Origin of the sequence: Paenibacillus sp. FSL K6-3182 (assembly GCF_037976325.1) — a bacterium.
Taxonomy (GTDB): Bacteria; Bacillota; Bacilli; order Paenibacillales; family Paenibacillaceae; genus Pristimantibacillus.
Genome location: NZ_CP150265.1, coordinates 7,351,201 through 7,466,543 on the forward strand (window position 1 = coordinate 7,351,201; position 115,343 = coordinate 7,466,543).

The 115,343-nt window shown below is 43.5% G+C and carries 104 protein-coding genes and 1 pseudogene (2 of these 105 only partly in view); 42 read left to right on the forward strand and 63 right to left on the reverse strand.

The genetic code is table 11. The features are described from left to right. From MHH56_RS32155 to MHH56_RS32170, 4 genes are all read right to left on the reverse strand, one after another. A protein-coding gene (locus MHH56_RS32155) for a GlsB/YeaQ/YmgE family stress response membrane protein (RefSeq protein ID WP_076266420.1) crosses the window boundary here: on the reverse strand, positions 1-57 show its 5' portion. The gene continues 195 nt to the left of window position 1, outside the view; only the first 57 of its 252 coding nucleotides appear in the window; it begins with the start codon at positions 55-57; its stop codon lies off the left edge, out of view. Positions 58-196: 139 nt separating this feature from the next. Continuing rightward, the gene (locus MHH56_RS32160) at positions 197-1,258 is read right to left on the reverse strand and encodes a HAMP domain-containing sensor histidine kinase (protein WP_339205591.1); all 1,062 of its coding nucleotides are present in this window, start codon (positions 1,256-1,258) and stop codon (positions 197-199) included. Further along, positions 1,255-1,929 carry a response regulator transcription factor gene (locus tag MHH56_RS32165; protein WP_339205592.1) on the reverse strand — a complete coding sequence of 225 codons (675 nt, stop codon included), beginning with the start codon at positions 1,927-1,929 and terminating at the stop codon, positions 1,255-1,257. The genes MHH56_RS32160 and MHH56_RS32165 overlap by 4 nt, the downstream gene beginning before the upstream one ends. Positions 1,930-1,953: 24 nt before the next feature. Next, entirely contained in the window at positions 1,954-3,699 is a 1,746-nt protein-coding gene (locus MHH56_RS32170) for an ABC transporter ATP-binding protein (protein ID WP_339205594.1), read from the reverse strand. Between the two features lie 229 nt (positions 3,700-3,928). Here MHH56_RS32170 and MHH56_RS32175 point away from each other — a divergent pair, with 229 nt between their 5' ends. After that, entirely contained in the window at positions 3,929-4,918 is a 990-nt protein-coding gene (locus MHH56_RS32175; protein WP_339205596.1) for a BadF/BadG/BcrA/BcrD ATPase family protein, read from the forward strand. A gap of 108 nt (positions 4,919-5,026) precedes the next feature. After that, positions 5,027-5,713 (forward strand): class I SAM-dependent methyltransferase, encoded by a 687-nt coding sequence (locus tag MHH56_RS32180; RefSeq protein WP_339205597.1) that lies wholly within the window; start codon positions 5,027-5,029, stop codon positions 5,711-5,713. A 9-nt stretch (positions 5,714-5,722) separates the two neighbouring features. On the opposite strand, the gene MHH56_RS32185 is transcribed toward MHH56_RS32180, so the two are convergent. Genes MHH56_RS32185 through MHH56_RS32195 form a run of 3 tightly spaced genes read right to left on the reverse strand, consistent with a single transcriptional unit; the run spans position 5,723 to position 8,396 of the window. Next, entirely contained in the window at positions 5,723-6,340 is a 618-nt protein-coding gene (locus MHH56_RS32185) for a class I SAM-dependent methyltransferase (protein ID WP_339205598.1), read from the reverse strand. A 12-nt stretch (positions 6,341-6,352) separates the two neighbouring features. Then, positions 6,353-6,937: a class I SAM-dependent methyltransferase gene (locus MHH56_RS32190; RefSeq protein WP_339205599.1), complete on the reverse strand. Its 585-nt coding sequence runs from the start codon at positions 6,935-6,937 to the stop codon at positions 6,353-6,355. 10 nt (positions 6,938-6,947) lie between these two features. Next, a complete protein-coding gene (locus MHH56_RS32195; RefSeq protein WP_076266428.1) occupies positions 6,948-8,396 on the reverse strand; it encodes a DEAD/DEAH box helicase in 1,449 nt (482 codons plus the stop codon). A 260-nt stretch (positions 8,397-8,656) separates the two neighbouring features. Between MHH56_RS32195 and MHH56_RS32200 the strand changes: the two genes are divergently transcribed. Continuing rightward, positions 8,657-10,897, forward strand: a complete 2,241-nt coding sequence (locus MHH56_RS32200; RefSeq protein WP_339205602.1) for a GDYXXLXY domain-containing protein — start codon at positions 8,657-8,659, stop codon at positions 10,895-10,897. A 188-nt stretch (positions 10,898-11,085) separates the two neighbouring features. Here the strand turns inward: MHH56_RS32200 and MHH56_RS32205 are convergent, their stop codons facing one another. Continuing rightward, entirely contained in the window at positions 11,086-11,547 is a 462-nt protein-coding gene (locus MHH56_RS32205; protein ID WP_339205603.1) for a hypothetical protein, read from the reverse strand. Positions 11,548-11,680: 133 nt separating this feature from the next. Next, positions 11,681-12,004, reverse strand: a complete 324-nt coding sequence (locus MHH56_RS32210; protein ID WP_339205605.1) for an MGMT family protein — start codon at positions 12,002-12,004, stop codon at positions 11,681-11,683. Between the two features lie 454 nt (positions 12,005-12,458). Between MHH56_RS32210 and MHH56_RS32215 the strand changes: the two genes are divergently transcribed. Together MHH56_RS32215 and MHH56_RS32220 are read left to right on the forward strand one after the other, a co-directional pair. After that, complete coding sequence (locus MHH56_RS32215; protein ID WP_054025638.1) at positions 12,459-12,899, forward strand: DUF1641 domain-containing protein; 441 nt, start codon at positions 12,459-12,461, stop codon at positions 12,897-12,899. A gap of 36 nt (positions 12,900-12,935) precedes the next feature. Then, positions 12,936-14,117, forward strand: coding sequence for an NAD(P)/FAD-dependent oxidoreductase (locus tag MHH56_RS32220; protein ID WP_339205607.1), 1,182 nt, complete (start codon positions 12,936-12,938; stop codon positions 14,115-14,117). A gap of 65 nt (positions 14,118-14,182) precedes the next feature. Here MHH56_RS32220 and MHH56_RS32225 read toward each other — a convergent pair whose 3' ends face one another. Beyond that, positions 14,183-14,500, reverse strand: a complete 318-nt coding sequence (locus MHH56_RS32225; protein ID WP_339205608.1) for a DUF3502 domain-containing protein — start codon at positions 14,498-14,500, stop codon at positions 14,183-14,185. A gap of 2 nt (positions 14,501-14,502) precedes the next feature. On the opposite strand from MHH56_RS32225, the gene MHH56_RS32230 reads away from it, so the two are divergent. After that, positions 14,503-14,754, forward strand: coding sequence for a helix-turn-helix transcriptional regulator (locus tag MHH56_RS32230; RefSeq protein WP_339205609.1), 252 nt, complete (start codon positions 14,503-14,505; stop codon positions 14,752-14,754). Between the two features lie 70 nt (positions 14,755-14,824). Here MHH56_RS32230 and MHH56_RS32235 read toward each other — a convergent pair whose 3' ends face one another. Further along, positions 14,825-15,772, reverse strand: a complete 948-nt coding sequence (locus MHH56_RS32235) for a YbjN domain-containing protein (RefSeq protein WP_339205611.1) — start codon at positions 15,770-15,772, stop codon at positions 14,825-14,827. A 24-nt stretch (positions 15,773-15,796) separates the two neighbouring features. Continuing rightward, the gene (locus MHH56_RS32240; protein WP_339205612.1) at positions 15,797-18,601 is read right to left on the reverse strand and encodes a hypothetical protein; all 2,805 of its coding nucleotides are present in this window, start codon (positions 18,599-18,601) and stop codon (positions 15,797-15,799) included. Between the two features lie 624 nt (positions 18,602-19,225). On the opposite strand from MHH56_RS32240, the gene MHH56_RS32245 reads away from it, so the two are divergent. The 3 genes from MHH56_RS32245 to MHH56_RS32255 are packed head-to-tail and all read left to right on the forward strand — an operon-like array spanning position 19,226 to position 21,574. Continuing rightward, positions 19,226-20,086: an amino acid ABC transporter substrate-binding protein gene (locus tag MHH56_RS32245; RefSeq protein ID WP_339205613.1), complete on the forward strand. Its 861-nt coding sequence runs from the start codon at positions 19,226-19,228 to the stop codon at positions 20,084-20,086. A 52-nt stretch (positions 20,087-20,138) separates the two neighbouring features. Continuing rightward, a complete protein-coding gene (locus tag MHH56_RS32250; protein ID WP_339205614.1) occupies positions 20,139-20,807 on the forward strand; it encodes an amino acid ABC transporter permease in 669 nt (222 codons plus the stop codon). Between the two features lie 14 nt (positions 20,808-20,821). Continuing rightward, entirely contained in the window at positions 20,822-21,574 is a 753-nt protein-coding gene (locus MHH56_RS32255) for an amino acid ABC transporter ATP-binding protein (protein ID WP_339205615.1), read from the forward strand. 428 nt (positions 21,575-22,002) lie between these two features. Here MHH56_RS32255 and MHH56_RS32260 read toward each other — a convergent pair whose 3' ends face one another. The 5 genes from MHH56_RS32260 to rlmN form a co-directional block, all read right to left on the reverse strand. Next, positions 22,003-22,374, reverse strand: coding sequence for a hypothetical protein (locus MHH56_RS32260; RefSeq protein ID WP_339205616.1), 372 nt, complete (start codon positions 22,372-22,374; stop codon positions 22,003-22,005). A 52-nt stretch (positions 22,375-22,426) separates the two neighbouring features. Then, positions 22,427-23,623 (reverse strand): ParM/StbA family protein, encoded by a 1,197-nt coding sequence (locus MHH56_RS32265; RefSeq protein ID WP_339205618.1) that lies wholly within the window; start codon positions 23,621-23,623, stop codon positions 22,427-22,429. Positions 23,624-23,904: 281 nt separating this feature from the next. After that, entirely contained in the window at positions 23,905-24,381 is a 477-nt protein-coding gene (gene greA, locus MHH56_RS32270; RefSeq protein ID WP_076266440.1) for a transcription elongation factor GreA, read from the reverse strand. Positions 24,382-24,478: 97 nt separating this feature from the next. Continuing rightward, entirely contained in the window at positions 24,479-25,315 is an 837-nt protein-coding gene (locus MHH56_RS32275; protein WP_076266441.1) for a YitT family protein, read from the reverse strand. A 183-nt stretch (positions 25,316-25,498) separates the two neighbouring features. Then, complete coding sequence (gene rlmN, locus MHH56_RS32280) at positions 25,499-26,602, reverse strand: 23S rRNA (adenine(2503)-C(2))-methyltransferase RlmN (protein ID WP_339205620.1); 1,104 nt, start codon at positions 26,600-26,602, stop codon at positions 25,499-25,501. A gap of 219 nt (positions 26,603-26,821) precedes the next feature. Here rlmN and MHH56_RS32285 point away from each other — a divergent pair, with 219 nt between their 5' ends. The 7 genes from MHH56_RS32285 to MHH56_RS32315 all read left to right on the forward strand — a co-directional run bounded on the left by MHH56_RS32285 (position 26,822) and on the right by MHH56_RS32315 (position 32,631). Beyond that, entirely contained in the window at positions 26,822-27,565 is a 744-nt protein-coding gene (locus tag MHH56_RS32285) for a DUF4184 family protein (protein ID WP_339205621.1), read from the forward strand. Between the two features lie 167 nt (positions 27,566-27,732). Next, the gene (locus MHH56_RS32290; RefSeq protein WP_339205623.1) at positions 27,733-27,996 is read left to right on the forward strand and encodes a hypothetical protein; all 264 of its coding nucleotides are present in this window, start codon (positions 27,733-27,735) and stop codon (positions 27,994-27,996) included. After that, positions 27,993-28,217, forward strand: coding sequence for a hypothetical protein (locus MHH56_RS32295; RefSeq protein WP_339205625.1), 225 nt, complete (start codon positions 27,993-27,995; stop codon positions 28,215-28,217). The genes MHH56_RS32290 and MHH56_RS32295 overlap by 4 nt, the downstream gene beginning before the upstream one ends. Positions 28,218-28,416: 199 nt before the next feature. Further along, positions 28,417-29,064 (forward strand): response regulator transcription factor, encoded by a 648-nt coding sequence (locus MHH56_RS32300; RefSeq protein ID WP_339205626.1) that lies wholly within the window; start codon positions 28,417-28,419, stop codon positions 29,062-29,064. After that, positions 29,057-30,448 carry a HAMP domain-containing sensor histidine kinase gene (locus tag MHH56_RS32305; RefSeq protein ID WP_339205627.1) on the forward strand — a complete coding sequence of 464 codons (1,392 nt, stop codon included), beginning with the start codon at positions 29,057-29,059 and terminating at the stop codon, positions 30,446-30,448. Before MHH56_RS32300 ends, MHH56_RS32305 begins: the two co-directional genes overlap by 8 nt. Before the next feature lie 143 nt (positions 30,449-30,591). Then, complete coding sequence (locus tag MHH56_RS32310) at positions 30,592-31,443, forward strand: metallophosphoesterase (RefSeq protein ID WP_339205629.1); 852 nt, start codon at positions 30,592-30,594, stop codon at positions 31,441-31,443. Positions 31,444-31,530: 87 nt separating this feature from the next. Further along, positions 31,531-32,631 (forward strand): PRK06851 family protein, encoded by a 1,101-nt coding sequence (locus tag MHH56_RS32315; RefSeq protein WP_339205630.1) that lies wholly within the window; start codon positions 31,531-31,533, stop codon positions 32,629-32,631. Between the two features lie 84 nt (positions 32,632-32,715). On the opposite strand, the gene MHH56_RS32320 is transcribed toward MHH56_RS32315, so the two are convergent. Continuing rightward, positions 32,716-36,693, reverse strand: a complete 3,978-nt coding sequence (locus MHH56_RS32320) for an S-layer homology domain-containing protein (protein ID WP_339205632.1) — start codon at positions 36,691-36,693, stop codon at positions 32,716-32,718. 182 nt (positions 36,694-36,875) lie between these two features. On the opposite strand from MHH56_RS32320, the gene MHH56_RS32325 reads away from it, so the two are divergent. Further along, on the forward strand, positions 36,876-37,307 hold the full coding sequence (locus tag MHH56_RS32325) for an NUDIX hydrolase (protein ID WP_339205633.1): 432 nt from the start codon (positions 36,876-36,878) through the stop codon (positions 37,305-37,307). Positions 37,308-37,361: 54 nt separating this feature from the next. Here MHH56_RS32325 and MHH56_RS32330 read toward each other — a convergent pair whose 3' ends face one another. Beyond that, complete coding sequence (locus MHH56_RS32330; protein ID WP_339205634.1) at positions 37,362-38,237, reverse strand: LysR family transcriptional regulator; 876 nt, start codon at positions 38,235-38,237, stop codon at positions 37,362-37,364. A 165-nt stretch (positions 38,238-38,402) separates the two neighbouring features. Between MHH56_RS32330 and MHH56_RS32335 the strand changes: the two genes are divergently transcribed. After that, positions 38,403-39,392: a DMT family transporter gene (locus MHH56_RS32335; RefSeq protein ID WP_339205635.1), complete on the forward strand. Its 990-nt coding sequence runs from the start codon at positions 38,403-38,405 to the stop codon at positions 39,390-39,392. 103 nt (positions 39,393-39,495) lie between these two features. On the opposite strand, the gene MHH56_RS32340 is transcribed toward MHH56_RS32335, so the two are convergent. After that, a complete protein-coding gene (locus tag MHH56_RS32340) occupies positions 39,496-40,581 on the reverse strand; it encodes a heparan-alpha-glucosaminide N-acetyltransferase domain-containing protein (RefSeq protein WP_339205636.1) in 1,086 nt (361 codons plus the stop codon). Continuing rightward, positions 40,568-41,167 carry a TetR/AcrR family transcriptional regulator gene (locus MHH56_RS32345; RefSeq protein ID WP_339205637.1) on the reverse strand — a complete coding sequence of 200 codons (600 nt, stop codon included), beginning with the start codon at positions 41,165-41,167 and terminating at the stop codon, positions 40,568-40,570. Before MHH56_RS32345 ends, MHH56_RS32340 begins: the two co-directional genes overlap by 14 nt. A gap of 253 nt (positions 41,168-41,420) precedes the next feature. Here MHH56_RS32345 and MHH56_RS32350 point away from each other — a divergent pair, with 253 nt between their 5' ends. Then, entirely contained in the window at positions 41,421-41,957 is a 537-nt protein-coding gene (locus MHH56_RS32350) for a PadR family transcriptional regulator (protein ID WP_339205638.1), read from the forward strand. 1 nt (position 41,958) lies between these two features. Beyond that, positions 41,959-43,482, forward strand: coding sequence for a DHA2 family efflux MFS transporter permease subunit (locus MHH56_RS32355; RefSeq protein WP_339205640.1), 1,524 nt, complete (start codon positions 41,959-41,961; stop codon positions 43,480-43,482). Between the two features lie 105 nt (positions 43,483-43,587). Here the strand turns inward: MHH56_RS32355 and MHH56_RS32360 are convergent, their stop codons facing one another. Continuing rightward, entirely contained in the window at positions 43,588-44,250 is a 663-nt protein-coding gene (locus MHH56_RS32360; protein WP_339205641.1) for a DUF421 domain-containing protein, read from the reverse strand. Positions 44,251-44,421: 171 nt separating this feature from the next. On the opposite strand from MHH56_RS32360, the gene pepT reads away from it, so the two are divergent. Next, complete coding sequence (gene pepT / locus MHH56_RS32365; RefSeq protein WP_339209787.1) at positions 44,422-45,654, forward strand: peptidase T; 1,233 nt, start codon at positions 44,422-44,424, stop codon at positions 45,652-45,654. A gap of 62 nt (positions 45,655-45,716) precedes the next feature. Here pepT and MHH56_RS32370 read toward each other — a convergent pair whose 3' ends face one another. Next, entirely contained in the window at positions 45,717-46,121 is a 405-nt protein-coding gene (locus tag MHH56_RS32370; RefSeq protein WP_339205642.1) for a helix-turn-helix domain-containing protein, read from the reverse strand. 156 nt (positions 46,122-46,277) lie between these two features. On the opposite strand from MHH56_RS32370, the gene MHH56_RS32375 reads away from it, so the two are divergent. The 3 genes from MHH56_RS32375 (at position 46,278) to MHH56_RS32385 (ending at position 49,428) form a co-directional block, all read left to right on the forward strand. Beyond that, the gene (locus MHH56_RS32375) at positions 46,278-47,483 is read left to right on the forward strand and encodes an MFS transporter (protein WP_339205643.1); all 1,206 of its coding nucleotides are present in this window, start codon (positions 46,278-46,280) and stop codon (positions 47,481-47,483) included. After that, a complete protein-coding gene (locus MHH56_RS32380; protein ID WP_339205644.1) occupies positions 47,480-48,325 on the forward strand; it encodes an aldo/keto reductase in 846 nt (281 codons plus the stop codon). The genes MHH56_RS32375 and MHH56_RS32380 overlap by 4 nt, the downstream gene beginning before the upstream one ends. Positions 48,326-48,498: 173 nt before the next feature. After that, entirely contained in the window at positions 48,499-49,428 is a 930-nt protein-coding gene (locus MHH56_RS32385; RefSeq protein WP_339205646.1) for a metallophosphoesterase family protein, read from the forward strand. Positions 49,429-49,593: 165 nt separating this feature from the next. Here MHH56_RS32385 and MHH56_RS32390 read toward each other — a convergent pair whose 3' ends face one another. The 4 genes from MHH56_RS32390 to MHH56_RS32405 form a co-directional block, all read right to left on the reverse strand. After that, positions 49,594-50,124, reverse strand: a complete 531-nt coding sequence (locus MHH56_RS32390; RefSeq protein ID WP_339205647.1) for a hypothetical protein — start codon at positions 50,122-50,124, stop codon at positions 49,594-49,596. A gap of 74 nt (positions 50,125-50,198) precedes the next feature. Further along, a complete protein-coding gene (locus MHH56_RS32395; RefSeq protein WP_339205649.1) occupies positions 50,199-50,792 on the reverse strand; it encodes a DUF1349 domain-containing protein in 594 nt (197 codons plus the stop codon). 58 nt (positions 50,793-50,850) lie between these two features. Further along, the gene (locus MHH56_RS32400) at positions 50,851-51,372 is read right to left on the reverse strand and encodes a GNAT family N-acetyltransferase (protein ID WP_339205651.1); all 522 of its coding nucleotides are present in this window, start codon (positions 51,370-51,372) and stop codon (positions 50,851-50,853) included. A gap of 238 nt (positions 51,373-51,610) precedes the next feature. Further along, positions 51,611-52,789, reverse strand: coding sequence for an MFS transporter (locus tag MHH56_RS32405; protein WP_339205652.1), 1,179 nt, complete (start codon positions 52,787-52,789; stop codon positions 51,611-51,613). Between the two features lie 116 nt (positions 52,790-52,905). Here MHH56_RS32405 and MHH56_RS32410 point away from each other — a divergent pair, with 116 nt between their 5' ends. Beyond that, complete coding sequence (locus MHH56_RS32410; RefSeq protein ID WP_339205654.1) at positions 52,906-53,532, forward strand: TetR/AcrR family transcriptional regulator; 627 nt, start codon at positions 52,906-52,908, stop codon at positions 53,530-53,532. Positions 53,533-53,799: 267 nt separating this feature from the next. Here MHH56_RS32410 and MHH56_RS32415 read toward each other — a convergent pair whose 3' ends face one another. Beyond that, on the reverse strand, positions 53,800-54,153 hold the full coding sequence (locus tag MHH56_RS32415) for a VOC family protein (RefSeq protein WP_339205655.1): 354 nt from the start codon (positions 54,151-54,153) through the stop codon (positions 53,800-53,802). A 188-nt stretch (positions 54,154-54,341) separates the two neighbouring features. Between MHH56_RS32415 and MHH56_RS32420 the strand changes: the two genes are divergently transcribed. Further along, on the forward strand, positions 54,342-55,484 hold the full coding sequence (locus tag MHH56_RS32420) for an acyltransferase (protein ID WP_339205656.1): 1,143 nt from the start codon (positions 54,342-54,344) through the stop codon (positions 55,482-55,484). Between the two features lie 188 nt (positions 55,485-55,672). Further along, positions 55,673-56,296, forward strand: a complete 624-nt coding sequence (locus MHH56_RS32425) for an acetate uptake transporter (RefSeq protein ID WP_339205658.1) — start codon at positions 55,673-55,675, stop codon at positions 56,294-56,296. A 139-nt stretch (positions 56,297-56,435) separates the two neighbouring features. Here MHH56_RS32425 and MHH56_RS32430 read toward each other — a convergent pair whose 3' ends face one another. The 6 genes from MHH56_RS32430 to MHH56_RS32455 form a co-directional block, all read right to left on the reverse strand. Further along, positions 56,436-57,290: a MurR/RpiR family transcriptional regulator gene (locus MHH56_RS32430; protein WP_339205659.1), complete on the reverse strand. Its 855-nt coding sequence runs from the start codon at positions 57,288-57,290 to the stop codon at positions 56,436-56,438. Positions 57,291-57,317: 27 nt separating this feature from the next. After that, positions 57,318-58,196, reverse strand: a complete 879-nt coding sequence (locus MHH56_RS32435) for an ROK family protein (RefSeq protein ID WP_339205660.1) — start codon at positions 58,194-58,196, stop codon at positions 57,318-57,320. Between the two features lie 9 nt (positions 58,197-58,205). After that, positions 58,206-58,895 carry an N-acetylmannosamine-6-phosphate 2-epimerase gene (locus MHH56_RS32440; protein WP_339205662.1) on the reverse strand — a complete coding sequence of 230 codons (690 nt, stop codon included), beginning with the start codon at positions 58,893-58,895 and terminating at the stop codon, positions 58,206-58,208. A gap of 209 nt (positions 58,896-59,104) precedes the next feature. Then, complete coding sequence (locus tag MHH56_RS32445; RefSeq protein WP_339205663.1) at positions 59,105-59,446, reverse strand: zinc ribbon domain-containing protein YjdM; 342 nt, start codon at positions 59,444-59,446, stop codon at positions 59,105-59,107. 111 nt (positions 59,447-59,557) lie between these two features. Next, positions 59,558-60,535 (reverse strand): ring-cleaving dioxygenase, encoded by a 978-nt coding sequence (locus MHH56_RS32450; protein ID WP_339205665.1) that lies wholly within the window; start codon positions 60,533-60,535, stop codon positions 59,558-59,560. A 209-nt stretch (positions 60,536-60,744) separates the two neighbouring features. After that, positions 60,745-61,101 (reverse strand): nucleotide excision repair endonuclease, encoded by a 357-nt coding sequence (locus MHH56_RS32455; RefSeq protein WP_076266468.1) that lies wholly within the window; start codon positions 61,099-61,101, stop codon positions 60,745-60,747. 228 nt (positions 61,102-61,329) lie between these two features. Here MHH56_RS32455 and MHH56_RS32460 point away from each other — a divergent pair, with 228 nt between their 5' ends. Together MHH56_RS32460 and MHH56_RS32465 are read left to right on the forward strand one after the other, a co-directional pair. Then, positions 61,330-62,013: a response regulator transcription factor gene (locus tag MHH56_RS32460; RefSeq protein ID WP_339205667.1), complete on the forward strand. Its 684-nt coding sequence runs from the start codon at positions 61,330-61,332 to the stop codon at positions 62,011-62,013. Between the two features lie 7 nt (positions 62,014-62,020). Beyond that, positions 62,021-63,682, forward strand: a complete 1,662-nt coding sequence (locus MHH56_RS32465; RefSeq protein ID WP_339205668.1) for an ATP-binding protein — start codon at positions 62,021-62,023, stop codon at positions 63,680-63,682. A 124-nt stretch (positions 63,683-63,806) separates the two neighbouring features. Here MHH56_RS32465 and MHH56_RS32470 read toward each other — a convergent pair whose 3' ends face one another. After that, positions 63,807-65,621 (reverse strand): ABC transporter ATP-binding protein/permease, encoded by a 1,815-nt coding sequence (locus MHH56_RS32470; protein WP_339205670.1) that lies wholly within the window; start codon positions 65,619-65,621, stop codon positions 63,807-63,809. Further along, the gene (locus MHH56_RS32475; protein ID WP_339205671.1) at positions 65,618-67,570 is read right to left on the reverse strand and encodes an ABC transporter ATP-binding protein/permease; all 1,953 of its coding nucleotides are present in this window, start codon (positions 67,568-67,570) and stop codon (positions 65,618-65,620) included. The genes MHH56_RS32470 and MHH56_RS32475 overlap by 4 nt, the downstream gene beginning before the upstream one ends. Before the next feature lie 351 nt (positions 67,571-67,921). On the opposite strand from MHH56_RS32475, the gene MHH56_RS32480 reads away from it, so the two are divergent. Then, positions 67,922-68,650 carry a LysM peptidoglycan-binding domain-containing protein gene (locus MHH56_RS32480; RefSeq protein WP_339205672.1) on the forward strand — a complete coding sequence of 243 codons (729 nt, stop codon included), beginning with the start codon at positions 67,922-67,924 and terminating at the stop codon, positions 68,648-68,650. On the opposite strand, the gene MHH56_RS32485 is transcribed toward MHH56_RS32480, so the two are convergent. Continuing rightward, positions 68,644-69,042, reverse strand: a complete 399-nt coding sequence (locus tag MHH56_RS32485; RefSeq protein ID WP_339205674.1) for an SDR family NAD(P)-dependent oxidoreductase — start codon at positions 69,040-69,042, stop codon at positions 68,644-68,646. The genes MHH56_RS32480 and MHH56_RS32485 overlap by 7 nt on opposite strands. A gap of 221 nt (positions 69,043-69,263) precedes the next feature. Between MHH56_RS32485 and MHH56_RS32490 the strand changes: the two genes are divergently transcribed. Then, entirely contained in the window at positions 69,264-69,917 is a 654-nt protein-coding gene (locus MHH56_RS32490) for a TetR/AcrR family transcriptional regulator (protein WP_339205675.1), read from the forward strand. A gap of 78 nt (positions 69,918-69,995) precedes the next feature. On the opposite strand, the pseudogene MHH56_RS32495 reads toward MHH56_RS32490, so the two are convergent. Both MHH56_RS32495 and MHH56_RS32500 read right to left on the reverse strand, forming a co-directional pair. After that, positions 69,996-70,206 (reverse strand): annotated as a pseudogene (locus tag MHH56_RS32495) (SDR family oxidoreductase); the annotation flags it as partial. Positions 70,207-70,215: 9 nt separating this feature from the next. After that, a complete protein-coding gene (locus tag MHH56_RS32500) occupies positions 70,216-70,959 on the reverse strand; it encodes an SDR family oxidoreductase (RefSeq protein WP_339205676.1) in 744 nt (247 codons plus the stop codon). A 198-nt stretch (positions 70,960-71,157) separates the two neighbouring features. Between MHH56_RS32500 and MHH56_RS32505 the strand changes: the two genes are divergently transcribed. After that, the gene (locus MHH56_RS32505) at positions 71,158-72,078 is read left to right on the forward strand and encodes a LysR family transcriptional regulator (protein ID WP_339205678.1); all 921 of its coding nucleotides are present in this window, start codon (positions 71,158-71,160) and stop codon (positions 72,076-72,078) included. Here the strand turns inward: MHH56_RS32505 and MHH56_RS32510 are convergent. The 3 genes from MHH56_RS32510 to MHH56_RS32520 form a co-directional block, all read right to left on the reverse strand. Beyond that, positions 72,062-73,384: a D-arabinono-1,4-lactone oxidase gene (locus MHH56_RS32510; protein WP_339205679.1), complete on the reverse strand. Its 1,323-nt coding sequence runs from the start codon at positions 73,382-73,384 to the stop codon at positions 72,062-72,064. The two genes, MHH56_RS32505 and MHH56_RS32510, sit on opposite strands and share 17 nt — an antisense overlap. Continuing rightward, positions 73,372-74,592: an amino acid deaminase/aldolase gene (locus MHH56_RS32515; protein WP_339205681.1), complete on the reverse strand. Its 1,221-nt coding sequence runs from the start codon at positions 74,590-74,592 to the stop codon at positions 73,372-73,374. The genes MHH56_RS32510 and MHH56_RS32515 overlap by 13 nt, the downstream gene beginning before the upstream one ends. 182 nt (positions 74,593-74,774) lie before the next feature. After that, positions 74,775-75,632: a class II fructose-bisphosphate aldolase gene (locus MHH56_RS32520; RefSeq protein WP_054025684.1), complete on the reverse strand. Its 858-nt coding sequence runs from the start codon at positions 75,630-75,632 to the stop codon at positions 74,775-74,777. 408 nt (positions 75,633-76,040) lie between these two features. Between MHH56_RS32520 and MHH56_RS32525 the strand changes: the two genes are divergently transcribed. Both MHH56_RS32525 and MHH56_RS32530 read left to right on the forward strand, forming a co-directional pair. Further along, positions 76,041-80,897 (forward strand): S-layer homology domain-containing protein, encoded by a 4,857-nt coding sequence (locus MHH56_RS32525; RefSeq protein ID WP_339205684.1) that lies wholly within the window; start codon positions 76,041-76,043, stop codon positions 80,895-80,897. A 309-nt stretch (positions 80,898-81,206) separates the two neighbouring features. Beyond that, positions 81,207-82,253, forward strand: a complete 1,047-nt coding sequence (locus MHH56_RS32530; protein ID WP_339205685.1) for a trifunctional transcriptional activator/DNA repair protein Ada/methylated-DNA--[protein]-cysteine S-methyltransferase — start codon at positions 81,207-81,209, stop codon at positions 82,251-82,253. 108 nt (positions 82,254-82,361) lie between these two features. On the opposite strand, the gene MHH56_RS32535 is transcribed toward MHH56_RS32530, so the two are convergent. Next, positions 82,362-82,661: a hypothetical protein gene (locus tag MHH56_RS32535; RefSeq protein WP_339205687.1), complete on the reverse strand. Its 300-nt coding sequence runs from the start codon at positions 82,659-82,661 to the stop codon at positions 82,362-82,364. 902 nt (positions 82,662-83,563) lie between these two features. On the opposite strand from MHH56_RS32535, the gene MHH56_RS32540 reads away from it, so the two are divergent. Then, on the forward strand, positions 83,564-85,210 hold the full coding sequence (locus tag MHH56_RS32540; protein ID WP_339205689.1) for a glycoside hydrolase family 19 protein: 1,647 nt from the start codon (positions 83,564-83,566) through the stop codon (positions 85,208-85,210). 93 nt (positions 85,211-85,303) lie between these two features. On the opposite strand, the gene MHH56_RS32545 is transcribed toward MHH56_RS32540, so the two are convergent. The 8 genes from MHH56_RS32545 to MHH56_RS32580 form a co-directional block, all read right to left on the reverse strand. Further along, entirely contained in the window at positions 85,304-85,441 is a 138-nt protein-coding gene (locus tag MHH56_RS32545; RefSeq protein WP_339205690.1) for a hypothetical protein, read from the reverse strand. Positions 85,442-85,710: 269 nt separating this feature from the next. Next, positions 85,711-86,850, reverse strand: coding sequence for an efflux RND transporter periplasmic adaptor subunit (locus tag MHH56_RS32550; RefSeq protein WP_339205692.1), 1,140 nt, complete (start codon positions 86,848-86,850; stop codon positions 85,711-85,713). Positions 86,851-86,871: 21 nt separating this feature from the next. After that, positions 86,872-87,765: a carbohydrate ABC transporter permease gene (locus MHH56_RS32555; RefSeq protein ID WP_339205693.1), complete on the reverse strand. Its 894-nt coding sequence runs from the start codon at positions 87,763-87,765 to the stop codon at positions 86,872-86,874. After that, positions 87,758-88,654 (reverse strand): sugar ABC transporter permease, encoded by an 897-nt coding sequence (locus MHH56_RS32560; protein WP_339205695.1) that lies wholly within the window; start codon positions 88,652-88,654, stop codon positions 87,758-87,760. The genes MHH56_RS32555 and MHH56_RS32560 overlap by 8 nt, the downstream gene beginning before the upstream one ends. Beyond that, positions 88,647-90,047: an ABC transporter substrate-binding protein gene (locus tag MHH56_RS32565; protein ID WP_339205697.1), complete on the reverse strand. Its 1,401-nt coding sequence runs from the start codon at positions 90,045-90,047 to the stop codon at positions 88,647-88,649. The genes MHH56_RS32560 and MHH56_RS32565 overlap by 8 nt, the downstream gene beginning before the upstream one ends. Before the next feature lie 185 nt (positions 90,048-90,232). After that, complete coding sequence (locus MHH56_RS32570; protein ID WP_339205698.1) at positions 90,233-91,000, reverse strand: hypothetical protein; 768 nt, start codon at positions 90,998-91,000, stop codon at positions 90,233-90,235. Continuing rightward, positions 90,997-92,436, reverse strand: coding sequence for a HAMP domain-containing sensor histidine kinase (locus MHH56_RS32575; RefSeq protein ID WP_339205699.1), 1,440 nt, complete (start codon positions 92,434-92,436; stop codon positions 90,997-90,999). The genes MHH56_RS32570 and MHH56_RS32575 overlap by 4 nt, the downstream gene beginning before the upstream one ends. A gap of 4 nt (positions 92,437-92,440) precedes the next feature. Continuing rightward, on the reverse strand, positions 92,441-93,097 hold the full coding sequence (locus tag MHH56_RS32580) for a response regulator transcription factor (RefSeq protein ID WP_339205700.1): 657 nt from the start codon (positions 93,095-93,097) through the stop codon (positions 92,441-92,443). A gap of 165 nt (positions 93,098-93,262) precedes the next feature. Between MHH56_RS32580 and MHH56_RS32585 the strand changes: the two genes are divergently transcribed. From MHH56_RS32585 to MHH56_RS32595, 3 genes are read left to right on the forward strand one after another with little or no spacing between them, the layout of a single operon-like run. Next, the gene (locus MHH56_RS32585; protein WP_339205701.1) at positions 93,263-93,970 is read left to right on the forward strand and encodes a hypothetical protein; all 708 of its coding nucleotides are present in this window, start codon (positions 93,263-93,265) and stop codon (positions 93,968-93,970) included. Next, on the forward strand, positions 93,960-94,532 hold the full coding sequence (locus MHH56_RS32590; protein ID WP_339205702.1) for an RNA polymerase sigma factor: 573 nt from the start codon (positions 93,960-93,962) through the stop codon (positions 94,530-94,532). The genes MHH56_RS32585 and MHH56_RS32590 overlap by 11 nt, the downstream gene beginning before the upstream one ends. Next, complete coding sequence (locus tag MHH56_RS32595; protein ID WP_339205703.1) at positions 94,529-94,771, forward strand: hypothetical protein; 243 nt, start codon at positions 94,529-94,531, stop codon at positions 94,769-94,771. Before MHH56_RS32590 ends, MHH56_RS32595 begins: the two co-directional genes overlap by 4 nt. A 68-nt stretch (positions 94,772-94,839) precedes the next feature. Here MHH56_RS32595 and MHH56_RS32600 read toward each other — a convergent pair whose 3' ends face one another. After that, positions 94,840-95,373, reverse strand: a complete 534-nt coding sequence (locus MHH56_RS32600; RefSeq protein WP_339205705.1) for an isochorismatase family protein — start codon at positions 95,371-95,373, stop codon at positions 94,840-94,842. A gap of 150 nt (positions 95,374-95,523) precedes the next feature. Here MHH56_RS32600 and MHH56_RS32605 point away from each other — a divergent pair, with 150 nt between their 5' ends. Then, positions 95,524-96,585 (forward strand): phosphatidylglycerol lysyltransferase domain-containing protein, encoded by a 1,062-nt coding sequence (locus MHH56_RS32605; protein ID WP_339205706.1) that lies wholly within the window; start codon positions 95,524-95,526, stop codon positions 96,583-96,585. Between the two features lie 118 nt (positions 96,586-96,703). Here MHH56_RS32605 and MHH56_RS32610 read toward each other — a convergent pair whose 3' ends face one another. Continuing rightward, a complete protein-coding gene (locus MHH56_RS32610) occupies positions 96,704-99,490 on the reverse strand; it encodes a glycoside hydrolase family 3 C-terminal domain-containing protein (RefSeq protein ID WP_339205708.1) in 2,787 nt (928 codons plus the stop codon). A 470-nt stretch (positions 99,491-99,960) separates the two neighbouring features. On the opposite strand from MHH56_RS32610, the gene MHH56_RS32615 reads away from it, so the two are divergent. After that, complete coding sequence (locus MHH56_RS32615) at positions 99,961-100,362, forward strand: RidA family protein (RefSeq protein WP_339205709.1); 402 nt, start codon at positions 99,961-99,963, stop codon at positions 100,360-100,362. Positions 100,363-100,443: 81 nt separating this feature from the next. Here the strand turns inward: MHH56_RS32615 and MHH56_RS32620 are convergent, their stop codons facing one another. The 4 genes from MHH56_RS32620 to MHH56_RS32635 form a co-directional block, all read right to left on the reverse strand. After that, positions 100,444-101,388, reverse strand: coding sequence for a hypothetical protein (locus tag MHH56_RS32620; protein WP_339205710.1), 945 nt, complete (start codon positions 101,386-101,388; stop codon positions 100,444-100,446). A gap of 45 nt (positions 101,389-101,433) precedes the next feature. Beyond that, entirely contained in the window at positions 101,434-103,008 is a 1,575-nt protein-coding gene (locus tag MHH56_RS32625) for a sigma-70 family RNA polymerase sigma factor (protein ID WP_339205711.1), read from the reverse strand. Between the two features lie 96 nt (positions 103,009-103,104). Beyond that, positions 103,105-105,519, reverse strand: a complete 2,415-nt coding sequence (helD, locus tag MHH56_RS32630; protein WP_339209788.1) for an RNA polymerase recycling motor HelD — start codon at positions 105,517-105,519, stop codon at positions 103,105-103,107. 554 nt (positions 105,520-106,073) lie between these two features. Next, positions 106,074-106,973, reverse strand: coding sequence for a 3-hydroxyacyl-CoA dehydrogenase (locus tag MHH56_RS32635; protein ID WP_339205712.1), 900 nt, complete (start codon positions 106,971-106,973; stop codon positions 106,074-106,076). A gap of 293 nt (positions 106,974-107,266) precedes the next feature. Between MHH56_RS32635 and MHH56_RS32640 the strand changes: the two genes are divergently transcribed. After that, entirely contained in the window at positions 107,267-109,972 is a 2,706-nt protein-coding gene (locus MHH56_RS32640) for an S-layer homology domain-containing protein (RefSeq protein WP_339205713.1), read from the forward strand. Positions 109,973-110,118: 146 nt separating this feature from the next. On the opposite strand, the gene MHH56_RS32645 is transcribed toward MHH56_RS32640, so the two are convergent. The 4 genes from MHH56_RS32645 to MHH56_RS32660 all read right to left on the reverse strand — a co-directional run bounded on the left by MHH56_RS32645 (position 110,119) and on the right by MHH56_RS32660 (position 113,485). Next, a complete protein-coding gene (locus MHH56_RS32645; RefSeq protein WP_339205714.1) occupies positions 110,119-110,538 on the reverse strand; it encodes a MarR family transcriptional regulator in 420 nt (139 codons plus the stop codon). Positions 110,539-110,606: 68 nt separating this feature from the next. Further along, positions 110,607-111,341: an SDR family oxidoreductase gene (locus MHH56_RS32650; RefSeq protein ID WP_339205716.1), complete on the reverse strand. Its 735-nt coding sequence runs from the start codon at positions 111,339-111,341 to the stop codon at positions 110,607-110,609. Positions 111,342-111,466: 125 nt separating this feature from the next. Beyond that, positions 111,467-112,276 carry an SDR family NAD(P)-dependent oxidoreductase gene (locus tag MHH56_RS32655; protein WP_339205718.1) on the reverse strand — a complete coding sequence of 270 codons (810 nt, stop codon included), beginning with the start codon at positions 112,274-112,276 and terminating at the stop codon, positions 111,467-111,469. Between the two features lie 258 nt (positions 112,277-112,534). Continuing rightward, positions 112,535-113,485, reverse strand: a complete 951-nt coding sequence (locus tag MHH56_RS32660) for an alpha/beta hydrolase (RefSeq protein WP_339205719.1) — start codon at positions 113,483-113,485, stop codon at positions 112,535-112,537. A gap of 97 nt (positions 113,486-113,582) precedes the next feature. Between MHH56_RS32660 and MHH56_RS32665 the strand changes: the two genes are divergently transcribed. After that, the gene (locus MHH56_RS32665) at positions 113,583-114,305 is read left to right on the forward strand and encodes a DUF4386 domain-containing protein (protein WP_339205721.1); all 723 of its coding nucleotides are present in this window, start codon (positions 113,583-113,585) and stop codon (positions 114,303-114,305) included. 5 nt (positions 114,306-114,310) lie between these two features. On the opposite strand, the gene MHH56_RS32670 is transcribed toward MHH56_RS32665, so the two are convergent. Continuing rightward, a complete protein-coding gene (locus tag MHH56_RS32670) occupies positions 114,311-114,895 on the reverse strand; it encodes a Crp/Fnr family transcriptional regulator (protein ID WP_339205723.1) in 585 nt (194 codons plus the stop codon). Between the two features lie 86 nt (positions 114,896-114,981). Continuing rightward, positions 114,982-115,343, reverse strand: partial view of an MFS transporter gene (locus MHH56_RS32675; protein WP_339205724.1) — the final stretch only. Its footprint extends 901 nt past the window's final position; the window shows 362 of its 1,263 coding nt (coding positions 902-1,263); its start codon lies off the right edge, out of view — the gene reads right to left on this strand; the stop codon is at positions 114,982-114,984.

A 115,343-nucleotide genomic window follows, 5' to 3' on the forward strand; every position in this document is an offset into this window, starting at 1 on the left:
CAAACCACCTAACCAACCAATTACTCCGCCAACGATTAATGTCCACAATAGACCCATATTTTTTTGCCCCTCTCTGTCATTCGATATAGCTATGATTAACCTCATATGGCTATTTTGAAACAAAACAGTCGAGTGTAATATATGGAAGAACAGAACTCGTTGTCATTTCAAGGCACTTTCTATGAATAGCTGGCTGCTAAGTAAGCGGCAGCGTCACCTCAAAAGAAGAACCCTCATTCAACCTGCTGTCTACACGAATATTCCCCTGGTGGAGCTCAACGATTTTATGGACGATCGACAAGCCTAATCCGCTGCCATCAGCCGTTCTCGTCCGCTGCTTGTCACCCTTATAGAAACGTTCAAAGATGCGGAGCTGATCCTCCGAAGAAATGCCAATACCCGTGTCTGTAATCTTTACTTTGACCTTATCGCCTATGCGCTCCAGTACAATTTTAATGCTCCCTTTGGCAGGTGTAAATTTAATCGCATTATGAAAGAGATTTACCCAAACCTGACTAAGCATCTCTTCGCTGGCCGCAATCTCTACTTCCTCCAGCTCTAGTTCAAGCTCAAGCGCTTTGTCCAGCCACTGAGGCTCACTTGCGAGCACGATGTTCTCAAGCTGCGCATCAAGCCTGTATCGCTTCGTGTCCATCTGCTGCTGCTCGGATTCGAGCGTTGTCAGCTTAAGCAGATTGTCGCTTATTTTGGACAACCGCGTCGTTTCCTGCTCAATAATCGACAAGTAATGACGCTGCTCCTCAGGGCTAAGATCCTCGCGCTGCAGCGTGCTCGCAAATCCGCGTATCGAGGTCAGAGGTGATTGAATTTCATGCGATACGTTAGAAATAAACTCCTGACGAAGCAGCTCTACCTGCTTCAGGTCATGCGCCATATCGTTGATGGACTGAATAACGTCCCCGAATTGGCCATGAAATTTCTTGTCACGATCCAAGGCCACGTTGAAATCTCCCTTTGCCATTCGTTTTAGCGCATCGATCATTTCAACCCAAACTTCCCTTTGCTTCGGTCGTATCACCAAATTAACGATAGCGAACAGCACTATGATAAATAAAATGCCCAGTCCCCAGTTCACCAGCTGCACTATATATTCAGGAAAGCGGACCTCATGTCTCGTGTAAAACCACTTCGTCAACCAATACGCCAGCGAGAAGGCACTTCCGCTCAGTAGGAATACCATCGACGTAGCTCCTACAACACGCAGTGAAACTTCCCATTTTGACATTTTACGATTCATTGGAGTACCTCCAGCCGATAACCGAGTCCACGGATCGTACTGATCTTAATCGATACCTCCCAAGCGACAAAACGCTCACGCAGCCGATTGATGTGTACATCCAACGTTCGTTCGTTGCCGTCAAAATCATAACCCCAAATCGCTTCGATCAGTTGGTTGCGTGTCAATGTACGGCCTAGATGGCTAACGAGCTTGAACAGCAGCTCAAATTCCTTCGGAGGAAGCGTCGTATAATCCGAATGAATCTTCACTTCATAAGTCTGCCGATCGAGCATGATCTCCGCTACGGAAACCTGCTGCGACACCGCGATTCGGTAACGCTTCAATAGCGCTTTAACTCTGACAGTCAGCTCCGCGGGATCAAACGGCTTTACTAAATAATCGTCCGTTCCGAGGTGGAACCCTCGCACCTTATCGCCCATTTCCCCCTTGGCCGTCAGCATGAGCAGCGGAATATCGTACTGCTCCCGCAGCTCACGGCACAGCTCCCAGCCGTCCATATTCGGCATCATAATATCCAATATGACCATATCTGCCGGAGAGGCTTCCATTTGAGCAAGCGCCGATTGCCCATCCGGAGCCTCCTGCACGCTTAAAGCCTCTTTCTCCAAAATAACCCGAACCAGCTCACGAATATGCGGATCATCGTCTACAATCAGCACATAGCCCATTTCTCCACCCTCTTCTCTGCTTACTTAAGAAGCCGTTTTATTCACTCGAAGCTGTCCATTAGCGAATTCTCGATACATGGTATGGCTAGCATACAATTGATCATGCGTTCCTACCCCGGTAATGACGCCTTTCTCTAGGAAAACGATCGAATCCGCATCAACAACCGTCGACAAGCGATGGGCGATAACGACAGTCGTCCGTCCGATCATTAGATTTTTCAGCGCGTCCTGCACCACTTCTTCTGACTTGCTGTCGAGATTAGACGTCGCTTCGTCGAGCATAAGGATTTGCGGATCACGCAGCAGCGCCCTTGCAATGGCAATCCGCTGCCGCTGCCCACCCGATAGCTTAATGCCGCGCTCGCCAACTTCGGTTTCATAGCTCTCAGGCAATGCTTCAATAAAGCCGTCTGCATAAGCCATTCGTGCAGCCTGCTCGATTTCCTGCTGCGTCACCTCATGCGTCAGACCGTAGCATAAGTTATCTTTGATCGTGCCTGCGATAATCGGGCTCTCCTGCGAAACGTAGCCAATCTGGCTGCGCCATGAACGCAGAGACGCGTCTCGGATGTCAGTTCCGCCAAGCCTAATCGCCCCGGATGTCGGGTCGTAGAACCTCTCCAGCAGCGAGAATAGCGTCGTTTTGCCGCTGCCGCTCGGGCCGACCAATGCCGTTACTTTGCCCGCTTCAATTGTCAGGCTCACATCCCGCAGGATTGGCTCATCGGGCTTATAGGCAAATGATACATTTTCCACCTGCAAGGTTTGGTCCATCTGAGTTACTTCCTTGCCATTATCTTGATCTTCTTCATCGGATTCTAATATACCAATAATGCTGTCCGTCGCGCCCATTGCCTTCTGAAATTGTGTGAAAAATTGTGAGATCTGCGTAATCGGCAGCATGATTTGGAACAGGTACATAATAAAGGCGACTAACTCACCCGCAGTCATCTTACCTGATGATACTTGAACACCGCCAAAGCCGATTAAGCATACCAGCAGCAATAAGATGATAAAAGTGACGATTGGCGAAATAAGCGCCTGCATGCGTGCTTCCTTTAAACCAAATCCAAACAAATTCTGAATGCCGACGCGTCCTTGCTCATATTCAGCAGGCTCGGAACCGGATGCTTTGACCAGCCGAATCTCGGATACCACACGATTTACGACGGAAGTAAATCTTGCGTTCTCCGCCTGCGTGGATTTGGATATGCTGTACATTTTCCGTCCAATTGGCACCATAATGAGTGCGGCCAAAGGGAAGACAGTTAACATGATAAGCGTCATCTGCCAGTTCATATAGAAAAGAATCGACAATGCACCGATAATGGACAAAATGCCTGTGAAAAAACCAGTTACATGCTCCGTAATAAGACCCTTCAGCAGCGCTGTATCATTAGTCAGCCGACTAATCGTATCGCCTGAGGATTTGTTGTCATAATACGGGACTGGCAAGCGCAGCAACTTGCTCCATAACCGCTCTCGGATAGACGAGACGATCTTATTGCCGCTGTAATGCAGCAGGTAAACAGACACGCCTCCAGACACAACCTGCGCGATAAAAGCAGCCGCCATCCAGACAATCTGCCCCGTGCTCAATGACCCCAGCGAGAAGCCATTAACCATATTTTTCGTGAATATAGGTATGGTCAAGCTAACTAGCGTCGTAATGACGCTCAAAATAACCGCAATAGACAGCATCATCTTCGGGGGATTCGTCTCCATAATCAGCCCTATGAATCGCTTAACGTTGCTATTTTTATTTTTCATCAGTATCACTCCTGTATCTCTCTATTCTCTCCACTACAGTTCCTACTTTACCTTGCCTGTTTAAACGCAATATAAACAACGAGGCTGTCGCTGGTTATTTAAGCAAGCCATTCTCACTTTTTGTAATCCACCACTTCCTCTATATGGTAAATTGAGGTAAAATAATGCGATAGTTTGACCAAGCGTTCGTTCGACGCCTCACAAGCCACTACGAATAGGAGTGCTACCTATGCATTTGCAAGAAGAGCAGGTTGTAATTGGAATAGACGGCGGCGGAACTCATACCCGCGTCATGGTGTGCAGTCATAGAGGACATGTGCTTTCATATTTGGAACGAGGCTCCGCCTCTATTTACAAAGACGAGATGGCAGCTGAAAATGTGCAAGGAGCTATTACCCAAGCACTCCAGCAAGCTGGCCGCACTCCCTATCATGCGCTCGCGCTGGTTGCTGGTATTGCAGGCCTCGATTCGCCATCTGACCTCGAATGGATTAAGACATTAACAAAGCTTCCGGGACTCACCTGCCCGATGTGGCATGTGAACGATGCGGTCTCGGCTCATAGAGGCGCATTAATGGGTGAACAAGGCATCGTCGTTATCGCTGGAACAGGCTCGATTATCGTAGGCATGACGGACGATGGACAAATGATTCGCAACTATGATTTTCACCATTATGCAGCTAGCGCAGCGAGATTTGTTGCCTATGATGCTGTATATGAGATGCTGGCAGGCAATTGTGATGATACGGACCGCGAGCTTCGCGAAGCCATGCTTGTTCATTGGAATGTTTCAACGGCCCAGCAGCTTGCTGATATAGCCAAAAAAGGCTTTGCGGATGATCGCCGTACGCGAGACAAGCAGTTTGGGAAGTTCGCTCCTGCGGTTACGGAAGCCGCCGAGCGTGGAAGCTCTCTCGCTATCCGCGTGTGCAACCGTGCCATCGATCAAATCAAGGTAGGCATCGAGATGATTGCTTCCTCCTTCTATAGTGAAGAGGTCGCTGTTACTTTCACAGGCAGCGTTGCAAACAGCCCTTATTTTATTCGCGAGCTGGGCGAGAAGCTTCGGCAAGGAAACAACAAGCGCTACACCGTTGTTCAGCCTAAATTTCCGCCTGTAGTCGGCTCTGTTTTACTCGCGTTGAAACAGCTGGATATTGCCATAGATGATGACGTTATCCATAACCTAAGTGAATATACATTTGAGACTGCCGAATAAGAGTTTATTCCCAAGTCAACAGTTTAAAACATGGCTATTGACCTTTCCGTTACGTATACCTTTAAGCTAGGGATGAATCATTTTGAACCCTACTGAGGAGGAATTGCGATGCCAGACCATGATGCTATTTATAAGGAAGAAGCGGCGCGTTATCATGAATTAATCGCTAGGCAGCCGAGCGTGCAGCATTGGATCGAAGAGATAAGACCAATTAGAGGATTGGATATTGTAGATCTTGGTGCCGGCTCCGGCAGACTCACTGCCGTACTAGCCGATCAGGCCAAAACGATTGTTGCACTTGATGCGTATGAGCCTATGCTGCATGTAGCGGCAGAACGATTACGTTCTGCTGGCTATACGAATTGGAGAACGCAGGCTGCTGATCATCGCGAGCTGCCTCTTGCGAGCCAAAGCGCGGATCTAATCGTTTCCGGCTGGAGTATTTGTTACTTAGGCAGCGATAATCTACCAAACTGGGAGCAGAACCTACGGCAGGTAATGAGCGAAATGAAACGTGTGCTCCGCGATAACGGAACCATTATTATTTTTGAGACGATGGGCACTGGCTTCGAAACACCAAACCCGCCTGACTTTTTGAAGAAATACTACGCTGCACTTGAGCAGGATTATGGATTCTCGCACAAATGGGTACGAACGGATTATGCCTTTGACAGCGTGGAACAAGCGGAGCAATTAACACGTTTCTTCTTTAGTGATGAATTAGCAGATAGGGTAGCGCGGGACAAGCTCGTCCACCTGCCAGAATGCGCTGGTATTTGGTGGCTTCATTTGTAATCATGCATATTAACCTGACTTTTCAACACACCAAGTAGTCATGCAGCGTTTGTCTGCTACGATAACGGTTTTGAGCGGCTCGAATAAATGCCCGCTCAGCTTTGCCGTCATTCCAAGCAGTTTTTCCTCCGTAACCAGAAAACGTCTGCTTCCGTCAGGAAGCAGATATTGTCCTTCACCAAGCGGCTGCATACGGGACTCCATGCCAATGGAGGAGGCCAACCTAGCGAACAGCTTCCCGCCTGGCTTAAGCACGCGCCAGAGCTCATTAACCATTTGATCAAAATGCTCCTCATTGTCGGCAAAATGCAGAACCGCGCTGCTAATAATAAAATCAAAGCTCGCATCGGCGAAGCTCATCTGCTCTACCGCCTCCACGCGTGCCTGCTCTTTCGCCCATTTAGGAGCTATCAAGTCCGCTAACCGCTGCAACTCTTGAATAGCTGTCTCTGATCGATCGATTGCAAATACATCATAGCCGCTGCGAAGCAAATACGTCAGGTTTCTCCCTGAGCCGCAGCCTGCATCAAGAATACGCATATCCTTTGTAAGTGATCCCTTCAGCAGCTGATCAAATAAATAAATATCGATGCCGCCAAATTGCTCCTTCAATTCCATCTCCATCATTTGCTCCTCCTTCTATGATGTCTTCTTTACCTTGTATACATAAACCTTGGTCCGATACATATCACGGCAAATAAGGATACGCTCAGGCTCCCAGTCCGGCAGCGCAAAACATACGCTTATAACATATGCACCCGGCTTTAATTGCTCGTGAAAAATGGGGCTTAAACGCCGCATCGCACCCGGATAGAGGTAACACACAACCATATCCACATCCCGGTACGAATATGTGTACAAGTCGCCCTTTTTGAACGATACATTCGTCCGTTTTTCGAGTTTCGCTGCCATAAAAGATATCCACATGGGGATAACTGAATTTTCGATCCCAATGATCCGCAGGTTTCTGCTGGTTCTCCCCGCTTGAAACGCGAGCGTACCCCAGCCAGAGCCCGCTTCCACCATAACGCCGCGGCTTTGCAGCCGTCTGATCTCATCAACTACAACCCGCCGCACCGGCGCTGAGGAAGGCATAGGCGATATGCCGTTCCGCCAGCTTGCATATACGATGGACAGCAAGGCAATCAGCACGATAGCTGCCACGACCAGCAATACATTCTGATAGATGAAGCTTTCCACGATGATCTCCCTATCTTGTTTCATGGAGGATTAGTTAAGATTTATTCCCTCTGCGAACCTTCAGCTGCTTGCCCTTCACTGTCGTATTTCGCATAACCTCCAGCACTAGCGAGCCTTTGCCATTCAAAATTTCAACATCGGTAACATTATCCAAAATCGTAATAATACCGATATCTTCTGCAGACACGCCTTCTATTTTGGCAATGGTTCCGACAAAATCGACCGCTCTAAGCTTCTTTTTCTTGCCGCCGTTAAAGTTAAGCTTCATAATCTGTTTGTTCAGCTGCTCGCGCTTGTCTTTTTTGAGAACGGGACCGATATTGAGCTTCTGTTCAAAATCTTCTCTGCGAAGGTCAACCGCTTCTTCCGATGGCGCCTTCGCTTTGTTAATGCTAAATCCGATGTAGCCTTCTATTTCAGCTAGACGCCTTGCATCCTTAGATGCTGCGAAGGTGATCGCTTTACCCGTCTTGCCAGCCCGTCCCGTTCTGCCCGTACGATGAACATAACTTTCCTTCTCCAGCGGAATATCGAAGTTGATGACATGCGTAATATTCGTAATATCAATGCCTCTTGCTGCTACATCCGTTGCAACCAAATAACGGAATTGCCCTCTGCGGAACGCATTCATTACTTCAAAACGCTCATCCTGCTCCATGCCGCCATGGATGCGGTCGCACGGATATTCGAGCTCCGCCATTTGTCTGAACACTTGATCCACGTTCTCCTGTGTCCGGCAAAAAATAATACAGCTGTCCGGATTTTCGACGATCATCACGTCTTGGAGCAGCTTAAACTTGTCTGCTTCCTTCACTTCAATAACCGAGTGCTCAATCGTAGCAGTCGTAAGTCCCTCTGCCTTGATCTCTACTTGTACAGGAGTGTTCATATATCTATGCGCTAGCTTAGCTACATCCTCAGGGAACGTTGCAGAGAACAGCATTGTCACTCGATCCGTAGGCAGCTGCTGAATAATAGCTTGTACCTGCTCGATAAAGCCCATGTTCAGCATTTCGTCCGCTTCGTCAATGACTAAATATTTGATTCGTTCGATGGGAAGTGTTCCACGCTCAATATGATCATGTACGCGTCCAGGCGTCCCTACGACCATATGCGTTCTTTGCTTAAGCTCGGCTCTTTGGATATGGAAAGGCGCTTTACCGTAGACGGCCATCGATTTGATTCGCTTGAAACGGCCGATATTGGTAATGTCCTCGTTGACTTGCAGTGCCAGCTCCCTCGTTGGTGTCAGCACAAGCACCTGAGGTTTGTTTTCGTTCCAATCGACCAGCTCGCATAATGGAATGCCGTAGGCTGCTGTCTTACCGCTGCCCGTCTGTGATTTAACGACCAAATCCTTTTGCTCAAGCGCAACGGGAATAACCTCTCGCTGCACCTCTGTTGGCGTTTCGTAGGACAGGCTCTCCAACGCTCGAACGATTTCTTGGCTTAACGCATAATCCGCAAACTTTATTTCACTCATCTATAGACCTCTTCCGCACTTTAGTAGTTAAAACTTTCGTAACCTTAAGAATAGCATAATAACGGCCCATTTGATTCATAAACCTTTGTACAGCCCTGCTTTCAAAATTTATTTGTTAGATCAACCGCTAAATCGGGTTATATCGTATAAGAGCTTGCTTCGCTCTAAACAAGGCAGTACTACAAAAAGTGAGTACTAGTTCACTTTAGATTGGGTCATTATAATAAAAGCAAGATCAACTAGAAAGGCTTGTGAGTGCTATGCTTCGATTAAATGTTGCGCGTGTTGGGTTTCTAATGGGCGTTTCACTTCTGCTTGCTTCCATCATCTATTTCTTCGCGGCGAACTGGGGCGGCCTAGTCCGCGCCGATAAAATTCTCGCGTCAGCCGGCATCATGGTGTTATTCTATGGCGCAGCTTTCGTTTTTTCCAAAATGAAAATAATGCTTGGGCATCACGATTTTTTGTCTGTTACTTTTCTAGTCGGCGGCTGTGTTGCGTTTGGCGTGGCGGTTGCCCTTCTAAATCAAATATATAATTCACATGCGGACACCTATGAGCTGTTTCTCGTTTGGTCCATTCCTGCTCTGCTGCTCGCGTTCATTACCCGCTTTAATCCTTTTTATATCCTTGCCTATATACTCGTTCATCTAACCCTGTGGCAATACTTTTTCCCAAGCGCGTATTCTATCGTCCATAGCGACCAAGAAATTTTGCTGATTGGCTGGTTATTTGCGCTTATCAATCTTATTCTATTCGCATTAATAGAAGCCAAACGTCTCTCATCAGTACCACTTAAATTCATTAGCTTTACTGCCTTTCATATTTCTTTGCTCGTCTTGACAAGTTCCGATCTATACGAACATTATGGCGCATGGATGAACGTCGCAAGCGCTGCGGCAATCGCGTTCGGATTCTATTATTTCACCCAAGTTCGCCTGGATAAAATCATGCTTACCCTTAACGCGCTGGCTGCTTCCGCTTTCGCTGTATTTAAATATTTCGAGCTGATGTCCGAGCATTATTCCACCTTGTTTTTTATATTCGGACTCCTCTTTGTCGCTTTATTACTCACAGCCAACGTCTTATTCTTCCGTTACTTAAACAAGCTCGGCAAGCATCAGTCAAGCTCTAATGAACGAGATGACCAAGCATCCCATCCATCAGAAGAACATAAGAGCACTCTTGTTGGCAAAATCGCATTCACAATCGTTACCGTAATCGGTGTTTTGATTGGCAGTATCTCCTTAGTAGGCTTAGTACTATTAGCCGCTGGTGAAATCCCGCCCGAAAACATTTTATTTGTAGTGTCACTGCTGTTTATTATTCCAACACTGCTGCTGACTCGCTTAAATACGGCTGTACGCTACACAGTGCTTACGATTGGATATATAGCTGGACTTATCTCTACCGCTTGGATTGATACTTCAGCCTTATCTATTTTTTTCATAACGGTACTGCTGGTCGGATGGTTCAAATGGCAAGGAAGGGTACCGCATTTCTTTATCTATACCTTACTGAATATCAATATCGCTATTCTTCTGTTTCAGTTATTTGGATCTGTTCATAATGCAGCTTCCTTCATCGTGTTCATCGTGACGTCGCTCAATGCAGTCATTTACGCTAGTCACCATCTGCTCAGAGAAGGCGCCTTCAAGATTCATGTAAGAGAATGCGGTTGGCTCTTTACTTTGCTGCTTCTATTTTGGCTAACCTTTATGGATAACATTTTCCCTTACTCATATGAGCTATTTAATATATTGAATTTCATTGTAGTTACGATCGCAGCCTTTCTATTTGTTAGGCGCAGCCAAGCTCTTGAAGCAGCCATAAGCTTCGTATTCTGGTTCATTTTCCTTGCGTTCAAATATTACGACTTGTTCTGGACGTTATTGCACAAGTCGATTACACTCGCCCTGCTTGGCGTGATTATCATAGCAGCTACTTATATTTACGCCTATAGAACACGCGCAGCAGTGTCTGAACAAGCGGACTCATTCAGCCGATTGCTGCGCAGAAGCCCCGCTCTCATTGCTATCGTTGTAGTGCTGCAGCTCGGTTATGTCGGTTACCATGCCGCAGTAAGCGAAATATTGCTCTCGAGCGGCACTCCGATTAAGCTGGCCATCGTTCCGCTTGATCCACGATCCATTTTGCAAGGCGATTATGTAGCGCTCCAATATAATATTTCGGTACCGCCAGATCACATCACTCAGGAACTGGAAAGACGTCCAAGCAACAGCCGAATTAAGGTCGTGCTTCAACAAGGTGCCGGCGGCGTATACAACTTGGATCGTTTATATAAAAAAGGTGAGCCTTTAGCTGACAAGGAAATCATTATTAACGGTTCCACTAGCGGCTGGAGAAACATCCAGTACGGCATAGAATCTTATTTTGTACCCGAAGGCACTGGGCTGGAAACGGAGCAAAATGCCCGCTTTGCGTATGTAATGGTTGGAACAAAAGGCGACGCTATACTAGAGAAATTAACAAAAGAATAGTGCTGTATAATTGACCGCCCATAAACAAAAAAAGAAGCAGGACCTATACAGCGCAACAGCTGTGCAGGTCCTGCTTCTTTCAAAATAGAAGGAAATATTTCCGTTGCTTCTACTTAGCTTATATTTGCCCAACAACGCTGCTTCCGTTTGCTGAGTACGTTGAAGGCTTTTTTTGCATATTCTTTCGATTATCCGTGCATCAATTTGTTCAATTCCGTAAATTCCTCTAAATAACCGTTTCTCTCCAGCTCCATCAATGCCTTCCGAATGCTGACCTCATCCTCGCCAGATTGATCTGATAGTGCTAAGAGCTCAGGCAATGTAATGTTTTTATGCTCCTTGCAATACGTGAGCAGCCCTTTAGCTGCCCAAGATAAGCGATCATCCTGGAATTCACCGATCATTTTACGGAACAATTTATGTGGGATTAGCTGCTCGTCAACTAAGGCTTGCATCGCTTTTATTGCAAGTTTTGTCGTCATACGGCCTTTTTTGGCAACCTCGTCTAAGGTGAGCGATGCGGAATCCGCCGTGCTTGAGCTGAGTACGATATAAATCATTTGCGAATAAATATCCAAGCTTTGATTATAAAAGATTTCGGTGGAAACAGTGAAGTTTCTAACGTTTCCCGGTGCAATTTCTGTTGTCATGTTCTTTCTCTCCCTTCCGAATGGTCTATACCATAATAAAGGTTCGGATACGGGGTTTCAAATGGGGCTTCATTAGAAAAAGTTAATCGCAGCCGCTTAACCGCGAAGAAACATAATTTTCATCCGGGTAAGGTCATCTTTCTTCTTCTCTTTCCGGATTGTAGCGGTATTTTTCCAAATCAATTCGCCCGTCCTCGCTCGCTGCAACACCTTCCTCTTTTAAATAAAAGATCTGCATGTAACGAGCTTCCTCCTCTTGAATCGATATCTCCCCTTTTGCATTAACAACTCTGTGCCAGGGAAGATTATAAATGCCGCTCATCGAATGCAGAACTCGGACAACCTGCCTTGCCCCCCTGCGATTGCCAGCCAGTTCTGCGACTTGACCATACGTCATTACGGTGCCTTCCGGAATCGCCTTAATGATGGATACAACTCTTTGCGTATAGGGCTGCATATTAGAACTCCTTTATGTATGTTTTTAATCATTGTTTTTTATTATCATAACTGAATTGCGCTTCATTTACGCTTATTGAACGATAAAGCGTTTAAAATCACGGTACATCATTCGATTTAATATCCATAAATTGGATGATTAATCAACGAACAGCAGCTATATGCCTGAATGACAGCAATATTCCAAATCTTTTTACCGAAAGCAATAAATTTCTTTTTAACTTTTGGTGAAAACGATGTAGAATAGAAACAAAGGGTTTAATCCGATTACGTCATACGCGCATTCACATCCTTCTGCCTCACGCAGAAATAAGACTGTTACGTCCGCATAAACATTTTTTGAATAACTATGTGAAAAGTGTAACAATCTTTCAGGATGCATCTTTATCTTTAGCGGCTGACACAATTGAGACTACAACTTACTTTCAAATTTACGTAAAGGAGGACATTCTATTATGTCACAACCATCTGCTGGACAAGAGGTTGCAGCTAGCCTCGTCGAAGAAAAACAAACGTTGGATGTACTTGATCAATTGATGAAGCCGGAGGTTCAAGAGTCTCTAACTGTACTCGTGGACAGCCTGCCAAAATTAGCTGAAATGGTTACTCTAATGACCAAAGCTTATGATTTTGCACAAAACATCGCTACAGACAAAGTGTTGATCAACGATTTCGCTCAAGGTATCGGTGAATTCGTTAAACCGGTTCAAGAGAAAGCAAAAGGTATCGCAACAGCAGCTATTGAAGCTGGCGAGCGCTCGCAAGAAGCGGCTAACTCTTCTGTTGGCCTATTCGCTATGTTGAAAATGCTTAAAGATCCGGAAGTTCAAAAAACGCTTCGTTTCGCGCAAGCTTTCCTAAGTGTTTTGTCTGAACGCAAAAACGATAAAGTATAATACACCGAATACGTATAGAACGAACGGAGGATGAACATGTCGAAGCAAATACTAATTCTTGGTGGCGGTTATGGCGGTCTTCTTACTGCTCTAACAGCACGCAAACATTTGACTGCAGCAGAAGCTAGCATCACAATCGTAAACCGTTTTCCAACTCACCAAATCATTACTGAGCTGCACAGACTTGCTGGGGACACAATTGCTGAGCAAGCAGTTGCTCTACCGCTTAGCAAGCTTCTAGGCGACAAACAAGTTAACATCATCGTTGACTCGGTTAAAGAAATTAAACCTAACGAGAAGCAAGTGGTTCTTGAAAGCGGACAAGTGCAAAAGTACGACACTCTTGTTGTAGCACTTGGAAGTGAAACAAACTACTTCGGCATTCCAGGATTGGAAGAGAACAGCCTTGTTCTTAAATCCGTTGCTGATGCTAACAAAATCCGCAAGCATGTTGAAGATCGTCTTGACGCTTACAAAAAATCAGGCAATAAAGCTGACGCAACAATCGTTGTTGGCGGCGGCGGCTTGACTGGCGTTGAGCTTGTTGGCGAATTCGCTGACAGACTTCCTGAGGTTTGCCGCAGCAAAGGCATCGACTTCAATGATATTTCGCTGTATTGCGTAGAAGCCGGCCCTGCCGTTCTGCCAATCTTCCCGAAAGTATTGATCGATCGCGCTGTAACAAGCCTTGAGAAACGTGGCGTTAACTTCATCACTAGCGTAGCGATTACAGAAGCGACAAAAAGCTCCGTATCGCTTAAAGACGGTCGTACGATTGAATCCAGCACAATCATTTGGACTGGCGGCGTTAAAGGTAATCCAGTTGTCGGCAGCAGCGGTCTTGCAGAAGACCGTGGTCGTTCACTTGTTACACCAACGCTTCAATCGACTTCACACGCTGATGTATTCCTTGCTGGCGACTGCGCAGTTGTATTCCCAGAAGGCAGCGAACGTCCTTACCCTCCAACAGCTCAGCTTGCTTGGCAAATGGGCGAAACGGTAGGCTACAACCTAGCGGTTCAAATCAAAGGCGGCGTTATGGATAAGTTTGTACCTGTATTCTCCGGAACACTGGGCAGCCTTGGCCGTAAAGATGGCGTGGGCACAATCGGCGGCAACGCGACTCAGCTTAAGGGCTTGCCTGCTTCCCTAATGAAGGAAGCAAGTAACGTTCGTTACTTGTCGCATATTCACGGTTTGTTCGCACTAGCTTACTAATATACACAAACAAAAAGAAGGAGGGCAGCGGCCCTCCTTCTTTTTGTTTTACCCTTCAGCTAACCTTACTTCTGCAATGCCTGCCATTCTTTAAATTGCTTCTGATATTCAGCGATAACCTTGTCTAATCCAGCAGCCTTTAAGCTTTGAAGAGCTGCCGGGAAGTATTTATCGTAGGATACCACGCCCATTTTAATTGGAATGATCTTCGATTTCACTTCGGATAGCACATTCGCATATTCAACAGCAATCGGCTCCGTATTGAGGCGGAAACCAAGAACAGGTGAGAATTCAACTGGATTCGAAGTCTCTGTCGTTTGCATTTTCAAATAATCTTCCGGCGTCTTCACATCAAACAACATGTAGTTAATGTTGCCGATCATCCATGAATCAAAATAATAAGTTATCTCCCGGCTACCTCGGCAAGCTGTTCCGCAGCCATACGCAGCTGTCGTTTAATGATTATTTAAAGAAAATTCGGCTGGAGGAAGCTACGCGGCTTCTTACGACAACAAATGATTCCATTGCGGTCATCAGCGAAAGTGTCGGCGTGCTCAACACAACCTATTTCTTCACCCTGTTCAAAAAAACATACGGCATTTCACCCGCTCAGTACCGCGAACAACATACAAAATAAACACAAAAAAGGCTGTTTGCACGAGAAGGGTACACCCTTCCTGCAAACAGCCCTTTGGTTATCGATGATATTAGCGTTTAAGCACTTCACGAATTTCAGAGAAATAAGACTCTACCGCTTCAAGGTGATTGCCGAGTATTCTGCTGAATACCTCAGAATCATACGTTTTCCCGGCATAATAGGAGGATCGGAATCTTAGCTCGCCATCCTCATCATCCAGCTCGAAGCTGCCACTTAGCAGGTCCATGTTCTCGTTCAATAATAACAAGGCAAGCTCCTGGCGCTGATGCTCAGGGACGAGCTCCGGATAGACGGAATACACCGCACAATAATCCTGGACTTCCTCGATCCGAATGAGACCAACCCAGCTTTCGCCTCTACTAGTAAATATAAGCTTGTACAGTTGATCGTCTATAACCTCATGTTTCAGTTCATTGTCCGTTAGAAATGATGTGATATGCTCATTCAAAGCCCCATTTGCAATAGAAGGCTCTTCGGGTACTGAATTTCCTTGATCCATTTCTGCAGCCCACGCCGTCCTGAATCCTATCTTTAAGATGCCTTCATCCTTCAACGCTTCAGGCAAAACGACGCTTTGCTTTAATTCCAGCGCAAGCCAGCTCTCGGTATGATCTAAGCTCAGCAGCTTGCTCGTTGGCTCCGTACTTGAGCGCACACTATCGAATATAGCTTCTGCATCGAATCCATGCTGAGCAGCCAGCTTCGTCAGACTTGGCCTTAGCGCGACATGAACTTCTACGGGCTGATTCTCATCCATAGCCGCGCTGCTGCCTGTCCTCATGCTGGCGAACAAGTTAAACCACTCGTTCTCCATAATATCTTGATAAGTTTGGCCGCTAACCTCGATCATCATCTGACAAGAAAGCGACTCCTCGAAGCTTTGAAAATTAATTTTTCGCAAGACAGCAGGCACTAACTCTCCCGTCAGCGTATGGAAATTTATCGGCAGCTCTGTAGTAATGCTTGTATCTCCCGTATACTTATGTTGTTTGGACATGACTACGATCACTCCTAGCAAATATTAACCTATTTCGTGCCCTGCCAATTCTCCTGAAATGGATCCCGATCCACTCGCATCCTGCTCATATTGCAGTTTTCCAAGTCGCTTGGACTTCTCTACCGCTACATTCACGATGCCTGCTTCCACTTCGAATGACTTCGTTTGCGTAACTTCCAATGCAATTTCCCAGCCTTTGGACTTATTATCTTTATCCCACTTTTTGCTAAACCCAATACTCAAATCTAGCGAGCTTGCGAGCGCTATTTTGTTGCCTTGTTCAATCGCGCTAGCACTTGAATCACCCGTTAGCCAACCGCGAATCGTATCATTGACGGTTTCGTCGCCTTGGATTTTTGAGGCAAGGCTTTTGCCGGCTGCTTCAAATTGCGGAACTACAAATAACAGATCCGTCCCGGTATCCAGAGCTGAGCCTGCACCCTTCGCCACCAGATCCTTATCCTTTTTCACTTTGCTAGTGATAAGGCCAACGAGATTTTTGGCCGAGCCAGCTACAGGTGTCGCTACTTTCGATGCAATCTTCACCCATTCGCCCGCATCTTCACCAAATTGGAATGGAATAGAGCCGCTAGCTGTAATTTCGAGCGATCTCAAATTATTATTGATGACGGAACCTGCTGCTTCGAGTCCAAAGGCGATGTCGTTGCCGCCCAGCTTCACCTTCGCTTCGGCAGAGGCTTCCATAACATGCACATTCATACCTCTGCGGAGGGTTGCTGCCTTTTCCTTCAGCTTCGTCAGATCCGTTGCCCCGCCAAATCCGTTAGGCGATTGTTTCTCAAGAGCTTCTTTGTCAAAGCGGCCTAAGAACTTATAGCCAAGGGCTGCTCCCATCTCGGCTACCCCTGCATTCGCTTCAGCCTCTCCCTTAAAGGTCAAGCCAATATCAACATGATTGCCTGCTTTTTGCAGCTCCTTTTCCTCGATCATAGCTGCCCATATTTCCGCTTCTTCGACCTCGGCCATACCGGACTTACCTCCCATACCCCAGAGATAATCCGCTGCCCTATCGGAAATGTTTCTTATTTGCCTGTACATACCGTACGAGGTTAAATTCATGACACCGGCTGAATCCGTTCCTATACTCTCTAGGAAGAAGCCCGCACGGAAATTGGCGTCGAAGCCAAACGACTGGAAGCCTGCTCCGAAAGTAATTTCAGCAGCCATCGTTAATTCTTTGTCTTCTCTGCCTACCGAGCCTGCCAGTCCGAACAGAACATAGACGCCGCTAGCATGAACGGGTATTTTCAAATCAAAGCTGAACGAGCTGGAGTCGCCAATATTCGGCGCGGCAAGATCAAGCACCTTGCCTATAACGAAGAGCCCTTTGTTTAGCGTAGGAGCCTCTACTGTTTTTTTAATGGCTTTGCCGGCTATATCATCCGCCGTAACCTGCTCCTTCGTTTTCTCAGCAAGTGCCGCAAGCTGCGCAGCATCCGGCTTCGAGCCTGGCACCTTTTTATCGCCTTTCGTAATGCTTCGAACAGCGTTCACCGCTTCGGTTTGTTTGCTCTTCAGCAGTTCAATCGCTTTCTTCTCAGCACCAACTAAAGCAGCTTCATTTACTTTTACACCCGGAGCGTTTGTACGTGCTACGCCATATGCTGAGGTTTGTGCTGCTTCTTTCAGCAGCTTCTTAATATCCCCTTCAGGCAGCACTCTTTTCGTGATATTGACTGCCTCAGTAGTCATAGCTGCATCGACAGAGCCCTTGGAGGTTGCATGTGATTCCTTCTTTGCCATCATGCCGGTAAACTTCTTATCGAGCTGCGTTTTGCCCGATGTTAGTGCATTCGTGTCCAATTGATTGTCAATATCCGTTCTCGACTGCTCTCGCGCAGCATCTTTCATCTTCTGACGGAATGCATTAAGTTCTTTGGATCTTCGCCAAGCGCCTCGTCCTACGCCGAGCTTCATAACGACAGCTTCTTTGATGGGTTCATACAGCTTATTCGTATAAACCGTATTAATAACAGCTGGCTGAACAAGCGTACTATCCATTTGATGCCGATTTTCCACTTCTGCCTTACCCAAATCGCCAACGTTTACACTGCTATCGAGAAATGCTGCACTTTGCTTAACCTTGTCCACAGCATCTTTTTTAATCTGTGCAAGAGATACATTAGACAACCGTTCAGCCTCAGCAGTTGCCTCCCTCGTCGCCTGTGCGTTCGCAGCTAACACTTGTTTAGCTAAAGGAACCTCAGGCCTTGCCTCCGTCTTGTTATAGCCTTCAATGAACTTATTCGCCAGCAGGCTCTTTTGGCTCGATGGAAGCTTGCTCACGACAGTATCGCTCGCATATTTCTTTAACGTATCGGATACGATGCCTTTTGCAGCTACATGTTCTGCAGCATAAAGCTTTTCATCTGCCTTCTCATGGGCCTCTGCTACACCGTTCTGATCGATATTCGCTTCTACCGCCGTCTTGGCTTTAGCCTGCAGACTGGCTCTTAGCGATGCTGTTTGTTTATCACTATTTAAGAACGTATGTATATGCTGACTCGTTTGCTGAATAAGCCCATCAAAGAGCTGCTGTGGTTTGACAGTGACCTGCGCATCACGATCTGCTTTGAGCTCATCCTTTCGCACATCTTTAGGTGACTTCTGAGGGGCAGTCGCAGCTCCGCCTACTTGTGCACTCGTAGACTGATTGCCTGCCGTCTGCTGCAATTGCAGGAGCTGCCCAGGATTCACAGCCGGTGATTGAGGCGATTGCTGTGGCTGCGCAGGTGCAGTGCTTTGCGCTGGAGGAGCTGGTTTTGGTTTAGCAACGGTTGGATTCGAGCTTCGTGAGAAAAAAGGCATGGACGGCCCACCTCTATATAGTCTTATATACTAAACGGATATGATGAAAATAAATGGAACATATTACTATTATACACTAGGGTTACTAGACATAAAGGGTTGTTCTCTGCTCTCTCTGCTTTTATTAGTCATTTTTTGTGCTTGTATGGTGGTAACATACCACGAAATATTACTAAGAACGACAAAGTCATTCTAAATATCACTTTATATTATTAAGTATTACTCTGTGTTACATAGTGTCTCTTTGTGTGGTTTTTTTAATTGTCTTTTATTTTTCTTCCGATGATTTTTAATACTTACACACTCATTACAGCTTGAAATAAGCTCGTAGGTCTAAATAAAATACAGCGTAATTTGTCATACTGATATGAGGAAAATAACATTAGGAAATTGTCGAGGATTCCATTCTCAATTTAAAAGTGAAAGAGTCAAACATCTCATTTATTCTAATTTACTTTGACTTTTTGAACATAATTATATTGTTTTTATGTTTATCCATCTTTTAATCCATAATTCAGATAAGAATACTCGGAAAAAAAGATTGACACACCTTCACCTGCGTTATACTATTCATGTAGTCGTTCAATCCACACAATACAGATAAGAATAGTGAGGGGTAATTTTATGAAGAGAATAAGCACACTTACATTGTTGATATCACTTACCGTATTGCTGCTAGCAGCTTGCGGCACCAAGAATGACAATAACACTGGAGGCTCCAAGGAGCCAGCAGTAAGCCCGACTGCGGAAGCTTCCAATTCAGCAGAGCAAGCACCGGGGCAAGAAGCATGGGATTCAATTAAAGCAAGCGGCAAGCTCCGCATCGGTACGGAGGGCACGTACGCCCCATTTACATTTCATGATGAGTCAGGCAAGCTCACCGGCTTCGACATCGAAATTGCTGAAGAGGTTACTAAGCGACTTGGTTTAAAGGCTGAATTCATTGAGACTTCGTGGGATTCCATTATCGCCGGCCTTGATGCAAAGCGGTTTGATACTATTTTTAACCAAGTAGGTATTACAGATGAACGAAAAGAGAAATATGATTTCTCTGATGATTATATCGTTTCCAAAGCCGTATTAATCGTTGCTGAAGACAATAATGATATTAAAACGTTCGCGGACCTAAAAGGCAAGAAAGCGGGACAATCGTTAACTAGCAACCTCGCTGATATTGCTCGTGAGAATGGGGCAGAGATTGTAACAACGGATGGTTTCAGTCAAGCGATTGATTTACTTGCTTCGAAACGCATCGATGCTACCGTAAATGACGGATTATCCTTCTTGGATCTAAAGAAGCAAAAGCCTGAACTACCGCTTAAAATTGTTGCTGAAGCACCGGATGCAGCCAAAAATGCCGCTCTTTTCAGAAAAGGAAATGAAGCATTAATTGAAGCGGTTAACGGCGCGCTTGCCGAAATCAAGAGTGATGGCACTTACTTGAAAATCTCCGAGAAATATTTTGGAGCAGACGTCTCCAAATAATGAACGCTGCCTTGCTGACTAACAGCCCACAGGCGTAAAGGATGATTATAATATGACTGACCGTCAAATAGAGATTCTTATTGATTCACTGCTACCCCTGCTCAAAGCAGGGGTAGTTTTTACAATTCCACTCGCACTAGTTTCATTTATTTTAGGTCTAATATTAGCTATTGCTACTGCTCTTGCAAGACTATCCTCCATAAAAGTACTGCGGCTTGTTGCTCGCTTCTATGTATGGATCATTCGCGGAACTCCGCTGCTTGTCCAATTGTTTATTATTTTCTATGGTCTTCCTTATGTCGGCATTATATTAGATCCGTTTATTGCCGCTGTCATCGGCTTTACGCTCAGTGTAGGCGCCTACGGCTCCGAGATTGTCCGTGCATCGATTCAGTCGATCCCGAAAGGGCAATGGGAAGCCTCATATTCAGTAGGAATGACAAGGTGGCAGGCGCTTCGGCGAGTCATTTTACCGCAGGCGGCTCGGGTGTCCATTCCCCCGCTAGGCAACTCGTTCATCAGCCTAGTAAAGGATACTTCACTTGCCGCTACCATTACTTATGTGGAAATGTTCCGTGTAGCACAGCAAATTAACGCGGCTAAGTACGAGCCACTTCTAATTTATTGCGCCGCTGGGGCCTTCTATCTGTTGTTCTGCTCTGTTCTGTCATGGCTGCAGAATATTACCGAGAAGCGATTGGCGCGGTTTTCCGCAAGCTAAGGGAGAGATAATTGATGATAGAAGTACGCAATTTGCATAAATCCTTCGGTTCTTTGGAAGTTTTGAAGGGAATTAATTTGACGTTGGAGAAAGGCAAGGTGCTCGCGATAATAGGGCCCTCCGGTTCCGGCAAGACTACGCTGCTTCGATGCTTCAACCTACTAGAAGTGCCTGATCGAGGCCTATTAACGATCGGTAAGCAATCTTTGGATTTTGAGGCGAAGAAGAAAGTTCGGGAGAAAGAAGCCGTAGCCTTGCGCAAGCAAACGGGTATGGTATTTCAATCGTTTAACCTTTTTCCACACAAAACGGCGATTGAGAATATTATGGAAGCCCAACTGACTGTGCAGAAGAAGAGCAAATTAGAATCTCGGCAACGCGCCGCAGAGCTATTGGATAAAGTTGGATTGGGCGAAAAGGCTGATTTTTACCCGCATCAATTGTCAGGCGGACAACAACAACGGATTGCCATTGCAAGAGCTATGGCCATTGATCCTGAGGTACTGCTGTTTGATGAGCCGACATCGGCACTTGATCCCGAATTGGTTGGCGAAGTGCTCAAGGTTATAAAGAAGCTTGCTGCCGATGGAATGACGATGATAATCGTCACCCACGAGATGAAGTTCGCAGCGGATGTAGCGGATTGTGTCATTCTTATGGATGGCGGAGTTATTATAGAAGAAGGGCCTCCGGAACATGTTTTGGAAAATCCTCAGAGCATACGCGCCGTTCAATTTTTAAATCGATTAGCCAGCTATGAAATCTAGCTCTCATCTAGAACAGCAGAAGTAATTGACATTTTTGCGTCCTATACTTCCGCTGTTCTTTTATCAACTCGGTTTTGTTTGAAACCTTATCCTCCAGCAATTCGCGCAGTTCCTCGGCCTCTTCAAATCGATGAAAGAGCAGCATTTGATGCCATTAAGATGTCGATGGGGTAACCACTCTGGGGTTTGCTCAAAACGCTTCTAGCTTTGCTGATTTCCCATCCATACGGTTGAAGCTTTTAAAAAACGTTCTTAACAACAAATAGAGTGACTAAATGCTCAAATGGCACTAATTAAAAAAAGAGCGACAGTCAGGACGATGTTTTCTCGTCATGGCTGTCGCTGTTTCTAATACTTCCGGAAAAATTTTTATCGCCATACTCTGAAGCTCAAAGGCTGTTGGTGTCGATTTGAATAGAACCTACGATCTAGCTCCATGCTTCAATATCATCATCATCAATTTCTTCCTCTACAACCGGAGAAGCTTTTGGGTCAGGAATGGGAGCAGTGACAGCGGCGCTAACTTCAGCGATCGCTGCTGACAATTGTTCCTCCCCTGTTAATGGAGACCTGATTTCGCTGCCTTGCTGCAAGGCCGATGAGCCTTGCAATCGACTTCTCTCCATCGGAACAAAAGCTTGCAAATTCCGAACGCCATTTACGGCGATCTCATTTTCAACCAAATATCGAAGAGAATCCATGAGATTCGATTGTGAATTCAACCAAAGCATAATTAAGGGATCCTCTGATTTCTTGGTTTTCAAGCTTATATTTTCACCGGGCAGTTTTGTTTTCTTCATACCTCTCACCTACCAGAATCCGTTAGATTATACCTCAACCTGATGATTAAGCTTATGCAGGCTGAACCGCTTTATTTTTTAATGCCTCATAGATTTTGCCACGCACAAATGCATCAAGACCCATTGCATTCAGCTGCACTGCGTACTCGGCAGGAATATACAGCAGCTGCATCTCTCTTTCCGTACACAGCTCTTTCAGCTGTCCGTAGAGTACTGAGCGCATAAGTATGCTTCCGCCGCCGTAAACGCAAATCAGATCGATTTCATTGCGTGCTTTGGTCAGCTGTTTTTTGACATGCTGCACGATTTGTCTAACCTGGCTCTCAAGCGGTCTTCTTAATGTCTTAAGCGCACGTGCATGGTATTTATGGTTAGGATTTTTGATAACATCGCTGAAAAATTGACGCGGGCTGTCCGCCAAATGAATGAGTCGGTTAAACTCCTGCAGCGCTTCTTCAATCGCATAACCGGCGCCATGATGGCTGCCATGCACGAATTGACGAAGAAACTTATTCCCCTCCGTAATCGGATATTCCGTAGAACCGTCTCCGATATCCACATGAAGAATGCGTTTGTCTTTGAAATAACTGCCGTTGAATTTCTTATCTACTTCATAGGATTCAAGGAAATCTCCAAAGATTTCGCCCTCTCTCCAGCCGCCCGCCGAATCCTTCTGCAGCGTGAAAATAACCGGAGTGGCTTCTGGAACGACCTTCGCAAACGGGAACACGATTTTTACAGCTACGCGCTGCATGCCCAAATGAACCGTCACATGGTGCAAGCCAGACGTAAATCGTTTCTCAAACTTAGCAGAGGTCTCATCCGTGTGCTGCGTAACCGGAAGCGCCGTTGCCATATCTACTTCCACATCGATTTGTGCAGGTATTTTTTTCTCTTCCTCGTACGCCTTCTGAACAGCCATCGCCGCAATTTGGGCAAGCGTATTGATAACCGGCAAATCCATATCGCTCTTCAGATCAATTCCGATTTGCAGATTGTCCAGCACTTCTCCGCTCTCTAGAGCGAACTTCCCGACATAGTACATCCCTGGTCTTGCTGATGGCGAATCGATGGTTACAACCAGCTGATCCTGCAAATTCTTAATAAAGCTCTCTGGTGTTTGCTCTTCGCTCCATGGAAGCTCGTCCACCGTACAATTTACATTAGGCTGCTGAACCAGCTTGCCGTCAATGATAAGATCATGCTCACTGTTTCCGTTATCGTTGCCTACAAAGAAATGATAGTTCATAATGGCTTTCCTCCTAGAAAAGGTTTTTGGAAACTTGTACAGCTTCCAAAGATTATGTTTTTTTGTTGCAACAGTCATGGTAATACTTTGCCATACAAAGTATTAGTTTACATCAAGCTATAGTCCCAATGCCCGTTAATCTTTTCTCATCTGTTTCTGTCGCAATATGTTTGTATCGATCGGTTCTTTAACGATGCTGTCGTTTCTGCCCTTTTTCGTCAAAAAAAGCTAACCCGCTTCAGGCGGATTAGCTGTGATGCAATGATCTATAGGATAATGAATTATGCTCTGATTTCGAGAAGCTCGTATTTAATAACACCCATAGGAGCACTTACGTTAATGATGCTGCCTACCGTCTGACCAAGCAGCTCTTTGCCCAGTGGACTCTCGTAGGAAATTTTGTTCTCCGCAACATCTGCTTCCTCAGTACCTACGATTTTGTACTCGATCTTCTCAGAAAATTCGATATCGTTTAAAATGACGGTTAAACCGATGCTTACTTTCGATAGGTCTAAGGTTTTCGCTTCGATCACGCGAGCCTTCTTCAGCATTTTATCTAAAATAAGAATTCTCGTTTCCATGAAGGACTGATCATTTTTGGCTGAGTGATATTCGCTGTTTTCCTTTAAGTCGCCATAACTGATCGCGAGTTTAATCCGTGCAGCCAATTCCTTGCGCTTCACATATTTTAGATCATCCAGCTCAGCTTGCAGCTGCTCTAAGCCTTCTTGCGTCAAAATTACTTCGTCTTTCGACATTTAAACAACTCCTATCTGCTATCTTGTTTTAATTTTACTCTATATCCCGAAAATAAGCGAAATTCCACGACCTTCTTTTTTATACCAATCGCTGTAATCATTTTGAAATATCAATAAATCCTTCGCCAAATACGTCCCGCACATCATGAATCGTAATAAACGCATTTTTGTCGCATGCCTTCACAATTTTTTTCAACTGGCTCAGTTCCTGCTTGCTAATGACAATATATAAAATTTCCTGCGGTGTTTTCGTATAGTGCCCGCGGCCATAAATAACAGTAACTCCTCTATCCATCACCACATTAACCTGCTCAGCAATTTTGCCTTGCTCCTTGGATATAATGGTGACCGCTTTTTTCGGATTAACCCCTTCAATGATGAAGTCCATCACCTTGGTACCGATGTATAACATGACAATAGTAAGCATCAGCGCCTCGGCACCGATAATGAAATAAGAGGAGAACGCGACGATTAAGTCAAAAAACAACAAGGCATAGCTAATGTTCCAGTCCAAATACTTATTCGCAATACGTGCCAAAATTGTTGTTCCTGCAGTCGTGCCTCCAACGCGGATAATGAGCCCAATTCCCGCTCCGCCAAACAAGCCGCCAAACAGCGCATTTACGATTAATTCATCGGATTGAATACTCCAGTCTGCTGTTAAATGGAGAAATAAAGAATGGAAAAGCACCGCTGCGATCGTATAAATGACCGTCTGTCGATCCAGAAAACGATAGCCTACAATGAGCAGGAAGGAGTTGAAAATTAAGCTCATTAACCATGGTGCCCATCCGAAAACATAATATAAAATAATCGTTATCCCGGTAACCCCGCCTTCGCCAAACTCGTTCGGAATAACAAATAAGTTGATTGCTAATGCAAAAATAAGTGCGCCAACCATAATTGTAATGACATCCATTATTCTCTTCTTCATATGCATACACCCTTCTTATCTAAAAATATATGATCGTAGTATGTCCATCTTATCCGAAATTGTAAATATTCAGAAAAAATGGCTGTATAAACAAATAAAAAGAACACCTCTTTTAGAAGGTGTTCTCATATTATTCACATGATTATCTTTTAAAAGCAGCAGCTGCAAAGGTATGATACGCTTCTAGAGGGACGCTGCTGCTGAGCTTTCTTGCCCCAATTTCTGCTCTTTGGATTTTTTGATCTGTTTGCTCCGCAGCTGTCCGCAAGCGGCATCAATATCCGTACCATGCTCAAGGCGAACGCTGCAGCTGATACCCTGTTTCTTAAGCGTATCATAGAAAGCTCGCACCGTTTCGCGATCCGTTCGTTGGTATTGACTATGCTCATCCACCGGATTGTAGGGAATGAGGTTTACATTAGCGAGGTTACCTCTATGACCAATAAGCTGTGCAAGCTCTATTGCATGCTCTCTTTGGTCATTAACGTCCTTCAGCAATATATATTCAAGCGTAATTCTCCGATTCGTTTTCTCCAAATAATAATCGATGGATTGCATCAATTTCGCAATGGGAATCGCTCGGTTTATTTTCATAATACGTGTTCTAAGCTCGTCATTCGGTGCATGCAAGGAAACGGCAAGGTTAACCTGTAGATCCGAATCGGCGAACTCCACGATTTTGTTCGCTAAGCCACTCGTTGATACGGTAATATGTCTAGCAGCGATCGCAAGCCCCTTCTGGCTCTTAATTACACCGATAAAGTCTGTCAGGTTCTCAAAATTATCGAATGGCTCGCCGATGCCCATGACAACGACGTGACTGACATGCTCGCCCTTCTGCGCCTGATCCAAATGAAGCTGCACCTTCATAATCTGCTCCACGATCTCTCCGCCCGTTAAATCACGGCTCTTTGCAAGCAGACCGCTCGCACAGAAGCTGCAGCCAATATTACAGCCTACTTGTGTCGTCACACAAACCGATAAGCCGAATTTATGTCTCATCAATACCGTCTCTATTAAGTTGCCATCATGCAGCTTGAACAAAAATTTATTCGTTCCGTCCGCTGATTCCTGCCTCGTATGCTCGGTAAGCGTTTGAATGACAAAATGCTCGGAAAGCAGCTGAATGATCTCTTGCTTCACATCCGTCATATCCTCAAAAGCCGTTACACGCTTCCGATAAAGCCAATCCCATACTTGTGATGCCCGAAACTTTGTATACTCTCGTTCTTTCAGCCACTCCGTCAGCTGATCAAACGTTAATCCATATATAGATGCTTTAGTCATAACTAATCCTCTTTTCAAAACTGCTAAAAAGCAGCCCTATTCTAGCTAGTAGGCCGAAACAAACAATCTGCTTATTATTGTCCCAAAATTACCTCATTAAAACAAGGGGGGAAAGCGCCCAATTATTATGTTAATGCCCCTCCCTTGGCCTATAATGTTACATTTCTTTTAAAAGTACCGTCTTCCTATTTTAAAATAGACCCGTTAGGAGGTGCCGAATTGCCGTTCACCTTTGCTCATCCGCTATATATTGCACCTTTAAAAGCGGCAAAGCCTGCTTATTTTAGCTTAACTGGTCTCGTTCTCGGGAGTATGTCTCCTGATTTTGAATATTTTATTGCGCTTGAGCCCTATCAGACGATCGGCCATTCCTTTGGCGGGTTGATCTATCAAGCGATACCGCTGAGCATTATGCTCGCTTATTTGTTTCATTGTGTTGTAAAAGTTCCCTTAGCTATAAACCTGCCTGCGCTTGGGAGTTTAGATCGTAAAGCCTATAGCCTCGCCCATGAATGGAAACTAAATTCGGTGCAGAGCTGGCTGGTGTTTCTCATCTCCGTCGTCATTGGCTTCTATTCACATCTTTTAATCGATGCATGCACGCACTATTCAGGCATGTTTGTTACTATATTTCCTGTTCTTCGTGAATCAATTGCCGGGATACCGCTATATAAATGGTTTCAGCGAACGTTATCCATCGTCGGTCTAGTTATAGAAGCAATGCTGTTATACCGCTTTATAAATAAAGCTAAATTGGAATCTGTTTATACAGGCGCTGCCACAAAACACAAAATGTTATATTGGGCAATTGTTTTATTTTGTATATTGCTGACTTTAACGTTAAAGCTCATCTTCACGTCCAGCTCCAACTATATCGGGATAGCTGTTGTAGCTCCGATTTCAGGGTTTATGCTCGGCATTCTCCTGGCCAGCATCGTTCATCGTCTGTATAGGAGAAAATGAGTCTATCCCAATTTAGCATAAGCTCTCCTAATGAGGGCTTATTTTTTTTGTAAATAGAACCGCTATCGCATGACCTAATGCCGTTTATGGTTTTTGCCATATTGGTGTAACATTCAAACTTTATGCTTGTTCTTATTAATCGTTCATATAAACGGGAGGAACAAGCTTTGAAAAAAAACGATGGTCGTTACAAAGCCGTATATAAAGGCCCAATATTGAAGCAAAATTTTAAGTCGGACAATATTCAGCGCGCGCTCCATGCTTGCGACTTTACTTCCGAGAAGCCCGTTTTTCTAAGAATGGGAGGCAGCCTAGGGGCCGATAGCATTAACCAAATGGTGAAAACAACAAGGCATGAGCTGCTTGCGCTGCAGAAGCCAATGCTGCTTATTTCGCATACAAGGGGGGAAGCCGCGCGGGGCAGCTTATGAATGCACAATATTTTGAGCAGGCCGGCTTTGCCAAGCTGCTGCTTCAAGAGCAAATGACCGCTCAAAGCTTTGTTAAGGCGATTATGCAGCTGTATGAGCACCGATTCGTATACGCCGAGCATATGAGCAGTTTTGAAAATGGGGAAGGTGCCTATAAAATCATGGAGCTGATTAAAGTGGCCGCGAACCGAGAAGAGCTGATCAACGAGACAGGTTTATAATAAGATGAAAATAGCTGCTTGCTTGGTTGTCTTATTTTTTCTCATTGTCGTAGTCGTATTTAGTTATGGTTTTCTTACAGCCGCTTGACCTGAGGCTCCGCTGGTATGAAACAAAAACAAGATGTACAGCTTATTCTAATAACAGGTATCATATTCCTTACGTATTCTATCTCTCTACATTGCTGGGAAGGAGCCCTTAATGAATATATTAATTGCCGATGATGAGCCCTTTATGCTCAAGATTTTAAAAGCGTATTTTGAGAAAGAAGCCTTTCATACCTTCCTAGCACAGGATGGAGAGGAAGCGCTGAACATTTTCTATTCAAACAACATCCATTTAGCTGTATTAGATTGGATGATGCCTAAAGTAAATGGTATTGAGGTATGCAAAGAAATCAAAAAACAAAGCAAAACGAAGGTATTGATGCTGACGGCAAAAGGGGAAGACGAGGATGAACTCATCGCCCTTCAATCTGGAGCAGATGAGTATGTCAGCAAGCCGTTTGACCCGCGTATTTTGATTTTGCGAGTAAAGAAGCTGCTTCATATGGACAATCAAATTGCGATAGGAAATATAAAAGTAGATATCGATAGCCAAAAAATTTTTAGAGATGAGACCGACCTACAGGCTACGAATAAAGAGTTTCACTTAATGAAGTACCTCATTGAAAACAGAGGGATCATCGTTTCACGGAAAGCTCTGCTCGATCGTATTTGGGGATTCGATTATTTTGGCGAAGAACGAACTGTCGATACGCATATCCGCAGGCTTAGAGCAAAGATCGGCGATCATTTGATCAGAACACATAGAGGGATGGGCTACAGCTTGGAAGAACCTCATGAATAAGCTAAACAAAAAGTTGATTGGGCGCATTTTATTTGTGTTCTGTATCGTCGTTATTTTCTCAATTGTGATGAATTCGTTTTTCTTGCCCAAATACCTTTTGTACAAAAAAAAGCATGCCCTTGCAGCTATAACTGAGCAGCTTGATGCTATGGATACAAAGCAGTTATTGCAAAATATGGAGGCTCTTGAGAACAAATACGATGTCACCATTGTAAACACACCAATTACAGCAAATTTGAATGCGCTAAACGAAACAATTATAGGTCTTTTAAATAAAAAAGGCATTACGCTGAGCAAGTTTTGGATCACGGATGAAAGTCTTGGTAAGCTTAACGAATATCAAATGGTCAGAAAAATTTACAATCAAGAGAAACTGAAATCCAGCTTTCTCGTTACCTTTATGAAAAAAGATGAGATCGTTTTTGTAGTCGGTGAATCGATATCCCACTCGGCAGAAACATTAACCATCGTCAATCAATTTACCCTCTATACTTATGCAGGCGAGCTGCTGCTGTTAATCATCCTGTCAGCACTTTTCACAAGAAGCATCGTTCGTCCGCTTGCCAAAATACAAGATGCAGCTGAAGCCATTTCAAGCTTATCGTTTACCAAGGTTCATATTCGTACGGGCGATGAAATTGAAGCCTTAGCAGAGAGCATCAATCAAATGAGTGATAAATTAGAGCATGCCCATCATGAGCTCGAAGCGAGAAATGAGAACTTGCGGCAGTTTATAGCCAACATTTCGCATGAACTGAAGACCCCGCTGTCCTTAATAAAGGCTTATTCTTCAGGAATAAAGGACGGAATGGACGACGGTACCTATATTGATGTGATCCAGCAGCAAACCGATGACATTGCGATGCTGGTGGGCAAGCTGCTTGAGCTCTCCAAGCTGCAAACCGACCTTTATCGGATGAACACCTTTGATTTCAAACAGCTGCTCCATCGAACCTTGCAAAAATATCGTTTTTCCATTCAACAGGAAGCTATTCAGCTATCTGTAGATGACAGCTTGCTAAACCAGCACCATATATTCGCTGATGAGCAGAAGATAGAGATGGTTTTGAACAATTTCATTTCCAATGCAATGAAATATTCAACCAATCAACAAATTCGTATTACTGCTCTGAATAAAGATGATTTTTTACATTTCTCGATCACGAATGGGATTGAAAATGATGAGCAGCGACAATGGGATTTGATATGGGAACCCTTTTATGTAATGGAGAGCTCCCGCAACAAACAGCTTAGCGGAACGGGCTTAGGCTTATCGATCGCGAGAACGATTTTGCAAAAGCATGAAGCACCGTTTGGCTTTCATATCGAAAACGAGGAAATTACATTTTATTTCTCGTTGCCTATAGATACGAGTACGAATTAAAGGCACTGCGACAACCCTGTTGCGGTGCCTTATTTTTTTGTCACATTGACGTAACAAAAAAGGACTATGATTGCACTTAAAGATCATCATTGGAAGACATCAACAAGGAAAATGGAGGCATTATGCAATCAACTTCAGCACCTATGAGTAGACGGACGTTTTTGAAGAAGAGCTTGCATGTAACTTTGGGGCTGATGGGAACCGCTGGTTTATCCGGCGTATACTCGCATCTAGTTGAGCCGTATTGGATTGAGGTTAAACAGGTGAAGGTTGCCATCCCAAAGCTGCCTCCCTCCTTCAACTCCTTTCGCATCGTTCATTTCAGTGACCTGCATCTCGGCTTTCATTCTAAACCTGAACTGCTGACTGAGCTTGCAGAGCAAGTTAGGCGGGCAAAACCAGACCTTATTTGCTTCACAGGTGATTTGCTCGATCAATCCACCGCGTATATGCCGGAAGCCATTGCCTTCCTCTCAAAGCTCTCGAAGCTGCAAGCGCCCTTTGGGCAATATGCCGTTCTAGGCAATCACGATGCCTTCGGCACTCGAAGAGCAGTTACCAGGGGGCTATCAAAAGCTGGATTCCATGTGCTCGATAACCAGCATGTCGCGTTAACAAAGGGCTCAGCGCAGCTCTATATTGCCGGGGTCGATGATCCGATGGTTGGACATCCAAATATCGATCAGGCTTTGCAAGGCATTCCAGACGGTTCCAGTACCATTCTGCTCGCGCATGAGCCGGATTTTGCTGATGAGTATGCCCGCTATCCGGTCGACCTGCAATTGTCAGGCCATAGTCATGGCGGACAAGTGCGTATTCCTTTAGTCGGGGCACTGTATACACCTCCCTACGGGAGCAAGTATACTGCTGGTTTGTATCAGGTACCGAACAGCAAATTGCAAGTGTATACCACTCACGGGATAGGAATGACACGCATTCCCGTTCGTTTTCATTGCCGGCCAGAGCTTACCGTCCTTACGTTAAAGGCACAATAAAGAGAATTGGATACTAGCACCAATTCAACATGGAAATAATACGATGGAGTATGCAGCATGACATTAGCCTAGGAAGGTGTGACGGTTATGACTGGAATCATCAAAAACTTCTATGTGAACGGAAATACAGCTCGAGGCTTGACCAGCCTGTACGACTCGTCTTTGCAAGATTTGGAGCGTTTATTTATTTTGAAAGAAGGACCTGCTTTAGAACGATCAAACCTCATTCTTTCTATAGCTGACGACATCGCGCAGGGTGGCTATGACATTTGGCTGCTGCACTCCCCCTTCGATAATGGCTCGCTAGATGGACTCATCGTTCCCTCACTCCGTCTCGGCCTTGTTGATGGAACACCGCCGCGCTTTATTGATCCCGCTTTGCTAGGAGCATCCGTTCAATACATTCATCTCGGCGAGGCCGCAGATGCAGCAGAGCTGCAAGCGCTAAAGCCAGAGATCGAGATTTTAAGTACACAAATTACGCAGGCGTACGATCAAGCTTATGCTGGCTTTGCTGAGGCGCTTCGTATTCATGACGACTGGGAGAGCATCTATATTCAGAACATGAATTTCCAAGCAGCCGATGAGCTGACAGCCTCGTACATCGATACATTTTATGGCGATAACAGGCTGGAGAAAACAAGTCGTGTTGATCACCGTTTTTTGGGCGCTGCTACAGCTAAGGGCTCATTCGATTTTGTCCCGAATCTGACGGATGGCTTAAAACGATATTTCGTTAAAGGCAGAGCTGGTTCAGGCAAATCCACCATGCTCAAAAAAATAGCTGCAGCCGGGGTCGATCGCGGACTGGATGTGGAGATTTATCATTGCGGCTTCGATCCGAACAGCTTAGATATGGTCATCGTTCGTGAGCTTGGCTTCGCAATTTTCGACAGTACAGCGCCACACGAGTACTTTCCCGATCGTTCAGGCGATGAAATGATCGATATGTATGCCAGCTGCATTACACCTGGAACAGATGAAGCGCATTCAGATACCATTACCGAAATAAAATACCGTTACGCTGCGCAGATCAAAACATCGGTTCAGCAGCTAGCTCTAGCCAAGACATTGCAAGATGAACGGGAGCAATTGTATACGCAAGCTGTTGATTACGAACAACTTGAACAAATCAAAAATGAAGCGAAGCAAGCAATCGGCAATATTTTGGCCGCTGCCGCTCGTTAACATACATGTATTTTCCATAATAAAAAGCCTGCAAAGCTCCACCAATTGGTGAAGCCTGCAGGTTTTTCTGAATAAAAGTTATGATTATTTCGTTTTGTTAAGCAAACCAAGAATGAGTGCTACTGCTTCTGCTCTAGTGGCAATCTGCTGAGGAGCGAAACGGTTCTGGCCAACGCCGCTAACAAGTCCCGCCTCCACTGCGGTTGCAACGTATGGAACTGCCCATGCTGGAACAGATTTGGAATCCGCAAAGGAAAGCTTAGCATTTGGATTTACTTTTATTCCACTTGCACGAACAATCATAGCGACCATCTCTGCACGAGACAGCTCCTTCTCAGGACCAAATGTGCCATCAGCATATCCGCTAATGATACCTGATTCAACAGCCTGCGTGACAAACGATTGTGCCCATGCAGGTATTTTATCAGAGTCCTTGAAGTTTAAAGCTTTGCCTGAGTCAGAGAGATTCAGCGCACGAGCCAGCATCGTGATAAACTCTGCACGATTAACTGATTTATTCGGGTGGAACTGGCTGTCTTCATAACCCTTAACGAAACCAGCTTTCACAGCTTCATTGATAGCTGATGCTGCCCAGTGGCCTGCAATATCCTTCAATACAACTTCTGACTCATTACCGCCGCCAGTTCCAGTACCAGGATTTGTACCTGGGTTAGTTCCCGGATCTTTTCCTGGATTCGTTTCTGGGTTTGTACCCGGACCTGTTCCTGGACCTGGTCCCGGATCTGTTTTTTCCTTCTTCACAATACCGAATTGATCTACGATAAATGGTTTAGCATCGTTCAAGGTTTGGTCAATTTCATATGTTACAGCCGTTAGCTTGTTGCCATCGATCGTGATGCCAACGAAGTTTTGTACTTGACCGCGAACTGGGCGTGTGCTGTCGTTCTTATCTGGGCCGTATTTAGCCGCATGGTTCTCTTCCGCACGCTCGAACAGATTGTAATAAGCTTCGCCAAGTGCTGGTTTTACATTCTTGTAGTATACCTTCGGACCTGCTGTTGCAGGAATCATGTAGATTGAACCATCCGGATTCACCGTATACTCAATCTTTTCACCGTTCAATGTTTCAGTAATCTTCTCTGTTGCTGCTGCTGTTCCATCCTTTTTGATCGGTTTTGTACGAGCATAAATATGGTCATGGCCTTGTACTACAAAGTCGATTCCGAGCTCTGCCATAATCGGTGCGATTTGGTTTCTTACGCCGTTAGCGCCCATAATATCGCTGTCCGTTGCATGGTTTGAAGTCGTATATGGACCTTTGTGAATGTTGACAATAATCCACTGCGAGCCCGCTGCTTTCGCTGCTTGCACGTCTTTTTTCAGCCACTCGACTTGCGCCTCGGAGAAGTTCGCATATTTTGCCGAAGTCTCATTCGAGTTCAGCACAACAAAGTGTGCGTTGCTGTAATCGTATGAGTAGTATGCGCCCGTTACCGTTGCAGAGTTCTCTGCTTGCTTGATATTAAAATGCTCGTAGAATGCATTGTTCTTATCTTCATGGTTACCTGCTGATGGTGCAATGGTTGTGTTAAGCAGGCTTTCTTGTGAATGGCCAAGCAGCCAGTTCCACTGCTCTTCTTTTGTGCCTGTATCTACAATATCACCGTTGTGCACAACGAATTGTGCGCTTGGTACTGTAGCAAGTGCTTTCTCCAGCGTCTCAGCCGAAAGCTTCGCCTCATCCTCTTCTTTGGCCTGTGTATCCGCCAAGTCGATGAATGTGAATGGTCCGTTTACTGGTGCGGTTTGGAATGTTCCTACTTCACTCCAAATGTTCAGTGCCGCGTCACCCACACGGAAATTGTACGACGTATTTGCCTTCAAGCCCGTTGCTTCTGCCTTATGAACAAGCTCAGAAGGTGAGTTGGAAGAAACGGTAGAACGTCCTGCAAAATTAATTGCTTTTGTGAAATCCGGCGCTTCGTTCGTTTTCTCTACTACTTGCAGGTCATTGCCTTTAAGAAGCAGTGAAGTGTACCATGCAAAACCTTTGGAGCTTACTGGGTCGCCGTTAAAGGTTACCGTAACCTTGCTTACTTTTTCTTTGCTGTAGTCAGGCTTGTCTTCCTTCGTAATACCGAATTGATCAACGACGAATGGTTTTCCGCCATCAATATTTTTGTCAATTTCGTAAACAACAGCGGTTAACTTGCCGCCATCTATGTTAACGCCAACGAAGTTCTGTACCTTTCCACGTGCAGCACTTGTCGTGTCGCCATACTTGCGAGCATGATTTTCGTCAGCTTTGTCGAAGAGATTATAATACGCATCGCCAAGCTGTACTTTCTGGTTTTTGAAGTATACCTTCGCACCAGCTGTAGCTGGAATCATATAAATCGTGCCGTCAGGCTTTACTGCATATTCAATCGTTTGTCCATTTAGAGTTTCTGTAATTTTTTCAACCGCTTCTGCAGTTCCATCTTTTTTGATCGGTTTTGTACGAGCAAAGATATGGTCATGTCCTTGAAGTACAAAATCAATGCCTAGTTCATTCATGAGTGGAGCGATTTTGTTTCTTACGCCGTTAGCGCCCATAATATCGCTGTCCGTCGCATGGTTTGAAGTTGTATATGGACCTTTGTGAATATTAACGATGATCCACTCTGCGCCTGCCGCTTTCGCTGCTGTCGCGTCATTCTTCAACCATTCTACTTGCTCTACTGAGAAATTCGCATACTCAGTTGAGTTCTCGTTCGAATTCAGTACGATAAAATGAGCATTGCTGTAATCGTACGAATAATAAGCACCTGTTACTGTTGCCGAATTTTCAGCTTGCTTCACATTAAAATGATCGTAAAATGCGTAGTTTTTATCCTCATGGTTACCTGCTGAAGGCACAATCGTTGTATTAAGCAAGCTCTCTTGTGAATAGCCAAGCAGCCAATTCCATTCCTGCTCGGTTGTTCCATTTTCTACGACATCGCCATTATGAACGACGAATTTTGCATCTGGCACAGTGGCCAGCGCCTTAGCGATGGTTGAGCCCGATGTTTCTGCCTCGTCTTTTTCCTTCGCCTGTGTATCTGTTAAATCAATAAAGGAGAACGCTCCGCCTGTTGGTGCGGTTTGGAATGTACCTGTTTCACTCCACAAATTCAACGATTGATCGCCGACACGGAAGAAATACGTCGTGTTCGCTTTCAAGCCCGTCGCTTCAGCTTTATGAACAAGCTCTCCTAAGGAATTCTTAGCAACGGTTGAACGACCCGTAAATGCTATTGCGTTCGTAAAATCTGCTGTATCGCCAGTTTTTTCTACCACTTGCAAATCGCTTTGACTAGCTCGATTCGCATCAAGCGGCGTGTACCATGTAAATCCTTTCGAACTGACAGGATCACCATTGAAAGTGACCGTCACTTTACTTACTTCTACCTTTGGTACCTCTTGCAGAGCAATAAGCTTCATATCAAAATAGAGGTCCGAGCTGCTGTCTCTTTGCTGATGAACCTCAACAGCAAGCTCATTGTTACCGTCTTTTAAGTTAGCCTTTAATGCTGTTGTGAGGTCTACATCCGTATAAACGACAGGATCATCCATATTCGAAGTCGCAAATGTAGAATACAAAATGTCGCCTGTCGGCATGCCCAGACGCACAACCTCTGTTCCATTTACATAAACCACAGCGCCATCATCAACGGCAAAGGTAGCTAGCAGCTGTCCATAATGATCCATGCTGTTCTTATCTACATTCAGATTCGTCCGAAAATATGTCGTCGGATATTTTTTGCTTTTATTCGTTCCATAATCTACCTTTGTTTTCAGTGCGCCAAAACCAGCTGCACTAATAATTGCACCAGAATCCTTATAACCTAGCGGGGCATTACCTGAGCTCCACGCTGAATCGTCATAAGTAGACCTCCATACTGTGCCTTGATTTATACCTTTATCGTAATATTTCCAAACCGAATTTCCCGGCAGTAACGTCACCGGCTCAGTCGCAGAAGCAGCAGCGACCGGGGATGGTGCGGCTGCTCCGAGCAAACCAAGCAATAATGCCAAGGATAACAGAATAGATAGTACCTTTTTGTTGACGTAGTTCATAATAATCTCCTTTGTAAACAATTTTGACAATCCACATAAACATGACTGCCTCATCATAACAAGAAGATATCATTGCTCTATTATCTCAGGGTGAAGGTATTGTAAATATCGCTGCAACTTTTTTCCATATGGTTCCGTATAGAGAATGCCATTATTCATACAGATAAATAGGAGGACTTTAATTGTCAAACAAACCGGTTGGTGCGGCTGCTATTATCGTTGATTCTGAAAATCGTGTTCTGCTGGTGAAACATAACTATGGTAAATACAATTGGGAAATACCCGGCGGGTTATCCGAACAAAACGAGTCTGCGCAGGAAACTGCGAGAAGAGAAGTATTAGAAGAAACAGGTCTCGAGGTAACCGTAGATCGCTTAACGGGTGTATACTACGAGCCGCATCATGATATGCACCACTTTGTTTTCATTTGCAAAACCGTAAACAATCAAGCCCCTCAGCCTTGTTATAAAGAAATTACTGCCTGCCAGTATTGCAGCATTGATGATCTGCCTAGACCATTGAGTGACTTTACTTATAAACGTATCCAAGATGCTTTGAATCCAGATCAGACGGAGAGCTTCCACACGATAGGGCCGAGACAGTGGTTCGAATAATGAAAGGCTATGAAAAAAGTCGGTGCAGGCGTAATCCCTGCACCGACTCTTTTTTCATATCATATTCGATTGCACTCCGCTTGTCCGAGCAATGATTTCATCAATAAAGCATTGTAATGTACTCGTTAAATAGGAATCCTTGCGCCGAATAAAAATTGTCGTAATATCACGATATGGCTCAGGTACACTATGACAGTAAACGGTGCCGTTAGCAGCCAAATCAATAATCGAGGATTCGGGAATTATCGTTATGCCTACCCCCGCTGCGACACTGCCAATAATCGTCCCAAAAGTGCCAAACTCCATAATTTGTTTTGGAATAATGCCCTCTACCTTCATCCAGCTTTCCAGTCTCCCGCGATAACCGCAGCCTTTGTTGTAGAGCAAAAGCGGTTTTGTCGTGATGTCGTCCATCGAGAACGCATCCCCCTTGGTCACGAGCACTAGCTTTTCTTGAATAACCTCTACCTGCTCGATTAAGGGATGCCTAATTGGTCCGGTAACAAAAGCGCCATCCAGCTTCATATCCAGCACTTCTTGCAGCAGCTGATCCGTCACTCCGGCTTTCAGCGATAATTCTACATTCGGATACTTGCTATAATACGAGGATAAAATATGAGGAAGCGCGATAACGGTTTCCACAATTCCGATTTCCAGGACACCGGAGGGATTTGTTTTATTGTGAAAGGTACGCTTCATTTCTTCCATTTTGGACAAGATTTCTTTCGAATGCTCGAGCAGACGTTTACCTTCCGTATTTAAAATCATTCCGCGCTTATGGCGATAAAATAATGGCGTATCCAGCTCTTTTTCCAGCAGCTTAATTCTTGCTGTTACATTTGATTGCACGTAATTCAGCTCGAGCGCTGCTTTGCTGATACTGCCGTGTGCAGCAACGGTTTGAAAAATTTTCAAATCCTTAAATTCCAAGCGCACCCCTCCACTGCCATTCGATTCAGATGATCTTATATGTTAGATATCATTATAAATGATGATAAACTTTATTTTCAATCGTTTTACTATCGTCTTGCAACCCCCTATCATTGGAAATAGACAATAACTCGGCATAATTTCTATTAGGGAGAGAGACACCTCGTGCTAAAAAAACAAGTCATTATCGGCTCTATACTTTGCCTCGTTGCAAGTATGTCGTGGGGAGCCATGTTTCCTGTAGCCCACGTTGCTTTACAGCAAATTGATCCATTTTATTTCTCGTTTATTCGCTATTTTGTCGTTGCAATCATTCTGAGCGTGCTCTTGTTAGTGAAAGAGGGTAAATCTGCATTCCGCTTAGAGGGCAGAGGTAAATCTCTATTGTTTTATGGGACAATGGCTTTTACAGTCTACAATATGGCCGTATTCCTTGGACAACATCTGATGGGGGAATCAGGCACCGTCGCCGCTTCAATAATGGAAGTGCTTATGCCGATGATATCTATTATGGTATTGTGGGTCACTAAAAAAACCGCACCCAAAAAATATATGCTGACGAGTGTTGCCATCGCCCTTGTAGGCGCATTACTCGTCATTACGAACGGAAAATTAGCTTTCTTCATGATGGCTGGCCAACATATTTTCCCGCTTCTGCTCATCTTTATAGGAGTTGTTGGATGGGTAATCTACTCCATGGGCGGTACGCAGTTTAAACAGTGGTCCATACTCCGCTATTCCACGTTAACCTGTTTGCTCGGCAGCGCCGTATCTTTTGTTATCGTAACACTTGCATCCACTTTTGGCGTGCTGCCTGTACCTGCTTGGGAAACGATACTTTCAATCAAATATGAAATGTCCTTTATGATTCTATTGCCTGGATTAGCCGCTTTGTTATGCTGGAATGCAGGCATCAAATTATTATCGCCGCTAAATGGCATATTGTTTATTAATTTCGTTCCGATTACTACTTTCGTCATTATGGCTTTTCAAGGCTACCACATTAGCGCTTATGAGTTTTTCGGTACCTTGCTCGTCATCTTCGCGCTTGTTCGAAACAATGTGCAGCAGAGAAAAGCAATGAACAAAGCTAATCCGAGCACTTATGCTGCTCCTCGTCATCCCAAAGGTCAGGCGGTCAAAGCTACCCCTTAACCAAACTATAAGATTAATCTAAAACAAAAACACCACTCCTGATAGAGTGGTGTTTTCATTAACTTCGTTATTGTAAAGAAAGCGGATGGATAAGCTTGCCGTTTTATCCCGTAATTTTCCTCATCAACAGTTCAATCGGCCCTCTTGAAAAACTCTTACGCCAAAGCACACTACATAGAATGCTAAATAAGAAAAAACAAAATGAGTATATAGAGGCGAATATCAACGATTGGTTTTCTAGTCGATTTAATGCGATTAAAACACCAATACCGATCACCACATGACTAACATAATGAGTCAACGTTAACTGACCAGTGTGAACAATGGCGTTTATAAACCAGCCCTTATCATATTTTTCAGTCAAGAACAGACATAGAATTAAGAAGGCAATAGCCGAACCCGCTGCAGATAATATGTACAAAACATTCGGCAGAATCGGACCTGTGCTGAACAAAAACTCAGCACTTTCGCTGCCCATGCTCGGGATGAACAAATAAGTTAGCATTTTTGACAGCAGCTCCATCGTTATCGTGACACTTGCTCCAATGATCAGCAGCTTCATTCGAAGCGCCTTGTTATGAAAATCTATTCTTCCTATTAAGAGTCCGATGATGAAGAAACAAAACCATGGAAATATAGGATGATAGCCATTAAAAAATAAATTGCGAACAAAACCTTCCAACGTCCAAAAATCCACATAATGCATAAACGGTACAGGACCGCCCCATCCTTTAAAGGTATCGAATACAAGCTGAAGGCATTGTGCTGTTATTAATATAGCTGCGCCCAGTCCATACAATATCCTGTCTCTTACCGTAATTAGCACTGCTGCCATGAACAGATAAACACCATAATAATGTAAAATATCGCCTGTCCATTCCATAACATATAGCAGTAATCCGATTACAAACAAGAACAGCGATCTTTTCCAAATCATTTGGCGAATAGCTATAATCTTTGCTTTATCGTGACTAGCAACAGCTTTCCGAGACATGAGCGAAATGCCTATGCCAGCAAGTAAAACGAATAAAGCCGAGGCTCGTCCTTGAAATAACGAAGTAACAGTTATCAACCACGTAGGGCCATTATGCTCAGCATTTGTAATTACAATGAAGTTTACGATGAGCATGCCGAACAATGCCCATGCACGGGCAAAATCCAGCCCAATCAATCGTTTACTTGCTTCCACTAGCATCACTTCCTTTCAAAACGCCGCTTACAGCCTCTACCCAGATTTGTTTATAATCAATATGTTCAACCAGCATCATAAAGTTGCCAATGTTATCAAGCACTAAGGCAAGCATATGTGCTTTGGCAGCACTCGCCTGATCTGAAACAAGTCCAAAATGTTTAGCTTTCTCCATCAGCATCTCAAAGCCGTGCAAATACCCTTTTTGGATCATAAGCAGCTTCTCGTGATAAAAGGGATACCTTGTTGACATTAACATATATTCCTGCAATACGCGATTATAATAAGGGTCCTTAGCCTGCTCATCAATCATATGGAGTCCGAGCTCAACAAGCTTCTCCTCAAAATTGTCTTTTGTAAAAGTATCCGCTTCAAAAAAAGTCGAGAACTGAATCGCGCTGCACAAGTCTTCAAAAATTGCCGCTATGAGATCTTCTTTCGATTTAAAGTAATAATAAATGGACGGCTTAGCTATTCCAACCGCTTTAGCAATCATCGAATAAGTCGTTTTCGTAATGCCCACCTCTGCAAATAGTTGATAGCTCACTTCTTTGATAGATGCCAATGTTTCCTCGCTTTTACTCATTGCAACTCCTCCTGTACCTTGAATTTGTTTTAGAATATCACTCTTATTATTATTTTTCAACCTATCGTTAGGTAGAAATTTATGAAAAGTGAATGATCTACTCATTCTTTTTTATTTACTAATTGTTTTTATTTCTATATATTGACACCACCTATATCGGAGTGATATATTATGGATCGTAATATAAATATGGATATTTATTACACCTATACCCATTCTATCCTAAGTAAAATGACAAGGAGGAACATTTACTTTGAACAGTCAGGACGTTATTTTAGGCATGCTTATGAAACGATCATTATCCGGTTACGAAATTAAACAATTGTTCGAGGATATTTTCTCTTATTTCTATAGCTCAAGCTATGGAACGATTTATCCGATGCTGCATCGGATGGAAAAAGAGGCATTGATTACGAAGGAAAATGTGCTGCAAGAGGGCAAGCCGAATAAAAATGTGTTTACCATCACAGAGGCTGGAAAAAGCAGATTTTACGAATATCTGCACAGCCCGATGGAAACGGATACGGTCAAATCAGATTTCCTGATGCGGCTTTATTTCGGCCAGCTGGTAGGTAATGACATGGTAGTTATGTGGTTGAAGCAGGCACAAGAGTATACACAGACACAGCTCGATCAGTTGCGCGATAAATACGCCATGTATAAAAGCACCATGCAGCCTGGACATATCATATGCATTGAAATCGGAATTAAGGAATATAGTGCTAAGCTGGAAGCGATCCAAGAGGGGCTCGATCGTATGGATAAATTAGAACAGGAAAAGAGGGTTTAGGATGGAAAAATCACGTTCAAACAATAACCTCATCATTCTTGCCATGGCACTAGGGTTATTAATGGCATCTTTGGACAATACGATTGTCGCCTCCTGCATTAACAAGCTCAGTCAGGATTTTAACATTTTCGATAAAGTCAGCTGGGTATTTACCGCCTACATGCTGGCAGCAACAAGCACGATGCTCGTCTTCGGCAAAATGTCCGACCTATTCGGCAGAAAAATGTTTTATATGATTGGTATTGGCATGTTCTTGATCGGCTCCGCCCTATGCGGTATAGCTCAGAGCGCTGATCAGCTCATCTGGTTCCGCGTCATTCAAGGGATTGGCTCCGGCGCCTTGTTCCCAATCAGCTTCACCATTATTTATACGATATTTAAAGACCCGAAGGATGCAGCAAAAATGTCTGGCGTATTCGGTGCGATCTTCGGCCTATCCTCCGTTGCAGGCCCGCAGCTCGGCAGCTTCATTGCCGAACACTTTGGTTGGAGATGGAACTTCTATATCAACATCCCCATCGGTTTGGCATCCATGATTGTTCTGATGATTGCGCTCAAAGAAACACGTTCCGAGAAAAAACCAAAAATCGATTATTTGGGAACCTTGTTTTTGATCATTACTACGGTCTCCTTAATGCTAGCGCTCGAATGGGGCGGCAAAACCTACGCATGGAGCTCCTGGCAGGAAATTAGCTTATTCACGATTTCCGCTGTAATTGGCGCTTTGTTTATTTTTGTCGAGCTGCGTGCTCCTGAACCCGTCCTTCCTCTGAGCATCTTTAAAAATAAGATGGTCTTGGGCACAAGTATTCTTTGCTTCTGCCAAGGCGTCATTATGTTCTCCGCCATTACATATTTGCCTAGCTTTACGGTAGGGGTGTTAGGACATAGCAACTCAAACGGCGTATTGACGCCTATGATGGCCTCGTTAATCGGGGGTGCTATTCTATTTGGTTTCCTGCAATCCAAATTCGCCTTCCGTACACTCATGCTGTTCACTATGCTAATGACCATTATTGTAGCTACGCTGCTATCTACAGTTAGCGCCCATGCTTCCAGCGGCTATATGATTGTACTTATGATTCTGCTTGGTTTTGGCGCCGTTGGCCCTCTAATGAGTGTCGCACAGAGCTCGATTGCTGCAAACGTTGATCCTAAATATATGGGCGTCAGCTCATCTATCGTCGGCTTCTGGCGCAACATTGGCGGTATATTGGGTGCGTCCATTATGGCGACTATTGTGAACAACAACTTGCATCGGTTAATTACGGCGGGTGCAGATAAGGCTGGCATTCCTTCTGACAAAATCAATACACTTGCCAATCCTGAACTGCTCATGCGAGCAGGTGGTCAGCTAGACCCGCAAATACGCAAGTTTCTGCAAGAGGCGCTGGCAACAGCGATCAATCACGGCTTTATACTCAGCATTTGTGTTGGCAGCATTGGCTTAATCACCGCTATGTTTGTTGGTGCTAGCAGACTCGGAACCACAAAAAAAACAACGACCAGCGCTACACACATATAGAGGTAAACGGACATGCAACGGTAATCTGTGATCTGCGATACAAATTACCGTTGCGTGCATCCTTATTCTTCATCCGTAGGTTTATGTATACCGTCTTCATAAAAGTCAAAAATGAGCTTTCTTTGTCCCTCTGACCGCGTAGAAAACGTCAGATATTTTCTTCCCTTTTTTTCTCAGTTCGTTTCCCAGCCATTCCTTCGTCAGCCCATTCTCTTTCATTTCTTTTTCCAAAAGTGAACCATCCACAATCAATTCAATTGGAAACTCCAGCTTGTTTAATTGAAGCTTCATGTCCTTTTTCGTGACAAGCTGATACTCGTCTTTTTTTAATACAGACACCATTCCATTATCCTCAAGAACTGCATATTCAACCTCATCCATATTAAAAATCCCATTTTCTCTTAAAGCTTGATCCAAAGAATCCAACGTATATCTAACTTTCTTCATATTATTCTCAAGAATCTTCCCGCCTTCAATGAGAACGGTTGGGGAGCCTGAAATCCAGCTTCTTAATTTACGCCTCTTTAAGGCAACGACAGATAACAGATAAGACGTAACCGTCATAACCGCGAGTAATAAAATAATATGCGACCATTTTAATGTTTCATTGAATGCCAGGTTGGCTGCAAGTGCCCCTATCGTAATGCCGGTCACAAAATCATGAAATGCCATGTTGGAAATCGTCTGTTTCCCCAATATTCTAGCTACTAATAAAAGCAGTAAAATAGCAACAATCGTACGTATTAAAATATCCATATAGGTATGCATGCTGTGATTCCACCTCTACTCTTATTGTTACCCAAGCGATTTGAAAAAAATCATGGAACAGCGTATCATCTTTAAAGTGAACAGATTAGAGACCACTTCTAGTGACGATGAAGATACGTCGCTTTTGTATTGTATTTTGCTATATGACTATTTGTATTGGAGCTGAGAATGATGAAAACCGAGATTATAAACAGATTTATCACTTACGCGCAGGTGGACACACAGTCCGATGAAAGCAGTGAAACCTGCCCTTCCACGCCTGGACAACTGACGTTAGCTAACATGCTAGTAGAAGAATTGAAAGCCATCGGCATGCAAGAGGTTACGATGGATGCTAACGGCTATGTCATGGCTACCCTTCCAGCCAATACGGATAAAGAGATCCCAACCATCGGCTTCCTTGCGCATATCGATACAGCAACTGACTTTACTGGCACTAACGTCAAGCCGCAAATTATTGAACAATATGACGGGAACGACATTATCTTAAATGAAGCACAGCGCATCATTATGTCGCCGAACGACTTCCCAGAGCTGCACGGCTATAAAGGTCATACTTTGATTACAACAGACGGCACGACACTGCTTGGTGCAGACGATAAAGCAGGCATAACTGAGATCATGACGGCGATGGCTCATCTCATTAATCATCCTGAGTTGAAGCACGGTAAAATAAGAGTAGCCTTCACTCCTGATGAAGAGATCGGCCGAGGCCCGCATAAGTTTGATGTACAAGCCTTTGATGCGGTCTATGCCTATACAATGGATGGAGGTCCGCTGGGCGAACTTCAATACGAAAGCTTTAATGCCGCTGGCGCTGTCATTATATGCAAGGGCAAAAACGTGCATCCCGGAACGGCCAAAGGCAAAATGATCAATGCCGCCAAAATGGCGATGGAGCTTCACGGAAAACTGCCAGCTAACGAAACACCTGAGCAGACAGAAGGCCATGAAGGCTTCTACCACCTGTCATCCATTCAAGGCGACGTCGAGCAAACGGAGCTTCATTATTTGATACGTGATCATGACCGCAACCGATTTAATGAAAGAAAGCTGGAGCTAACTCGTATCGTAGAGGAACTGAAAGCGAAGTACGGAGAAGAACGTATTGTACTTGAAATAAAGGATCAATACTACAATATGAAGGAGAAAATCGAGCCGGTGATCCAAGTCGTAGACATCGCAGAGCAAGCGATGATCAACCTTGGCATTACCCCGCTAATCGAGCCGATTCGCGGCGGCACAGACGGCTCGCAGCTTTCCTACATGGGGTTACCGACACCGAATATTTTCACCGGCGGAGAAAATTATCATGGCCGATTTGAATATGTATCGGTTAACAATATGGTACAAGCCGTCAATACGATTATTGAAATCGTTAAGCTGTACGAACAAAAAGCTTAATGATCGTCATAAACAAACAGGCTGTCGTCCACATGACGACAGCCTGTTTGTTTTTTGATGGTTTAACAAAGCACATCTTCTTCCTGTTCGACGATATCCATCTCAAGATTATTTAGGCCATTGTCTTCCAATACGGCAGCCTTATTGCCGTATTCTTTAATAATATGAATCTCACCCCATGAGCAAAGGGAGTCCAATATTGATTTTAAGCTCCATCCGTATTCACTGAGCTCATATTCAACCCGCGGCGGGACCTCATTATAGCTTATTCGATTCACGATGCCATCTTGCTCCAGCTCTCTCAGCTGCTGCGTTAACATCTTTTGTGTAATGGAGGGCATAATACGTTTGAGATCACTCGTTCTTTTTTTGCCATGCGTTAAGTGACAAAGGATTACGCATTTCCATTTTCCTCCAATAACCTCGAGGGTCGCTTCCACTGAAATATTGTATTTTTTCTTAATCATAGATATAACCTCCCCAACCGAGCTATCGCCTACTGTTCATACATTTATTACTTTTTAGTACCTATAGCACTTCAAAGTACGTACTGTTCATTACTGCCTAAACCCATCATAATAGCACTTACCGGCCGGCAATACCATACAAAAGGGGTTATACAAATGGCTTTAGATAAAAAAAGAAGTACCCTTGCGCTTCTAGCGTTAGCCATAAGCGCCTTTGCGATTGGGACAACAGAGTTCATCAGTGTAGGGCTTCTCCCGCTTATCTCTGAAGACTTGAATATATCGGTTACAACATCGGCACTAACCGTTACGTTGTATGCTCTTGGGGTTACTTTTGGAGCTCCAATATTAACATCTTTAACATCTACGATTCCGAGAAAAACATTATTGTTTTGGATCATGATTGTTTTTATTGCTGGGAACAGTCTTGCGGCATCGGCAAGCGGCGTTGGTATTTTACTTACCGCACGCGTCATCTCAGCACTGGCTCATGGCGTATTTATGTCAATAGGCGCTACCATTGCAGCCGATCTCGTTCCCGAGAACCGCAGAGCTAGCGCAATCGCAATTATGTTCTCAGGACTCACTGTAGCAACCGTTACAGGCGTACCGTTAGGTACTTGGATTGGACAGCATATGGGCTGGCGTGCTGCTTTTGTTGGCATAGTTCTTATTGGCGTTATCGCTTTTATTGCCAATATGGTGTTGATTCCTTCCGATTTGCGCAAAGGAACTCGAACACAGCTGCGCGAGCAGATAAAGCTGGTTACGAATGGACGATTGCTGCTTGCATTCGCGATTACTGCTATTGGGTACGGGGGTACGTTTGTTGTCTTTACTTATTTATCCCCGTTGCTTCACGATATAACCGGATTTAAGGAAAGTACGGTAGCGGCCATTCTTTTGGTATACGGCATCGCCATCGCCATCGGCAATGTCATTGGTGGGAAAGCTGCCAATAAGAAGCCGATTACCGCCTTGTTTTACATGTTTATTTTGCAGGCTGTCATACTCTTTGTTCTTACCTTCACCGCACCATTTAAAGTGGTTGGCTTAATTACGATTATCTTGATGGGACTGTTTGCATTCATGAACGTACCCGGCTTGCAAGTGCATGTCGTGATGCTCGCTGAACGTTATGCGCCGAAGGCGGTAGATGTCGCTTCGGCTGTCAACATCGCTGCGTTTAACGCAGGTATCGCCATTGGCGCCTATTTGGGCGGTGTCGTTACGGACTCGATGGGACTTATTCATACGGCATGGGTTGGGGGATTGATGGTTCTCGGCGCTGTTATTTTAACCGGCTGGGCTAGAGCTTTAGAGAAAAAAGATGAAACAAAACACAGGAGGGCTTCATTATGATCGCAAAAAATTTACAGGATACAACTACACTTCACAACGGTGTTCAAATGCCTTGGTTTGGTCTTGGCGTCTTTAAAGTTGAGGATGGCTCGGAGCTGGTTGAGTCCGTCAAAGCAGCGATTAAAAACGGTTACCGCAGTATTGACACCGCAGCTATTTATGTCAATGAAACAGGTGTCGGACAAGGCATTCGTGAAGCTATGGCTGAGTATAACGTGACCAGAGAAGAGCTTTTTGTCACATCAAAGGTTTGGAATGCTGATCTTGGATATGAATCTACACTGGCGGCTTACGAAACTACGCTAAATAAACTCGGTTTAGACTATCTTGACCTGTACCTGATTCATTGGCCTGTAGAAGGCAAATTCCAAGAGGCGTGGAGAGCTTTAGAGACCCTTTACAAGGATGGCCGAGTCAAAGCTATTGGCGTAAGCAATTTCCAGATTCATCATTTGGAGACGTTAATAAAAGACGCTGCCGTTAAACCGATGATCAATCAAGTGGAGCTCCATCCGCAGCTAACGCAGAAAGAGTTAATCGACTATTGCAAGAAACAAGGCATCCAAATTGAAGCATGGTCTCCGCTTATGCAAGGTCAGCTGTTAGATCATCCCGTTCTTAAAGAGATTGCTGAAAAGCATAACAAATCCATTGCTCAAGTCATTCTGCGCTGGGATTTGCAGCATGGCATTGTAACGATTCCGAAGTCAACGAAAGAGCATCGCATCATCGAAAATAGTAATTTATTTGATTTTGAACTATCTGAGAGTGAGCTGTCCCGGATAGACGCTCTGAACCAAAATCTTCGGGTGGGTCCAGATCCGGATAACTTTGATTTTTAATATAATAGCGGAACAACAATAGGGCTGTCCCAAACGCAGATACATCTACGTTTGGGACAGCCCTTATTTAATAGTGCCTTATTGCAGGATAATGCGGAATGATATCGAAATGAATGTACGTATAACGTATTTTTGGCGAAAATCATTCGAATGAGATCCAAGTGGAGGGTACTATGGCGAACTTAAACTTTCGAGAAGACGGCACATTCAAAATTGTTCAATTTACCGATCTGCACTGGCAAAACGGGCAGCAAGAGGATTTACAAACCTATTCTCTAATGAAGAACGTCCTGCAAGAAGAATCACCGGATTTGGTGATCTTTACCGGTGACGTTATTTATAGCGAGCATTGTACTGATAGACAAGAGTCCTTTAAAAATGCTGTCAAAGCAGCGGAAGAATTTAATATCCCATGGGCAGCTGTATTTGGCAATCATGATACCGAGGTTGGCACCACCAGAGAAGAGCTTATTCGCTTGCAGCAGGAAAGACCGCTCAGCTTAACCGAAATGGGCCCTAGCCTAAGGGATCGTGCTGGAAATTATGTGCTAGAAATTCATTCTAAAAATAATAGCAGCCCCGCTGCCGCATTATATCTATTGGATTCAGGCGAGTATGCCGATCAGCCCGTTGGCGGCTATGCCTGGGTAACTCATAGCCAGATTGGCTGGTACAAGGAGCAATCCGCTCGTTTGACCAAACAAAACAATGATGTGCCACTGCCCTCGCTTGCTTTTTTCCATATCCCTGTGCCCGAATATAACGAGGTATGGAACGAGCATACCTGCTATGGGCAGAAGCACGAGGGCGTAGCGAGTCCAAAAATCAATTCCGGACTTTTCACAGCATTTCTTGAAATGAAAGATGTCCGCGGTACGTTCGTAGGGCATGATCATATCAATGATTACTGGGGTGAGCTTCACGGCATTCGTCTATGTTATGGAAGGGCTACAGGCTATAACACCTATGGAAAAGAGGGTTTTCCGCGTGGTGCAAGGATCATACAATTGACCGAAGGGGAAGCTGACTTCCAAACATGGCTGAGACTAGATGATGGATCTGTTGTCGTCAATCAGCCTGAACATCTTCCTGAGAAAGGTTAATGGCAGCCATTAGGACGATATTAATACGAACCGCCAATGTGTAAACAGAACTGATGTAATAATACTGGAATCTCAACGACGTAGATAGTTTTTATATAAAGTGACACTGTATATCTTAATAGAGCATCCCTGTTGTCGATGGGGGTGCTTCAGATTTTTGCGGATTTAGTTCGCTTTTAACTCTGCGCTAATTCTCATGGCTTCCTCGTAATTTTTAGCAGGTGCCGATATTCTTAGGTCCTTAACTATCAATTGGTTATCATTCATTTTTTCATTCACATCTATGTTCAGTTGGGCAAAATTATCCGATATCATTAGATAACCTAAAGGCTTGTGAACAGGTGCTCCATTTTCATTCTGATGATAAAATAATAAATCTTGATAAAAATCTATATCCCGCAATTGATAATTTTTTGTGTAATCATATTTATTAATAATGAATTGTCCATGAAAGGATGGATCACGGAACAAGGGTTTATATATAGTTCCCTTAACTTTGATTGTTGTTACTTCTCCACTTTCAGGTTTGCCTACGCGATATTCCAAAGCTGGATACTCAAGATCAATCTTTTTTGGGAAATTATATATGAACAGGAATGCAGAAACGGCTACAAGTGGTAATGCTGTACACAACATAATTACTTTTAACCTTCCTTTTGGTGGTTCCATAATACCTCTTCCCGCTTTATGAGCCATGAATTTGAATATCCTTCTCTTACCAATTATCCATTCGATCATTTATATTTATCTATTAGTTAAACTGAAAATTGTTACTTGTGTTCTTTCCATTGGCATTCAGTAAATTTCATTTCTGTGAAAACGGCATTAAATGAAGAGTCTTCTGGACTGCAAGCATAAATACCAATCTGAATATTGTCTGCTCCTTCAAAAAGGTGTGCAATACGCATTTGCTTATAGTGAATGCCATCATAAGAATTTTCAATACAATAATCGCTTTCACGTCGGCTCAATCTGTAATACATAAATTTCTTTGTTGCAGAAATATCCGTAGTTGCCCAATCAGAATATCCTAAGTTCGTTACAACACTTCCTAATCTCTGATATTCTTCATTTTCATATTCAATAGAAGCCTTTATCCAGTTATCACTATTTTGATAGATAATTACACCGCACTGGTCAAAGCGTTGTTTACTGTCAAATTCCGTTTTTACTACAAACGAAAAATATTTCTCATTGGTTTTCATTAACAAAGCAGGAGCATTATTGTTTTGAAAGCCATAATAGGTTCTTTGCCAAAAATCTGTTCCAGCTTCTGTTTTAATCACAATTTCTCCATCTGTAATCGTATATTCTTTAGGCTCATGTACCCAGAATAAGTGATCTCTTTGGAATGTTACATCCATTTTGATTCCTCCATAAATCGAAATTTAACAAACATATTTTTCTTATTCGACGCTGTATTCACAATTTAGATAATACTTCGCCAATATTGCTCCACTCATATATAAGAAGATTCAATTCATTGCCGGAAATTGTTATCTTATCCGATTTAAATAAATGAGCACCGTAATATTCGTAGAAATAACGGGTTTTATTATCTTCTAATACTTCAACAAAAACTCTATTGTAGCCGAGTTCTTCAAATTGAAGAAAAAGTTGTTTGAAAAGTTGCTTCCCCACACCTTTTCCTTGATATTCTTCAAGCAAATATATAGATTTTAAATCACCAGAATTATCGATATTATTACTTTCTCTTTTCCCGCAATCTGCAAATCCTACGACTTCTCCCTCATTATTTACTGCGACAAATGTATAATTCTCCTTATCAGAGATATTACGATTCCACAAGTTCTTTCGTTGGTCATAAGAAAGGTTCTTTAAAAACTCATCTGAAACAATGTTTTTATACGTAGACTTCCAACTATCAACATGAACCTTGGCAATACCCTCTGCATCCTCTAAACAAGCTTTTCTTATGTACATTGAATCTCCCCCTCCTACGGAAAGTAAAGCTCAATGTATATATTCCATCTCAATACTAATTCCCCTCCCTCAATTTAAACTGACCTGCCCGCTAGATTAATAAAAGAAGTTCCATAACATGACTAAAAAATCAAACAAACCAGACCTCTCGAGGTCTGGTTTGTTGATGGTATTGGCGGAGGCGAAACGTGGCTATGCAAAAAATATTTGTCGCAACGTGACGCCTTTTACCAATTGCTCAAGAAGGAATAACCCTCAGACGCTTCGAACTCAACCACACGCCTCCTGCTAAGACAGAGATTAAATAGGCTATGCCACAAGTTAAGAACAAAGGCTTCAAGTCATTCTCAACATAAAGTAAGGAGCCGATCATCGGGCCAATTGCCATGCCTATATATCGGATCAAGTTATACACACCGATGGCAGTGGCGCGTTCCTCTGGAAACTGTTCCGCCAAAATAGTAGTTGGCATGGACACAGTCAGCCCCATCGTGAGGCCGAACAAGCAAACATCCACGATCAAAATCGGTAACGAGAGATTGGCGGTTAAAGCAAAAAGAACGACTATAATCGATTGTAAAAGGAATGCATACATTAATGCTCGTCCACTTCCCATTCGGTTACGCATCCAACTGCCGACTCTAATACTCAGAATCGTACAGGCGGACATAATAAGCAGTACAATCCCAACCATCCCCGTAGACATGTTATACGACGTACTTAGGATTTGAGGCAAGAACACAAGATATACTAAGTAAACTACACATTGTACAAATCCATATAACAAAACAACAGCACCGAGATGGTTTTTAAAAATTACAATAAACGAGCTAAGGCTGAACCTTGTCGCGGATACATTCTGTGGCTTTGTCTCGGGCAAGAGCTTCATATTGGCGAGCAGAAGCAGCAGGATTAGGATTGACAAAAAGAAAAACACGCCTTGATATCCGAGTTTTTCCCCGATGAGTCCTCCGAGAAGAGGTCCGATAGCTGGAGCAAGCAAAAGCATAAGTTGGTAAGTAGCCATTCCCTTTGCCAATTCTTTTCCACGGAACAGGTCACCGATTACTGCTGCTCCTACAACGGGAACCGCTGCGGAGCCCATGCCCTGAAAGACGCGGAAAACCAGAAATGATTCAATGGAATAGGAAAATGCACAGCCTAAAGATGCCACACAATATACGGCGAGTGCAGGCAACAGCACTTTTCTCCTTCCTTTTGTATCTGCTAGTGGTCCGAATACGATCTGCATGACAGCTAAAGCAATCAAAAATAAAGAAATCGTCAAGCTCATTAAATAACTTGTTGTTTGCAGATCGTTCTGCATGTCGGCAAGTAAAGGCGTATATAAGTTCTGCCCCAGCGATCCTGCAAAGGCACTAAAGCCGATGAGATATAATATAATGCGCAGATTCATGAGTATTTTCTCCTTTTTATCCTGACTGACTAATAGTCGGTTTATCTTGCCCAGCCAATTTTATTGACTTTTAGTCAGTTTGTCAATAGAGTAAATACACGAGGAGGATGAACAACTTGTCGAGAGTTAATAAAAAACCAGAAATTAGGCGCGCCGAAATAATAGAAGCCTCATTAGAGTTATTCAGAGAAAATGGCTACAATCAAACTGCTGTGGACGATATAGTCAATAAACTGGGCATTGCTAAGGGTACATTTTATTATCACTTCAAAACCAAATATGATATTATGATCGCCATTGTAGAACGTTTGGCTGAAGAAAAAGTTAATATGGTCAAAGTTCTAGCGGAAACCGAAGGAATGACTGTAGAAGCAAAGATGTATACCATCTTGTGGGAACAACCATACGAGGATGAGAGCAAAATTATTGAATTTCTGCATCATGAACATAATGCATCGATTCACCAGAAGGTTCTCGTACAAGCTGTACAAGACAGTGCCCCTTACGTGACACAAATTCTGAATCAAGGAATGGCGGAAGGAACCTTTCAAATTCAAGACCCACAGGAAACTGCCGAATTCATACTAGTTGGCATCAACTTTATGTTTGATCCCGGAATTTTCTTATGGTCCGAAGATATAGTAGAACGTAAGAAGCTGGCATTCACAAGAATAATCGAGCGTATGCTAGGAGATTCCTTTACCTTTTCCAACCTTTCAAAAACCTCACTAAAACAAAAATAGCGTCAAAAGCGCTGCCAAGACGCAATTGACGCTATTTTCTCTTGAACCAACTTTTAATGAGTAAAAAGGTTGCCGTGCATGCTGCTGTTCCAGCCATTACAGCGCCTTCGTTAATCAAAGACGGATTTCTCATGATTAGCTTAGTATCTAAAATGGACTGATGCGACTTCGAGGTTGTATTCCCTGCAGACCTCAAACTCGATTGTTAGTTCAACGAGGCTGCCGTTACATACCGGCAGCCTCGCCATAGTGATTGTTAAGTTGTTGTTACCCGTTTTTCTCCCAAAGCTCGATCAATCGACCTTCTGGGTCTTCAATCCAAATAAATTTCCCAAATTCACTAACCTCTAAGTTCTTTGTAAGAGGTACTTTCATATGTTCAAGATGCTGAATAGTCTCGTCTAAATTATGTACTTGGAAATTTATCATCACTTGTTGTTCTAATGGAAAATAACTGTCATTCTCGTTAAAAAAAGAAAAAATAGTCTCATTTCCGGATTCGGGTTTTATCATCGTCCCATTCCAATTTCCTATTTCAAGCTTCAACACTTCACTGTACCATTTTGTTATCATTTCAAGATTTTTAGTTCTCCAAAATATTCCACCAAAACCTTTTATCATTGTATCTAACTCCTGTCTCTCATTAGATATTCGAGATTTACATTTAAGTTCCTTTTTCAATTTCCCTGCCCCGCACAATTTCTCCACAAACTACTACATTATACTTTTCCACTTTTGTGCTATACTAGCTTGTCAGCATTTTAGCAACAAATATTGTTAAATTATCAACTTACTCACGAGGTGCATAAATGTCTCAACCGCCAGCTAAGAAGGCGCTTTTGACTGAGCTTGAGAGCCTACGCGCATTTGGCATACTTGCTGTCATTATGATTCACGCGACATCCTCTTCAGTAGTCAATTCCGATCCTAACTCCACACTGTTTTTGATTCTTGTCCTATTTAATACGTTATCCAAATTCGCCGTACCTCTCTTCATTCTGATCAGCGGCATATCTCTTTTCTACAATTACAATGATAAACCATTAAACAAACAAACAGCTACGATGTTCTACAAGAAACGCATCACTAAAATTATGCTGCCGTTTCTCCTATTTTCGTTTATGTATTATGCCACTATCATCTATTTCAGATACGGATTTATTAATTTCGAGCAGTTTATCTCTTATTTTCAAACTTGGGATTTTCTCATTAAATTGCTGATTGGAAAAACATATGCTCATTTGTATTTTATCTTTATTATTATCCAGTGTTATTTGCTCTTCCCTGTACTTTGGTATGTGATGAGAAAATGGCCGCGTCTCGTCAATTGGCTGATCACAGGCGGACTTCTCATTCAGTGGGTTTATATGCTGAACGCCAAGGAAATGGGAATCAAATACGTCACCAGCGGTTTTTTCGCATACAGCTTGTACTTTTGTATCGGGGCTTATATAGGAATCAACTATACGAAATTTTATGCCTTCTGGGAGCGCAAACGCAGCAGCATTGCTTTACGCAGCACATTAATTCTAGTAGTAGCCATTTCCGGCACGATCAACGTGATCTACTTCTTGCGTGAGGCGCAGGGAAAACTACTATTTAACGATAGCTTTTTGGTGCAAATAAAAAATGAAATTTATATTACTTCGGCTTGTTTGCTGCTTATTCATCTAGCCCTTCGGATTAAGGCATCCCGTATGGAATATTTGAAATCGGTACTTATTCATCTCAGCCATGCATCATTCGGCATGTACTTGCTGCATCCGATGTTCCTCAGATATTACCGTATGATGGATGTGAATGGGAGTCCGCTCGTTTACGGAGCATGGATTGCAGGAGGCTTCTTCCTGGCTTTAATTGGCTCATGGATCATCGTTGCTTGGGCCGGAAAAGTGAAAGGACATTGGGTTTTATTTGGGCCTATCCCCAAACAGAAATCGCTCGGACAGTAGCCAAAAGTCTGAATTTAAAACATTTATGTGACGCCCCTCTGCTGAAACAAGGCAAAAGGGGCGTTTTCAATAATTTTCCCCTATGCGAGCCAGGTCTTTTCCGTTAAACTAGAAATTCTGGTATCGGCAGAATCAACTATACTATTGCAGGTTTACCCCTGAAAACTATTGGAGGTTTCTTTTCTAACATGCATAATGAACATCATTCCAATGTCAAAATTGTAACAGCCGACCCAAGCGCCATCGGCTTATTTGGGCTGGCTATCGTTACGCTCGTAGCTTCCTCGCAGAAGCTCGGCTTAACTGACGGTCTAAGCCTCGTTATTCCATGGGCGATTTTTCTAGGCGCCTTTGCTCAGCTCTTTGCTTCTATTCAAGATGCAAAACATAACAATACATTCGGTATGACCGCCTTTGGCGCTTATGCTTTCTTCTGGATGGCGATGGCCGGCAGCTGGCTGATCAAGCTCGGTGTGTTCGGCGCTGAGCTGGCTGCAATCGCAGATGGCAAGCAGCTTGGTTTTGCTTTTGTCGGTTATCTCATTTTCTCGCTGCTGATGACTATCGGAGCTGCAGAGACCAATAAAGTATTATTCTTCATCTTCGTTCTAATTGATCTGCTTTTCCTTGGACTGAGCTTCGATGCATTCGGAGTAGCACCCGACGTGTTCCACGCACTAGCTGCCTATGCGGAGATGGGTATTGCTCTCCTATCGCTATATGCCGCAGGCGCAGCTGTACTGAACACCCATTTTGGACGTGTGTTTCTGCCAATCGGTCGGCCTTTTGGCATCTTCAAGCCTCGTTCATAATCGGAATCTCATCATTATACAATGTTAAAGCCAGCCGCTCTTCGTGCCGATCCGCGATAGAGCGGCTTTTTCTATGAAAATCAAAAAGAGGCAGAGTGCTTAACGATCGCACTCTACCTCTTTTTGTTCACCGTAAGCTTTATAGCAACTTCACAGCTACCGACGCAGCCGTATTTTCCTTATTCCTTATTGAATCTTCATAGGTTCTTTTAAAATATTCCACATACAAAACATCGAGCAAGTAAAGCTGTGAAATCTTCGCAGATAATGAGCCGCCCTGCAAAGGTCCTTCATTCGCTCCGCACAGCAGCGTCAGATCAGAGTAAGAGGTCAGCGGCGACTTAACGAACCTCGTAATCGAAATGACGGTAGCACCGCTTTCTTTGGCCCTTTTCGCTACTTCAATCGTATCCTTTGTAGAACCGGAATAAGAAATTACGACAGCGACATCCCGTTTCGTCATCAAAGCCGCTGACATCATCTGCAGATGCGAATCGATGCTGCATTCCGTTTTGTTCGTGATACGCATAAATTTGATTTTCGCTTCCATCGCCGTCATTAAGGAGGAGCCTACGCCAAAAAATATGACCCGTTCCGCTTGGAGCAAATGCTCGATCGCCTGATCCATTTTTTCATTATCGATTAAGTTATAGGTCTCGTTCAATGCGCTTATGTTCGATGACAGCACCTTAGAGGACACTTGATCCATCGTATCATTCATCAGAACCTTGTCCGTGAGCTGCGGTATTTCGTTTTCAGCAGTGATGCTGTGTGCAAGGGCAATTTTAAAATCCTGATACCCTTTATAGCTTAACGACCTGCAAAACCGGAATACGCTGGACTCGCCCACTCCACAGTGATCTGCAAGATCGGTAATCGACATGTAGACGACACCTTCCGAGTTATCCAGAATGTAGTCTGCTACTTTCCTTTCGGTATTCGTCAGGTTGTTGTATTTCGAATGAATCGTTGTAAAAATATTGATAGTGCGCAACCGATCACCTCCCTAAATCCTGTCCATTCAGCGTAGAAATAATGATGCCGCACCTAATAAGCCAGCTTTATTTCCAAGAGAAGCCTTTACGATGTTCACACCCGCAAAGCTCTCCATAATTAAGGCTTTGGTTTGTTTCTCAACCATTCGAACAAGCTCATCCTGCTCCATCACTCCGCCTCCTACAATAATAGCAGGTGGATTGAAAATATGAATGAGTGAAGCCAGACCCGCGGATACTTCGGTCGTCCATGCATGCAATATTTGTTGTAATGGTTCGTTTCCTACCTGTATTTTATCAAAAAAACCTTTTCCGTCTACAATTTCAGAATCAGCTTCTTGGGCCATTCGAATTAAGGCTGTCGTTGAGGCATAAGTTTCATAAAATGATTTGCGCGTGCCGCCATCCGTTTGCGACAATGGACGGGTAAACATATGACCGAATTCAGCAGCTGAGCCGCTCGCACCACGATAGATCTGACGATTCATGACGATAGCTCCGCCAATCCCCGTCCCAAACGTTAAGCATAAAAAATCAGTAAACGACTTTGCCGCTCCAAAACACGCCTCGCCTAAAGCAGCTGCATTCACATCATTTTCAACCTTCACAGGCTTATGGAACCGATTCTCTACGATCTCTCTGACCTTCATGCCTGTATAGCTTGGGATATTCTCGTTGGCATACAAGATGCAGCCCTCATCCGCGTTCACTTGTCCGGCCGTACTAATAGCGACAGCATCAAAATGCTGATATGACTCCATTTGGGAAAGCAGCTTTTCCATGAGATGCTTGCCGCCCATATGAGCTTCGGTCGCATACTCCTTGAACTGAGTGATTCGGCCTCGTTCATCGCAAATGCCTATCTTCGTATGGGTACCGCCAATATCTGCCGCTAAAATATTCATTCCCATGGGCTATTCAACAGCCTTTACGAATTTTTTGGTTATTTCCATCGGTCTAGTAATGGAAGAGCCCACTACAGCCGAATATATCCCTTGGTCAAATAATCGTTTTAGTTCCTCAGGTGTTGAGATGCCGCCCTCCGCAATAATCGGAACGGAAATTGTATTCACGAGCTTCTCTATCAACTGAAAATCCGGCAAAACATTATCTTTTGTTGCTTCCGTATAGCCGCTAAGAGTCGTCCCAATAATGTCAAACCCTAGCGCTGCAGCCTCGATAGCTTCAGCATAGGTCGAGCAATCCGCCATAAAGAGCTGATCTTTATACTTATCTCGTAGTAAAGGAAATAATTCCGATATCGTTGAACCGTCCGGCCTCACACGATTTGTTGCATCCATTGCGATAATATCCACGCCTTCGCGGCAAAGTTCATCCACTTCCTTCATCGTAGGGGTGATGAATACGGAAGAGCCCTCATAATCCTTTTTTATAATACCGATGATCGGTAGATCTACCTGCTGCTTAATTTCCCTAATATCCTCTACGCTGTTGGCACGAATTCCTGAAGCACCGCCTAAAAAAGCTGCATATGCCATTCTCCCCATAATAAATGGACTATGAAGCGGTTCATCTGGCAAGGCTTGGCAGGAAACGACCAACTTTCTTCTTATCATATCAAGTACATTTCTATTTGTATTCATTGGACTCCACTCCGCTGCTGTTTTTATTTACTCACTGACTGCTGCTGCCATCTAGGCAAAATCAACATATCATAATACCCTCATTTTGTAAATTAATTTCACCATTATTTAATTTATGAAAATTATTTTCACCTAAACATCAATAAAAAGGCCCGATAAGCTCTAAAGAGCCAATCGGGCCTCGCCTATACTTGAATTAAAAGCAAATCCTAAATCTTCTTAACAAATTCCGACTTCAATTTCATAGCGCCAAAGCTATCAATTTTACAATCGATATCATGATCGCCTTCAATTAAGCGGATGTTTTTTACTTTTGTGCCTATTTTGATAACGAGCGAGCTGCCTTTAACTTTAAGGTCTTTAATGACCGTTACAGAATCGCCATCGTTCAGCACATTTCCATTCGCATCTTTAATTATCCTTTTATCTTCATTGTTATCGGATTCTGATAGTAAGCTCCACTCATGACTGCATTCTGGACAGATTAGCAGACTGCCATCCTCATACGTGTATTCAGAATTACATTCCGGGCAATTTGGCAAACTAGACATAAGTTCATGTCCCCCATTCCTTATTATACATTCAAGTTCTCCTTGAAGTTGCCTTACAAGTATAGGGGATATTGTCCAATCAATCCACTGCCTCTGTCTATTTCTGAAACATTATTCTTTAATGAACTCCTTCGTACTGCGAACCGTATCGATTGGACGGACTAATTTTTCGATTTCTTCACGCTTAGGCTCTAGGAAAGGAGGCAGCGATAATTTTTCACCAAGCGTCTCATAAGGCTCATCACCCATAAACCCTGGACCATCCGTTGCAAATTCGAATAAAATTTGCGGAGCCACTCTAGCGTACAACGATTCGAAAAAGTGGCGGTTTACATAGCCGGAAGACGGCAATCTGAAGCTCTCTAGACGCTCGATCCATTCATTTAATACGCCGCGGTCTTCAACACGGAATGCCACATGGTGAACGGTACCGAAGCCTTGATGCGCTTGTGGAAGCACAGCATTGTATTCCACAATAACTTGAGCTCCGTTTCCGCCTTCACCAACCTCAAATAGATGGAATGAGCCGTCTTGGTCAATTTCTTTGAACAACAGCACTTTCTCCAGCATCGTTTTGAAGTTCTCGAAATTAGAAATGCGAATGAAGATTGGCCCTAGACCCGTAATCGCGTGCTCTAACGGGATTGGACCTTTTTCCCAAGGCACCCCTGAAGCTATCCCTTTATTATTTTCATCCGAAATCAATTGATAGTGTTGGTCATCAAAGTCAACGAACGAAAGTGACTTCTTGCCAAACATCTCTTGAATACCGGTATGTTTCACATCTAGACGGTTGAATCGCTCTACCCAGTATTGCAAAGCCGCATCATTCGGAATTCGGAATGAAGTTTTTGAAATTTCATTCGTTCCATGCACGCCCTTCGGAATATGTGGAAAATCGAAAAATGTCATGTCAGTGCCTGCGTTGCCTTTATCATCTGCAAAAAACAAATGATACGTTTGAATATCGTCTTGGTTCACCGTTTTTTTCACTAATCGCATACCTAACACGTTTGTAAAAAAATCATAGTTGCGCTCTGCACTGCTTGTAATTGCCGTAACGTGATGGATACCTTTTAATTGATTCATTATATATTCCTCCATTCAATTTTAGCTTTCCCGTGGTTCATGAATACAAATCATTTTCTAAAAACAATCTTTAATTTAATTATCTTTAATTTAAGATAAATATAACAGGTTTACTTTCCGATGTCAACAAGCCGCCATCTCACCTAAACAAAAAAACAATAAGCCTCGTCCTAATGACTGCGCTCATTGCTTTGTGTTTGTCGATCTATTTATTTAAAGAACACTTTTTCTACATTGTATTTCGCTCTGAATTTGTTTATAAGGTATGTTTCGTAAATCTCGCGATCAACCGAATCCTCATTAACATAAACCTCAATTTTAGTAACCTCATTGCGATGATTTTTCATGACGGATACGGAATCTTCAAAATGTTTTTTGATACGGGGTCTTAGCTTCCGTGCCTTGCCGACAAATAGCAGCTCGTCCTTATCGTTGTAAAACATAAAGAAACCGCCATGCTCCCTTGTAATCAGGTGAAAATCAGTAAAGCCATAAATATTGCTCAGCTGTGGATTAACCTGCTTGGTTATGGTTACGTCCGGCGCCGGAATCGTTATGTTGATCATAATGGTTCACTTCCTTCTTAGCGTATAGGTCTATATACTATCATAAAACGACAAATGAAAACCATTAGCAATGCAAATTAGGGGCGAATGAGCCGGTATATTGGGCTGCATTGCGTTTACAGGATCATTTCCTCCATAATGGTGGTAATTAGTGAGCTTCAACAATATGAATCATAATGCCCCTATGACAGTGCAATGACAAGGGCTAAAGAGGAGATTGAATCCAATATGGTGAAACAGCCCTTAATACTCATCGTTGAGGATGAGCCTCGCATGCGGGAGCTTGTTGCAGATTATTTGGAAGAAGAGGGCTACCACATCATACAAGCAGCAAATGGCTATGAAGCGTTAGAGCATGCTCGCCATACGCCGCCTGATCTCGTTGTGCTTGATATTATGATGCCCGGTATAGATGGTTTTGAAGTATGCAAGCAGCTTCGCAGTCACTCCCAGACTATAATTGTTATGCTAACGGCTAGGTCGGAGGAAGAAGATAAGTTATATGGCTACGAATTGGGCGCAGACGATTATGTAACTAAGCCATTTAGCCCCAAAGTATTGACCGCGAAAATTAAAGCCTTATTAAGCCGATGGCATGTTCATGATGGGGCCGCAGAGCTGAAGAAGCATCATGATTTGGAAATTAATGAACAAGCCCATGAAGTTTATCTTTACGGCAAGCTTCTCGAATTGTCGCCAAAAGAATATGAACTGCTGCTGTTCTTCTACCAGCATCCAAATATCGTATTAACAAGAGACACTCTTCTTGATCGCTTATGGGGGATCGATTATTTCGGCGATGCCCGTACAGTCGATACGCAGATTAAACGTCTACGCAAAAAACTAGGAGACAAGTCTGATTACATCCAAACCGTGCGCAACAATGGTTATAAATTTCAAATGAAAACATGAGGTACTTATGAAGAGAGAGCGATTGGATTTCAAAATATTTTGGGTGACCTTGGTCGCTTTGATGTTATTTATCATCTTATGGATGGTGCTTCAGACTAAGTTTTTCGGAGCGTTTTATATCGATCAGAAGTCGAATGAGCTATCTAAGCAGATGGAAAGCATTTATCATAAGTATGCATCCGGTGTTTACGATCTAAACGTCAAGCCAGAAGAGGTCGTCAGCTTCGAACAACGCTTTTACGGTGTAACAGCTACGTTGTACAAGCAAGGAAATAAAATCGACGTGTATGCTGGGGGCTACAAAGCCATTCCTGCTATACCTGTGACGCCTTCCATCATCCTTAATAATAATTACGATATATCGATTCAATTCGATCCCGAGCCTTACGTCCAGCCTCATCTGGATGATAAGAACATTAGAAGCCAACCCCTCGTACCTGCAACTTATGTTAATCCCTACAGTAATCGGCTGTCAGACGCCATGAGCATTTGGCTGCAAAATAACGACCGATTCAGCACACTATCCCAAATAGGACATGTGAGCGTGACGAAAATTTCATCCTTGAATGCTGATAACGAAAACATGCTGCTTGCCGCAGTGAAGCTGCCGAACACAGTGAACCATAGAGGTGGAGATGCGTATTTGATTGCGCTGGCAACACTCCAGCCCGTCGGCGATGCAGTTCAAGTTATGAGCCGATTTTATATGTATTTTTACGCGCTTGCCGCCATCCCTATTTTACTTTTTGCTTATTTCCTTTCACGCACCATTACATTGCCGCTGATGCAGCTGAACAAAGTAGCGAAGCGTTTAGCCAAGCTCGATTTCACAGCATTCGTACGTATGAATCGGAAGGATGAAATTGGCCAGCTCGCGGGAACGATGAATAGCCTTGCCCGTAATCTCCAGCAAACGATGGCCGAATTACAGGAAGCGAACATGAAGTTGCTTGATGATATTGAGAAGGAAAAGCAGCTAGAACGCATGCGCAGGCAATTCGTAGCAAGCGTATCACATGAATTAAAAACACCGGTCAGTCTAATCCAAGGTTATGCAGAAGCGCTCCAAGACAATGTAGCAAACGGGCTGAAACGAGATAAATATACGGCCGTGATTATCGAGGAATCGGAGCGGATGGCCCGTCTTGTCGCCGATTTGCTGGATCTCTCCCAACTAGAGAGCGGCCGGTTTGCACTGCATTGGTCAAGTGTCCCGCTTTATGAAACCGTCCAATCGGTACTAATGAAAATGGCTCCACTCTTGCATGAGAAATCCATCCGTCCCCAGCTGATTGGGCTAGATGCTGAAGAACTATGGGTGCGATCAGATCGGCAGCGGCTGGAGCAAGTGCTGATCAACCTGCTTGGCAACGCTATACGCCATACCCCCGTTCAAGGACGTCTTGAAATTCGTTTAAAGACCGAACAGTCATCCGTACGGGTAGCGCTTAAAAATGAGGGCACGCCTATTCCCGAAGAGGATCTGCCTTATATTTGGGAAACTTTCTATAGAGCTGACCAATCAGGCAGCCGTGAGCTTGGAGGAACCGGCATAGGCTTGTCAATCGTAAAAGCGATTTTACAACGACATGAAAGGGAGTACGGCGTGTTTAATGAAGAGGATGGTGTAACATTTTATTTGACCCTTCCTCTTCTGGATCATAATTAACTAAGGTCAATTAGCTGAAAATATAAAAAAACAGTCTATCCCCTTATCATTCGGGAGTATAGACTGTTTTCGTTTGCAACACGATATTGCCTTTAAACATCACTAAGTATTACTTCGTAATCCTTTATTTCCGAAGAGCATCCGCAGGCTCAGCAGCAATTAGTTTCTGACTAACAATCGTACTCATTAAAAGAATAATGATAAATGTTGAAATGACGGTAATCCCCATTTGCAGGGCTTGTATGATCATTCCGCCCCCTAGCAAAAGACTATATACATAACTGATGATGAAGAACATTCCGATACTGAAAATCGTTGATGTACTAGCTAAAAGGATGTTTTCAGCAGCTAATATCCCCCTGATCCATCCCTTGTTGTAGCCGAGAGCTGCTAAAATTCCGATCTCACGATATCTAGCGTTTGTTTGTTTAGCAAGCAGTACAATACTAATAAATAGTGCGATGGATAAAATAAGAATGGACACAGCGAGAAAAAGCTTCTTTACGCTGTTAAAGGTTTTCTCCAGAGCAGCGACTTGCTCCACAGCCGTTTTGGTCGTTATGTTTTGTTTTTCCAAACCCTCTGTTACCGGCACAATATCCGAAAAACTTGTCACATCATAAGAAACTGAGAATGGCTTCTCTCCTCTCTCATGCTCATAAAGTGATTGCTCCACATCGGAGCTGATGAAAAAATCATCATAACCTGCGTTATAGATACCGCTGATTGTGAGAGGGAAACTGTGTCCGTTATATTTAAGCATTATTTTTTGGCCAATGAGCTCACGAATATTATCGGTAAGTTTTCTCCCTACACTTGGCGTAATTGAAATCTCGTTCTCCCCATATCTCGGCATTATGCCATATGACATATTTTCAGTGGCTCTTGGCATGGGTATTTTCTCTTTAAAGCTAACGATCCCTACACTTAGGGTAATTTCTACGTCCTTGAGTACATATTGATAATAGACATTTTCAATTCTATGATCCTGGCTTAGTAGTTTGAATGGATCTTGTTTCTCATTTAACGCGATGTATCCATTATTGAACGCGGTGTTTTTGTCTTTAAAATCAGTAATAGACTGACTCATAATGTTGCTGGATGAGAGTGAGACAACAAACAGTGCAATTCCTATTGCAATGACCAAGCTAACTGCCATATAACGAAATAGCCGCACTCTAAAATTTTTAACAGCACGTTTCCAAATGGAAACCTGGGCACGGTTACTCGTATGCTTTGCTTTGATTTGCTTTTGGACTATCGTTTGTTCTGCTGATATTGCTTGTGATGAAATAACCTGTATCTTCCCATTTTGGGTAGACAAAACTTCATCAGCCCACGAACATATCTTTTTATCATGGGTAATGACAACAACCAGCCGATCCCTTGCCACTTCCTTTAAAATATCCATGATTTGATTAGCTAACTCACGATCAAGTGCTCCAGTAGGCTCATCTGCGAATAATATTTGTGGATCATTCACAAGTGCTCTCGCAATCGCAACGCGTTGCTTCTGCCCCCCTGATAGATTTTCAACTTTTTCTTCCGCCTTCGTTTCGATGCCTAACTCTTTGATTAATGCAAATACCTTATCACGGTTTTCTTGCGCTGATTTCCCATTCAACTCAGCTGCGAGTAAAATATTTTCCATTACAGTATAGCCGCTTATTAAATTGTAACTTTGAAAAATAAACCCGATATGGTTTTGTCGGAATTGGCAAAGCTCTGCTGGTGTCATTTCTGTAATTTTCTCATCGCATACCGTGATGTTTCCTTTGTAATTCATATCAAACCCTGCGAGCAGGTTCAACAATGTACTTTTTCCACTGCCTGATGCGCCAAGAATACAAGTAATCCCTGTATCCCGAAACGTATATCCTATACGGTTTAAAATAGTTTGGTCACCATATTTTTTTGTTACCTCTTCTAAAATAATCATGCTCTGTCACCTGACTTCAACGATTTGAATGTATTCACAGTCCCAATCACCATCGTTGTTATCAAGCTGCAAAACAAAGCAATGAGGATAATCAGGCCCGCTTCTATAGCATATGATTTTGCTTCCAAAACACCCGGCGTGCCAGTAATTGAATTCATAGCCATGTTAATGAGTGGAGAGGCCAACACAAATAATACAAATGCCGCTAAGCTAACAAACAAGTATTCCACGAAAGTCATTTTTGTTAGATCGCTATTCCTATAGCCGTTTATTTTGAAAATCGCATATTCTCTTTTACGCATAGCTGCTGTCATGAACGAAATGGCAAGCGAAACGATTAGAGACAGAATGCTAATGACAATGACAGCTGATCCTGATTGTTCTTTCGCCTGAGCATTTAATCGAACCATATCTTCGACCAGTTCAAATCTGCCATTCGGCACAATTCCCATCGCCAGCAGCTCGTCTTTCAATGAAATCATGTCCTCGGCGCTATTTGCTCTCATCGAGAAATTAGACGTTTTAGATTTCATGCTCGCCTGTTCGCGCATTTCCATAACCGATGATTTACTGAAAAAGAAGGAGTCGTTTACTGGATACTCCTTAATCTCACCGTTCATCTCTACCACAGCTGTTGTATCCGCTACACCAACAATTTTGATAGTTGTACCAACTGGCATTTCAACTGGTTCTCCGGAATCCCAATTAAATAACGTCCCGCGGAGGTCAATCGTTTTGCCGATGAGATCATTATTGGAAACGCCTAAAACATCTGCCAAGCTGTTTGAGACAACTACTTCATTATTATCACCCGTAGGCATTTTACCAGCTATTAGCTTTTTGAATACAGGGACATTGTTTGAGCCCTCAATTTTGTGCTCCTTGCCATCTAAAACTACCTTAATATTATTCACTGCCTGAGCAAATACCACATGCTTCACACGTTCATCATTTAAGTATTTTTCATAAAGACCTGCAATGTCCTGATCCACATCGACATTCGGCTTTTGCTCTTGATCAGATTCGCTTGAACTGCCTGCGCTTATAAATTTAGATGCAATCTCAATATCAAAAAGGCCCTCGCCAATCGCAGTGTACAATTCATCAAAGCTGTTTTGACTCGTGTTTTGTATCCGGCCTGATGTATTCATGAATAGGAAGCTTGTCGATACCAATATGGCAATAACCAACACCGCGTATCTGCTTATTTTACTTTTTATATTGGTCATTGAGATTGCCATGGTCCGCTTCACAGATAATGCAGGTTTTACTGTCATCGGAGATGGTTTTGGCTTAGCTTGTTCGACTTTGGTTTCCGACACGAGCTCACCTTTATCAAACTCAAAAACACAGCTGCTATCATCAAGCATCGAGCTATCATGTGTGACGATAATGACTGTACGCGTTTTGGCGATTTGCTTCAATATATTAATAATTACGCTGGCTGATTTCGGGTCAAGCGCTGCTGTGGGCTCATCTGCAATAAGGACCTCAGGATTTTTCATAAGCTCTCTTGCTATAGCAACCCGCTGCTTTTGACCGCCAGATAGATTTCTGACCTTCTGCTTTGCGAGTTCATTAATTTTAAGCTGCTTCATGAGCTGAGTTATTCGTTCACCTGAAATGGTATCGTTTAAATAGAGAGGCATTTTTATGTTATCAAATACCGATAAATCGTCGATCAAGTTAAACTCCTGCCATACGATCCCGATTTTTTTATTGTGATACTCACTCTTATCCTTTTGGCTGAGCGTTTTTAGATTTTGCTTTTTGTAATAAGCCTCCCCTTTAAAATCCTGGTCCAAGCCAGCTAATATTTTGAGGAGGGTTGTTTTCCCGCTTCCTGATGCACCTACGATAAAGTTAAGCCCACCCTTGATTTCAAGAGATATATTTTTAAGTGCATATTCCTGGCCAAATAATCTGGATACATTAAGAATTTCATACATGTTTATTTCTCCTATCTTTCCTTTATTATTGATGACAGTTTCTATACTATAAGGGGTCAATGTGTCATTCAGGTGGCGGTTAGGCAATAAAAAGAGCGTCAGCAATAATCTATGTTTCACCATAGGTTATCTGCTGACGCTCAACTGTTTATAACGACTTATTTATTATCCATTAAATAAATGAATTGCACGAGGTTATCGTTCACTTTGTAGGCCATAATCAGCATGTAGTATCCCTTGTCCTCATTCGTACAGGGTCTACAGTGATAAATAAAATCAATAGCCCAATCGCATACTACTTTCTTTACGTATAGTTATTAGGTGAATACCTATATTAAGGAGGCAACACCTATGTACTATTCGATTCCTTGGTTATCAGAACCACGGCATCTACCCTCTCTCTTTTCAAGATATGCTGCTTATCCAGGTACTTATCCTTATAACCCATACACATGGCAGACGAATTATATCCCCTATAGGCAAACACCTACATCATTTTTTAGAATGAAATGGGGTAACGTACAAAGTAATACATGTATAAGTAAAGCTGAAGTAGAATTAAACCAAACTTTCCGGACGCTCTGGGAGCAACACGTCGCTTGGACGAGGATGCTCATTATTAGTATTGCGGAAGGCTTGCCTGATGAAGCGTTAGTTACCGAGCGTCTCCTTCGTAATCCCACAGACATGGCCGCCGTTTTTAAATATTATTACGGAGATACGGTAGCTTCTCAGTTTGACCGTTTAATGAGAGAACATCTTGTTTTGGCTGCACAGCTCGTTAAAGCTGCGAAGGCTGGCAATAATCAAGCAGCTGCGGAAGCAGAAAAGAAATGGTATGCCAATGCAGATGAAATCGCTGGCTTTATGAACAGTATCAACCCCAATTGGCCGAAGCCAGCCTTGGAGAACATGCTGCATGAGCATCTTCGCATGACCAAAGATGAAGCCGTATTTCGATTATCCAAAAATTATGAATCCGACATCGAAGCCTTTGATCAAATTGAGAAACAAGCACTGGATATGGCGGATGCATTTACAGCTGGCATCGTCACGCAATTCCCCCATGCATTTCAATAACTAACAGAATGTGAATATAAGCCAGCTTCTTTGTTGTTAAAAATGAGAGAGCACCCGCTTGGGTGCTTTTTTACTTTAATGAAATAATAACCAAAAACACATTTTATTTTAAATCCCGCATTATTAATTAATATATCTATGCTAAGTCCACGTTTTAGGCATTCTTGATATAGCTTCACGGGAGAGCCTTCTTTGGATAGGTCTGAGACGATAACCTCCGTTTGAATGCCATGTTTCTTGCTTAGTTTCTCAGCTAAAGCAACGAGCTTAGATTCCGAGCGTGCGGTTAAGATCAAATGGCTTCCTTTAGCAGCCAATTCATGAGCAAACGCTTCTCCTATACCCGAAGAAGCACCTGTAACCAGTGCCCACTTGTTTTGTACTTGTATCATTGTCTCAACCCTCTCAGATATTAAGTTTTCATATAGAAACATTGTTTCATAATGAAACCATTGCTTTTAATTACCCGCTTAATGTCAATTTACTGATCAAAAGTCACGATTGTTGTTAACGAGACACCCATTTTAGTTGGTGTTATGTAATTGAAAATAGTAAAATGAATGTCAGGAAACATCATATCTCGAAAAAATTAAAGGTCTGAGGGTGAAGTTAGATGAACAATCCTTCCGATATGCCTTTCACAGATAACCGTACTGTTAAAACCTATCAGGAAACGAGACTGCAGCATACCGAGAATTTAAGACAAAACGTAGTAGAGGCAGCTGCAAGTATTTTGCAGGAACATGGCCCAGAGGCGGTTACGGTTCGCCGAGTTGCTGAGAAAATGGAATGTTCCACTAAAATCATTTACAACTTATTTAATAACAAAGAAGGTTTAGCTAAGCAATTATTTTTGGAAGGCTGCAAGCTGTTAGCCAAGTCCTTTGACTCGGTGCCAAAACAAGCAGACCTAGAGAAATATCTTCGTGACTTGAGTGAAGCTTATTGGAGTTTTGGACAATCCTATACAAGCTACTATTTGTTGATGTTTGGCGGAGCTTTTAGCGAATTCAAACCGGAAGAGGAAAGTTTAAAAGCGACGATAACTGCTTTGCAACAAGTTATAAACATGATCGCTGAGGCAATAGAGCTAGAACTAATTGCCGAAAAAGACCCGATACTTGTTGTTCATGTGGTTTGGGCTTCATTACACGGAGTCATCCACCTTTACTTAGGTGGTCATATTCAAAGTGAGGCGATGGCGAAAACATTATATGACAGGACGGTATCCAATTTAATTCAGACGTTCTTTCGGCACGCTAGTTGATTAAAACCATTCCTTTCTCTATTTAAGGCTAGACAAAAAGTAAGGGCACCCGCGCTTGGGTGCCCTTACTTTTTTTATTTATCTCGCAGTAGCCCCGCCATCGAGAATGAATTCTGCGCCCGTTGAGAAAGATGATTCATCGGATGCCAGAAAAACGACCTGCAACGGAGGAGGCATTGATGACCGACCCGCCGCCTTTCTTCGCCATCAGCGGCATAACATGCTTCATCCCAAGAAACACGCTGGTGACATTGATGCTCATCATGCGATTAAAATCGTCCATTTACTGAAATACGAATTAGACCGCGGTGTAGCCGCCATCAACAAGCAGGCTGGCACCTGTTATAAATGAAGCATCATCGCTGGCAAGGAACAAAACGGCTTTACCGACTTCTTCAGGTTTGCCAAGGCGTTTCATCGGATGCAAATCGATAAGATGCTGCGTAATCGCTTCATTCCGTCCTGCGATGAGCGGTGTATCAATATATCCTGGGCATATTGCATTGACTCGAATGCCTTTAGTTGCATAGTCCGCACTCAGCGACTGGGTCAAAAGCTTAACACCGCCTTTCGCAGAAGCATAAGCGGTAACATTTGCTTTGCCAACGTGGCTATGGATGGAGCCGCAATTTACGATGGAACCGCCTGTGCCTTGTTCAAGCATTTGCTTGATTGCATATTTATCACAGAGAAATACACCTGTTAGATTGATATCAATGGTTCTATTCCAAGCATCTAAGCTTAATAGATCAGCTGGCCCGTCCTTAGCTATACCTGCGTTTGCAAACAGAACATCCAGTTTGCCATATTTGTTTACCGTCTGGGATACCATATGAATGACGTCGTCCTCGTTAGACACGTCCGTTTTTACAAACAAGGTATCAAAGCCTTCTGTATTCAACTGATCGGAAACGCCCTGCCCATGATCAGAAAAATCCGCAATGACCACTTTCGCCCCTTCTTCGGCAAATAAGCGGACGGTTACTTCGCCAATACCGCTTGCACCGCCTGTAACAATAACAACTTTATCTTGGAATCTCATGTTATCAACACTCCTTCTTATGATTCGAGCCCCTAAACGGTCTCGATTACGTTGTCCATAATCCGCCAATTTCACTCTTACTATATAAGTACGAGTATCTGTACCTTGATTTCATCTTATCACTGATATAAGTTAAGATAAATTTAAACAAATTGAATTATACTTAAGAAAAACTAAAACAAAGGAGATAGGCCATTCATGAATATCGAAAAGCTGGAATATCTTGTTGAAGTTGTAAAGACGGGCTCGATCTCGGCTGCTGCTCAAAATCTACATGTCACCGTATCGGCTATTAGCCAGGCGATTTCAAGCCTAGAATCGGAATGGGGGGTTGTCATCCTAAAACGATCTCGGTCAGGAGCAGCACCGACAGCCGAAGGAATTGTCATTATAAAAAAGGTGTATGAAGTGCTTAACAAGTACAAAGAGCTAGTCGAGACCACGCAGGGCTATTCTAATTCTGTACAAGGCCATTTGCGATTCGCCACCATTCCCGGCCATGCTTTTCTGATTGAGAATGCCATCATGGATTTTAAAAAGGATTATCCGCAAATACGAATGGAGATTTTCGAGAAGGGCTCTCAGGAAATTATTGACGACATTCTGCATAATCGAGCCGACTTGGGTTTTATAATATTGTTTGAGAATCGCCTCGTTGACAATATCGGACTGTCCATTGAACGCTTGATGAGTGTAAAGATGGTCGCTGCAGTAAGCACACAGTCTCCCTTGGCGCTTAACAAAACGATTACGCCAGAGGAAATTATGCAGCAAACGATCGTCTTGTATAATGATGATTATGTGAAATGGTTTATGGATGACTTTCAAGCCAAATATGGCGCGGTGGATATTTTGTTTACGACAAACAACCCGATTTCGATTGGCAGGGCACTTCTAAATCATCATGCCGTAACCATCGGCCTTGATTACTCTTTTGTGAGTGATTTGTCCATTATTCGAGAAAAGTCGGTCATTTTGGAGCTTGATTTAACAGGCCAAGGTGCTGTTTATTTAGGCCTTATTCAGCCTGAGGGACATCACTCTACCCCTATCTCAAAGAGCTTTATTACCCGGCTTAAACATGATTTAGCGGATGTAAAAGCTAATTTTGAGTCGTAAACAACTCCCGCAAATAAGGGCTCATGAACAAATCATGAGGGTCCATTTGCTTTCTTATCTCGGCAAATTCCTGCCACATCGGATAGCGCTTAATTAAATTGGCAGCTTTGAGCGTATGCATTTTACCCCAGTGGGGTCTGCCTTCATACCGAAGAAAGATTTGCTCCATCACTTCAAAATAACGTTTGTACGGCATGCCTTTATACATATGGACTGCTATATAGGCAGAATCGCGGCCATACGCAGGACTAAGCCAGATTTCATCAGCCGCCACATACCGGCACTCAATAGGGAAATGAACATGGAATCGCTCACGTTCCATTGCCTCTCGCATTTCACGAATGACCGACGTCATGGCTTCTTTCGGCAAGCTGTATTCCATTTCATAAAAACGGACGGCTCTTTCTGTCGCAAATATGCGATGGCTATAATTCGCTTTCGTCGTAACGGGTACACTTGATGCACTTAACCTGCTTATGGCAGCACTTGCTGTGGGGATCATCTTGCAAAGCCCTGATAGTAAGCCAAACAATGTGTTTTCAATTAGCTTTTCGTTTACATATTCAATCCATTTGTTCGTAGGTATGGGCGCATCTGTCTCATTCATCAGTTTGACCTGGCAAGTCTCCGCATAGGGAAACCAAAAAAACTCAAAATGCCGGTTATCCTCTACAAGTTTCGGCAATTGCGTCAAGCAGTCCGTCAAAGCCATACGTTTGCTCTCATAGGAAAGTACATAAGAGCTCCTTAAACGGAGCTTTATCTGAACAATAATGCCTAATGTGCCTAATGAAACCTGTAATGCTCGAAATACAGCCGGATGTGACTGCAGCGTATATTCCTTTACTTCTCCTAAGCCGTTTACGACCGTTATGCCAATCACCTGTGTAGCTATACTTCCTAAGCGCAGCCCTGATCCGTGAGTTCCTGTACTAATCGCACCTGCAATCGACTGAACATCTATATCGCCTAGATTTTCCTGCGCTAGTCCTTCTGCATGCAAAAGCTCGCCTAACCGCTTCAGCTTCGTTCCTGCCCAGACGACAGCCGTCTGCTCATCAGCATTTACACTCACCACTCCTTGCAGCTCGTCAAGCGATACAAGCACCTGATCAGAAGCAGCAACCGCCGTAAAAGAGTGCGCTGACCCTACAACGCGCAAATATTTGCCTTTATTCAAACACTCATGACGAATGATGGCCACTACTTCATCTATCGTCTTCGGATGCCGAATAAGCTCAGGAGCGGCAGTGACTGACCCCGACCAATTTGTCCAGCTTTTCCGATTCGCTTTCATAGGAAGCATTCCCCTTCTCCGCGGTAGGTTAAGTACTCGCCAACAATGCCTTCCCCCGTTATCGCATACAGCTTCGGAAACCGTTCACATAATTCCCCAGCTTTCGCATGCCGGAAAAAGATTGGATCTCCTAACTCGAGAGCCAAACCGCTCGGACAACGAAGCGGCGTCTGCACCTCACCCGCGCCTTCTAACGAAATCAACGTTAAGCCTTCAGGCAAATGCGGCTGCGGCGCTTTTTCCGCGCTAACAGCACCCGAAGCGGTGTAACCCCCGCCCAAGCAGGTTACCATATCTAATCTAGGCTTCCGCACGACTTCCACCGCATATCCAGCAGCAGGAAAATACTGAAAATCAGCATATTGATCGAACAGCGTAGGACAATAAAAACCAGAGCCCACGGTGATCTCCGTTACTCCCTGCTCCAATTTGGAGCTGCTTATACTCCCAGTACCTCCAGCGTTTACAAAGCGCAGTTCCCCGCCTAACGCGTGAATACCTTGCAGCACTTCCTCACGCCTTTCAGCTACTTCTCGAATTGAATGCCGCTTCAGCTGACGGATGAATGAATTTTTTAACCACTGTCCCGAGACTTGATCCCCTACCCCAGCAATTTGCGCCTCGTACCCCATTACGCCGTCCAGCCTTACCCATTTGGATTGCATAATCCTCTCGACAATCGGCTTAGCCAGTGGCCATGAGGTAACCGGTGATCTCCATATGCCAAAATGCAGTCCTGGATAGTTTGCAGACATATCGATATCCAGACAAACGGCTGCCTGTACGCCAGTGGCCGCTGCAAGCCGCTCGATATGCTCCACATGCTGAATGGAATCAACCATAAATACAACCGTTCGGCCACTAGCTGCAGCTTCTAACAGAATTGAAATTTCGCGCGGCTCCCAAGCGGGATAACCAAGCAGCAAATCATCAAAGCCATGCCTCAGCAGAAAAGCCGCTTCTCTAGCCGTATAACACATGATACCTTGATACACTTTGTCTGAATGAAGAATACGTCGAAGAACCTCCACAGACCTTATTGATTTACTTGCGACACGAATTTTCTTGTCACCCGCCGCAGCCGCAATGGCTCTGCTATTCGCATCCAATAAATCAAGATTTACATAAGCAAAAGGCTTCGCTGTCTGTGCAAAAATCCTTTTATATTGCTCATAGTGAGGGAGCTCGATAGGCCATTCTCCATTCTGTTTATGCATGTTTATTTTTACATTATATTCCTCGTTTCTGATTGAAATCCTTTTTATTTGCTGGCGCTTAGCTTGGCGGGAATGTGAGCAGCCTTGCGTTTGCCGCAAATCCGATTACAAAAAAAAGAGCTGTCCTTCTCCCGCCAGCGGCGTTTGAAAGACAGCTCTTTTTTGTATATTCGAAAATGATCTTACGCTTTGTTGGATGAACCAAACTCACGCATTTTGCCCATAACGGTTTGTTTGATTCCTTCGCGACCTGGAGCAAGGAATTTACGCGGATCGAAAGCTTCGGAATCTGCGCTCAACACTTCACGAACGATTTTTGTGAATGTGATTTGGTTTTCTGTATTTACGTTGATTTTTGCTGTTCCTAGCGAAATGGATCTTTTGATGTGCTCAGTTGGGATACCTGTGCCGCCATGCAATACTAGTGGCAATTTGATTGTTTGGCAAATTTCTTCCATTTCTTTGAAGCCAAGGTTTGGTTCACCTTTGTAAGGACCGTGAACGGAACCAAGTGCAGGAGCAAGGCAGTCAATACCAGTACGTTGTACTAGCTCGAAGCACTCCTTAGGATCTGCATAAATAACGCCTTCAGCTATTACATCGTCTTCTTGTCCGCCAACTGTACCTAGCTCAGCTTCAACAGAAACGCCGCGCTCGTGCGCGTATGCAACAACCTCTTGAGTCGTTTTTACGTTTTCTTCAAATGGTGAGTGTGAAGCATCGATCATAACGGATGTAAATCCAGCATCGATCGCAGCTTTACATTTTTCAAAGCTGGAACCGTGATCCAAGTGGATCGCAACAGGAACTGTAATTTTCATTTCTTCAATTAGTGATTTCACGATTGCAGTTACAACTGTGAAACCTCCCATGTAACGAGCTGCGCCTTCAGAAACGCCAAGGATAACCGGGGATTGCTCTTCTTGAGCAGCGCCTAGAATGGCTTGTGTCCACTCCAAGTTGTTGATGTTGTATTGACCAACTGCATAGCCTTCTTTTAACGCTTTGTTCAACATTTCTTTCATTGATACCAATGCCATATTAAAATCCTCCTTAGAGTTTAACTAACTATTTTTAATCATGTAAATGCCTGATTATATTGTGAGAATAGTCACTAATGAATAGTCAGGACCATTAACATTCTGAATACCCAGTACTTCTTTATCAATCACCCAACTATTGTACATCTTTATCCTTTAATAAATCAACTTATTTTGCCCCTAAATAACGAACACTTCCCAGCTGCAATCGCTTACACATAGGTTTTTCATCATTTTTTTCTCGAAAATAATAAAGTGAAGCAATAAAGTAATTTTATTCATGATTTACAAGTGCTGATCAACATAGCAAGGGATGTTTAGAGTTTGTACAGAGCAGGATGGTATAATTAGGATTGTGCCAATTAGCATATTTTTACAATTTGATGACCACAACCAGGAGGAAAAATCATGCATGTTGATCATCTACACAAAGATTCATTTTTTAGAAGGGTTTTATTAGTTGTTATTTCCTTTATTTTGGTACTCACAGCGGCGCCGATAACGCCTGTGCTGGCGAGCTCCGAGCCGGACTCGCTGCCAATCTATGTCGGCTGGCAAAATTTTAATCATACCGGTCCTACTGCAGTTGTATCTAATGATGCGACCAGAGTGCTGAGCTTCCCGGCTATTCCGGGCCGAAATAACACCGCCACAACAGCGAACGGACGATTAAGAGTAGTGCCGGTTACGAATGATTCAAGCGGCATCGTCGTTCGTACAAATAAAATTAAGCTTGACGGCGGCTTTAGTACTTATTTTGTCATGCATTTAAATGGAAGCACTTCGTTAAATAATACAAGCTTCCCGGGACCCGCTGATGGTCTAACCTTTATTATTCAGGATAATCCGACTCCTGTTCTAGGCGGGGTAGGCGAAGGCGTAGGCTATGCCGGTATTCCAAACTCCGTAGGTGTAGAGTTCGATACGTGGAAAAACCTCGGACCTCATAAGGGGATTCAATACAATGATCCTAATCTCCCTTATAGTCTCTCAAATCGATACCATCCGGCAACCAACCCAACCGGCCCTACTGCCGATCATGTCGCTATTGTAATGAATGGCAACAATCATCATCAACAGGGCAGTGGCGACGTTATTGATAATTTGCAAGGAGCCAACTTCCGTTTGTACGATTACGCCGCAAGCAATGCTTACGTTCATGTTTGGGTTGATTATGACGATAATGGACGTCTAACTACAACTTATGGTCCAAGTGATAATCGAACGAATGCGAATAACAGATCACTGACTCGTAATGTCGGCACATCCCTTATGAACAAAGAGGTATATGTAGGTTTTGGCGCGAGTACAGGGGGAGCCAACTCCCATCATGATATTCTGGCATGGTATTTCAAAAACTCCTACGTTGACGGAGGACTAAAACCCGACGGAAATTACAAGCAAGGACCAAGTGCAGTTACAATCAATAAAGTATTCTCCACAGGTGTTGGAGCACAGACGGGTATTGATATCAAGGTCAACGGCATTAGCAAAAGTGATAACTTGCCTAATGAAAAGGTTGATATTTATGTTAACAATCAATTAGTAGATGGCGAGTACAGTACAAATAGTGAGGGCGTGCTTGTTTATACCTTTGATGATTCAAGTCATCTGCAGGCCGGTAATAACAATATTACTGTAATCACCAGCAACGGAGGCACATCTGCGAGCAGCTCAGCGATTATGACTGAGGCGCCTGTGGCAAATAACATTGTGTTGTCCTATACGGCTAATGGCATTGTGACGATTAATGGCGTTCCGAATGGAGTAGCCGTAACCCTATACGACGACAATCATGAAGTCATTGCAACTTCGTCAATTGCAACGAACGGAACGGTTCGCTTGACATTGACCGACGATGGCAAGGAAATACTAGCTGGCGCCAGCCAAATTGATATTTCATATGCAAAAAATGGTGAAGTAGCCAGTAACGTAACAGCAGTATCTCCTATTTTACGGAGCAGTGCGCCTGAAAAAGAGAAAATCACTACGAATGTACCCAAAAACACAGTAACCGTTAAAGACGTCCCACCGGGCTCGACTGTTAAAGTGTATGGTGACGATGACGAGCTCATCGGTACAGCGACTAACAACGGCAATGAAGAAATAGAAGTGGTAGTCACTATTGATCCGCCAACCAAGCTTCAAGAAGGTGACATCATTGAGGTTACAATTACAGAAGAAGACGGCAAGCCAGAAAGCGAACGAGTAACAAGCATAGCGAAGCTGGAGAGCGACCCGTTGGACGAGAAAAAGATCTCAACAAACGCAACGAACAATACGGTAACGATTAAAGACGTACCGCCAGGTACAACCATCAACGTTTATGACAAGAACGGCGAGGTTATTGGAACAGCTACTAACACTGGCACGGAAGCAGATATCGTAGTTGAAATTAAAGAACCGCATACGCTTGTGGCAGGAGACAACATTAAAGTTACAGTTACAGAGACAGGTAAGCTCGAAAGCGAGCCAGTGTCTAGCGAAGCGAAGCTGGACAGCGTGCTTGACACAAATAACGTTAAAACGAACGCAACAAACAATACCGTAACCGTCAAGGATGTACCGCCGGGTGCAACCATTCTAGTATACGACGAGAACGGTGATGTTATCGGTAAGGCTACAAATACAGGCACATCAAAAACAGCCGTTGTCGTTACTATTGAATCTACAAACGCGCTTGCTGAAGGCGATATTGTAAAAGTTACGATCACAGAAGACGGTCATCTGGAAAGTAAACCGATATCGAGCGAAGCAAAAACGGAAAGCGCGCCGCTTGAGAGTAACAATGTGGAAACAAACGCAACGAAAAACGCAGTAACCGTTAAAGACGTACCACCAGGTGCAACTATCAACGTATATGACAAAAACGGCGATGTTATTGGTACAGTTACAAACACGGATACGTCCATAGCTACCGTTGTAGTTAACATTGAAGCCCCGCATGTACTTGGTGAGGGAGACTTAGTTAAGGTTGCAGTTGCAGAAGTTGGAAAGCTGGAAAGCCCCTCCACTTCTAGCACAGCAAAAATAGATAGTGCCTCACCGGAAAGTTCAAATGTTAAAGCAAGTGTGTCGACTGGCAGCGTTAAGGTAGTAGAGGTGCCTGCTGGAGCGACCATTATTGTATACGACGAGAATGGTACAGAGTTGAAACGTGCGGTAAATGCCGGAGAAGAGACGGGAACCGTGGTCATCGGAGGACTTGACCTTGAGCCTGGAACCAAAATTCAAGTGACATTAACGGAAAAAGACAGATATGAAAGCAAGCCCTTGCTTATAACGGTCGAATTCACGACAGACGAAGCCATTGATGATGCACTGAGGGCCCTGCAAATCGGTTACCAAGCAAACGATACATGGGAGAGTGTTACGCTTCCTGTACTCATTGTAACAACAGGGGCAAATGAAACGATGATCTCCTGGACTTCCAACAAGCCAAGTGCAATTGAAATTTCATTGCCTGAGAATGGATCAATCAAGACACTTGTCCATCGTCATGCAAAGGATGAGAGTGTTATACTCACCGCTTCCGTTTCTAAAAATGGTGTAACGAAAACCCGCACATTCCTGTTAATTGTCAAAGCCGAGAACCTAACAAAGACAACAATCGAGAATTATCGACAAGTCCCTGTTGTTGGCGGCTCAGACAATGAGGTGAGTGAGCCGGTTGGCATTAATCGTGTTATGTTGTCAAACGGAGTAAAAATTGACAAAGCCATTTTTGATCCGGCAGCAGCAGCAAGGTTTATTAATGATCTTAGAACAAAAAACGGAGTATCAACTGTATTAGTTGATGAGGTTGCAGGAGACGAACCAGGTGAGATTGCTGTCGAAATTCCTGGACAATCCATAAGACTGTTAAACACCAACCAAAATACGTTGGATATACGTACAGAATATGCAACTATATCCATTGCTGCAAATGTTATTGACCGAATGGCAGATCGTTATCTTGACTTGTTTTTTCGCTTAATTCCAGTAAAAGATGCTGGTCATCAAGCGGAATTAAATACCAGCATTGTGAATGAGACAGTTGTCAGAGCAGCAGCTGGAAGCCGAGATGTCGCAGTGATCGGCTCCTCATTGGAAATTGAAACAAACTATCGCGATTACACAACAACACTGTTCTTACCATTTGCAAAGAACGGAATCACCGTGCCTGCAAGCAACTACGACAGCTTTTTAGATTCGCTGCGAATCTTTGTAGAGCATAGCGATGGAGATAAAGTGGTAATGAAACCTGCCGTTGTGTACAGCGGTGACACTCCAATTGGGCTAGAGATTGAAATTGACAAGTTTAGCATTTTCTCCGTTATTCAGTTAACAGAACGGTCGACAGGTGGAAGCACCGTCATACCCGCTCAGCCTGTGACGGAGCAAGTGAAGAAGACCACCATCGATCCAAAAGTGGGAACCATTGTTCTTGATCTAGTTGATGGCAGCGGTAAGGTGGACACATCAGGCTTTATAGTAAAAATTAGTGGCAAGGCAGTGGAAATAAAAGACGTTAAAATGGATGGCAATCAAGTTATTATTCAGCTGAAGAATCCTATTCCCGTTGGTTATGAAGCAACCGTATCTTATAAGCCGGGCAGCGGCTTCACAGGCACTTTGAAGTCTTTCACTGACCTGAACATTGCAAACCCTGGCCATCATAATGCATATATTAAAGGCTTCCCTGATGGCACATTCCGCCCGAATAACACGATCACGAGAGCGGAGATGTCGGCTTTACTAGCACGCAACAAAAATTTACCTAATGTTTATGAATACCAAAAGCTCTACCCGGATGTTGCAAAAGGCTTCTGGGCCGCAGCTAACATCGAGCAGCTACAAGATATTGGATTAATGATTGGCGATAAGCAGGGCAACTTCCGGCCTAATGACCGCATAACGAGAGCCGAAATGGCAATGATTGCGGCCAAATGGTTAAATGCTGATCTTAACGGTCCATTCACGAACACATTTGAGGACGTATCTGATCAGCATTGGGCTGCAGCAGCTATTGCCGCTGTAAACAAAGCGGGGGTTATGATCGGTTTTGAAGATGGCTCGTTCGGTCTGAAGGAATATGTAACACGTGCGCAAGCAGTTACCATTATGAACCGTTTGCTAGGAAGAGGACCGCTTACAGGCGTGACAACACCATCTTGGCCGGATGCGACTTCTGCTCACTGGGCATTCAAGCATATTGAAGAAGCTTCAAAGGATCACTATTATACGTATCTTTCGGATGGTAAAGAGCTATTATTTAAGCAATAGCACCATCCTGTCGCTATTGAAGTGGATTCAAGCTCGACAATTCATTCATACTCAAAAGCCAAGAAAATGCTGGGTTGTAACTAGCATATTTCTTGGCTTTTCTCTTACTGCGCAATCACCATGAAGGACTGTAAAGCCGTGTCAAAGTCAAGATAAGCGTCATCCGTTGTTGGATTGCATTCTGGTAATCAGATTACGAACTTCATCTGAATACAAGCGAATCAAAAAAATAAATGCCTGATTTTCGGCTACGTTATATTTCTGAAGGCTCTATAATAAGAGCATAATCTAAGATTAGGGCGTGCAAACATGGTACCTGCAGAGCGTAACGAAGAATACTACAGGGCGTTATTAGAGAAAAAAACGGAATATGAAGGCGTATTTTATGTAGGCGTCAAAACGACTGGCGTGTTCTGTCGTCCAACCTGCCCAGCACGAAAGCCTAAATTTGAAAACTGCGAATTTTATGAGACAGCACAACAAGCGCTGCTTGCCTCCTATCGGCCATGCCAAAGATGCCGTCCGCTTTCCCACCCAAACCATGTATCGGAGGTTGTTCGCCAGCTTGTTGCTGCCGTTGAGGAAAATCCTGAAAAACGATGGAAGGAACAAGATTTCAAAAATCTTTCGGTTGATGAGTCAACAGCGCGCCGTCAGTTCAAGAAGCGATTTGGCATGACGTTTGTTGAATACGCTCGTGCCCGCCGCATGGGACTTGCCTTGAAGAACATTAGATCGGGTCAAACGATCATTGATACTCAGCTATCTGCTGGTTATGAATCCAGCAGCGGTTTCAGAGATGCTTTCTCGCGAATTATGGGGGCCGCGCCTACATTAGTAGAGAATAGTAAGGTTCTGAAAGCTTCTTGGATCGATACACCGCTTGGGCCGATGATTGCGATTGGGGATGAGAGTGCACTTTATCTTCTTGAATTTGTTGATCGGCGAGGGCTAGAGCGCGAAGTAGAAAGGCTTCGTCAACGGACAAAATCCGCCATCATTCCAGGTGTCACGGAACCAATCCAATCGATTGAAAGTGAATTGACCCGCTATTTTGACGGAAAACTGACCGAATTTAAAACCCCCGTCTCGTTGCTTGGATCACCTTTTCAGAAGAGCGTATGGGAGCAATTAATGAAAATTCCGCCGGGCGAAACGCGTTCCTATTCAGACATCGCCGCTGCACTCGGCAAGCCATCCGCCTATCGTGCTGTCGCTCAGGCCAATGGCGCAAATCAGCTCGCGATTATGATTCCTTGCCATCGAGTCATCAACTCAAATGGTGATTTAGGCGGCTACGGCGGTGGATTAACACGTAAAAACTGGCTATTACATCACGAGAAACAAGGAGAATAATATGACATTGGAAGAAGTGCGCTGTCCGTGCATAACCAACCGTACTTTTAAAATGAAAGACCGATCCCAGCGTTCTACACGAAGCTGAGATCGGTCTTTCATGACGGATTATCCTATAAGCTTATCCTTTTCTACAACCGTTACTTCAAGACCGCCAAACTTTGTCGCTAGCTTACTATAGATGAAGGCACTTAACATCCCAATCAAGCCGTAAACAAAAATAAGTATAACGGGCATAATAATATAAGGAATTCCTGCTGCCAGTAAGCCTGGCTTGCCAATAGCGAGTCCAATAATTGCGACTAAAAAGCCTAATGCAACCATAATGGACAATGGAATAATAGCAAAATATAATGTCGCTTTAAAAGCACTCTTCGGCCCTATTTTTATAATTTCTAATTTTTTCATAGCACTTCCCCCCTCCTTTTAATTTTATTTTTGATATATTTCCCACAATAACATAATGTTACATTATTTTCTTTTTATTTTTATTAAATTCTTGCAAATTTTCTTAAAGCTGCCCCTCACCAAATACCTCAGCCCGATACTTCTTAGGCGTTACGCCCAAAGCTCCTCACCGAAAGCACCAACTAGTTTGGGAGCCTCCGTCGCATCAAGCAGTCAAATTAACTTGAGCTGGAACGCTTCCTCGGATAATGTGGGCGTGTGTTTTCTATTCAGGCGCCAGCGGCACTTCCGGCAGCCGCATCGTTTTGAAGGGTTGTGACCCAGCTAATCCCCCTATATTGCAAGGACCCGCTACCAATGATGGTTCTTACGGCATTCATTTAACAGGCGACTATTGGGAAATTCGCGATATTAATGTAACAAGAGCACAAAAGGGGATCATAGAAGTTCACCCTATATTAATAGCTTATAAAAAAAAGCAGCCTCTTTGTCGCTTTAATATGCGACGGTTTGTGACTTGCTAAATTTAGAGCAAGTCTTTTCGTTAATGATTATCAACGAAACTAGGGGGTTATCTGGCAATGGCCTGAGCTTACTTTTTGACCGCTTCTATACGGCAGATAGCACAAGGTCTACCCTAGAACCTTGGCTTGGCCTTTCTATCGCTGCACCAGACACCGAATAAATCGATCAAAGCCCCAGTACAATTGCACTGGGGTATTTTTGTATTATTTTACATAAAAATATTAATATCTCATAAATTTATCCCTAAAAATAGTTCGAATGTTGTAACAATCGACACGAACAAACAAAATAATATAGTTATTACCGTCTATATATTAAATTTTTGGAAGATTATATACTTGTTGTTGAAATTAACAAAATAGTTTAGGAGGATGTCTATGAAACGCAAACTGATAAGCAGAAAGCTCATCCGCATAAGCGTCATTGTATTATCCACTTTGTTATTATTGGCTCAATTGGAAGCGGTGTCAAAAACCGTGTCCGCCAATGCTGCTCAGCAGCAAGCTGCATTAACGGCCTCACCGTGGGTGTCCACCCAAGTGTATTTAACCGGCGATGAAGTGAGCTACAATAACAACAACTATCGAGCCAAATGGTGGACACAAGGCGATGTACCCGGTGCTGGCGCTCCATCGAGCTCACCATGGCTGCTGCTTGAGCCAGGTACGGGCGGGGGCAACCAAGATCCAACTCCGCCTACAGCTCCAACGAATCTTGCCTCGCCAGGAAAAACCGCTAATTCAGTCACATTAACTTGGAATGCTGCAACAGACAACATTGCTGTAACTGGTTACGATATTTACCGCGGCACTACAAAAGTTGGTTCCACAAACGCCTCCACATTAACTTACACCGATACTGGCTTGCAGCCTGACACTTCGTATATCTACTCTGTATCCTCAAAAGACAGCTCCAGCAACACAACAGCAAGTACGGCCATCACCGTAAAAACCTCTCTTGCCGAACTAAATGTCGGACAAAGCCGCGTTCTAACCGATGAACAAATTACAGCACAATGGGGCGGAATTGATCCTCAATATTCACCAGCAAACGCAGCGGCAGCCGTACAAGCCGCACTGCCAAAAACAGAATATGAAGCACTGTTCCCGATGCGTATTGGTACACCTGCATGGCACACTTTCGCTGCTAGCAAAACGTATTATAAACCTGGTCAAGTCGACTATTATTCTTATGACAACCTAATCGCTGCAGTAACAGACGTTGCAAACATTAAGTACAAGCTTGAATACCGCCAAGGTGCTACATGGAACAACCGTGTATTCCGCTTGAACAAAACAACGAAAACAGAAACACTCATTTCTCAAAATGCAGATTTCAACGCTTCATGGAATTTGACCGTACCAGTCATCTCTAAAACGGTTGATTTTGGCACATTTATTAAAGAAGGTTCCGCTGTAAACCGCAAGCGCGAGCTGGCAGCTTTCCTCGCCAATATTGCGCATGAAACAGGCGGAGGCTGGGCGACAGCACCTGGCGGCGAGCTGAGCTGGGGACTATTTTGGAATGAAGAAGTCTCTTATATTAATTCCACAAACACAGGGTACATTCAAAGCCATGCCGAATTCCCTCCAGTTCCAGGCAAGTCGTATCACGGACGTGGACCGATTCAGCTTAGCTGGAACTACAATTACGGACTTATTAGCGGAATTATTTATGGCACTCAGAACACATTGCTCCAACAACCTGAATTAATCGTAAACGACGGCAAGCTAGGCTTTATGACAGCTATCTTATTTTGGATGACTCCACAACCGCCGAAACCTTCTGCACATGATGTAATGGTCGGCAACTGGACACCATCTGCGTCAGACATTGCCAAAGGGTTAACACCTGCTGGGTATGGTGTAACCATTATGATTATTAACGGCAACTTTGAAGGAAACAAAGACGAGACGGACTACCGAGTCGGTCGCCGTGTTGGTCATTACCGTGACATTACGACAAGAATGGGCATCAGTATAACTGGCGAGAAAATCAATACAATTGGGATGAGCCCGTTCTAAAATTACATTAACTCCTATCAAGTTTAATAGCCAACTGATGCAGCTGAAAGACAGAAACAGCAGCCCCTACATGATAAGGGCTGCTGTTTTAAGTTAAATGCAGGCATCTATCTCCTGCTTATCCAGTGAAATCCAGGCTACAGCTCTATCGCACTGCCGCACCCATTCACTTAAAGCTGTCGTTTTCCCGTATCCAGCCTGCGCAGAAACAAGCGTTAGCTTGGCTTCCATCCCCGCATTAAACTTATGTATCAACCGCGGCCTAGATACTAAAAAATGACGCACGTGGGGATGTGAAGTTTTGTACTTACAATCAATGAAAGTCCCTCTGTATACATGTTGTAATAGATGGAGAATAATTTACATTTAATTATCATTTTAGAAGTCTTATCTAATATGAATAGTATATGAGGTAAGACGGTATTAAAATACGGAAGGAAGAGTTTGAATAAAAAAAACCATACCCCCTATTTATATGGAGTAAAGCTCCTGCTTCCTACCTAGTGAACGCGAACCTTGTCGCCATCCTGAAGCGGATCGCCGCTCTCGAATACAATGGACTGCTGCTCGAACAGCCCATCTGTAACGGCAGATTGTGTATCATTTGAATCAACGACTGTAATGTACGCTTTGCGAACGTAAAAAGCGTTGCCTAATGGTCCACTCCTCTCCTCCATGGCAAACACATATTTTTTGTCTCCCTCATCGTGAATCGCTTTATTCGGTACCAGAATGACATCATCTGTCTTCTGAGTCAGCATAACCTCGGCACGCTCTCCTCCCTGCAATTGATTATCCTTTATCGCAACAAGCAATTTCTTCATTGCCGTATGTGAGGCTGTGCTTCCGCCTTCACCTGCTGGGCTAAGAGCATCAGTGTCTTGAATTTCCACTAGGCTGCCCTCGATTTGTCTAGCCTGAGTGCCGCTCAATTGAACATCGAGCTTCGCTCCTTTTTCCAGCGGGGCCGCTGCAGCCTCGGGAACTAGAAATTCAAATTCAAAACCAAGGCTTGTATTGGCAATCATAACAGCAGGTCCTCCTTCAGATGAAGCCAGTCCCTCGACTGCGCCAACCTTGGTTACAATCCCGTCAAAAGGCGCAACCAATGTGCTCGTTTCTGCCAAATTCTCCTGCAGCTTCTGAATTCTCCGCTGCTGCATATCCCTATCAATCTCGTTTACCTTCAGCGCATGTTTGGCGCTTTCGACGCTCTTCTCATCTCCGCTTTGGGAGGCTTCGACATAGCTTTGCTCCAGCTCTTTATTGAGGAGCTGCAGCTTACTAAGAGCGGCCTGCTCGTCTAGTATTTGATTTTTTGCAGCCCTCTGATCATAAACAATCAATACCAGCCCTTTCTTAACAGGCTCCCCTTCCTTAACATTCACTTTGTTTACCCTCGTCCCGGGCTCACCCGACAAAGCCGTTTGCACCCGCCATTTCACAATACCGCTGCCTTGAAAGGTATGATTAAGTTCACCACGGTTTGGCGTGACTAACACGACCTTGGGTAAGGTTAAGGACATTAGCGTATTGCTAAACAGCGTAAATCCAATTAACAGCCCCATAAACAAGCCAAACAGAAGGCGAATTTTTCTTTTGCGTCCAGGCACTGCTTGGCCAGCTAGTTGTAATTCCATTAAAATCCCTCCGTGAATGGGCTAACCTTTAATTCCCGATAGCTGAACACCCTCAACAAAGTAAGACTCTGCATATAAAAATAACAGCACCATCGGAGTCATATACAAAACGGAGGCAGCAAAAGCAACGCCCCTTGCACCCTCGCTAATACGCGATAAATAGAGTGACAACGGCTGCTTGAATGTGTCCTCAAGAAATATAAGCGGCTGCTCAACCATGTTCCAATTATCAACAAATAGCAAAACAATTAAAGCGGCGATTCCCGGCTTGACGAGCGGTACAATAATTTGATAAAAAATGGTTGCATGCCCTGCCCCATCTATTTTGGCTGCTTCAACGTACGTATATGGAATATGCATCATGAACTGCCTAAGCATAAACACGCCAAAAGTGCTGAAAATCCCCGGCAGTATAATGGCAGAAGTTGTATTCATGAGCCCCAGCTTATCCGCAATAATATAATTGGGCACTAACGTCACTTGAAATGGCATAAGCATGGTCATCAAATATACGACAAACAGCTTATCCCTCCCCCAAAACCGCAGCTTGGCAAATGCATAAGCGGCTAGAGATGCGATCATCACTTGCAGAACAATGATGGGTACAACAATAAACACGGAATTCCAAAACATATGGAGAAACATCGGTTTATGAACCAATACTTCCGCATATTGACCAAATGATACCCAATCTGGGATCAGCTTTAAATTGATGTATCCGTCTTTTTCCCCTGCCGCAATATTAACCATCTTGCCAATGAGATTGTAGTTATAGTCAATTTCGGTTTCTGTCATGAACGAGTTGGAAAATGTAACAACAATGGGGAACAGCATTGCCGCAGCAAGCCCCCCCATGATAACTGACAACACAAGCTTTTTAAATAATGGCAATCCTTTCACCACCCTTTCACCCATCCATGGAATTCCGAAAACGCCGTTCGATGGAAAGCATGACCATTACAAAAGCAAGAATACAGCCTACCATTAGAACTGCAGCGGCTGTCAGCTTCTGTACATCAAGGGATAAAAACATATTATTCATGTAATGCTGCAGCATATAGATGCGGTCATGAGGATAGTTGCCTGCGATTAGATACGTTTCACGAAACACTTTAAACGAATTAATAATAGAGATAAGAACGACAAAAAACATGGTCGGAGTCAAATAAACGAGCGTAATATGAATCCATTTATGAAAAATGCCCGCACCCTCAATGTCCGCCGTCTCATAATAGTCTTTAGGAATGCTTTGGAGCCCCGCCAAAAATAATATGATGTTATACCCGATGTTTTTCCACGTATATACGATGGCAAGCACACCGATTGACCACTCCGACTTCATCCAATCTATTCGATCCAGATGCAAGCTCTGCATCCAAGCATTCAATGTCCCATTCCAGTCGAACATGATTTGCCATATCATCACAATAGATGCGACAGGCACTACTAGCGGCAGTACAAAGGCGGTCTGCAGCCAATTTCGAATAAACAGCTTTTGATTGAGCAAATGCGCAAACAACAAAGACAAAACGATAATGAGCGGTACACTAATGCCAGTAAACAGAAATGTATTGGCTGCCGCTTTCCGAAAGGATGCGCTGGCCTGCAAATCCTTGTAATTGTCCAAACCAACAAATGAGCCGTTAACGGTACTATCCTGAAAGGAATACACAAATCCCATGGCAAACGGGAGAAGGTAAAATAAGGAAAAACCAATTAGGCTCGGTGCCAAAAAACAGGCTGCCGCAGTACCATCCTTGCACAGCAGCCTGATCAGAACAATTTTGACGCTTTTCCTATTCATTTAAAACAGTCGTCACTCTATTTTGAATTAGCTTTGCCACGGCTTCAGGTGTTTTCTGTCCGGCGAAATATGCTAAGGACTCTTCCCTTACAATGTTATCGATATGGGTATTGTTGAACTGAACCGAATATTTGGCCCCAGTAAGGAATTTATCTAGATCATCAATATCCTTTTGGGTAATTTCAAACACTTTGCCTTTCATCGGCCCGATCGGTTGATCAGACTCAACCGTCCCTTTTTTTAATACATCTTGGATGACCCTATTGTATGAAGCTTTACTGAGTGGGAATCCGGCACTGCCTGCTCGATGCTGCATCTCATCAGAGTGCATAAATTTCAAGAAATCCCATGCCTCCTCTTTTACAGAAGACTTTGCGTTTATGCCCAGCGTTTGATACGTTCTGTAGGAGCCGCCTGCCTGCTGACCGCTTGCGATCGGCTTTAAGTATAGTTTTGTCTTGTGGGATAGACCTCCTGTCAAAAACTCGCTTTGTTTTATCTCACGAATATAATCGTCAGGCGAGTTAATTTGGGTGTCTCTAAATATAGGAAAGCCTTTATCTCCACTCATAATTTTGTCATCGAACACGGATTTTACTTCTTTCAGCAAATCAGTAAAGGCAGCAGAGTCAAAATTAGCCTTCCCGCTCTCCTTATCCACAAACGTCCCATATTGATCATTAACCAGCTGCGTAATCATATATTCTGGCTGACTTGTGCCTAATACCGATTGATTTTCATCTGTATGCTTGACGAGTTCTCTAGCCGTTTCTATAAACTGTGTCCAGTTCCAATGGCTGTCGTCAATTTTAACGCCACTTTTCTCGATCAACGTATGATTGCCGAAAAGACCATAAATAAAGAAGCCAAGCGGCATCCCATATAATCCTCCGTTCACTTTCATTCCATCCAAAATATTGCCGAAATACTGTTCCTTCTTAAAAGTTGGATCCTTATCAATCAGCTCACTCATATTGACTAGCAGCTGTTTTTTTATATAATCCCCTGATGGCAGTTGGTCCATCTCAATCAGGTCAGGCCCTTTACCGGATAATAAAGCTGTACCTGTCGTTTTGATAAACTTCTCCAAATTGACTTCTAAATCTGCGTCCGCTGTATCGATGTATTTGAGATCAATGGTGATATTGGGATGCTTGGCTTCATATTTCTTTTTGGCTTCTACAAAGAAATCGTTCTGAAAAAAAGTCGAGAACACAATCGTTTTTTTCTCATTGCTGTTTTTCGGTTCAACCGTTTCTTCCTTAGGCGGGTTTGTACCGGTCTGCCCCTCGCTCTTTGTCTGCGTACCTCCTGAATTTCCGCCTGTAGCAGAGCTGCATGCAGATACAACCATCATCATTATCGTCAACAAAATGAACAATGCCTTTTTCATAGGTTCTCTTCCTTTCACCTGCTATCATTGTCTACTGCTTGCACTTCTATCGTTCCGAGGCATTACTTCATCAGTATAGTGACTGGATATATGATAAGTGAGATAGAGTTGTATTGAAGTTGTAAAATATAAAAATACAAAAAAGCCAATTGCACATGCAATTGGCTATCTTCATCTCACTCTATTCACAGTCTAGAATAGTAACTTAACAACGCCATAACATCCTTGCTAAACCCGACAGCCTTATTTTGCCTCACATTCACCGTGACACAATATTTCAACTTCTCGTCTTCCTTGCTCGTATAATACAATTCCACAACGCTGTCCCAGCGGGTAATGTCCTCATTCAGCGACAATTCAGATAAGGGGTAACTTCCTTCTATATCGATAAACGCATTTGCGAGAGCAATGATTTTCTCTTGTTCACTTTGACTACTGGAGGAAGGGGCTCGCACGACGCCCACCTCGGAAAGTTTAATCACATCACCGTCTTTGGCGTTCAGTACGATGTCATACACTTCACTAGGATCAGACAATCTAGTCAGTGTTATATAATACAAGCCGCCAGAAATGTCATCCAGTTCTGTTTGATAATCCGGCTTGGCGTCAGCGCCCTGTTCAATCACCTGCGCCCTTTCCGGTCTAGGGTCAACTCCATACTCCGCTTCATTTAGCAGCTCTCTAAATTTATGCTGGTCAATAGCCATCAGCTCGAATTGCAGCTCATCGATCGTCAGACTCTTTTCCAGATACTTGTTGACTGCATTCAAACTAAGCGTCTTCACCGCCTCTTGGGACAGAACACCCTCGTATTCCACATCATTGCTGCCCGTTTCTTTCGTTATTTTTTTAACCATTACCGTGTCTTTGGGGGTCCTATCCAATACGTTTCCGCACCCCGTCGAAATGATGGCGAGCGCTGCGAGCACCATAACCAGAATGAGCTTGTTCATTCCTTAATCCCGCCTTTCGGATGACCCGGAGTGAACACAACTTCTACGGTTGTGCCCTGATTTTCATTGCTTGCAATATGGATTGCAGCATGATGAACGCCTGCAATACTTTGACATATCGCAAGCCCTAGACCTGCTCCGTTACTGCTTCTTGTTCTAGACTTGTCCGCCATATAAAAAGGTTCAAATATTTTATCCTGATGTTCCTTGGCAATGCCGATGCCCTCGTCCTGTACCTGCAGAATATATTGATCTCCGCGCCACAGAGCGCGCAGGATAATGGTTTGCTGCGGGGCTGAAGCTTTCAGCGCATTATCTACAAGATTGGAGATCAACACCTTTATCAAATCCTTCTCCACCAGCAGCTCGCACGGTTCGCATTCCACGATCATTCCCACATGCTTCTCGCTCGCCATTACACTAAGCGTCGGCTTTAATTCAGCAAAAATCGCCCCTAAATCGTGCAGCTCCATCTGGAAATCGTCCTCCTGCAGCAAAATCAAGTTCATGAGCTTCAATGACAACGACTCTAGGCGCTTTCCTTCCGAATAAATGACATTCAAACTATCCATGAACATTTCCTCGTTATATTTGGTTGTCCTCATAAAATTGGCGTAGGCAATAATGGAAGTCAAAGGTGTCTTCAATTCATGTGTAAAATTGTTGATGAACCGCTGTTTCTCTTCATTATTTCGCTCGAGAATCGTAATTTTATCCTCAACAACAGCAGCCATATCATTAAAATTTTGAGCCAGCATGCCGATTTCATCCTTTGATTTTATCCGGACGCGCTCCGAGAAATCGCCTTGTGCAATAACCTGCGCAGTCTGGCTAAGCCGATCAATCGACCTCGTCAGCCCTCGGCTTACAAAAAACATAATCAGCATATAGAGGAAGCAGGCAGCCACATCTACTTTTGCAAAAAACTGATACTGATCCACGCGGTCCTGATATACAGAAGTAACGTCGATCATGTAGGTGAACACATAGCTTTTATGGTTTATATTCGCAATATTTGATGTGAACAGTATCGTTCGCTGATCGATATCCCGCAAAATATAACTAATTTCGTCTACGGCCAGCTTGTCCAGTTCCTCACGCTGCTTTGGGATTTGAAAATCGGTATTGTTAAAGACTGACCGATTTTGCTCGTCCCTAATCTCCAAATAAACGAGCTGATCGTTATTTTTACCAACAAATTCATTAGCAATTCTCGTTAATACCGTTTTTTCGTAATCAATGGAGTCATAAATTTGAAGGATGGGTACAATCGCATCGACGCTGGAATGAATGCTCATATTCTGGCTTAAAGCGTTGTTGATTTCCTGCTTAAGCATTCGATTATGGCTCCGCTCGATTACCATAATAGAGGCAGCGTTAAAAATAATGATGAAGACCAGAATTGAGAAGACATAAATTTTTTGCCAAAATTTCATCCTCTTAATCCTCCAGCCGATAACCGAGTTTATAAATCGTCTTGATGTGATCCTGCAGCTCTAGCTTCTTGCGCAGTGATTTAATATGCATATCGACCGTTCTCGTCTCGCCATAATAGTCACCGCCCCATACCTTACTAATGAACTGCTCTCTTGAAAGGGCAATGTTCTTATTTTTCAGCAAAACAACAAGCAATTCATATTCCTTCGGCGTCAGCTCGACAACTTCCCCTTGACTGGTTACCTCTCGTTTATCCATATTGACTGCAATAGATTGAAATTGTAATACACTTTCTTCTTTGCCGTATCTTCGCAATACCGTCTCTATGCGGGCAAGCAGCTCGATGGCCTCGAAAGGCTTAACCATGTAATCATCGGCTCCCAGTTTTAATCCATTCACTTTATCGTAGACAGAGTTTTTGGCCGTCAAAAAAATAACCGGTATCTGATACGGCTTAATTCGTTCCATCAGCGCAAATCCATCCAAATGAGGGATCATCACATCCAGCAATATAAGATCAACCTTTTCCCGCTGAAGCAGCTCCAGCGCCGCCAAGCCGTCATAAACCTCCGCCGTATCGTAATTTACAAGGTTGAGATTCATTTTAATAATTTTGGATATATGAATATCATCTTCAACAATCAAGATCTTTTTTTTCATTTCCCGAATCTCCTAACACGCATCATTAATGTATCGCTCTTAATGTTACGATAACGAAGCAACGTTAAAGATGCAATGAATTAACTTATTTTGTTTTCTCCCAACACTTTTAAATGTCATACGTTATATTTAGTGTAATTAGAAAATGATGGGAGCGTGAAGCGTATGGAAAACGTACAGCAAGCTAATGTTCAAGAAAGAGCTTTGGAGAATATGGGTCTTCTCGATTTGACTGGAGTGAAAGCTGAAGATCTAGCTAATGTGACCTCCATTAGCAACATTGGTATTATCATTGCCCCAGAATCGCTATCTAGTGCTTTAAATCGCATACCCCAGCAAAATATTGGATGCGTTTGTTTAGTCCCTTCTACGGCAGGCAAAGTGAAAATCTTGTCCGGGCAAGTTTCATTGGGAGGCGAGTTTTTTGCCAACAGCAATGGCGCTCCCGAGGATATCGTCGTCATTGCGGGGCAAGCGGTCATCACTTCGCCGGTGGAGAAGATCGGGTTTCAAGATGTGATTTTAGCTGGACAGCTGATCCTGCCTAAGGGGAGCGAAGTCGTATTAGGAAGCGCCATATCGCGCATGCTCGGTCAAATCATTTATTATTCCAATACATCCTCCAATGTGCGGTTATTTCTAGGAGATGACACGTTCTCCAACAGCTTCTTTGAATTCGTCGAGGAAAAAATGTGTATGGTGCTGATTGGAAATTTCGAAATGGATAATGATGTGCAACTCGAATTAATTAAAAGTAAAGTTTCCGAGATTGTAGTCATTGGCGATATAACAGCTTCAAAGGCTATTGTGCCTCTACTCCAGTACCTTGCTATTTCAAAAACAGGAACGATCAAAACAAGAGATGATGAATGAGAAACAAGCTATGCCGATAAATGCAGAGGCTTTGTTTCAGCAATTGTATCGTACACATTCAAGGCAAATCTATTCTTATCTGCTCGGACGAACAGAAAGTAAAGAAACGGCCTCCGACCTGCTGCAGGACGTATTCATGAAAATCTGGAACCGCAAAGATGTCGTCGAAAGCATACCCGAGGATCAGCATTTGTATTGGATATTTTCGATTGCTGCCAATCGGGTAAAGGATTATTATCGGAAATCGCAGAGCTATAAACAAGCTGTATCCAAAATCCAGCTGTATAGCTTTCCAAGTCCGAATGGTGACCTATCACAATTGTTAGCTGGGCGTGAGCAGTTTCATGAGCTTGAGTCAGCCATCCGAGAGCTGCCCGAGGAGCTTCGTTCTATACTGCTCATGAAGGCTGTTGGCGGTATGAAAAGCGGTGAAATCGGCGCTGCACTTGGGCTGCCTTCAGGCACAGTTCGCTATAAAATATTGCTGGCACGCCGTCAGCTTGCCGAAGCGCTTGGTATGCTGCCCAAAGAAAAGGCTGTAGGAAGGAAGGGAAATGGATGAGTGATTACGAGTCAGATTTGAAGCTGCCTTCGGATGTCGAGCTAATGCTGGATGAATTGCTGGATACCTGGGCTCATCATGTCCAGCTTTCTTCACAGCAAACAGATGAAATCAACACACAACTTTTTACGGTTTCGGACGATCTAGGCTGCGAATGGTGGCATTCGTTATTTAATCAATTGCCATTTCATCATAAATCCTTTATCGTTTCACCCTATTTATATAAACGCTCTGGATAATCGTTTTAACAAATGGAAAGGGACCGCCTTGGGCGGTCCCTTTCTTGCTGTCCTGCAAGCCTAAACTCCTAAAATGTCACTTCATTTACATCAAGAATAGTAACAAATCTTCTATTCCAAACTTTCTCATGATGCTCGATAATTTTTTGTGCAGTCAGGACGGCATTATCTAATGTACTATGGCTGTTATTCGCTAAAATATTGTTCTTGTAACCACGGCTGTAGGCTGCCCGAATGGTGGTGTCCAAACAAAACTCCGTTTGTGCTCCAGCAAATATAAGCTGCTCAATCGACATTTCCGCCAAAGTAGAAGCCAGATCAGTATCGTAAAACGAATCCCAGCTTGTTTTGCGAATCACTGTATCTTCAGCCCTTATATCGAGTCCATGATGCAGCTTCCAATCCGCTGAATCTACAAAAAATTCATCATCTGCGTTGTCATAATCCGTATGCTGGATAAAAATGATTGGGACATTACCCTCCCGCGCGGCAGTAATCCACTCATTGATCCGCGCTACCAACTCTTCTTTTTTGTGAAGATAATTTTCCGGCAACGAAAAAAAGGCTTCCTGTACATCGATAACGACCAATGCTTTTTTCATGAAAAATCCCTCCACATTCGTTATATTCGCAAGAAAAAAACCTAAAACATAGGTATTACTGGTATAATTTTTAACTATAATCCCTGTTTAATTTGAAAACAAATATTATTTCAGCTGGCTCCCAGAGACTGCTTACTTGGAGGCTTCACCATGATTGATGTCAATTCTGAAGAACGTCTGAAAAATTTGCTTGAAAGCTACGGAAATAATTCACACACGCATTTATATTATCTTGGTGATAAAGAATGGTTCTGGGATTCCGATTACGAGGCTTTGATCGTGTACCGCACAGCCTTAAATAGAAGAATTGTACTTGGCGACCCTGTTGGAAACCCCCGGTTTACTAGGCGCGTTATTGAGCAGTTTGTAGCAGACTGCAATGAGAATAAGCAAATACCCGTATTCTATCAAGCAAAATCCTCATTTCTATCGCTGTATGAGAAGCTTGGGCTGCGCTGCTCCAAAATCGGAGAAGAAGCTCAGGTCGACTTATCTACCTTTCAGCTGAATGGAAAGCAATGGCTTAAGCTGCGGAATCGCATGAATAAATTTGGACGCTCCGGATTTAAATTCGAGGTTCTGCACCCGCCATATTCAGACTCATTCCTCCATCGTCTCCAAGGCATTTCAGATGAATGGCTGGGTAATCGGAAAGAAAAAAGCTTTTCTGTAGGCTCTTTCGCAAAGGAGTATGTCATGCGTTTTCCAGTCGCGGTGCTCGTTGGGCCTGATGGAAATTATGAAGCGTTTGTCACCATTGCTGGGGATCATCAGCCATTTATTAAAACAATGGAAGAAGAATCTGTTTGTCGGCGATTAACGGTTGATCTCATGCGTTATACAAAAGCATGCCCGCATGGCACAATGGATGTTCTATTTGTTTCCCTATTCCTTTGGGCCAAAGAACAAGCCTATGATGTTTGCAGCTTAGGCATGGCTCCGCTTGCTAACGTTACTGATTCGCACATCATCAAGCTTCTCTATAAGTATGGGAACAAGCTGTATAACTTTAAGGGGCTTTATGAATATAAAAATAAATTCGCTCCAAACTGGGAAAATGTCTACCTCGTTTCGCAGGCTGCAGCTACTTCCATAAACGTTGCACTACTAGCATTAATCATCCATTCTAACGATTCCAATAAACAATCACCCAGCCAAATTCCGCCTAAGCATTTCATACATAAAGTGCTGTCTTCAAAGAAAAGGGCTTAGCAGTAGAGCAATGAAGTCACAGCATTACTATACCGAATTCATATGCAGGCAATAATAAAGGGCACCCTTGCGGGTGCCCTCGTTCTTTCTGGTAAGTATTACGCACAGCTATTCTGCATTACACTTTTTTAAATTCGATCCATTCAATTTGCAAGCCTGGTTTGATGAATTCTAGCTTCAGTTCATAAAAACCTGCTTCCAGCTCGACTTTCACAAGCTTCTGCTTGATCCATTTGCCTTCCGTCCCATTCGTCTGAATGGTCGTCATCAATTGATCGTTCAGTGTCACGTTGCAAGCACTTTGAGCCAGTTCAGGCTCAGGAGACATAATGCTGACAATAATCCGGTATTGGCCAGCTTGATCCACTTTCATAAAGCTTGATCCTGCTGACGCTGGTTTAACTTGTGCATTCTCGGAAAGTGCTTGCGCTTGCTCCGGAGATAGAGATGCATTCGCTTTGAATGTATCGACCTTCTCTTCAATGACTTGTTTTCTCGAGAATACCGGAGCATGCATAATGAACTCACAAATGTTCATCGCAGAGCGTTGAAGCTCCCCCCTTGTTAACGTTCCATTCTCCAGCGATTCAATCGTATTGTCATCCCAGCCATTGATTTCCGCGCCATAGTTAGGAACAACCATATACAGATCATTTTGTGCACGAACCATCCAGTTCGTATATTTACGATCCGCTGTTCCTCCATTGACGACATCGTTCATGATGGCCCACCAGTCTGTCATGACAATACCTTTAAAGCCCCATTCGCCGCGAAGCACAGTAGTGTTCATATCATAATTAGAAGCCGCCCAATGTCCGTTAATTGGATTATAGGAGGTCATAATCGAATTCGCGCCGCCCTCTTTTACCGCAATTTCAAAGCCTTTCAAATAAATTTCACGAAGCGCGCGCTCTGAAACGATAGCGTCTACTTTACTGCGATGCTTTTCTTGGTTGTTGCAGGCAAAATGCTTCAGCGTAGCATTAGAGCCGCCTTTCATAATTCCTCGAGTACATGCTGCTGCAAATACGCCGGAAATGAGCGGATCTTCTGAAAAATATTCAAAGTTGCGGCCATTCAGCGGGCTGCGGCGAATATTGAGGCCAGGCCCAAGCAGAGCATCCACGTTGTTGCTTAATAATTCTTGCCCTTCCATAACGTAGAGCTCTTCGACCAGCTCTGCATTCCAAGTTGCCGCAAGTAAAGTACCAATAGCAACCTGGGTCGCTTTCTGGCCACTATCCATGCGAATACCTGACGGGCCATCTGCTGTACAAGCAACCGGAATTCCGTAATTAAATAAGCTGTCGCTTACTCCGCCGAAAGCCGAAGCTGTACCCGGTGTAACAAGCGGGCTGCTCATGCCCTCTCCTCTGACAATGGCAGCCAAATCTTGATCGCTAAGCTGAGCGATAAAAGCTTCCATGCCAACCTTCTGCTCATAAACATCTCTTAATTTAAATCCTTTGTTTCCAGTTTGCTTAAGTGTTGCAGGAAGATTCTTCTCAATTCGTTCTGCTAAGGAAACGCTGCGAGTGGGTACTTCTTCCGTAATCAGCTCATATGAACCGTCTTCCTTCCGAGCGCCCGGCTTCATTCTGCTAAAGCCCTCTATTGGTGCCAGTGCCTCTTGCAGCTGCTCTACGACTTGAAGAGCTTCCACAACGTAACCGTCTTGGCCTTGTACACTTATTGCAATAAGGTTTTTAACGCTTGTTCCTACATAAAAGCGATACGTTCCCTCTTCCAAAACATAAGCGGAAGCATGCCCTGTCACACCAGCATCATCATAAGATGCCATTGTATCTACAGGAAAACTCACTGTAAGGCGCTCTGATTCACCTGCTTGAAGCAATTTGGTTTTGCCGAATGCAGCCAAAGCTTTAGCCGGTTGTCCCAATTTCCCTTGCGGTGCTTCATAATAAACCTGCACGACCTCTTTACCCGCATAGTCAGCTCCTGAATTGGTAACCGTTACGTCAATTTCAACGTATTTCTTCCCATCTTTAGTGGTCAGTTTAGCTTGCTCAGAATTAACTTTAAAGGAGGTATACGAAATCCCGTATCCAAATTCATATTGAACCTTCTCTGGGCAAAATGTTTCAAAATAACGATAGCCTACATAGATATCCTCTTGATAAAAGTTTTTAAATTCATTGCCGTAGTTTCGAGTAGATGGATAATCATCGATGGAATAAGCAATGGTATCCGTCAATTTACCGCTCGGAGTCACTTCTCCGGCCAGAACATCGGCAATGGCGTTACCGCCTTCCATGCCGCCCTGCCAAGAGTAGATTGCACTTGAAATGGGGTGGACATAACTTTCATCGTTCATCCAGCTCATATCAATAATGTTCGATACATTCAGCACCACGATAGTTTGCTCAAAGTAGGCTGTTACCTGCTTCAGCATTGCTTTTTCGTCCGAGGTCAGCTGATAGCTTCCCGGTGCATCGGCATTATCCTGATCTTCTCCCGCTGTACGTCCGATCACAATGATCGCCTTGCTCGATTTAGCTCTTGCGCCCGACACTAGTTCATCAGTTAAAGGCATTTCCTTCTGGTGCCATGGCTCAGCAGCCCAGCCGCCGCCGCCATTATCGAATGGGTTTTGTTCAATCCACTTTTCATAGACAGCCGCAAGCTCTTCATTTACGGTCAGGTTCTTTTTACCGCGAAGACCGTCTAATAAATTCGTTGTATAAGAAACATGGACGCTCCCGCCTGACCCTGTACCGCTGCGGTAGTAATTCACTTGGGTTCTGCCAAAAACAGCAACGTTTTCGCCGTCTCGAAGCGGAAGCACTTGTCCTTCATTTTTTAACAGTACCGCGCCTTCTGCAGCTACGGTTCGACTAAATTCAGCAAAACCTTCTAATGGAACTCCCAAACTCTGTGTACTCATTTTGTTTCCTCCCGGTTGTCTATTCCACACATATGGCTGGTTCGATAGAAAAGTATTTATTCTCTTTCTACATTTCTAGTTTTCACGAACCCATGTATGCTCCCTATAAAATCCTTTAAAAAATAAAAGATATACTAACAATATACAAGCACAGCTTGTAATAAAGCAAAGTTAACAGCACTTACTGCTGCCTCTACACATAGTCGATTCGTTTTACTATTAATTCTCCTCCGTTAATGCTATTATTTTGTTGTAAGTTATTTTACTTATAAATATGAAGGAGGAATACCTAATGAAAAAGAGATCACTCAAATCCTTATCCTCTGGTATTGGGTATTCAACTGCTGTCTTTTTCTAAAATTGATGATGACGGGATAAGTCTGTCGTAAATCAAGAGAAGTTAAAATACAGCGAAAATATAAAACGAATCCTCGTTATATATTTTCTATTTATAAGGAGACTTGCACATTATGAGCTTAAATAATCATGTCATCAAAAGATCTAATCCAGAAAACATAGCGAAGCCGGTTGGAAGCTATAGTCATGTAACCAAAATAAGCAGAAACGCTGAGATGTACGTGTTTTCTGGTCAGATTGGCATAGATAAGAACGATACGATCCCTGCAGATTTTAATCAGCAGGTAACCAATACAATGAGCAATATTGTTGAAATTCTAGCTTCGCAAGGATTGTCTCCTGATCATGTCATTAAAATCAACATTTGGGCGACGGAAGAGATAGATTGGGATCATTTTTATGGCATTTGGGATCAAGTATTCGGTGCCACGCCTCCCTCGATGACGATTGCGTATATTAAAGGATTGGGGTTGCCCGAGTTAAAAATTGAATTAGATGTTTGGGCTGCTGGTTAAATATCCCATACTTCCCTCAACGCATAACGAGCCTTAGAAGAAATTCTAAAGGCTCGTTTTTTATATTTTTTTGCCAACTCGTTACCCCACAATGTATCGAAAGTTCTCCACTGCTTGAGCATTAGGAGCAGCAAGCCGGTTCATATGATTATAAAAGCTGTATGGAAACTTAAAGGTATGTCCGAAATCCCAGTCCACGTGTTGAAAGCTCTTTATCCAATATTCATCCTCCACCGGAAGCCACTCCGATCGACATGCCAATGGAAGAGGCCAGCGGTCTACGGGGGACAGCAACTTGGGCGGATTGTCCAGATTTATGTCATGGCTCGTTCGAAGAACTTTAACCAGCTTTTGAAGAGAGGGAATGCCTTTCAGAAAATATTCGACATGACCAAGCTCATGCAAAATCGTTAATGCTTGCGAAAAAGTTAGCATATGTCCAATTAAATCATGGTGAGCCTCTGATCTGTAAATGGTTTGAAAAGACGAGAGTTCATTTATGATGAATTCGGATAGCTGCTCTGCATTTTGAATAGCAGGAAACCGATCGCTCTCTGCCACTTCCAGCCGCTTCACGTCCGATGCCGAATACCCTAGCCATGACCTTCCGGGAATGGTTTTATTAAAAGATGCAATCAAGCTTGAAATGCCTTCAATATCATCCGCATGTCCCCAACCGTCAAGTTCTCTGATCGCCATCAAACTGATAGCTGCATAGATAACATTGTGTCCGACCCAGTGGAGCCCATCCATTGTAGGCAGTAGAGCAGCTAGAATTTGTTTTTCGGCTGTTTCGGCATCCAGCTCTCCTCCGCTGCGAGCGATATGCTCGTAAGCTCGACTGCGAAGCATCACGCCTGATTCTGCTGCAATTCGAGCTGACGTCTTGGCTGGCATCAGGTTTTCTTTCACGAAAAAATAGCTTGCGATTGCTGCCGCCCCGAAATGCGCCTCCCATATATCACCCGTTCGACCCTTGCACTGCGATATAATCGATAGGCCTCTTTCTAGGATGCGATTGTCCATCTCCCCACCCCACCTTTAAGCATAAACTTTATCTTTTAAATAAGGTCACGTTTCTGCGCCTATCTCAATGATCTTTTGTTCGATTGTATTCCAGCGCCACCGCGGAAAATATCCCTGCAAATGCACTCCGCCATACCACTCATCTATTCCTTTATTCGCGATCCAGTCCTCTTTTCCATCCAATACCTTTTTTCCGAATTCGGTTAACGTAACGATACAATCGCGGAATGATATCGATGAATCAAGATAAGACGGGATCGTCTGTAATCCGTCGATTTGTATTAATGAATACGGATCTCGAGACATTTCCTTTAAAATATGCCAGTATTGCAGATCACCCATACCCAAGGCGTTGAGTTTGTTTCCGACATGCTGAAATAATTCATATGGACCATTTATTCCATTCTGGATCATCGCAAGTGTTGTCTGCTCTGCGATGCCGAGACCATTTTGTATAGATGGGAAACGCGATAAATGAAATTGGAATGCTTCTTGCGTAAACGGCAGCACGGATGTATCTTGACTTAACAATCTCTGCAGCTGTTGTGGATTCTGTGACGTATAGGCTTGCCAAAACGCTCGGCCTAATTCCAGCTCTTCTGCCCCAATCGATTTCCAAGTTCCCGATAACGTCTCCATTTGCTCCCGAGAAAGCTGTCCCAACCCGCGAAACAGTTCAATTCCCGGATATTCCCCGATGCACAATAAGCTCAGCTTTGTTTTCAGCAAAGGCTGCTCTGAGAACCAATGGAGCAAATAGCACAGCATCGTCTGATCGAACAAATCATGCTCAAACCACAACACAATTTCCTCATATTTATGAAAATCAGCCAACACTTTCTCCTGCGCTTCACTACCCTGAACAAACTCAGAGCGAGGGATTCCCATTGTTTGTTCCAAATATTGTGATCGTCTAGAACGATTGTCTAATGTAGCAGAATCTAAAAACACAGGACCATGAGGGTACACTTCCCGCCATACTAAAATCTCGCCCTGCACAATGCCTTGCCGCAGCTTCTCTGCTACTGAATCTCCGTTTACAATATGAAGCACACCTTTTCCTCCTACATACAAATGATTATATACAGAGATCAAATCGGCTACTGGCAGAGCACCCTTCAATTTACGACGAGCATCAAAGAGCCGCTTCTTTAATATCGGAACCGAAGTGCCCACAAAGCTCGAAATTTCTTGAAGAGAATACCCTTGAATATAAAACAATTGAACCGCAATTCTCATATTCGGTGTTAATAAAGCTATAGAATCATGAACGGACTGCTGCAGCTCTCTTTTCTCAATAATATCGGAGACACTAACTTGAGCCTCTGCCGATTGCGCTACTTCCTCGTAAGGCACCATGGGATGATGCTTTCTACGCGTAATACGATAACATTGCCGTATCACAATAGCTTTGAACCATCCCGGAAATCCTTCTCCTACTCGCAGTTTATTTAAATGCAGAAAGGCTTCAGTGAATGCTTCTTGCACTGCATCTTGCGCTAGTTGAAAATCGTGCAGCTTCTCGTACGCAACCGCGTTTGCCATTGCCGTATAGTGCCGGACAATAGATTCAAAAGCTTGCCGATCCCCTTGTTTTGCGTCTTCAATATACTGAAGCATGCTCCCGCTCCTTTCTTCCGTATTATATAGAAGTGCCAACGGATTTCTCAAAGGTTACGGGTTTAGGTTTTTTGCACTGCAAATAACAGCAGCCCCTTATTGCTCCAAATCATACAAGGAACTATCAACAGCTTGAATATAAGGCGTCCAATCTCCTGTCGTGTAGAGGATAAGCTGGTGCATCGCACGTGTGCATGCGGTATAGAAAAGCTTGCGTTCGCTCTCCCGTTGATAGGTCTGCGAAGAAGCATCGTAGATCAATACGGCATCGAATTCCACTCCCTTGGCAAGATACGCAGGAATGACATGCACTCCATTCTCGAAGGTAGGCGTCTTCTTCGTTATGAGCCGAAGCGCCTGACAGCCCACGTCTGTCAACGCTTCGTAGGCATCACAGCTCTCGGTCGCTGTCTTCGTAATGACGGCGATAGAGTCGAAGCCTTCGGCTTGAAGGGCAGCAAGATCTGCCGCGATTCTTTCCACTCGTTGCTCACTGCTATCCGCCTTAATAAGAAGCGGCTTTTTGCCACCTCTTTCGAAGGGCACGATCGCCTCCCCGTATGGCAGCAACATTCTCGTAAATTCCACAGTTTCACGGGTGGAGCGATAACTGCGAACTAAAAAGAAGCGCTTCGTTTCTGCTTCTCCATAAAGCCTTATAAGCGGCGAATCCATCTCGTGCAAGTTCGTCGCCTGCGTAAAGATCGCCTGGCCGAAATCACCGAGCACCGTCATTTGAGCACGAGGAAACAGTTTTTTGAGAAATTCATACTGAAACATCGAGTAATCCTGGCCCTCATCAACAAATACATGCCGAACCTCCGTATTGGTCCGAATGCCCTCAATGAGTTCTTTTAAATACAAGTATGGTGTCGCATCCTCATAAAACAATTCAAGCTTGCCCAGCTTCTCTTTCGTTTGCTTGCATATTTCTGTCCAATCACTAGGCACTACGATTTCATTCGTCATTTCCTGATAGGCTTTATTATCACTGAACAACTGATCATAAATACCAACCATATCTATAAATAACAACCGTCTCACACTTTGCCTCAGCGGTTTAAAGTTTTCTTTCACAACCATTCGGCGCAGCAGCTCTTCCTCCTGCTGGGCAAAATCAAATACATCGTCCTCTTGCTGGTGTTTATTGTTCATGATGTTATAGGCTTCGACATATTGCTCTGCAAACTCGAAGATCCCTTTGTCTTTACGCAAAAACTGATAGGCTGCCGCATATTGATCATTATCGAGGTAGTTGAGTTCCTCCTCCACCCAGCTTTCGTCCCGCTCCTTACGCTCCAGCATGGCCAGCTCACGCAGTATCCACTCCTGCAATAAAACAACACGATTGACCAAGCGGATGGAGGGATCGTAGCTGTAAAATTGCGATTTCATTTGCTCCGCGGTAATTAATTCACGATCTCGGAACTGAATCGACTGAAATCGCATGCCCTTCTGGCCCAGCCATAAGGCATAGTGTTGGAGAGCTTGAAGGAAAACTTCCGACGACTTATATTGAATCCCCTTCATCCTCGCCGTGTATCCCGGATCGGATTCTTCCGTCAACACATATTCGAGCTGATCGAACGGATCCTCAAGACGAAATGTCCGCCCAAGCCAATATTCCAGATATTCCTGAAAGGTCGTCTGCTGCATATTTTCCTCGCCAAGCTCGGGAAGAACGGTGGAGACATAGCTGTTAAACATCGGATTGGGCGAGAAAAGCACGATTTGGTCAGCTTTCAGCCTCTCGCGGTGTTTGTATAGCAAGTACGCCACACGCTGCAGTGCCGCAGAGGTTTTTCCGCTGCCCGCAGCTCCTTGCACAATGAGCATTCGGCTATTATCATTGCGAATAATCTCATTTTGCTCCTTTTGAATGGTTGCAACAATACTTTTCATCTGTGCATCTGCGCCTTTGCCAAGCACCTGCTGAAGCAGTTCGTCGCCTATAGTTAAGCTCGAATCGAACAAATTCTGAATCTGCCCGCCCCGAATCTGGTATTGTCTTTTCAGTTCCATTTTCCCAGCGACATGCCCACCTGGTGTTTCAAAGGCGACCGCCCCTGGCGAATAGTCGTAGTATACACTCGCTATAGGTGTACGCCAGTCATACACTAGGAAGCTCATACCATCCGCATCGACGAAGGACGATACGCCGATATAAACTTGCTCCTTGGATTCAAGACCATCCTCATGAAAGTCGATACGCCCAAAATAGGGAGAAGGCAGCAAGCGGTTCATACTCTTCCACTGCCTCTTCAGCTGCTGGTGGCTTCGTTCCCGTTCGGACAACACCGCAGACTGCTGCTTAATCGTTAAGAAGGTCTCTTCAAAATCTTCGTCTGTGCTCGTATCGACCGTAACCTCTTCCCAAAATCGTTTGCGAATGTCCGCCGCCTGATCGCGAAGCTGATCCACTTCGGGCTCTAGCTCAGCGATACTTGCTTGCAGCTGTTTCGTAACCATATCCAACCGTTCCTGCTCTTGCTGCCAATCTTTTGCATTCATCATCCTCCTGAACACGCTCCTTGTTAGTTTGGTCTGGAGAAGAAAAAGAACATTTGACAAACTGTAAATCCATGTGATAAGATAAGAGTGTAGATAAGATGTAATAAATCTGTGGATTTTACATAAAATAATCAGTGATTCATTAATATTAACATAGTCCTTCTTTGTGTGCAATTTATTTATATAGTTGACCTCGGCAGCGTCTGCCGGGGTCTTTTTAATTTAGCGCATAACATCCCAAGACCATTTCTCTAACGAACTGTATTATGCTTATTATGCAGAAAACGGATTCCGTTCCATTTTAACGAATCTTATTAACGTTATTGCATTCTTTGTAACGTGTTATGAGCTGCTTTTCTCGAAATAACGATTCTGGGGTTCGTTACAATTTCAATCCACTACAATTGGTTAAAATAAGACCTGCTAGGTTCGTAAGCTATTAATATGCTAAGGGGAGAAACTCTTTCTGCCTAAGCTTCATAAAAAATAGGAGCTGCTCCAAGCGTAGATAAATCTACTTGGGACAGCTCCTTTTCTTTTGCAACGATATAGAACTAACTTTTCAAAAAATCCGGTTTAATGAAATTAGGATTCGGGTATTTATAAAATCCTTCTCCGGTAGCTCTTCCAAGCTTTCCTTTATCTACGTACTCTGACTTCAATAGCGTAGCCACTTTCTCAAAATTTTGATCACCTGTAGCCTGCGCTTTTGCAATTCCGATATTGTAAGCGGTATTGATGCCTACAACGTCCAAGATGGCAAACGGGCCTAGTGGTGCTCCTGTTGCTACCATCCATGTTTTATCAATCGTTTCTACATCAGCAACTTCTTTGACTAAGAGCAGCTGCGCAGCTTCCAATAGAGGAACTAATAAAGAATTCAAAATATAACCTGGCTGTTCTTTATGTAAAGGCAAAGCAACCATTCCGATGGCTTTCGCAAACGCAATAACTTCATCGAATACCTTCATATCTGTTCCCGGATGCCTCATGATTTCCGCCGTATTGTTTTTCCAAATCTCATTTGCAAAATGTAGCGCTAGAAATTTTTCCGGACGTGCTGTTGCATGCGCAAATTGGCTTGGCAATAAAGTTGAAGAGTTTGTTGCAAAAATCGTTTTGGCAGGAGCAGCCTCTCCCAACTTCTTGTAGAAATCAATTTTCATTTGTACGACCTCAGGAATGGCTTCAATGACAAGATCAGCACCTGCAACAGCTTGTGATAAATCAGAGCTGAACGAGATACGATCATAAGCTGCATTTACCTCTTCACTCGTAGCCCCAAGATCCTCTTGATACCGCGGCTTCAAATTTACAATTCTTTCTTTGGCACGTTCTAGAGCCTCATCGTTAATGTCATATACAGATACATTAAATCCTTTGAAAGCCGTTTGGTATGCGATTTGGCTTCCTAATACGCCGCTGCCGGCAACGGTGATATTCCTGTAGTTCATAACACTTCTCCTTCATTTGTTATAGGTCATATTTGCACATGCTTAATCGATCTTTAATATTCCCTAACTCAGGAAGCACATGCAAATAAAGCCCCGAACCTAACCCTGAAAGGTCATATACCTTGCAATAAATAAACTTGTCATATGACAAAACTGGTGACAACGCACACTATTTGTCATTTGAATAATAACTTAATATTTGATAGTGGCGTTAAATGATGCGGGAGAACTGCGTAAGTTTAGAGCCGCCAATCATGTTGAAAAGGGAAAAGGGGAAGTAAAACGTGCGGATAGTGAAGAACATACGTAAAGGTTTATTGCTAGGTTTAGCTTTTGTGGTTATGGTAAGCTGGGGGTCTACCCTACATGCTTCAGAAGCTTACGCTGCTAGTGCATTTCCAGCAAATCAGCCTATTGAGTCCATTTATGAGGATGCAACCAAAATAGAGTTTGATGAATTGGATGATGGTGTGTCCGGTGCTATTCCAATTGGATTTTCGTTTGATTTCTACGGGACAAAAAATGAACAGGTTTATGCTAATACCAACGGCCTGCTCATGTTCAACAATCCTACCTATGATTACGGGATACCTGAAAGCTTAGAAGAACTGCCTTTAGCGAGTCCAAATCATTATATTACAGCTTTTTTTGCTGATCTTTCGCTAGAGCTGGATAGTACAGTCCTCTACAAAACGATTGGAGAAGCTCCAAATCGGAAATTTGTATTACAATATACGAATATGCGCTTTTGTTGCAACTCTAATATGAACCCCTTCGGAACCTTCCAAGTCATCTTATATGAATCTACTAATGTTATTCAACTGCAATACCCTAATCTTATGGCCATCCACTTACCATATGATGCAGAACGTTTAGCTAATGAACCATTTGGCTCTGAAGCCCTAATCGGAATACAAGAAAGTGAAATAGGCGACTATGTAACGTATTCTCTGAGAGAGAAGAGCTTATCCGAGAAGCAAGCCATTCAATTTATTCCGGATGATCAAGGCAGCTATACAATGATTGATCACGCTCAGTATGAGCCGATTTTATTGAATAATGAACTGTTTCCGGGTTATACCCAGCTCATAGGTCCAGCAGATGGTACATTCGCTCCCCTATCTCCAACTTTCCAGTGGGAGACTGCTGCCAATGCCGTTTCTTATGAATTTATTTATTCAACTGATTCGGAATTTAATAATTGGGACAGTATCACCAATATCGAAGAAAATAACTTAGATATGAAGGAATTCGAAATAGAGTTAGAAGATGGAGCAACCTACTATTGGAAAGTTGCAGCTAAGAATGACGAGGGTTATAAAACTTACTCCAATACTTACCGTTTTGTAGCTTCCTCTATTGAGCCTGCAACTGTTGAAACAGACCTAGAGGTGAGTCAAATTAACTCTATGTCGGCTGTCGCAGGAGGAACAGTAATTTCAGATGGTGGCGGCGAGGTTACAGAACGGGGAATCGTATACTCCACTCATCCGAATCCTACTGTAATAGATGGAAAATCCGCAGCTGAATTAGATGGGACAGAAGCCTTTTCTGTTCATCTCACAGGACTTCAATCCGCTACAATCTATTATGCACGTGCATATGTGATAAATGAAATTGGAGTAAGCTATGGTAATGAGGTTGATTTTAGAACATTGAGCTCTAGTGCAAGCTTAAAAACATTAACCTTAAGCAAGGTAACATTAGATCAAACGGTAAGCGAAAATGTATATGCCTATACGGGCAATGTACCTTACTCTTTGTCCAGCATTACGATATCGGCGACGGTTAGTGATTCAACGTATGGCACTGTAACAGCAAGTGTTTACAATAGTGCCAATGTACTTGTAGCAGGCCCGATTAGCTTAGCGAATGGTGAAACAAGCAGTGAGCTTCCCCTTAACGTAGGCAGCAATCGGATTGAACTATTCGTCATTGCTCAGGACGGCACTGGAACTAAATATACAGCAACGATAACAAGAGCTGCTCAAGACAATGGGAATAACGGCGGTGGCTCAAACAACAGCTCTGAACCAATCATCTCTACGAATGGGAGCCTAACGCTTCCTATTGGAAGAGCCGGCGAGGTTAGATTGGACAATGAGCTCGTTATAACCATTCCAGCCAGTGCTAGTAGCAAGGAGCTAAAATTAACAATTGAGAAAGTATTAAATTCTCAAAATCTGCTTAACAAACATGAGATTCTCGCAAGCTCGATCTATGAGGTTCTAAAAAACTTTCCTGAAAACTTTAATAAACCCGTTACTTTGACGTTTGCATTCGATTCAGCCAAACTGAACAGTAATCAAACGGTCGCAATCTTCTACTTTGATGAAGTGAAGAAGGAATGGGTGAAGGTTAATGGCGGCAAAATTAACGGCAGCCATATTGCTGTAGAGGTCGATCACTTTACGAAGTATGCTGTACTCGTTGTAGACCAAGCAACGGGATTGCCAGTAACAGACTCGTCCAACTTTAGTGATACTACAGGACATTGGGCGGAAGCTCAGATTAAACAAGCGGTAAGCAAAGGGATCGTCACAGGTTATAGCGATGGAACGTTTAAGCCAAATGCTACAGTAACACGCGCTGAATTTGCAGTTATGCTGATGAATGCGCTAAAACCTGCCGACAACGATACTACGCTGAGTTTCACAGATCCTATTGCAGAATGGGCTCAGAAGGCCATTGCGCAAGCATCCGAAGCGAAGATCGTAAATGGCTATGAAGATGGAAGCTTCCGTCCAGCAGCGAGCATATCTCGGTCAGAATTAGCGGTTATGATGGCTAGAGCTGCTAAAGCAGATACAACAGCTGCTACAGTGACAAATTTTGCTGATGATAGCCAAATTCCAGCATGGGCAAAAGGTTCAGTAGCCGCAGTGAAGGAATTGGGAATCATAAGCGGACGCAGCGGCAACCTATTTGTACCTAATGATACGGCAACAAGAGCCGAAGCAGTAACGATCATTATCAATTTGCTTCAATTAAAGAAATAAGCATAAACGAGAACATGCCTAAGACGTCCTTTGGACAGTCTTAGGCATGTTTTAAATAATAGGCAGCTTGCAAAGCTTTACCTATCCTCTTTTTAACAAACACCAGTACTATTCACTGCAACCACAATCGTGCGTATACAGAAAATCTAGTCCTCTTTATTCAGCTTACTATACAGGTTGGCTAGCTGCTCCCGCTCCTGCTCGGTCAATTTATCTAATAAATTTGTACGTAGCCTTTGCCCCTCCAGCTGTGCTCTTTTGAGGATATCTGCGCCTTTGTCGGTAATGCCCAAATAAATAATTCGACGATCAGACTCATCCATTAATCTGACGACTAATTTCTTGGCGACAAGTTTTTCCGATAAATAACTAAGCGTAGGCGGGGTAAGCCCTAATATTTTTGCAATGTCCGATGGCCTGCTCTTTCCGTTTTGTTTAAGATGGCCGAGCACAAGCACATGAGAAACACCTAAGTCCTCATTGAATGACTTGTTCCACTGAATAATCATTTTATTGGTGAATTTATCCATGTTATGTATGAGATTGAAGATGGTTTGCTCTTCCATAAAGACCTCCTTGGTGCACATAAATGACAGCCCTTAATTAAAATTAAGGGCTGTCATCATATTACACATTATTGAGCTGAGTATCCACCATCAATTACTAACTCAGATCCTGTAATATACGAAGAATCATCAGAAGCTAAGAACAACGCTGCTTGGGCAATATCGTCAGGTTGGCCTAAACGCTGTAGAGGTGTGGCCTGGATTAAGCGGTCTAACAGGTCCTTTGAGGTACTCAAAGCTTGTGTCATTGGTGTTTCAATGATCCCAGGAAATAGTGCGTTCACCCGAATGCCTTGACGGCCAAAAGCTGTAGCCGCCGCTTTAGAGATCGCGCGAACCGCACCCTTAGAGGCTGAATAGTGATTAAAGCCTTGGCCGATCAAAGCCGTGTACGAAGAAATATTAACGATGGAGCCTTTCTTTTGGGCTGCCATATAGGGAGTGACATGCTTCATCCCGGCAAATGGTCCAAACCCATTAATGGAGAGCATTTTCTGCCAATCCTCGATATTGATTTGCTCGTATGGTTTTTCAGAAGAAATGCCAGCGTTGTTGACGAGAATATCAATTTTACCAAAACGATCATGAACATCCTTTGCCAGCGCCTGCCAATCATCATCAGAGGCAACATTCAATTTCATTCCGTAAACATTCTGTTTTTGACTTGCCAATTCAAGAGCTGCCTCATTAATGTCTGCGGCAATAACGATAGCACCTTCTTGTGCAAACAGATTAACCATGTGTTCGCCTATACCCGATGCCCCACCCGTAATGATTGCTACTTTATTGTCCAATTTCCTCATATCGCATTCTCCTAACGTAATTTGATTGATCTGTTATTTGTTCCTATCATTAATACCGCATAGCGAATTTCTATTATTCATGTCAGCATACTTTGTCTAGCCGCTTCAGTCGCAAGCTGCAGCTGTTATGGATGCTGTGCCAGTTTCATATATTGCTCGAAATCAGGGACGGATGGGTTTGCAATATAATGCCCTCCCTCAACCTGAATCGTCTGTCCAGTAATAAATCTGGATTCATCTGAAGCCAGGAACAGGACGGTATGTCCAATATCATCGGGTTCTCCGTGATAAGGCAGTGCGTTATATTTAGCGAAGATATCCAATACCTCCGAGGGCATATTATTTTTAGCAGCCGGCGTCAAAATCAATCCAGGTGCTACTGCATTACAACGAATGTTATTCTTCCCATATTGGGTAGCGATATATTTGGTAAGATTTATAACACCCGCTTTCGAAGCTCCGTATGCAACCCGAACTGCGTCTCCATGAAAACCCGCCATAGAAGCTGTATTGATAATCGAGCCTCCACCAGCTTGGATCATATGAGGGATAGCGAATCTGCAACCGAGTAATACACTTTTTAAATTAACATTCATAAGCCGATCCCACTCATCCAGATCAACGTTAACAATATCTATATCCTTCTTCAGGTTTGTCGAGCCGACATTGTTGAACAGGCTCGTGATTTTACCATATTGTTGTACCGTAAATTCAACGGCTTCCTTAATGGACACTTCGTCCCCGGCATCAAGAAATACGCTTGCGGCTTCGCCGCCTTGGATTTTAATATTTTCGGCAGCTTCTTTGGCCCCCTCAGCATTAAAATCTGCAATGACTACTTTTGCTCCCTCTTTTGCCATCAAGTTAGCTGCGGACAAGCCTATGCCTGAAGCTCCTCCAGTGATAAGCGCCACTTTCTCGTTCATTCTTCCCATTATTCGCAAACCCCTTCCTTAGAGACACTCACGATAAAGTAATATGGTTGCATAATATTTAGACATCTAACTATTTGATGTCTAAATATTATCAAATTAATTATTGTCGTGCAAGGGTACAATTTGGTATCGAAAATACGCAAGAAAATAGGGACAAGCGCCACACGATAAAATCATACAGCCTATGAACGCATATCAGCCCTTTTGCATTCTACAAAAGGGCTTTTTTTAAGTCGATATGAGTAGTTGTTCTACTTATTATTCGTTCTCTATTGTTTTCAAAAAAGAAAGCACCGCAGCATTCATCTGCTCTAGCCCCGGCTGTTCAATTGGAAAATGGCCTGCCCCTTCTAAAGCTACATAATCCTTTTTACTTTTTATTTTTTCAAAAAATGGTTTGCTGAAGCTATACGGAGTCATAGGATCCAATTGAGGATGGACGAGCAAAACCGGACAAACATCAAAATGCTCAGGTTTTATTGCCGGTTTCATATTTAAGAACGTTCTTAATAAGCGCAAAGGGATCTTCGTGCCTGCGGCATGAGCATCATTCATAATAAGCTTGGTCAATTCGACATTGTTCGTAATTAATTTCATACGAGATACACGATTAACAGAGATATGTAAGGAATCCAACAGCTTAGGAAAACTGTCCATCGAAAATTTCCCCAACCGGCTAATGAGTTTGTTAGGAGCTAATTGATCACGAACGCTGGAATCACTCGTATCAACAAATGTTGTTGCAATTAATCCTTTTACTTGCTTACTCTGTACAGCGGTGTGATAAGCTAACATGCCTCCAATACTAGTACCCAGCAAGATAATCGGTTTACCGTCCCGCTTCAATTCCTCATTAATCAATGCCGTAAGGATGTCAATCCAAAGCTGATAATCTAATTGTTTTACCGATTTTGCATAGCTTAAGCCATACGGCGGCAGATCCGGAGATACCACTTCATAACCGTATGTTTGTAATATTCGTGCATACGGAGCCAGCAATCTTCCATTCCCGCCAGCGCCATGGATGAAAATAATTTTTAATTTTGCATCCGGGGCAGGCATTCGATCCAGATGAATATGAACATTGCTATATATCATCCATTCTTCTTGTGGCAATCCGTTTTCATTTATTTGCATTTCTTCAGGAAAAAACTTCTGATATTGCTTCCAGTAATCCACCGATTGATTATAGGTTTGAGGCGTATTCATGAATTTAAAAATCCCTCTTCCTTGATTTAAGTCAATGACCAGTCATATTCCTCCTAGTTAAAATGAAAACAATACAGGATCTATAGGAGGCTATCTTATGACTATCACCGTACAAGAAAAATCAAATCAGCGAACTGCCGCTTTAACGGCTGGCATTTCACTTATCATCATGACTCTTGCCTCATTTTTTTCCTATGGCTTTGTCCATGGGAGCCTTGTTGTGGAAGGCGATGCCAGCGCGACATTCAACAACATCGTATCATCAAATAACCTTTTCAAAGGTGAAATCTTTGGCTGGGTCATCATTATGATTTCTGACATTCTTGTCACCTGGGCTTTTTATGTGTTCCTAGAGCCATTGAATAAAAGCCTTTCCTTGCTAGGTGCATGGCTCCGTCTTACCTATACGACTATACTCGGAATTGCCATTTTAAACTTGATCCTTGTATTGCTGCTCTCGAAAAATACAGACCAGTTGGTCTCATTTAATATCGAACAAACGCAATCACTTATGATGCTATTTCTTGAGGCATTCCAATCGATTTGGTCTATTGGTTTGATCGTTTTTGGCGGGCATTTGTTCATTGTGGGCTATGTGGCTTTAAAATCAAACCGTATTCCTAAAGTGATCAGCATTTTATTGCTGCTTGCTTCAATAGGCTATATCGTCGTTCACCTTAGCAAAACATTTCTTTCACATTACGATGGGGTAATTGATGCACTTAATGTCGTATTTATGGCGCCAATGATTGCAGGAGAGCTAGGCTTTGGAATTTGGCTGCTGCTCAGAGGAGGAAAACTTCCCAAAAGTGAAAGATAGCTTCCTTAACTATCACTATTGTTGACCCGTTTCTTGATTCTGCTTAATGACTCTGGCGTTATGCCAAGATAGCTTGCCAATTGATGTTGGGGTACACGATCGACGAGATGAGGCCTTTTTCGCAAAAGCGCTTTGTAGCGTTCTTCAGGTGCAGAAGCAATGAATGATGTCAACTCATCTTGCACCTCACCCAGATTTTCTTCTACCATTATGCGTACCATTGATTCGAGTTGTAAGTGTTTATTGAACATGCCTTTTTCATCATTGAGCTCCCCAACCACCAATATACAATCTTCAAGGCAAGTTAAGGTGTACGCGGACGGCTTATTTTGCTGATGACGATTAAAAATCGATACGGCTTGCTCTTCTGTGAAAAAATTCGATGTAACCTCTTTTCCCGCTTCATCTATTAAGTACTGTCTGACAATGCCCTTCAGCACGAAATAACACTTTGTGGGAACATCTCCTTGTCTAAGGAGTATCGTTCCCTTTTTATATTCCTCGATAAGGATGTCATCAACGATAGCCTGTTGTTCCTCATCGCTAAGAGACGTAAATTTAGTCATATACTTAAACAATATGCTTTTCATTTCGTTATCCTTTCATCAGTACCGCTTTACGGTTCAGCATATCATCTAGAAAGCCAATTTTAAAGCGCACCTGCCCTTAAAATAAGTCAAAGCGCCTCGCTTGCTGCAACCTTATTATTGGGGATTCGAAGCTTCCGTTTATGGGTCGTAAATAATATGAAATAACCTAGCGTTACAAGGATACAGATTAGGATGTCAACGGCAATCAGGTTCTGATAACTCCCAAAATAATCGAAAGATAAGCCTCCAATTAAAGCTCCCACTATACCGCCTCCCTGATGGAATAGAAGAAGGACTCCCGTATGTTTTCCTTTTCCTTTTGCAAATTCATTAATGACAAGGATTCCTCCCGGTACTGCGGTTAAGTAAGTAATTCCGAACGCGATTGCAAATACAATGGGTGAGCTTCCCAAGTGCATAAAGAGGAAAACAAAACCCAAAATACGTA

Bases quoted from the DNA above. Each gene is read 5' to 3' on its own strand.
- MHH56_RS32545 (WP_339205690.1), bottom strand. From the start codon at position 85,441: ATGGAAGCCAAGCTAACGCTTGTTTCTGCGCAGGCTGGATACGGGAAA.
- MHH56_RS32200 (WP_339205602.1), top strand. From the start codon at position 8,657: ATGCTTCGATTAAATGTTGCGCGTGTTGGGTTTCTAATGGGCGTTTCA.
- MHH56_RS32625 (WP_339205711.1), bottom strand. From the start codon at position 103,008: ATGCTTCAGTATATTGAAGACGCAAAACAAGGGGATCGGCAAGCTTTT.
- MHH56_RS32540 (WP_339205689.1), top strand. From the start codon at position 83,564: ATGAAACGCAAACTGATAAGCAGAAAGCTCATCCGCATAAGCGTCATT.
- MHH56_RS32645 (WP_339205714.1), bottom strand. From the start codon at position 110,538: ATGGAAGAGCAAACCATCTTCAATCTCATACATAACATGGATAAATTC.
- MHH56_RS32220 (WP_339205607.1), top strand. From the start codon at position 12,936: ATGTCGAAGCAAATACTAATTCTTGGTGGCGGTTATGGCGGTCTTCTT.
- MHH56_RS32425 (WP_339205658.1), top strand. From the start codon at position 55,673: ATGCATAATGAACATCATTCCAATGTCAAAATTGTAACAGCCGACCCA.
- MHH56_RS32670 (WP_339205723.1), bottom strand. From the start codon at position 114,895: ATGAAAAGCATATTGTTTAAGTATATGACTAAATTTACGTCTCTTAGC.
- MHH56_RS32475 (WP_339205671.1), bottom strand. From the start codon at position 67,570: ATGTATGAAATTCTTAATGTATCCAGATTATTTGGCCAGGAATATGCA.
- MHH56_RS32565 (WP_339205697.1), bottom strand. From the start codon at position 90,047: ATGAAAAAGGCATTGTTCATTTTGTTGACGATAATGATGATGGTTGTA.
- MHH56_RS32210 (WP_339205605.1), bottom strand. From the start codon at position 12,004: ATGCAGCCCTATACGCAAAGAGTTGTATCCATCATTAAGGCGATTCCG.
- MHH56_RS32265 (WP_339205618.1), bottom strand. From the start codon at position 23,623: ATGAACTATCATTTCTTTGTAGGCAACGATAACGGAAACAGTGAGCAT.
- MHH56_RS32385 (WP_339205646.1), top strand. From the start codon at position 48,499: ATGGCGAACTTAAACTTTCGAGAAGACGGCACATTCAAAATTGTTCAA.
- MHH56_RS32225 (WP_339205608.1), bottom strand. From the start codon at position 14,500: ATGATCGGCAACATTAACTACATGTTGTTTGATGTGAAGACGCCGGAA.
- MHH56_RS32460 (WP_339205667.1), top strand. From the start codon at position 61,330: ATGGTGAAACAGCCCTTAATACTCATCGTTGAGGATGAGCCTCGCATG.
- MHH56_RS32360 (WP_339205641.1), bottom strand. From the start codon at position 44,250: ATGCATACCTATATGGATATTTTAATACGTACGATTGTTGCTATTTTA.
- MHH56_RS32450 (WP_339205665.1), bottom strand. From the start codon at position 60,535: ATGAATCAATTAAAAGGTATCCATCACGTTACGGCAATTACAAGCAGT.
- MHH56_RS32345 (WP_339205637.1), bottom strand. From the start codon at position 41,167: ATGAGTAAAAGCGAGGAAACATTGGCATCTATCAAAGAAGTGAGCTAT.
- MHH56_RS32615 (WP_339205709.1), top strand. From the start codon at position 99,961: ATGAGCTTAAATAATCATGTCATCAAAAGATCTAATCCAGAAAACATA.
- MHH56_RS32525 (WP_339205684.1), top strand. From the start codon at position 76,041: ATGCATGTTGATCATCTACACAAAGATTCATTTTTTAGAAGGGTTTTA.
- MHH56_RS32650 (WP_339205716.1), bottom strand. From the start codon at position 111,341: ATGAGGAAATTGGACAATAAAGTAGCAATCATTACGGGTGGGGCATCG.
- MHH56_RS32605 (WP_339205706.1), top strand. From the start codon at position 95,524: ATGATTGATGTCAATTCTGAAGAACGTCTGAAAAATTTGCTTGAAAGC.
- helD (WP_339209788.1), bottom strand. From the start codon at position 105,519: ATGAATGCAAAAGATTGGCAGCAAGAGCAGGAACGGTTGGATATGGTT.
- MHH56_RS32660 (WP_339205719.1), bottom strand. From the start codon at position 113,485: ATGAATACGCCTCAAACCTATAATCAATCGGTGGATTACTGGAAGCAA.
- MHH56_RS32535 (WP_339205687.1), bottom strand. From the start codon at position 82,661: ATGAAAAAATTAGAAATTATAAAAATAGGGCCGAAGAGTGCTTTTAAA.
- MHH56_RS32455 (WP_076266468.1), bottom strand. From the start codon at position 61,101: ATGATCAACATAACGATTCCGGCGCCGGACGTAACCATAACCAAGCAG.
- MHH56_RS32515 (WP_339205681.1), bottom strand. From the start codon at position 74,592: ATGCATAAACAGAATGGAGAATGGCCTATCGAGCTCCCTCACTATGAG.
- MHH56_RS32255 (WP_339205615.1), top strand. From the start codon at position 20,822: ATGATAGAAGTACGCAATTTGCATAAATCCTTCGGTTCTTTGGAAGTT.
- MHH56_RS32205 (WP_339205603.1), bottom strand. From the start codon at position 11,547: ATGACAACAGAAATTGCACCGGGAAACGTTAGAAACTTCACTGTTTCC.
- MHH56_RS32570 (WP_339205698.1), bottom strand. From the start codon at position 91,000: ATGAACAAGCTCATTCTGGTTATGGTGCTCGCAGCGCTCGCCATCATT.
- MHH56_RS32520 (WP_054025684.1), bottom strand. From the start codon at position 75,632: ATGGCATTGGTATCAATGAAAGAAATGTTGAACAAAGCGTTAAAAGAA.
- MHH56_RS32375 (WP_339205643.1), top strand. From the start codon at position 46,278: ATGGCTTTAGATAAAAAAAGAAGTACCCTTGCGCTTCTAGCGTTAGCC.
- MHH56_RS32595 (WP_339205703.1), top strand. From the start codon at position 94,529: ATGAGTGATTACGAGTCAGATTTGAAGCTGCCTTCGGATGTCGAGCTA.
- MHH56_RS32315 (WP_339205630.1), top strand. From the start codon at position 31,531: ATGACTGGAATCATCAAAAACTTCTATGTGAACGGAAATACAGCTCGA.
- MHH56_RS32160 (WP_339205591.1), bottom strand. From the start codon at position 1,258: ATGAATCGTAAAATGTCAAAATGGGAAGTTTCACTGCGTGTTGTAGGA.
- MHH56_RS32445 (WP_339205663.1), bottom strand. From the start codon at position 59,446: ATGTCTAGTTTGCCAAATTGCCCGGAATGTAATTCTGAATACACGTAT.
- MHH56_RS32560 (WP_339205695.1), bottom strand. From the start codon at position 88,654: ATGAATAGGAAAAGCGTCAAAATTGTTCTGATCAGGCTGCTGTGCAAG.
- MHH56_RS32550 (WP_339205692.1), bottom strand. From the start codon at position 86,850: ATGGAATTACAACTAGCTGGCCAAGCAGTGCCTGGACGCAAAAGAAAA.
- MHH56_RS32470 (WP_339205670.1), bottom strand. From the start codon at position 65,621: ATGATTATTTTAGAAGAGGTAACAAAAAAATATGGTGACCAAACTATT.
- MHH56_RS32185 (WP_339205598.1), bottom strand. From the start codon at position 6,340: ATGATGGAGATGGAATTGAAGGAGCAATTTGGCGGCATCGATATTTAT.
- MHH56_RS32380 (WP_339205644.1), top strand. From the start codon at position 47,480: ATGATCGCAAAAAATTTACAGGATACAACTACACTTCACAACGGTGTT.
- MHH56_RS32300 (WP_339205626.1), top strand. From the start codon at position 28,417: ATGAATATATTAATTGCCGATGATGAGCCCTTTATGCTCAAGATTTTA.
- MHH56_RS32235 (WP_339205611.1), bottom strand. From the start codon at position 15,772: ATGTCCAAACAACATAAGTATACGGGAGATACAAGCATTACTACAGAG.
- MHH56_RS32420 (WP_339205656.1), top strand. From the start codon at position 54,342: ATGTCTCAACCGCCAGCTAAGAAGGCGCTTTTGACTGAGCTTGAGAGC.
- MHH56_RS32590 (WP_339205702.1), top strand. From the start codon at position 93,960: ATGATGAATGAGAAACAAGCTATGCCGATAAATGCAGAGGCTTTGTTT.
- MHH56_RS32370 (WP_339205642.1), bottom strand. From the start codon at position 46,121: ATGATTAAGAAAAAATACAATATTTCAGTGGAAGCGACCCTCGAGGTT.
- MHH56_RS32580 (WP_339205700.1), bottom strand. From the start codon at position 93,097: ATGAAAAAAAAGATCTTGATTGTTGAAGATGATATTCATATATCCAAA.
- MHH56_RS32170 (WP_339205594.1), bottom strand. From the start codon at position 3,699: ATGAAAAATAAAAATAGCAACGTTAAGCGATTCATAGGGCTGATTATG.
- MHH56_RS32610 (WP_339205708.1), bottom strand. From the start codon at position 99,490: ATGAGTACACAGAGTTTGGGAGTTCCATTAGAAGGTTTTGCTGAATTT.
- MHH56_RS32480 (WP_339205672.1), top strand. From the start codon at position 67,922: ATGTACTATTCGATTCCTTGGTTATCAGAACCACGGCATCTACCCTCT.
- MHH56_RS32355 (WP_339205640.1), top strand. From the start codon at position 41,959: ATGGAAAAATCACGTTCAAACAATAACCTCATCATTCTTGCCATGGCA.
- MHH56_RS32620 (WP_339205710.1), bottom strand. From the start codon at position 101,388: ATGGACAATCGCATCCTAGAAAGAGGCCTATCGATTATATCGCAGTGC.
- MHH56_RS32655 (WP_339205718.1), bottom strand. From the start codon at position 112,276: ATGGGAAGAATGAACGAGAAAGTGGCGCTTATCACTGGAGGAGCTTCA.
- MHH56_RS32490 (WP_339205675.1), top strand. From the start codon at position 69,264: ATGAACAATCCTTCCGATATGCCTTTCACAGATAACCGTACTGTTAAA.
- MHH56_RS32530 (WP_339205685.1), top strand. From the start codon at position 81,207: ATGGTACCTGCAGAGCGTAACGAAGAATACTACAGGGCGTTATTAGAG.
- MHH56_RS32310 (WP_339205629.1), top strand. From the start codon at position 30,592: ATGAGTAGACGGACGTTTTTGAAGAAGAGCTTGCATGTAACTTTGGGG.
- MHH56_RS32400 (WP_339205651.1), bottom strand. From the start codon at position 51,372: ATGTACATAAGAAAAGCTTGTTTAGAGGATGCAGAGGGTATTGCCAAG.
- MHH56_RS32435 (WP_339205660.1), bottom strand. From the start codon at position 58,196: ATGAATATTTTAGCGGCAGATATTGGCGGTACCCATACGAAGATAGGC.
- MHH56_RS32295 (WP_339205625.1), top strand. From the start codon at position 27,993: ATGAATGCACAATATTTTGAGCAGGCCGGCTTTGCCAAGCTGCTGCTT.
- MHH56_RS32665 (WP_339205721.1), top strand. From the start codon at position 113,583: ATGACTATCACCGTACAAGAAAAATCAAATCAGCGAACTGCCGCTTTA.
- MHH56_RS32635 (WP_339205712.1), bottom strand. From the start codon at position 106,973: ATGAACTACAGGAATATCACCGTTGCCGGCAGCGGCGTATTAGGAAGC.
- MHH56_RS32175 (WP_339205596.1), top strand. From the start codon at position 3,929: ATGCATTTGCAAGAAGAGCAGGTTGTAATTGGAATAGACGGCGGCGGA.
- MHH56_RS32245 (WP_339205613.1), top strand. From the start codon at position 19,226: ATGAAGAGAATAAGCACACTTACATTGTTGATATCACTTACCGTATTG.
- MHH56_RS32190 (WP_339205599.1), bottom strand. From the start codon at position 6,937: ATGAAACAAGATAGGGAGATCATCGTGGAAAGCTTCATCTATCAGAAT.
- MHH56_RS32585 (WP_339205701.1), top strand. From the start codon at position 93,263: ATGGAAAACGTACAGCAAGCTAATGTTCAAGAAAGAGCTTTGGAGAAT.
- MHH56_RS32395 (WP_339205649.1), bottom strand. From the start codon at position 50,792: ATGGATGTAACATTCCAAAGAGATCACTTATTCTGGGTACATGAGCCT.
- MHH56_RS32465 (WP_339205668.1), top strand. From the start codon at position 62,021: ATGAAGAGAGAGCGATTGGATTTCAAAATATTTTGGGTGACCTTGGTC.
- MHH56_RS32600 (WP_339205705.1), bottom strand. From the start codon at position 95,373: ATGAAAAAAGCATTGGTCGTTATCGATGTACAGGAAGCCTTTTTTTCG.
- MHH56_RS32180 (WP_339205597.1), top strand. From the start codon at position 5,027: ATGCCAGACCATGATGCTATTTATAAGGAAGAAGCGGCGCGTTATCAT.
- pepT (WP_339209787.1), top strand. From the start codon at position 44,422: ATGAAAACCGAGATTATAAACAGATTTATCACTTACGCGCAGGTGGAC.
- MHH56_RS32555 (WP_339205693.1), bottom strand. From the start codon at position 87,765: ATGGGTGAAAGGGTGGTGAAAGGATTGCCATTATTTAAAAAGCTTGTG.
- MHH56_RS32250 (WP_339205614.1), top strand. From the start codon at position 20,139: ATGACTGACCGTCAAATAGAGATTCTTATTGATTCACTGCTACCCCTG.
- MHH56_RS32575 (WP_339205699.1), bottom strand. From the start codon at position 92,436: ATGAAATTTTGGCAAAAAATTTATGTCTTCTCAATTCTGGTCTTCATC.
- MHH56_RS32275 (WP_076266441.1), bottom strand. From the start codon at position 25,315: ATGAAGAAGAGAATAATGGATGTCATTACAATTATGGTTGGCGCACTT.
- MHH56_RS32165 (WP_339205592.1), bottom strand. From the start codon at position 1,929: ATGGGCTATGTGCTGATTGTAGACGATGATCCGCATATTCGTGAGCTG.
- MHH56_RS32320 (WP_339205632.1), bottom strand. From the start codon at position 36,693: ATGAACTACGTCAACAAAAAGGTACTATCTATTCTGTTATCCTTGGCA.
- MHH56_RS32305 (WP_339205627.1), top strand. From the start codon at position 29,057: ATGAATAAGCTAAACAAAAAGTTGATTGGGCGCATTTTATTTGTGTTC.
- rlmN (WP_339205620.1), bottom strand. From the start codon at position 26,602: ATGACTAAAGCATCTATATATGGATTAACGTTTGATCAGCTGACGGAG.
- MHH56_RS32405 (WP_339205652.1), bottom strand. From the start codon at position 52,789: ATGAATCTGCGCATTATATTATATCTCATCGGCTTTAGTGCCTTTGCA.
- MHH56_RS32195 (WP_076266428.1), bottom strand. From the start codon at position 8,396: ATGAGTGAAATAAAGTTTGCGGATTATGCGTTAAGCCAAGAAATCGTT.
- MHH56_RS32485 (WP_339205674.1), bottom strand. From the start codon at position 69,042: ATGATACAAGTACAAAACAAGTGGGCACTGGTTACAGGTGCTTCTTCG.
- MHH56_RS32500 (WP_339205676.1), bottom strand. From the start codon at position 70,959: ATGAGATTCCAAGATAAAGTTGTTATTGTTACAGGCGGTGCAAGCGGT.
- MHH56_RS32260 (WP_339205616.1), bottom strand. From the start codon at position 22,374: ATGAAGAAAACAAAACTGCCCGGTGAAAATATAAGCTTGAAAACCAAG.
- MHH56_RS32440 (WP_339205662.1), bottom strand. From the start codon at position 58,895: ATGAATACAAATAGAAATGTACTTGATATGATAAGAAGAAAGTTGGTC.
- MHH56_RS32505 (WP_339205678.1), top strand. From the start codon at position 71,158: ATGAATATCGAAAAGCTGGAATATCTTGTTGAAGTTGTAAAGACGGGC.
- MHH56_RS32230 (WP_339205609.1), top strand. From the start codon at position 14,503: ATGAATCAAAATAATAAGTTATCTCCCGGCTACCTCGGCAAGCTGTTC.
- greA (WP_076266440.1), bottom strand. From the start codon at position 24,381: ATGTCGAAAGACGAAGTAATTTTGACGCAAGAAGGCTTAGAGCAGCTG.
- MHH56_RS32215 (WP_054025638.1), top strand. From the start codon at position 12,459: ATGTCACAACCATCTGCTGGACAAGAGGTTGCAGCTAGCCTCGTCGAA.
- MHH56_RS32390 (WP_339205647.1), bottom strand. From the start codon at position 50,124: ATGGCTCATAAAGCGGGAAGAGGTATTATGGAACCACCAAAAGGAAGG.
- MHH56_RS32415 (WP_339205655.1), bottom strand. From the start codon at position 54,153: ATGATAAAAGGTTTTGGTGGAATATTTTGGAGAACTAAAAATCTTGAA.
- MHH56_RS32510 (WP_339205679.1), bottom strand. From the start codon at position 73,384: ATGCTTCCTATGAAAGCGAATCGGAAAAGCTGGACAAATTGGTCGGGG.
- MHH56_RS32240 (WP_339205612.1), bottom strand. From the start codon at position 18,601: ATGCCTTTTTTCTCACGAAGCTCGAATCCAACCGTTGCTAAACCAAAA.